90 protein-coding genes and 1 pseudogene (1 of these 91 only partly in view) are annotated in these 115,343 nt (G+C 42.6%); 10 read left to right on the forward strand and 81 right to left on the reverse strand.

The window, feature by feature from the left end:
* The 3 genes from glgD to AB4Z50_RS13415 all read right to left on the reverse strand — a co-directional run.
* Nucleotides 1-154, reverse strand: partial view of a glucose-1-phosphate adenylyltransferase subunit GlgD gene (glgD, locus tag AB4Z50_RS13405; protein ID WP_441879508.1) — the 5' portion only. The gene continues 959 nt to the left of window position 1, outside the view; the window shows 154 of its 1,113 coding nt (coding positions 1-154); its start codon is at nucleotides 152-154; its stop codon lies beyond the left edge, outside the window.
* Between the two features lie 11 nt (nucleotides 155-165).
* Entirely contained in the window at nucleotides 166-1,314 is a 1,149-nt protein-coding gene (locus AB4Z50_RS13410) for a glucose-1-phosphate adenylyltransferase (RefSeq protein ID WP_441879510.1), read from the reverse strand.
* A 410-nt stretch (nucleotides 1,315-1,724) separates the two neighbouring features.
* Nucleotides 1,725-2,540, reverse strand: coding sequence for an alkaline phosphatase family protein (locus AB4Z50_RS13415; RefSeq protein WP_441879512.1), 816 nt, complete (start codon nucleotides 2,538-2,540; stop codon nucleotides 1,725-1,727).
* A 270-nt stretch (nucleotides 2,541-2,810) separates the two neighbouring features.
* Here AB4Z50_RS13415 and AB4Z50_RS13420 point away from each other — a divergent pair, with 270 nt between their 5' ends.
* On the forward strand, nucleotides 2,811-3,425 hold the full coding sequence (locus tag AB4Z50_RS13420) for a methyltransferase domain-containing protein (RefSeq protein ID WP_441879514.1): 615 nt from the start codon (nucleotides 2,811-2,813) through the stop codon (nucleotides 3,423-3,425).
* A gap of 100 nt (nucleotides 3,426-3,525) precedes the next feature.
* Here the strand turns inward: AB4Z50_RS13420 and AB4Z50_RS13425 are convergent, their stop codons facing one another.
* Entirely contained in the window at nucleotides 3,526-4,920 is a 1,395-nt protein-coding gene (locus AB4Z50_RS13425) for an alanine/glycine:cation symporter family protein (protein WP_441879516.1), read from the reverse strand.
* Between the two features lie 299 nt (nucleotides 4,921-5,219).
* Here AB4Z50_RS13425 and AB4Z50_RS13430 point away from each other — a divergent pair, with 299 nt between their 5' ends.
* Entirely contained in the window at nucleotides 5,220-5,546 is a 327-nt protein-coding gene (locus AB4Z50_RS13430) for an antibiotic biosynthesis monooxygenase family protein (RefSeq protein WP_441879518.1), read from the forward strand.
* A gap of 95 nt (nucleotides 5,547-5,641) precedes the next feature.
* Here AB4Z50_RS13430 and AB4Z50_RS13435 read toward each other — a convergent pair whose 3' ends face one another.
* Together AB4Z50_RS13435 and AB4Z50_RS13440 are read right to left on the reverse strand one after the other, a co-directional pair.
* Entirely contained in the window at nucleotides 5,642-6,352 is a 711-nt protein-coding gene (locus AB4Z50_RS13435) for a response regulator transcription factor (RefSeq protein WP_441879520.1), read from the reverse strand.
* Nucleotides 6,345-7,517, reverse strand: coding sequence for a sensor histidine kinase (locus AB4Z50_RS13440; RefSeq protein WP_441879522.1), 1,173 nt, complete (start codon nucleotides 7,515-7,517; stop codon nucleotides 6,345-6,347). Before AB4Z50_RS13440 ends, AB4Z50_RS13435 begins: the two co-directional genes overlap by 8 nt.
* A 449-nt stretch (nucleotides 7,518-7,966) precedes the next feature.
* Here AB4Z50_RS13440 and AB4Z50_RS13445 point away from each other — a divergent pair, with 449 nt between their 5' ends.
* Nucleotides 7,967-8,185: a response regulator transcription factor gene (locus AB4Z50_RS13445; RefSeq protein ID WP_441879524.1), complete on the forward strand. Its 219-nt coding sequence runs from the start codon at nucleotides 7,967-7,969 to the stop codon at nucleotides 8,183-8,185.
* Nucleotides 8,186-8,295: 110 nt separating this feature from the next.
* Here AB4Z50_RS13445 and AB4Z50_RS13450 read toward each other — a convergent pair whose 3' ends face one another.
* From AB4Z50_RS13450 to AB4Z50_RS13480, 7 genes are all read right to left on the reverse strand, one after another.
* Nucleotides 8,296-10,167, reverse strand: a complete 1,872-nt coding sequence (locus AB4Z50_RS13450; protein ID WP_441879526.1) for a flagellin N-terminal helical domain-containing protein — start codon at nucleotides 10,165-10,167, stop codon at nucleotides 8,296-8,298.
* Nucleotides 10,168-10,432: 265 nt separating this feature from the next.
* Complete coding sequence (locus AB4Z50_RS13455) at nucleotides 10,433-11,401, reverse strand: proline dehydrogenase family protein (protein ID WP_441879528.1); 969 nt, start codon at nucleotides 11,399-11,401, stop codon at nucleotides 10,433-10,435.
* An 82-nt stretch (nucleotides 11,402-11,483) separates the two neighbouring features.
* Nucleotides 11,484-12,290 (reverse strand): AraC family transcriptional regulator, encoded by an 807-nt coding sequence (locus AB4Z50_RS13460; RefSeq protein WP_441879530.1) that lies wholly within the window; start codon nucleotides 12,288-12,290, stop codon nucleotides 11,484-11,486.
* Between the two features lie 157 nt (nucleotides 12,291-12,447).
* On the reverse strand, nucleotides 12,448-13,254 hold the full coding sequence (locus tag AB4Z50_RS13465) for an acyltransferase domain-containing protein (protein WP_441879532.1): 807 nt from the start codon (nucleotides 13,252-13,254) through the stop codon (nucleotides 12,448-12,450).
* A gap of 564 nt (nucleotides 13,255-13,818) precedes the next feature.
* On the reverse strand, nucleotides 13,819-13,962 hold the full coding sequence (locus AB4Z50_RS13470) for a hypothetical protein (RefSeq protein WP_441879534.1): 144 nt from the start codon (nucleotides 13,960-13,962) through the stop codon (nucleotides 13,819-13,821).
* 122 nt (nucleotides 13,963-14,084) lie between these two features.
* Nucleotides 14,085-14,414, reverse strand: coding sequence for a carboxymuconolactone decarboxylase family protein (locus AB4Z50_RS13475; protein ID WP_441879536.1), 330 nt, complete (start codon nucleotides 14,412-14,414; stop codon nucleotides 14,085-14,087).
* A 2-nt stretch (nucleotides 14,415-14,416) separates the two neighbouring features.
* Nucleotides 14,417-14,827: a tautomerase family protein gene (locus AB4Z50_RS13480; protein WP_441879538.1), complete on the reverse strand. Its 411-nt coding sequence runs from the start codon at nucleotides 14,825-14,827 to the stop codon at nucleotides 14,417-14,419.
* Nucleotides 14,828-14,936: 109 nt separating this feature from the next.
* Between AB4Z50_RS13480 and AB4Z50_RS13485 the strand changes: the two genes are divergently transcribed.
* Nucleotides 14,937-15,815: a LysR family transcriptional regulator gene (locus AB4Z50_RS13485; protein WP_441879540.1), complete on the forward strand. Its 879-nt coding sequence runs from the start codon at nucleotides 14,937-14,939 to the stop codon at nucleotides 15,813-15,815.
* Between the two features lie 608 nt (nucleotides 15,816-16,423).
* Here the strand turns inward: AB4Z50_RS13485 and AB4Z50_RS13490 are convergent.
* The 12 genes from AB4Z50_RS13490 to AB4Z50_RS13545 form a co-directional block, all read right to left on the reverse strand.
* A complete protein-coding gene (locus AB4Z50_RS13490) occupies nucleotides 16,424-18,241 on the reverse strand; it encodes a glycoside hydrolase family 35 protein (protein WP_441879542.1) in 1,818 nt (605 codons plus the stop codon).
* A 45-nt stretch (nucleotides 18,242-18,286) separates the two neighbouring features.
* Nucleotides 18,287-19,528 (reverse strand): alpha-L-fucosidase, encoded by a 1,242-nt coding sequence (locus tag AB4Z50_RS13495; protein ID WP_441879544.1) that lies wholly within the window; start codon nucleotides 19,526-19,528, stop codon nucleotides 18,287-18,289.
* A gap of 123 nt (nucleotides 19,529-19,651) precedes the next feature.
* Complete coding sequence (locus AB4Z50_RS13500) at nucleotides 19,652-21,037, reverse strand: ABC transporter substrate-binding protein (RefSeq protein ID WP_441879546.1); 1,386 nt, start codon at nucleotides 21,035-21,037, stop codon at nucleotides 19,652-19,654.
* A gap of 123 nt (nucleotides 21,038-21,160) precedes the next feature.
* Entirely contained in the window at nucleotides 21,161-21,949 is a 789-nt protein-coding gene (locus tag AB4Z50_RS13505; RefSeq protein WP_076269617.1) for a carbohydrate ABC transporter permease, read from the reverse strand.
* Nucleotides 21,950-22,012: 63 nt separating this feature from the next.
* On the reverse strand, nucleotides 22,013-22,951 hold the full coding sequence (locus AB4Z50_RS13510) for a carbohydrate ABC transporter permease (protein ID WP_441879548.1): 939 nt from the start codon (nucleotides 22,949-22,951) through the stop codon (nucleotides 22,013-22,015).
* A gap of 217 nt (nucleotides 22,952-23,168) precedes the next feature.
* Complete coding sequence (locus AB4Z50_RS13515; protein ID WP_441879765.1) at nucleotides 23,169-24,764, reverse strand: response regulator transcription factor; 1,596 nt, start codon at nucleotides 24,762-24,764, stop codon at nucleotides 23,169-23,171.
* A gap of 7 nt (nucleotides 24,765-24,771) precedes the next feature.
* Nucleotides 24,772-26,487: a sensor histidine kinase gene (locus tag AB4Z50_RS13520; RefSeq protein ID WP_441879550.1), complete on the reverse strand. Its 1,716-nt coding sequence runs from the start codon at nucleotides 26,485-26,487 to the stop codon at nucleotides 24,772-24,774.
* Between the two features lie 78 nt (nucleotides 26,488-26,565).
* A complete protein-coding gene (locus AB4Z50_RS13525) occupies nucleotides 26,566-28,728 on the reverse strand; it encodes an alginate lyase family protein (RefSeq protein ID WP_441879552.1) in 2,163 nt (720 codons plus the stop codon).
* Entirely contained in the window at nucleotides 28,715-29,842 is a 1,128-nt protein-coding gene (locus AB4Z50_RS13530; protein WP_441879554.1) for a glycoside hydrolase family 88 protein, read from the reverse strand. Before AB4Z50_RS13530 ends, AB4Z50_RS13525 begins: the two co-directional genes overlap by 14 nt.
* Before the next feature lie 865 nt (nucleotides 29,843-30,707).
* Complete coding sequence (locus AB4Z50_RS13535; RefSeq protein ID WP_441879556.1) at nucleotides 30,708-31,940, reverse strand: M48 family metalloprotease; 1,233 nt, start codon at nucleotides 31,938-31,940, stop codon at nucleotides 30,708-30,710.
* The gene (locus AB4Z50_RS13540) at nucleotides 31,901-32,776 is read right to left on the reverse strand and encodes a hypothetical protein (RefSeq protein ID WP_441879558.1); all 876 of its coding nucleotides are present in this window, start codon (nucleotides 32,774-32,776) and stop codon (nucleotides 31,901-31,903) included. The genes AB4Z50_RS13535 and AB4Z50_RS13540 overlap by 40 nt, the downstream gene beginning before the upstream one ends.
* 30 nt (nucleotides 32,777-32,806) lie before the next feature.
* On the reverse strand, nucleotides 32,807-33,541 hold the full coding sequence (locus AB4Z50_RS13545; RefSeq protein ID WP_441879560.1) for a hypothetical protein: 735 nt from the start codon (nucleotides 33,539-33,541) through the stop codon (nucleotides 32,807-32,809).
* Nucleotides 33,542-33,616: 75 nt separating this feature from the next.
* On the opposite strand from AB4Z50_RS13545, the gene AB4Z50_RS13550 reads away from it, so the two are divergent.
* The 3 genes from AB4Z50_RS13550 to AB4Z50_RS13560 all read left to right on the forward strand — a co-directional run bounded on the left by AB4Z50_RS13550 (nucleotide 33,617) and on the right by AB4Z50_RS13560 (nucleotide 34,709).
* Complete coding sequence (locus tag AB4Z50_RS13550) at nucleotides 33,617-33,925, forward strand: DUF4372 domain-containing protein (protein ID WP_441879768.1); 309 nt, start codon at nucleotides 33,617-33,619, stop codon at nucleotides 33,923-33,925.
* Between the two features lie 173 nt (nucleotides 33,926-34,098).
* Nucleotides 34,099-34,236 carry a hypothetical protein gene (locus AB4Z50_RS13555; RefSeq protein ID WP_441879562.1) on the forward strand — a complete coding sequence of 46 codons (138 nt, stop codon included), beginning with the start codon at nucleotides 34,099-34,101 and terminating at the stop codon, nucleotides 34,234-34,236.
* Nucleotides 34,224-34,709: a transposase gene (locus tag AB4Z50_RS13560; protein WP_441879771.1), complete on the forward strand. Its 486-nt coding sequence runs from the start codon at nucleotides 34,224-34,226 to the stop codon at nucleotides 34,707-34,709. The genes AB4Z50_RS13555 and AB4Z50_RS13560 overlap by 13 nt, the downstream gene beginning before the upstream one ends.
* A 568-nt stretch (nucleotides 34,710-35,277) precedes the next feature.
* Here the strand turns inward: AB4Z50_RS13560 and AB4Z50_RS13565 are convergent.
* The 5 genes from AB4Z50_RS13565 to AB4Z50_RS13585 form a co-directional block, all read right to left on the reverse strand.
* Entirely contained in the window at nucleotides 35,278-35,652 is a 375-nt protein-coding gene (locus AB4Z50_RS13565) for a hypothetical protein (protein ID WP_441879564.1), read from the reverse strand.
* 139 nt (nucleotides 35,653-35,791) lie between these two features.
* The gene (locus AB4Z50_RS13570) at nucleotides 35,792-37,417 is read right to left on the reverse strand and encodes a hypothetical protein (protein WP_441879566.1); all 1,626 of its coding nucleotides are present in this window, start codon (nucleotides 37,415-37,417) and stop codon (nucleotides 35,792-35,794) included.
* A gap of 146 nt (nucleotides 37,418-37,563) precedes the next feature.
* Nucleotides 37,564-39,210 (reverse strand): hypothetical protein, encoded by a 1,647-nt coding sequence (locus tag AB4Z50_RS13575; RefSeq protein WP_441879568.1) that lies wholly within the window; start codon nucleotides 39,208-39,210, stop codon nucleotides 37,564-37,566.
* Nucleotides 39,211-39,271: 61 nt separating this feature from the next.
* Nucleotides 39,272-40,453 (reverse strand): hypothetical protein, encoded by a 1,182-nt coding sequence (locus tag AB4Z50_RS13580; RefSeq protein WP_441879570.1) that lies wholly within the window; start codon nucleotides 40,451-40,453, stop codon nucleotides 39,272-39,274.
* Between the two features lie 53 nt (nucleotides 40,454-40,506).
* The gene (locus AB4Z50_RS13585) at nucleotides 40,507-40,932 is read right to left on the reverse strand and encodes a hypothetical protein (RefSeq protein WP_441879572.1); all 426 of its coding nucleotides are present in this window, start codon (nucleotides 40,930-40,932) and stop codon (nucleotides 40,507-40,509) included.
* 579 nt (nucleotides 40,933-41,511) lie between these two features.
* Between AB4Z50_RS13585 and AB4Z50_RS13590 the strand changes: the two genes are divergently transcribed.
* Nucleotides 41,512-41,916, forward strand: a complete 405-nt coding sequence (locus AB4Z50_RS13590; RefSeq protein ID WP_441879574.1) for a JAB domain-containing protein — start codon at nucleotides 41,512-41,514, stop codon at nucleotides 41,914-41,916.
* A gap of 229 nt (nucleotides 41,917-42,145) precedes the next feature.
* On the opposite strand, the gene AB4Z50_RS13595 is transcribed toward AB4Z50_RS13590, so the two are convergent.
* The 27 genes from AB4Z50_RS13595 to AB4Z50_RS13725 form a co-directional block, all read right to left on the reverse strand.
* Nucleotides 42,146-43,564, reverse strand: coding sequence for a sulfatase-like hydrolase/transferase (locus tag AB4Z50_RS13595; protein WP_441879576.1), 1,419 nt, complete (start codon nucleotides 43,562-43,564; stop codon nucleotides 42,146-42,148).
* On the reverse strand, nucleotides 43,545-44,459 hold the full coding sequence (locus tag AB4Z50_RS13600; RefSeq protein WP_441879578.1) for a helix-turn-helix domain-containing protein: 915 nt from the start codon (nucleotides 44,457-44,459) through the stop codon (nucleotides 43,545-43,547). The genes AB4Z50_RS13595 and AB4Z50_RS13600 overlap by 20 nt, the downstream gene beginning before the upstream one ends.
* Nucleotides 44,460-44,516: 57 nt before the next feature.
* Nucleotides 44,517-45,953 carry a sulfatase family protein gene (locus AB4Z50_RS13605; protein WP_441879580.1) on the reverse strand — a complete coding sequence of 479 codons (1,437 nt, stop codon included), beginning with the start codon at nucleotides 45,951-45,953 and terminating at the stop codon, nucleotides 44,517-44,519.
* Nucleotides 45,954-46,005: 52 nt separating this feature from the next.
* Nucleotides 46,006-46,557: an adenylyl-sulfate kinase gene (gene cysC / locus AB4Z50_RS13610; RefSeq protein ID WP_441879582.1), complete on the reverse strand. Its 552-nt coding sequence runs from the start codon at nucleotides 46,555-46,557 to the stop codon at nucleotides 46,006-46,008.
* Nucleotides 46,558-46,588: 31 nt separating this feature from the next.
* Nucleotides 46,589-47,593, reverse strand: a complete 1,005-nt coding sequence (locus AB4Z50_RS13615; protein WP_441879584.1) for a Gfo/Idh/MocA family protein — start codon at nucleotides 47,591-47,593, stop codon at nucleotides 46,589-46,591.
* On the reverse strand, nucleotides 47,590-48,984 hold the full coding sequence (locus AB4Z50_RS13620) for a sulfatase family protein (protein WP_441879586.1): 1,395 nt from the start codon (nucleotides 48,982-48,984) through the stop codon (nucleotides 47,590-47,592). The genes AB4Z50_RS13615 and AB4Z50_RS13620 overlap by 4 nt, the downstream gene beginning before the upstream one ends.
* Before the next feature lie 34 nt (nucleotides 48,985-49,018).
* On the reverse strand, nucleotides 49,019-49,822 hold the full coding sequence (locus AB4Z50_RS13625) for a sugar phosphate isomerase/epimerase family protein (protein WP_441879588.1): 804 nt from the start codon (nucleotides 49,820-49,822) through the stop codon (nucleotides 49,019-49,021).
* A 112-nt stretch (nucleotides 49,823-49,934) separates the two neighbouring features.
* Nucleotides 49,935-51,041: a Gfo/Idh/MocA family protein gene (locus tag AB4Z50_RS13630; RefSeq protein WP_441879590.1), complete on the reverse strand. Its 1,107-nt coding sequence runs from the start codon at nucleotides 51,039-51,041 to the stop codon at nucleotides 49,935-49,937.
* A gap of 383 nt (nucleotides 51,042-51,424) precedes the next feature.
* Nucleotides 51,425-52,330 carry a carbohydrate ABC transporter permease gene (locus tag AB4Z50_RS13635; protein WP_441879592.1) on the reverse strand — a complete coding sequence of 302 codons (906 nt, stop codon included), beginning with the start codon at nucleotides 52,328-52,330 and terminating at the stop codon, nucleotides 51,425-51,427.
* Nucleotides 52,327-53,193, reverse strand: a complete 867-nt coding sequence (locus tag AB4Z50_RS13640; protein ID WP_430062355.1) for a carbohydrate ABC transporter permease — start codon at nucleotides 53,191-53,193, stop codon at nucleotides 52,327-52,329. The genes AB4Z50_RS13635 and AB4Z50_RS13640 overlap by 4 nt, the downstream gene beginning before the upstream one ends.
* Nucleotides 53,194-53,284: 91 nt before the next feature.
* Nucleotides 53,285-54,646: an ABC transporter substrate-binding protein gene (locus AB4Z50_RS13645; RefSeq protein ID WP_441879595.1), complete on the reverse strand. Its 1,362-nt coding sequence runs from the start codon at nucleotides 54,644-54,646 to the stop codon at nucleotides 53,285-53,287.
* A gap of 320 nt (nucleotides 54,647-54,966) precedes the next feature.
* Nucleotides 54,967-56,469, reverse strand: coding sequence for a response regulator transcription factor (locus AB4Z50_RS13650; protein WP_441879597.1), 1,503 nt, complete (start codon nucleotides 56,467-56,469; stop codon nucleotides 54,967-54,969).
* The gene (locus AB4Z50_RS13655) at nucleotides 56,469-58,289 is read right to left on the reverse strand and encodes a sensor histidine kinase (RefSeq protein ID WP_441879599.1); all 1,821 of its coding nucleotides are present in this window, start codon (nucleotides 58,287-58,289) and stop codon (nucleotides 56,469-56,471) included. The genes AB4Z50_RS13650 and AB4Z50_RS13655 overlap by 1 nt, the downstream gene beginning before the upstream one ends.
* 299 nt (nucleotides 58,290-58,588) lie before the next feature.
* Nucleotides 58,589-60,646, reverse strand: a complete 2,058-nt coding sequence (locus AB4Z50_RS13660; RefSeq protein WP_441879601.1) for a glycosyl hydrolase family 18 protein — start codon at nucleotides 60,644-60,646, stop codon at nucleotides 58,589-58,591.
* Between the two features lie 488 nt (nucleotides 60,647-61,134).
* A complete protein-coding gene (locus AB4Z50_RS13665; protein WP_441879603.1) occupies nucleotides 61,135-63,459 on the reverse strand; it encodes an ABC transporter permease in 2,325 nt (774 codons plus the stop codon).
* A gap of 2 nt (nucleotides 63,460-63,461) precedes the next feature.
* Nucleotides 63,462-64,166, reverse strand: coding sequence for an ABC transporter ATP-binding protein (locus AB4Z50_RS13670; protein WP_441879605.1), 705 nt, complete (start codon nucleotides 64,164-64,166; stop codon nucleotides 63,462-63,464).
* Nucleotides 64,167-64,216: 50 nt separating this feature from the next.
* Complete coding sequence (locus AB4Z50_RS13675; protein WP_441879607.1) at nucleotides 64,217-64,372, reverse strand: hypothetical protein; 156 nt, start codon at nucleotides 64,370-64,372, stop codon at nucleotides 64,217-64,219.
* A 224-nt stretch (nucleotides 64,373-64,596) separates the two neighbouring features.
* A complete protein-coding gene (locus AB4Z50_RS13680; RefSeq protein ID WP_441879609.1) occupies nucleotides 64,597-65,115 on the reverse strand; it encodes a VOC family protein in 519 nt (172 codons plus the stop codon).
* A 172-nt stretch (nucleotides 65,116-65,287) separates the two neighbouring features.
* On the reverse strand, nucleotides 65,288-66,250 hold the full coding sequence (locus AB4Z50_RS13685; protein ID WP_441879611.1) for a helix-turn-helix transcriptional regulator: 963 nt from the start codon (nucleotides 66,248-66,250) through the stop codon (nucleotides 65,288-65,290).
* Between the two features lie 89 nt (nucleotides 66,251-66,339).
* The gene (locus AB4Z50_RS13690) at nucleotides 66,340-66,963 is read right to left on the reverse strand and encodes a hypothetical protein (protein WP_441879613.1); all 624 of its coding nucleotides are present in this window, start codon (nucleotides 66,961-66,963) and stop codon (nucleotides 66,340-66,342) included.
* 178 nt (nucleotides 66,964-67,141) lie between these two features.
* Nucleotides 67,142-68,833, reverse strand: a complete 1,692-nt coding sequence (locus AB4Z50_RS13695) for a S41 family peptidase (RefSeq protein WP_441879615.1) — start codon at nucleotides 68,831-68,833, stop codon at nucleotides 67,142-67,144.
* A gap of 73 nt (nucleotides 68,834-68,906) precedes the next feature.
* Complete coding sequence (locus AB4Z50_RS13700; protein ID WP_441879617.1) at nucleotides 68,907-70,334, reverse strand: sensor histidine kinase; 1,428 nt, start codon at nucleotides 70,332-70,334, stop codon at nucleotides 68,907-68,909.
* A complete protein-coding gene (locus AB4Z50_RS13705) occupies nucleotides 70,295-70,975 on the reverse strand; it encodes a response regulator transcription factor (protein WP_441879619.1) in 681 nt (226 codons plus the stop codon). The genes AB4Z50_RS13700 and AB4Z50_RS13705 overlap by 40 nt, the downstream gene beginning before the upstream one ends.
* Before the next feature lie 273 nt (nucleotides 70,976-71,248).
* Complete coding sequence (locus tag AB4Z50_RS13710; protein WP_441879621.1) at nucleotides 71,249-72,295, reverse strand: LLM class flavin-dependent oxidoreductase; 1,047 nt, start codon at nucleotides 72,293-72,295, stop codon at nucleotides 71,249-71,251.
* Nucleotides 72,296-72,521: 226 nt separating this feature from the next.
* Complete coding sequence (locus tag AB4Z50_RS13715) at nucleotides 72,522-73,370, reverse strand: formylglycine-generating enzyme family protein (protein WP_441879623.1); 849 nt, start codon at nucleotides 73,368-73,370, stop codon at nucleotides 72,522-72,524.
* 306 nt (nucleotides 73,371-73,676) lie between these two features.
* Nucleotides 73,677-74,315, reverse strand: coding sequence for a glycoside hydrolase family 11 protein (locus tag AB4Z50_RS13720; RefSeq protein WP_076269489.1), 639 nt, complete (start codon nucleotides 74,313-74,315; stop codon nucleotides 73,677-73,679).
* A 500-nt stretch (nucleotides 74,316-74,815) separates the two neighbouring features.
* The gene (locus AB4Z50_RS13725; RefSeq protein ID WP_441879625.1) at nucleotides 74,816-75,745 is read right to left on the reverse strand and encodes a nucleoside hydrolase; all 930 of its coding nucleotides are present in this window, start codon (nucleotides 75,743-75,745) and stop codon (nucleotides 74,816-74,818) included.
* A gap of 141 nt (nucleotides 75,746-75,886) precedes the next feature.
* Here AB4Z50_RS13725 and AB4Z50_RS13730 point away from each other — a divergent pair, with 141 nt between their 5' ends.
* Nucleotides 75,887-76,636: an AraC family transcriptional regulator gene (locus AB4Z50_RS13730; protein ID WP_441879627.1), complete on the forward strand. Its 750-nt coding sequence runs from the start codon at nucleotides 75,887-75,889 to the stop codon at nucleotides 76,634-76,636.
* 21 nt (nucleotides 76,637-76,657) lie between these two features.
* On the opposite strand, the gene AB4Z50_RS13735 is transcribed toward AB4Z50_RS13730, so the two are convergent.
* The 11 genes from AB4Z50_RS13735 to AB4Z50_RS13785 all read right to left on the reverse strand — a co-directional run bounded on the left by AB4Z50_RS13735 (nucleotide 76,658) and on the right by AB4Z50_RS13785 (nucleotide 97,473).
* A complete protein-coding gene (locus AB4Z50_RS13735; protein ID WP_441879629.1) occupies nucleotides 76,658-77,227 on the reverse strand; it encodes an SF0329 family protein in 570 nt (189 codons plus the stop codon).
* Nucleotides 77,228-77,375: 148 nt separating this feature from the next.
* On the reverse strand, nucleotides 77,376-78,290 hold the full coding sequence (locus AB4Z50_RS13740) for a metallophosphoesterase family protein (protein WP_441879631.1): 915 nt from the start codon (nucleotides 78,288-78,290) through the stop codon (nucleotides 77,376-77,378).
* Complete coding sequence (locus AB4Z50_RS13745; protein ID WP_441879633.1) at nucleotides 78,283-79,548, reverse strand: alpha-L-fucosidase; 1,266 nt, start codon at nucleotides 79,546-79,548, stop codon at nucleotides 78,283-78,285. The genes AB4Z50_RS13740 and AB4Z50_RS13745 overlap by 8 nt, the downstream gene beginning before the upstream one ends.
* A 176-nt stretch (nucleotides 79,549-79,724) precedes the next feature.
* Entirely contained in the window at nucleotides 79,725-79,943 is a 219-nt protein-coding gene (locus tag AB4Z50_RS13750) for a hypothetical protein (protein ID WP_441879635.1), read from the reverse strand.
* 254 nt (nucleotides 79,944-80,197) lie between these two features.
* Complete coding sequence (locus tag AB4Z50_RS13755) at nucleotides 80,198-82,615, reverse strand: DUF2357 domain-containing protein (protein WP_441879637.1); 2,418 nt, start codon at nucleotides 82,613-82,615, stop codon at nucleotides 80,198-80,200.
* Nucleotides 82,587-85,349, reverse strand: coding sequence for an MrcB family domain-containing protein (locus AB4Z50_RS13760; RefSeq protein ID WP_441879639.1), 2,763 nt, complete (start codon nucleotides 85,347-85,349; stop codon nucleotides 82,587-82,589). Before AB4Z50_RS13760 ends, AB4Z50_RS13755 begins: the two co-directional genes overlap by 29 nt.
* 116 nt (nucleotides 85,350-85,465) lie before the next feature.
* A complete protein-coding gene (locus AB4Z50_RS13765; RefSeq protein WP_441879641.1) occupies nucleotides 85,466-86,449 on the reverse strand; it encodes a restriction endonuclease in 984 nt (327 codons plus the stop codon).
* Nucleotides 86,450-86,509: 60 nt separating this feature from the next.
* On the reverse strand, nucleotides 86,510-87,391 hold the full coding sequence (locus tag AB4Z50_RS13770) for a glycerol kinase (protein ID WP_441879643.1): 882 nt from the start codon (nucleotides 87,389-87,391) through the stop codon (nucleotides 86,510-86,512).
* Between the two features lie 1,369 nt (nucleotides 87,392-88,760).
* Nucleotides 88,761-91,388, reverse strand: a complete 2,628-nt coding sequence (locus AB4Z50_RS13775) for a DEAD/DEAH box helicase family protein (protein ID WP_441879645.1) — start codon at nucleotides 91,386-91,388, stop codon at nucleotides 88,761-88,763.
* Nucleotides 91,381-93,273, reverse strand: a complete 1,893-nt coding sequence (locus AB4Z50_RS13780) for a DNA methyltransferase (protein ID WP_441879647.1) — start codon at nucleotides 93,271-93,273, stop codon at nucleotides 91,381-91,383. Before AB4Z50_RS13780 ends, AB4Z50_RS13775 begins: the two co-directional genes overlap by 8 nt.
* Nucleotides 93,274-93,666: 393 nt before the next feature.
* On the reverse strand, nucleotides 93,667-97,473 hold the full coding sequence (locus tag AB4Z50_RS13785; protein WP_441879649.1) for a hypothetical protein: 3,807 nt from the start codon (nucleotides 97,471-97,473) through the stop codon (nucleotides 93,667-93,669).
* Between the two features lie 993 nt (nucleotides 97,474-98,466).
* On the opposite strand from AB4Z50_RS13785, the gene AB4Z50_RS13790 reads away from it, so the two are divergent.
* Nucleotides 98,467-98,604, forward strand: coding sequence for a hypothetical protein (locus AB4Z50_RS13790; RefSeq protein WP_441879651.1), 138 nt, complete (start codon nucleotides 98,467-98,469; stop codon nucleotides 98,602-98,604).
* 197 nt (nucleotides 98,605-98,801) lie between these two features.
* On the opposite strand, the gene AB4Z50_RS13795 is transcribed toward AB4Z50_RS13790, so the two are convergent.
* The 13 genes and pseudogenes from AB4Z50_RS13795 to AB4Z50_RS13855 form a co-directional block, all read right to left on the reverse strand.
* Nucleotides 98,802-99,512 (reverse strand): glycoside hydrolase family 2 TIM barrel-domain containing protein, encoded by a 711-nt coding sequence (locus AB4Z50_RS13795; protein WP_441879774.1) that lies wholly within the window; start codon nucleotides 99,510-99,512, stop codon nucleotides 98,802-98,804.
* 7 nt (nucleotides 99,513-99,519) lie between these two features.
* Nucleotides 99,520-99,684: pseudogene (locus tag AB4Z50_RS13800) on the reverse strand (glycoside hydrolase family 2 TIM barrel-domain containing protein); the annotation flags it as partial.
* A 64-nt stretch (nucleotides 99,685-99,748) separates the two neighbouring features.
* On the reverse strand, nucleotides 99,749-100,288 hold the full coding sequence (locus AB4Z50_RS13805) for a sugar-binding domain-containing protein (protein WP_441879653.1): 540 nt from the start codon (nucleotides 100,286-100,288) through the stop codon (nucleotides 99,749-99,751).
* Nucleotides 100,289-100,556: 268 nt separating this feature from the next.
* Complete coding sequence (locus AB4Z50_RS13810) at nucleotides 100,557-101,510, reverse strand: glycoside hydrolase family 43 protein (protein ID WP_441879655.1); 954 nt, start codon at nucleotides 101,508-101,510, stop codon at nucleotides 100,557-100,559.
* Nucleotides 101,511-101,630: 120 nt separating this feature from the next.
* Nucleotides 101,631-103,226, reverse strand: coding sequence for an extracellular solute-binding protein (locus AB4Z50_RS13815; RefSeq protein WP_339208117.1), 1,596 nt, complete (start codon nucleotides 103,224-103,226; stop codon nucleotides 101,631-101,633).
* Between the two features lie 58 nt (nucleotides 103,227-103,284).
* Nucleotides 103,285-104,163 carry a carbohydrate ABC transporter permease gene (locus tag AB4Z50_RS13820; RefSeq protein WP_430062424.1) on the reverse strand — a complete coding sequence of 293 codons (879 nt, stop codon included), beginning with the start codon at nucleotides 104,161-104,163 and terminating at the stop codon, nucleotides 103,285-103,287.
* Between the two features lie 12 nt (nucleotides 104,164-104,175).
* Nucleotides 104,176-105,108 (reverse strand): ABC transporter permease, encoded by a 933-nt coding sequence (locus tag AB4Z50_RS13825; protein WP_339208115.1) that lies wholly within the window; start codon nucleotides 105,106-105,108, stop codon nucleotides 104,176-104,178.
* A gap of 1 nt (nucleotide 105,109) precedes the next feature.
* Nucleotides 105,110-106,954 (reverse strand): right-handed parallel beta-helix repeat-containing protein, encoded by a 1,845-nt coding sequence (locus AB4Z50_RS13830; RefSeq protein ID WP_441879659.1) that lies wholly within the window; start codon nucleotides 106,952-106,954, stop codon nucleotides 105,110-105,112.
* Between the two features lie 177 nt (nucleotides 106,955-107,131).
* Nucleotides 107,132-107,386, reverse strand: a complete 255-nt coding sequence (locus AB4Z50_RS13835) for a hypothetical protein (protein WP_441879661.1) — start codon at nucleotides 107,384-107,386, stop codon at nucleotides 107,132-107,134.
* Between the two features lie 104 nt (nucleotides 107,387-107,490).
* Nucleotides 107,491-109,920 (reverse strand): right-handed parallel beta-helix repeat-containing protein, encoded by a 2,430-nt coding sequence (locus AB4Z50_RS13840; protein ID WP_441879663.1) that lies wholly within the window; start codon nucleotides 109,918-109,920, stop codon nucleotides 107,491-107,493.
* Between the two features lie 3 nt (nucleotides 109,921-109,923).
* The gene (locus AB4Z50_RS13845) at nucleotides 109,924-112,065 is read right to left on the reverse strand and encodes a glycoside hydrolase family 36 protein (protein WP_441879665.1); all 2,142 of its coding nucleotides are present in this window, start codon (nucleotides 112,063-112,065) and stop codon (nucleotides 109,924-109,926) included.
* A gap of 69 nt (nucleotides 112,066-112,134) precedes the next feature.
* Nucleotides 112,135-113,661: a response regulator transcription factor gene (locus AB4Z50_RS13850; RefSeq protein ID WP_441879667.1), complete on the reverse strand. Its 1,527-nt coding sequence runs from the start codon at nucleotides 113,659-113,661 to the stop codon at nucleotides 112,135-112,137.
* A 7-nt stretch (nucleotides 113,662-113,668) separates the two neighbouring features.
* Nucleotides 113,669-115,282 (reverse strand): sensor histidine kinase, encoded by a 1,614-nt coding sequence (locus AB4Z50_RS13855; RefSeq protein ID WP_441879669.1) that lies wholly within the window; start codon nucleotides 115,280-115,282, stop codon nucleotides 113,669-113,671.
* Nucleotides 115,283-115,343 lie beyond the last annotated feature (61 nt).

Genomic DNA, 115,343 nt, shown 5'->3' on the forward strand with positions numbered 1-115,343 from the left:
TGTTAATTCCGGAATTCACCATATTCGATAATACAAAATCAATCAATCGATATCTGCCGCCGAAAGGTACCGTCGCAGTCGCTCTTGAGTAGGTCAGTTCATGCAAGAGCGGCTGGTTAATGCTAAGATTGATGACACCTAGAACATTATTCATCGCATTCACTCCTATATCAATTGAGAAGAAATGACCATGTTTTCACCGATTAGAGTGATTTCAGCCGCATCACCCGCACTGCCTACAATCGCGCCATCTTGAATGACAGTGCCCGAGCCGATGATCGCTTTATGAATCGTGACATTGTTCCCAATCTTTGCGTCCGGCATAATAACCGAGTCTTTGATGAGGCTGCCTTCCCCAACATGAACACCGTAAAAGAGTACGGAATGATCTACTTCCCCAAAAACCATACATCCTTCATTCACTAAGGAGCCTGTCACTTTGCCGGTAGATGCGATATGATGCGGAGGCTTGTTAGGGTTTTTAGCATAAATTCGCCACTTCGCGTCATGAAGCGTAAACGGTGGATTTTCAAGAAGAAGGTCCATATGTGCTTCCCATAGACTTTCAACGGTGCCAACATCCTTCCAATATCCGCTAAAACGATAGGCAAAAATAGAATGGCTGCTGTAGAGCATCGATGGAATAATGTCTTTGCCAAAGTCATTGCTTGATGCCGGGTCCTGCGCATCTGCAATTAGTTTCTTTTTTAATACATCCCAAGTAAAAATATATATGCCCATGGAGGCGAGATTATTTTTGGGCAGCTTCGGCTTTTCCTCAAATTCAATAATTCGATCTTCATGGTCCACATCCATAATGCCGAATCGGCTTGCTTCATGTAATGGGACTTCAATTACGGCGATCGTAGCATCCGCTTTCCGTGCCTTGTGCTGCTCGAGCATGAGGGAGTAATCCATTTTATATACGTGATCACCGGAAATAACTAAAACATATTCAGGATCATATTGTTCGAGATAATGAATATTTTGATAGATCGCATGCGCCGTCCCTTTATACCAGCTGCCGCCTCGTTGCTCCATAAATGGAGGAAGCACGGTAACCCCGCCATTTTTTCGATCCAAATCCCATGAGCTGCCTATTCCTATGTAAGAGTTCAGTACCATCGGTTGATATTGAGTCAGTACCCCAACCGTATGAATACCTGAGTTGCTGCAATTGCTTAACGTGAAATCGATGATCCGATACTTGCCGCCGAAAGGCACAGCTGGCTTTGCTAGCTTAGACGTGAGATGGCTTAATCTTTTTCCTTCACCGCCTGCAAGCAGCATCGCTACACATTCTTTTTTTTGCATTCGGCTCACTCCCCATCGTAAAAAAATTAGATACTTCAAAATGTTGTTTGAATTTTCTGATAATTATAAACACACCTCCTCCTTACTATATGTATTCACAAATTTATTTAAAATGTAAGCGTATACAATGTTGTAAAAATTATATTACCTCCTCGTTAGAAGGAAGTCAACAGCAGTTAATTATTATTTTAAATGACTTATTTTTGCAATTTTCGCAGTTCTAAAGTGGAGATTGTATGCCCTTGTTTATGTTGTCAGATTCACTCACAAAGCCACCTATTTTAGCGAAAACAGCTCTTCTTTTATTACGAATTTAGTAATGATTTGTCTATATCCCCAAAAAAAACAGCGCGTTCCGTAGTTAAGGGCGCGCTGTTTATTGGGTAAGCTCAGCTTTTGAATAAATAAGATCAAGGATTAAAAAGGCCTTCAGGCAGCTTGGCTTCCCAGCTTCTTGCATTCAGCCCTAGTGCGTGGAGAACAACTGCCGCCGTATCTGTAATCATAAGCTCACCTTGAAGCGTGGCATTATGTTTAATTCCAGGGCCAGTGCAGCCCCAGAAGATCGTTTTGTCCTGTGGGTGATCGCTGCCATGCTGATAAGCCTGCTCTCCGCCGCCCCCATGATCGGAAACGACAATAATCAAGCTGTCTTTCAGAAGCCCCGTCTCTTCAATGGCTTGTAATATGATTCCTGTACTTTCGTCCGTCTCTTCTATGGCAAGCAGCTGCTCAGGTGTATTGAATCCATGCTGGTGCCCCGCTCCATCGGGCAAGTCTAAGCCGATAAACATCAGCAACACATCGGGATTCCCCTTAATATATTCAGCAGCCGCAAGCGAAAGCTCACGGTCATTCATCGATACTTTATGCACATCGATCGTCGATTCGATAATGCCATCGTTAATTGGATTCCAGACGCTGAACGCCGCCATTTTGGCATCTGGCATGTTATCCCGAACGATTCGAAAAATGGAAGGATATTGCGATTGCTCGGGAAACGTATGTTCACTGGCGATATCATTCGTAAGACCATGTTTTTCAGGACCTACTCCGTGAAGAAGCGATCCCCAGCATTGCGCACTAATCGTTGGTGAGACCGTTTGAGCGTCAAATGTGAACGTACCTGTACGAATTAATCGATCCAAATTAGGTGTATGCGCATCTTTCACAAAATTTCCTGCTCCATCCCAACCTATAATGAACACCCGTGCTATTTTCTCCATTCATCATTTCTCCTCTTCTATATGAATTAAGTGCTGCCCCAATCCGGCTCATGATTTCCATGTTTATCATACTCACCAACTTTTACAAAGTCAACATAAAAACAACTAATAACAACTAAAAACACATTATTAGTTTTCTACTTTATTATTTTTAGAGTATTTTGTTGTTTTCTATTATAAGGACTTTGCTTCGGTTCACTTAAAAGCTGTTATACATATAATGGTGGATGCCAAGGAAATGGATGAAATAAAAGGAGGCTAATGATCAACATGACCGAAGAACAAAAGACGCCATTTGACTATAAGACGTATTGGGACAACAATTACTCCCAAGGCGGCACATCAGGCAGCGGCTCTTACGGTGTGCTGGCGGACTTTAAAGCGGAGGTAATTAATTCTTTTATAAGCGAACATGGGATTCAAAAGGTAATCGAATTCGGATGCGGGGATGGAAACCAAATATCATTAATGAGCTATGAACAGTATTTAGGTTTGGACGTAGCCAATTCCTCCATCGATATTTGCGCGCAAAGATTTGCCGGTGATCGCTCCAAAAGCTTTCTCGCCTACAACCCTCGACACTTCGTTAACCATGGTTATCTAACATGCGAGCTCGTCGTTTGTTTAGACGTTCTTTACCATATTACGGATGACCATGATTTCAACAAAACGTTAAACGACATTTTCTCATGTGAGGCGGAGTATGTCATTTTATATACACGAATTACAAGCGCCGACGAGCCAAACGTCGTGCCGACGATTCGAGATCGGGATATTTTAAATCATTTGAAAGCCTATAGCAACTACAAAGTTGAGCGTATTATCGAACAAAAACATAAGCATTTATCATCTGCGAGCTTCATCATATTGCAAAGAGAAAAGTGATTGATGATGACTATAAATACAAAAAGGAGTGCCCTACAAGTCATTACTTCTGACCTGTAGGACACTCCTTTTATTTATCGTTGTGCAACATTTGCGGGTCTCAGTCATCCCAGCATTCCACGTCTTCCAAACCTTTGACGCTGCTCTTCACAAATTGCGGATCACGCCCTGCCTTCTTCTGCTGCATATAGTTCCGCAGCACATCAAAGGCGATTCGTGATAAAAGAGTAATGGCGATGAGATTGACCACCACCATCAGTCCCATGAACAAATCTGCTAAATCCCAGACAAGCTGCACTTTGGCAACCGACCCGAAAATGACCATCGCCAGCACACAAATGCGGTATAGCCATAACCAGACTTTACTGGTGTTGAGAAACTCAATATTTGTTTCCCCATAATAATAATTGCCCATCAATGTGCTAAACGCGAACAGAAAAACCATGATCGCTAGGAAGCCTGATGCCCATGAACCCATATGCACGCTAAGAGCTGCTTGCGTGAGTTCAATTCCGCCTAATCCCTGCTGTTCATACACGCCTGACAGCAAAATAATAAAGGCTGTACTCGTACAAATGACTAAGGTGTCAAACAGAACACCAAGCGCTTGGATCAAGCCTTGCTTCGCCGGATGACTGGTCGTTGCGGTAGCTGCAGCATTGGGAGCACTGCCCATCCCTGCTTCGTTAGAAAATAAACCGCGTTTTACGCCATGCATAAGCGCTGCGCCAAGTGAGCCGCCGGCTACTTGTTCTATTCCGAACGCATTTTTTACAATTAAAGCAAGCACTGCCGGCATATCTGCAATATTTATCACAACAATCGTAAGAGCTACCCCAATATACAAAACCGCCAGCACAACCACAATATATTCGGATAGCTTGGCGATCCGCTTAACACCGCCAATAATGATAACAGCAAATATCGCTGTCATAATCAATCCCACTGCCAGTCGATTGGTGCCAAAAGAGTTCTCAAAAGCAATCGTAATCGTGTTCGACTGCACAGCATTAAATACGAGCCCGAAGGACAACGTAATTAAGATCGCAAATAAGGCGCCCATCCACCGCTTCTTTAAACCCGCTTGCATATAATAAGCTGGGCCTCCGCGGAAGCTCTCTCCGTCCTTAATCTTGTAAACCTGAGCAAGCGTACTTTCTACGAAGCTTGAGGCTGAACCAATAATGGCGATGATCCACATCCAGAACACAGCCCCTGGTCCACCTAACGCGATCGCGATAGCGATTCCAGTAATATTCCCTGTTCCTACACGAGCTGCCATACTAATGCAAAACGCCTGAAATGGTGAAATGCTGCCGCGCGGACCGCTTGTGGACTCAAACAGCAGACGGAACATTTCCTTTAACATACGCAATTGCAGTACATTTGACCGCAGGGTGAAGTAAAGGCCAATTGCAATAAGCATAACAATCAACAGCTTCGACCATAAAAAATCATTCACAATAACAATTAAATCTTGAATCATTTGCTCCATTTGTTACCCTCTCGATGTCGTTCTAAGAATCCATTCATAGTTATACTTCCCAAGGCAAGGAATTAATAACAATATAATTTCATCTATTGATGTGATTGCTCGAATACTCATTTGTGTAGGAATATGTAATCATTTGCTACCATCAATCTAATATTCGGAAGAAACTATGATAGCACAAACGTTATGTTTTTCAAAATACACATATTGATTTCTGCTCATTCTGTTGTTTATTTTCGATAAGAACAACTGTATAATTATTTTCTTTAAACTTTATATAAATAAATTCAAGGAGGCAAATCATGAGTGAAATTGCTAAAACGCCACAACCGCCTTATTATGCAGTCATATTTACATCAGAACGAACAGCAATTGAGAACCAATACAAGGAAATGGCAGATGAAATGGTGAAGCTTGCATCCGTTCAACCGGGTTATCTTGGTGTAGAAAGTGCGAGAGAAGGGCTAGGCATTACCGTGTCTTATTGGGAATCCCTTGAAGCGATTCAAAAATGGAAACAAAATGAACGGCATTTGGTCGCACAGCAACAAGGAATAGCGGATTGGTATAGCAGCTACAAAACAAGAGTTTGCAAGGTCGAACGGGATTATGGTTTCGAAAAAAACTAAACAAATAAGCATGCGCCGCATCATAAAATACATCGTACGACTACACAAAAAAGCTGACTTCGGGCTATCCCAAAATCAGCTTTTTCGGCAATCGACTATGTAGAACTCGGGGGTGATGATGTTCCCGAAGAATGATGAAGATATGCGATTGCTTCCGTTCGGCTGGAAACCTTCAGTTTTTTGTAAATCGCACTCAAATAATTTTTTACTGTACCCGTCGTTAAAAACAATTCAGAAGCGATAGCTTGATTCGACTTCCCTTGTTTCAATTGCATTACAATATTTCGTTCCTGTGTGGACAAACCAATCAGCATATCATCAGGCTGCTCGATTGAATAAGGCTCGGAAATTTCTTGGGGTGATCCTTGTTCAAACTGTTCTGGAAAGTTAAGAGCCTGTACAAGACGTTGCTGAATGCGACTGGGATAATTGATTCTCCCCTCTAAACAATCCTGAATCGTAGAGAGAAGCTTCTTAGTCTCAACCCCTTTAACTAAAAAGCCGCTAGCTCCATGCCGTATCGCTTCCCATATGTATTCTTCATCCTCGAACGTTGTCAGAACGAGCACTTTCGTATCCGGAAACTCCGTTTTGATTCTTTTTGTTGCTTCCAAACCATCCAACTTCGGCATATGGATGTCCATTAAAACCAGCTCAGGACGGTGCAATCTTACTTGCGCTATCGTTGCCAACCCATCACCCGTTGTAGCTGCAACTAAGTATTCATCCTCCATACTTAAAATAGCTGCCAAACCATCGCGAATTAAGGGCTGATCGTCTGCTATCACAATCGTTCTTTTAGACAATTTGCTCCCTCCGCTCTATCGTTTTCGTCTGAATAGGTATGCTTATGTCTAGCGCTACACCATCGGCAGCACGCTCGTTCAAAATCGTCAATTCTCCGCCAATTTCCTTTACTCGCTCATTCATCGCTTTCAAACCAAAACCATGAACAAATTGCGAAGGAACTTTTCCATTATTGGATAAAATAAACCGGACCTGCCCATCACGATGAGTTAGCGAAAACTCAAAATGGGTACTGCAACCATGCCGAATTCCATTAGTAAGGCCTTCTTGCAATGCCCGATAAATCGTTATCTCGACTATTGGCAGCAGTTCAGGCAATGCTGCATCAATCTCGCATGTAATTTCCACCTGAGTTTGTCTCTTCGTTTCATCGATCAGCTTAATAAGCTCAGGTATAAAAGGCTGATCTAGAACATGTTCATGCAGCAGCTGTACCGAGCTTCGCACATCATCCAAGCCATTGTGAATATATTCTTTTGTTCTATTGATCATATCTTTTGCAATCGCATAATTATTTTTCTCAATCGCATGTGCTGCTGTTTGCAGGCCGGCTAACGCTGATGTCAACGTATGTCCAACGGAATCATGAATTTCACGGGATATTCTAGTCCGCTCTTGTAATTGTGTTTTCTTTGCTAACTCAATGGATGCGATTCGCAGCTGTTCATTGTCTTTGGCCAACTGATTTTTTTGCTGAAAAGCAACTTTTGCAAGGAGGCTTATCCCAAAAATTGCAAAGTAGTCGATGATACGAGGCAACATATAAGCTATTTCTTTAAAGGGCGGGAATTGGCGATAAACCAAAAGTCCTAGTACAAAACTAGTATAGCTCAACGTAGTAAAGATAATGGACAGTTTTCTGCTGTGATAAAAGCTGAATTCTCCAACGAGAATTAAAATATAAATTTGTGCAAAAAAGCTGTCCGACCCTATTGATATAACAGATGCCAAGATTAATTGAATAGATAAGCTCAATATGCCTATCCATCCTTCTAGGTTAATCTTTAGGATGTAATTTCGAATGAAGACGATCGTTATATACGTACATACCAGCAATAAAAGTAAAGCAGATAGCTTGCTCGTATGTAACAATAAGCAAATCGTCGCTCCTATTACAATGATGAACAAGATGTGAGTCATTTTGTTATTTAATTGTACATCCATAGTATTGCCCCCGAGTGGGATGATAGATTTACCATTTATTTTATCATAAACATGACTTAAGTCATATGTTCGAGGCAAAAGCAGTCGAAAAATGACGAAAAAGCGATTTTCTAATGATCTTCTTCATCTAGAATAAGCCTTTCGTATTATTTATAATGAGAAAAGTTGGATAAACAATTAGGAGTGGCAATGTTTTTTTCTGCAGGTGGGAGTAAAAAAGTTCAAGGGAGACTTGTAGAAATGCTTTTGATCGTATGGAACGCAATCGGTTGTTTGCTTCTCATTTTAAGTGTGTTTTTCTCAATCCGCTTAATACTAGAAGGTAAGCATAAATAGTGAAACTCTCCTATGAAGTTAAGAAACCGTCACATGAAGCGATATTTAATAATAATTACGATATAGAAAATGAAGATGTTAACGATTTTCTAATTCGAAGATTAGATTCTGTAATGCAAAGTTTTGCAACTCGTTATCGGCTGACACAGCGTGAATCAGAAATTCTCATCCTTTCCGTTGTTTATGGTTTTACTAATCGCGAGATCTCCGAAAAATGCGTGATCAGTGAAAAGACGGTCAAAAATCATCTATCAAATCTAATGAACAAAATTGGCGCTCGATCCATGAGAAAACTATTTTCACTGCTGCTCTTTCATGCCTTATCCTCTTAAAAGCAATCCTCCTGCCATGCGGCAGCCATTTAACCAATCCACAACAACCAATAGCGAAAATGCAGATGCCCTAACAACATGAAAAACCTACCATAAAGGTAGGTTTCGTGTTACTGGAACAAATGTAAAATTGCCTGTGGATTCTGATTAGCCTGAGCGAGCATAGCTTGTGCTGTTTGATTCAGAATACGCGATTTGGTTAAATCCATCATCTCTTTTGCCATATCAGCATCACGTATTCGTGATTCTGCTGCGGTTAAATTTTCGGCATAATTTCCTAAGTTGTTCGCTGTGTGTTCTAATCGATTTTGCAATGCTCCATAAATCGTTCTATAGTTTGTAACTCTTGTTATGGCATGATCTGCTTGAGCTAGCGATTCACTAGGTATGGCCGGCGGTAAAATAGACATATTGGCAATACCCAATCCTTCCAGCTTCACACTGAAAAGGGGAATAATTATCGATTGATTTTCGTTTGCCCCGATTTGAATATCAAGTCGAGGCGGAATATAGTCAACATCGGTTATGTCCGTAGTAACCGTTTCAATAATTGAATCAATTTGACTTGTCGTTTTATTCGTTACGAGGTAAACATCTTTCTTAAAATTAAAATGATTTAGCACAATGCCAAATTCCAAAACAGCGCCATCATCAAGATCCGCCGTTTCCCATGTCGGAGTGATGACATTAGGACCTAAGTTATCCGATTGCAAAATATCGCTTCCCGTTGTTAATGTATTAGGCTTAACGTAGCTTCCGCCATTCAGGAATGAAAAATCATAATTCACAAGATCGTTTGATAGTTCAAACACAGTTCCTGAACTCGGTATTTCCGTTTGATTAGCAGTAACGCCTGTGGGAACTCCGCTGGAGGACGAAATATTATATGATCCGTCGTATTCCGGCTTAAAACCAGCACTAAATTTGATTTGTTTATCATCTACACCGGAATGATTTTTAATTTTAAACTCTGCTTTAAAAGCCGACCCATCCGTCGACATAATCTTTTCGATTTCAATACCATCTTTTTCATAAACAGCTGTAATCGCGCTCGAAGTTATAGTCGAACTCGTTAAAGTAAAGTTATCAAGGGTATGAGACATACCGTTTATTTCCACTGTTATGAAACGATCTTCAAATCCACCAAAATCAGGGTACTGTCCAGCTGTCGTTCCACTTGGAATAAGCTCAGTCTGAAAAAACACATTGTTAATGGAAAGATGCTTAATATCAAGCTCTTTATATCTAGGATCGCTGACTAGTTCTCTTCCATAATAATAGGTACCTGTAGTTGTTGTCTCTGTATGGATATGTTCATTTTTTTCATAATTGTTATACCCCTCACGTCCATCAGGTGAAGTAATAGGTGTGACTGAAGCGCTAAAATTGTTAACGTTACCGATCGTTGTACTTGTATTCGAAGATTGAGCGGTTACGGGAACCTCAGTCATACCAATAGGAAAAAAGGATGTTGTCCGTTCATTAATTATAGTCGTTGGAAGAAACGGTCCCGATGTATTTACTTTAATCGTATGACTTGAACGGTCGGCTAATATTTGAAAGTCATCTCGTCCCAAAAGATTAATGGTATTGAATTCCGTTTGGGTAGCAATTTTATTTATTTCTTCTTTAAGCTGTTGAATTTCTTGGTCAATTTTCTGCTTGTCCTCAAACGTATTCGTATCATTCATGCCTTGAATAATCAATTCTCTTTGTCGTTGAATGATATCCGTTATTTCCTGGTATCCGCTTTCAGCAGTCTGAATAAGTGAAATCCCATTTTGAACGTTTTTATAGGCTTGATCTAACCCTCTGATTTGAGCTCTCATCTTCTCTGAAATGGCTAGTCCTGCTGCATCATCAGCTGCACGATTAATGCGTAGACCCGAAGACAGCTTTTCCGATGCTTTAGACGTTTGGATATTATTTTTCTTTAAACTATTATGAGCGTTAATAGCAGATGGGTTATTATTAATTATCATTATGGCTTCTCCAGTTCGTTTATCAAGCGAAAGTTATATTAGTGTACAATTAAAACATAGACTTGAGAACTACTTATATCTACAATTCTAGACCAATGTACCCAAAACCTCCCAAACATTAAAATAAATTTCCTTAGGTGCTCATTTTTCTATAAACAAGCAAAAAAACAAAAAAACGCTCGGAAATTCAAGCGTTTTACGATCATTAAATAGTGTACTTCAGCATATATGCTCTCACGCGAAAACATCACTCCAATCAGTTCCTTCACTCATACGACTGCACAGGCTGGACTCCCTCATGACTTACCGTATCTATGACAGCTTGAAAAAGATTCGGCGGGTACTCCGCAATGCGATGGCACAAGTACAAATACCATTCATGTCCATAAGTAAGATAAATCCTGATCGGATGTCCTGCTGCTTTCAGCTTGCTGCTCAAATCTGGACGAATACCATACAGCATTTCAAACTCAGCATTAGAGCTTGATCCCACTCCTTGATTAAGAAGTTGTTCAATAATAGACTCATCATGGGTAGCGATCGATACACGGTGTCCTTGGCGGAGCGCGCTCTCTACAAGTTCAACATAACGATCATTTAGCGCAGGAGAACGAGGTAACGAGTATTCACTGGATTCTTGATACGCACCTTTGACGATGCGGATACGGCTAGGTGAGGCAATAGCTGCCAAATCCTGCGGTGTTCTTTTCAAATGCGCCTGTAACGTAATGCCGACATTAGGATAAATAGAAGCTGCTCGCTCAAATATAGTCAGTATTCTGTCCGTCTTTGAGGACTCTTCCATACTAATGAATAGTTCAACGCCAGCTTTCTGCGCCTGCCCAGCTAAATTCATAAGATTCGAATAAGCAAGCTCCGTATCCAGCGAGAGCCCGATATGTGATAGATCAAATGATAATCGTGCGGAGAGCTCATTTTTCCGAGCTTCATGGATGAGAGTCATCATTTCTGTAACTGCTGCCTCACACTCAGCGACATCAGCTGTATTCTCGCCGATATACTCAAGTGATACCGCGTATCCTTTGGCGGAAAGCTCGCTTGCTGCATCAACTCCATCTTGCCTTGCTTCACTGGTTACATACCGCGCAGCTGCACGTCGCAGCATTTGGTTAAGCTGTGGCGTTTGCTCCACATATGACTTTAGGTCAGAACGACGAGCGATAGATTTGAGCGAAGCTGTAAATTGTTTTTCTAAGTCTGATCTGTTATGCATAATGGTTCTACCACTCCTTCATTCAAGTAAATCTAAGTTTACAGGCTAGACAGGCAGCGGTATTGTATAAAATTGCTCCATTTCAAATAGACAAAGCATATTTTTGCGGCGTTGCCCCAACGATTTTGACAAATGCTTTAGAAAAGTGACTCTGGTCATAAAAGCCCACTTCTGCTGCAATTTCGGATATTGGTCGCTGCTTGGTCAATTCCAGCTTTGCATGATTGATTCTCAGCAAAATCTGATAAGCGTGCGGAGGCAGATGACTCCATTTCTTAAATAGACGAACAAGATGAAATCTGCTAATACCCGCTTCATTCTCCAGCTGCTCCAACGTAACATTTTCATCAAAATGAGCATGCAAATACTCTTTTATCAGTTTGACGTACTTTTGATCCTGTTTACGCTGTGATTCATGTTCAAGATCTTCCGTATTCTGACTAACGAGTGCTTGTACCAGCTCAATTAAAGCCGTTTCGATTTCAAGCGGAGTACCTTTGCTAATAAGTGCCTCCATCGTCCGGTTTATTTGCAATCGACAAACATTATTTTTACCCTCTTCCAGCAAGTACKGGATATCAAGCTGGCCAAGCTCTGTATGATTAAGGCCTTGAAACCATTCGGGCTTGATGAAAAGCATCTTGTACTGCCACTCCATATCATCAAGAGGATGACAAGCATGCATCATTTTCGGCGGAAAACTAATGACCCTTCTCGCTTCAACCTGAAGCAGCGTTCCATCGCACCATGCGCTTGTTTCACCTTCATCTATAAGTCCAATCGAATATTCCTCATGAAAATGCTTTTGATAAGCAAGATCGCTCCTCATACATCGCTTTGCTTCCAAAAAAGGCAGCGAATCCTCGCGGTAAAAGGTCACAGTTGACATGCTTGTGCCCTCCTCTTAGGTTTCAACTTAAATTTCATAAGCTTTAGTATATCATGATTCTAGTGAACCCATGGACATCCATATACACAAAAAAACACGCCCGAATTGGCGTGTTCTTCTTAGTAGCGTATGATGGAGTTTCACAATTGAATTTTTCTTAGTCCAGCTTAATTCCAAAACCGCTTCCTAGGTTGTTCCCAGCAACTAGAAATGCTTTCGCACTGCGCTGTAAGCTTGTTTCCTCTTCATAACTGAATGGGTCTGCACTTAATCGGTTGAATATTCTTTGCTCTGCTTCCCTTGAAGCCTCATCGATATCATAGATGTAAAAATGCTTTTGAAACTGCAATATATTGGAGCCATGACTTAAAATCTTATTTAAATCCGGATAAAGCAGCCACGAATGACAAATGTACACTGGAGATATTCCTCTAAAAAAAACTCTGGCTAATTCAAAGGACTCTTCTACGCCCTGTTGAGAAAGAGGTTCGCCTTGTGGAATATGTACATTAAGCACAATTTGATTTTTAAATATTTTTTGTCCTTCTACCTCTAAATCACGATCTATAGCAAAAGGCTGAAATTGCAATCTGCCCAATCGGAATAAACGAAGCTGAACATGCTCCTGCAGCCAATTATATTCCTCGATTCCGTATTCATTAAAATCTCGCTTGCAGTTTAAACACCAGATCTGAATATCTGAGAAGGTATCATAATAATATTGATCACTAATCCCTCGTATCTGGTATTCCTGATACGCATCGACAGCAAATCTAACAAATAAATACAATAACAATTTCCGATAATCTGTTGTTTGCTTTACGTTTTCAAAAAATGAATATCGATCTGAAAGAAAATGTTGTTTATATTGACTATACTCCTCTTCCTTCATAGGATACGCATATACTTGCCGCCGAGCAGCCTCGTTAAGCCTAATACCCTCACAAAACTTTGTTATGTCCAAGACAATTCCACCTCTTTTTTCATCAAATCAGGTAAAAGATTTATTTATAGTCAATCTCCCCTGATTATATTGAAAAAATTGTACTCCTTGAATATTTTTTCATCAAGAGTAAAGTTTTGATCTATTCAATTAATTTTCCTTTTATCTTGTCAACCCATTTGTCCCCTCTCAAAGTCTACCGCTGCCAATAGTTATCGTCAAAGAGAGAGGGTCTATCCCGAAAGTAGCTGTAGCTACCTTTAGAACAGACCCTTTTCGCTAATGTGTATATACAGCAAGTAGAACCAAATATACTTCACACTCAAGCTCACCAATCGATTCTATCCTGCATATATGCAGGGTAGAGGCTTGTATGCGATGCGGATAGGCGTCTATGTTGCACACCATACAACATAGAGACCGATTAGTTAGCTAACCATTGAAGTTTTCAACATTTTATTGCAAATATACAGGATAGGTGAGGTATACACGCTTATAAGGAATAAGTTACTGCATATGTGCAGGATAACAAGGTAGTTAACCACATGCTGGCCTTAAACTGCCTCAAGATAAAACCTCTTACCGTTAGGTTGTCTGCTCATCTTGCACAAAATTTAACACCCGGTCATCCATATGGAAATGCTTTTGATAAGCAAGATCGCTCCTCATACATCGCTTTGCTTCCAAAAAAGGCAGCGAATCCTCGCGGTAAAAGGTCACAGCCGACATGCTAGTGTCCTCCTCTTAGGCTTCAACTTATCTATTAATAAGCTTTAGTATATCATGATTCTAGTGAACCCATGGACATCCATATACACAAAAAAACACGCCCGAATTGGCGTGTTCCGTCTTTATGTGTTCACCTCGAATACTTCCTTCGCAACTTGAATCGCCGACGCGGCTCGCGGCCATCCAGCGTAAAACGCGAGATGGGTCAACGCTTCGATCAGTTCTTCTTCGGTCAGACCGTTCTCTTTTGCAAGGCGGAGATGATAAGAAAGCTGTTCTGTAAGTCCACCGGCGACTAGTGCTGATATCGTAAGGAGACTGCGTTCCCGAAGCGATAATTGTTCTCTTCTCCACACGTCCCCGAAGAGTACTTCTTCCGAATATCGCACAAAAGCAGGTGCAATATCCCCAAACGATTCTCGGGCAGTTGATTTGATTTTTCGATGCTTCATTCTTATGCCTCCCCCTTGTTGTCTGGACATTCGATCATTTGTGCAATGCCGTTACCGAATGACCAGTCCTCAAATTCCGTATCGACCAGTACGACGAAAACGTCTTCTTTCCTCATGTTAAGCGTATTTGATAATAGCTCGGCTAACTTTGCGTAAAAGCTTTTTTTCTGCTCGATGCTTCTTCCCGATTTGAGCGTAATTTGAATATAGAGCAGCCCGTCACTTCGCTCTATATTTAAGTAATTCCGGCTAAAATAAAACTCGCTTTCTTTGTGTGAATGGAAAACTTGAAAGCAATCATCTTCCGGTACGTTAAAATGCTGAATTAGTGCATTCATAATGGCCTGGCTTATGATGGGTATCTGCTCTTTCCCATATTGGTTTTCCATGTAACTTACTCTGATGAATGGCATGTTATATCACTCCTTCTATGGGATAACTTAATTTTACTCCCCRCTAATTTATTTGTATAATTGAATAAAATGATATTTTAATTCAATTATACCGATGGAGATATGTGCTATGGACTTAAAGGAACTAATTACGTTTCGAACGATTATTCAAGAAGGAAACTTCACTAAGGCGGCCGCTAAATTGAATTACGCGCAGTCTACGATTACGAATCAAGTCCAGCGGCTGGAGAAGGAAATGGGCATCCAGCTATTTAAACGGGGATGGGATGCAGAGTTAACAGCTTCTGGACAAATTTTTGCCGTGGAAATTGACAAGCTCATTCAACACTGGAACCATGTAACTGAGCAAGCGAAAGCTTTGCAAAGAGAGGAGATCGGCTCCCTGCGCGTCGGAGGGCTAGCATCGATATTCGAGCATGTGCTGCCAAGCTCTCTGCGACAATTCCAGGAACTTAAACCAAAAGTATCATGTCACTTTGTCAGTGGGAACACCGACTCCTTGTCACGAGCGGTACTCCAGAAACAACTGGACTTTGCCATATGCGGAGAGCCTACCGATTTTTCTTCATTTAGCTTTGAACCTCTATATAACGAGAATATTTCCTTCATTGTAGCGAACAACCATCCCTTGGCTGAAAGAAAGGGAATAGTACCCTTTGAAGAACTGCTTAACTATCAGATGATCGTTGGAGGAAATACCTGCTTGTATTATCTGCGGTTAGCTAAGCAATATTCCCATTACACCGAAACCCCTTTTCTATATACGGTGAGTCAAATCTCGGCAATTCCCGGATTCGTTCAGCGAATTCCTTCCGTTGGAGCCGTTCTAGATTCCACAGTGTTACCCACGAATGTCGTGAAAATACACGTCGAACTTAAGGATTCATCCATTCCGGTCGGTCTGCTGCAATTACGTAACACGGAGTATAATTCATCATCCAAAAATCTTTTCATGCAATATGTAAAAGAGGAACTGCGGCGAAAATGATTGTATCGATCATTCGTTTAGCACCAAAAATAAGGTCAAACAGAAGCTATGATGGCATCTTTCTCTTTTGGGTCTGTTGATGCTCACTTAAGCAAATGGCGGGCAAGTGAATTTTGACGTATAATCGAGGCGGGTTATGGAGCTAAACACACATAGGTTCTTACAGTGTGCGAAACTGCTAGGTTTGTGGTCTGTAAGCACATATATGCGCTTATTGAGTTGCTGAAGCATATGGTCATGGCGGGAAATGGAGCAATAAGCACACATAGGTTCTTACAATGTGCGAAACGGCTAGGTTTGTGGTCTGTAAGAACATATATGCGCTTACAGGGTTGCTGAGGCGTATGGTCAAGGCTGGAAATGGAGCAATAAGCACGCATAGGTTCTTACAGCTTGTGAAACGGCTAGGTTTGTGGTCTGTAAGAACATATATGCGCTTATAGAGTAGCTGAGGCGTATGGTCGAGGCGGGAAATGGAGCAATAAACACACATAGGTTCTTACAGTGTGCGAAACGGCTAGGTTTGTTGGAGGGTGCCCCTGAAGCTTATTGCTTTTGGAACACCCTCTGATTTACTTCATTGGCGAAGCCTAGGGAAAAAGCTCGATTTAGGTTGTTTGCTCATCTTGCACAAAATTCAACACCCGGTCATCCACCGCTGCGGATTCCCCTAAATCAGGCTGGTCGCTAAGCGTGATTACAGGCTCAGTCAAGAAGCCATGCAGCTCAAAAAGAACAATCTCGTTGCGTCCCTTCCGTAGCAAAGGCCCTGGGATATAAAGCGCACGCTGAGGCCCAATCTCCCAGTACCGTCCCAGATTAAAGCCATTAATCCATGCTACGCCTTTATTCCAACCATCAAATCTTAAAAAAGTGTCCCCGATCTCTTCTACCTCAAAGGAACCTTTGTAAAATGCCGGAGTTTCTACACGTAAATCATGTTCTTTCGTTGTCTCGTAGCGGACAGACGATAGAGAATCAGGACAAAGGGGAAGCGTCCGAATCGTCCAATTGTATAGAAATTGATTATCAAGGAGCACTCCTTCGGTAATCCCCTTCGGATCACGAAGTCGAGGACCGTAATTGATTCGCCCCATGTTCTCGACAAGGATATCGAGTCTTGCCCCATTTTCCGGAATGCTAATATCTAAGGGCTTAGGGTCCCAGCGCTCCATCACACCTAATAACTTGCCATCTAAAAATACTTGCGCTCGGTCACGAACCTCTTGAATATGCAGCTTCTGCCCAGATCGAGGTCCTTTTACCCATGTCGAATACAAAATAAAACCGTACGCCTGATCGAATTTCTCCATAGGCTGTATGAATGTCGATTTTACTGGCTCTGATACTTGGTCCAAATTATCAAGCAGTGTCGCGCTCTCTGACAGTGTCACTTTGCCGTATGAATATTTAGGAATCGGCTGCGGCATCTCACAACCTGGCTCGATGCCGTGCTTAGCAAACACGCTGCGAACCGCCTCATACTTGCTCGTCACATCCCCCCACTCACTCAGCGGTGCATCATAATCATAGCTAGTTACCGTAGGCTCATACGTTTTAATATGATTGGCGCCATTGTAAAATCCGAAATTCGTTCCGCCATGGAACATATAAAGATTAACCGATGAACCACTCTCCAATATTTTATCCAATTCGTCAGCCACTTCAGCTGCATCACGAACATGGTGAGGCTCCATCCAATGATCGAACCATCCATTCCAAAACTCCATAACCATAAGCGGTTCTGTTTCTCTATACTCCCGATACTTTCCGAACGATTCCGCAACTCGCGATCCAAAATTCACTGTTGCATGAACATCATCTATCGTGCCGCCGAGCAGCATCTCGTCAGTAGGTCCGTCAGAAGTGAAGAGCAGCACGTCTATCCCTCTTTGTACAAGCCCATCTCGAATATAGGTTAAATAGGAGGTATCATTGCCGTAGCTGCCATATTCATTTTCTACCTGCACCGCAAGAATCGGCCCACCCTGCGTAGAGAGCAGTGGAATAAGCTTAGGAATTAATACATCGTAATATCGATCTACCTTCGCCAAATAGGCACTATCCGAACAGCGAAGCTGCATATCGCTCTCTTTCAATAGCCATGCCGGCAATCCTCCAAATTCCCACTCCGCACAAATAAATGGGCTGGGACGAACAATCACGTGCAAGCCCAGTTGTCCCGCAAGCTCAATAAACTGGACGATGTCTGCCATTCCTTCAAATTGAAATTGACCTTCCTGCGGCTCATGCACATTCCAAGCAACGTAAGTTTCTACTGTATTAAATCCACATGCCTGCAATTTCTGCAAACGATCCATCCAATACTCTGGCACGACACGGAAATAGTGTACGGCACCCGACACGATACGGTAAGGCTCCCCATGCAAGTAATACTGCTCATCTCTAATCTCCAATTGACTCATGGTTTCCTCTCCCATCCTTTATAGTTTCCAATGCTAACATCGAATCTAATTGCTATTAAACACGGCAAAACGTTTTATTATTGGCCGCTCTACCGACTCAAGTACAGTTAAACGTATTCTGTCTGTGGAAATTGGTTGGAAGAAATCTATTTTTTTATGCCCAATTGCGCTCCCACGGATCATTTCTATCCATTCATTGCCAGCTTGAACCTCAATCTTATAGTCCCGTACCCGTTCTCCATAAGCGATATCTTCCATCGTGATGATATGGTCGATGACAAGTTTCCGAGGCAGCACAAGCTCGATAACCTCTCCCTCGCCAAACAGCTCGGCAAGTGGATGATCAAACCTGCGACGAACCTCGTTTCCAAACGAAATAACCCGGTTCACATCTGCCTCCGGCATAAGCCCCCGGTTATCTGGCGTTACATTCAAAAGCAGTGTTGCACCATGGCCAACCGACCGATAGTAGATGTCCATTAATTGCTCCAAGGAAAGCAGCAGATGCTCCTCCTCAGGATGCCAGAACCATCGGTCCTTTCGAATAGGGACATCGCATTCTGCCGGTACCCAGCGAGGTGTTTCAGGCAGCCATTTCAGATCTCCTTCACTAAACATGCTTACCCGAGCAGATTCAGCTGTATTCCAGCAAGGATAAGGGGCAAGACCATCCTCATTCCCTACCCATCGGATCGTCGGTGCTCCCATATTAAACACCATGGCATCGGGCTGATGCTGCTTAATTAAGCTCATGATTCGTTTCCAGTCATACTCTCTTCCTTCGGAGCCCGCTCCATCGAACCAGATCTCAACGAGTGGACCATAACCCATTAGCAATTCCTCCAGCTGACTAGCGTAGAAGAGATCATACGCTTCTGGATCGGAATAACATGGTTCATGTCTATCCCAAGGTGATAAATAAAGGCCAAAGCCAATTCCTTCTTCCCGGCAGGCATCTGCACAATCCCTTACGATATCGCCTTTGCCCTCTCTCCAAGGACTAGAGGCAACCGAATAATCAGTCGTAGCGGTCGGCCAAAGACAGAAGCCGTCATGATGTTTTGCCGTAAGGACGAAGTATCGGAAGCCTGCAGCCTTTGCCGTACGCACCCACTGGCGGGCATCAAGCTGGGCCGGATTAAATAAAGAAGGCGAGTCATTTCCATCGCCCCATTCCTGATCACAAAACGTATTCATTCCAAAGTGGCAAAACATTCCGAGTTCAAGATCCTGCCAACGACGCTGCTGCTCAGTTGGTACTGATAATGATGATGATAAGTTAGCCATGCTGCATCTCCCTTTCCTTGCACTCCTAAGTTGCCACTGATTCGACACAAGAAAAAGGAGCTTTGCAGCAGCCATGTCTAGACTGCTCAAAGCTCCTCAATTTCGGTTTCAATTCACTTAACTTTATTTTGTTTCTTTCTCATCAATGATTCTCGTCGCTTCTTTTACCATCCATGCTTGTACATCGTCAATGGAATCGTTGCTAAGCATGAACTTACTAAAGCCATCTCCGATAACTTTGGTCAAATCAGCAGTACTTGTCGTTACCACTTGTGAAGCATCCAAATATTTAATTTCAGGGCCAAACAATGTGTTTTTAAGCGATTCAACATCATATTTATCAGCGTTTGCACCAATCAAGCGATCAAGTACGACGTTTTGGTCTGATTTTTTCCAGCCAGAGAATTCGTTTCTTGATTCCGAATCAGTTGTTGTCATAAAGCGCATTAATTTGAACGAAGCTTCTTTATGCTTGGAAGTCGCACCCATTACTAGATGCCCTCCACCTACAAAGTACTTACCGCCTTCATAATCTTTTGGCTGCGCATTCGCAGGAGGAAGCGGAACTGGAGCAAATGCCGTTTTGAAATCATGCGGATATTGCTCCGTATTTCCTGGGTCAGGAATCATAAAGCTTCCGGAAAGAATCATCGCAGCACTTTCACTGAAAAATTCAGTACGATAGTTAAGCTTCGATGCAAGAACATCCGCATAAGGCTTAGCCGATTTATCTACCGTTTCCATGTCTTTGCGCAGCTGGAAGAAGTATTTATACGTTGGATCAGCCAAGATCGTCGTTCCATCATCATAACGGAAAGGATCTTTCATCACCGTTTGGGCTGGAGCATTCATATACAATTCCCATGTATGGAAGTACGAACCGTACTGTTTATCCACGCCTTCGCCTTTGGTCAGCTTCTTGGAGTAATCACGGAAGTCATCCCATGTCCAACCGTATGTCGGCACTGGCAAGCCTGCTGCATCCAGGGCATCCTTATTCAATAGAATGAACTGGTAACCTGTAGACATCTGCATGCCGTAAGTTTTGTCGCCCACTTTTGGATTAACAAAATATTCATCCGCAGCAACGAGATTATTGGCAGCATAATATTCATCCAGCGGAGCTAGCGCGCCTCTAGTTGCTCTTTCGATAACCGCTGACGCGCTCGGAACGTTTACGACGTCGACCGCTTCACCCGAAGAGATTAGAAAATCAAGCTTTTTCAACATTTCCAAGGAATTACCCGGAACAAGAATGACATGCTCAACTTTAATATCCGGATTTTCTTTCTCAAATTCTTGCAGCATAGCTTTTGTACCAACCTCTTGAGCTGCACTGTCAAAATTGTAATACTTAATGGTCACTTGCTTGTCCGCCGTACCCTCAGACCCGGCAGCGTTTGAGCTTTTAGGCGAATTAGAATTACCTCCACATGCGCTTAGCACTGCAAAAGCCGCTAACAAAAGACAGATCGAAACTAAAAACTTGCGTTTACCCTTATGATTCATTTTTTTGCCCCCCTATTTAATAGCTGACTCATCTTCTTTCATCATCAGTATAAAGATTGGACGATTCATAGAAGAGTATAATTTTGAGGTAAAATGATTACTTTTTTGACTTTTTTTCAAATATCACCCTTTGACTCCGCCAAGGGCAATTCCGTTAATTACTTGCTTCTGCAATATAATAAATATAATTAATAACGGGATAATAGCTGACAGCGCGGCCATCATCATAATGGCATCATTCGTTGTATAATCATCCCTGAACAGGCTCATACCAAGCGGGATCGTATACAAATCCTTTGATTGCAGGAAAATAAGCGGATTCTGATAATCATTCCATGACCATATGAACTTTATAATAGCGACGGTAGCAAGAACCGGTTGGCAAAGCGGAATAATAATCGAGCGGAAAATCCTTAAATGGCCAGCTCCATCAATTCTCGCAGCTTCCATATACTCATCGCTGATCCCCGCCATGAACTGACGAAGCAGGAATGTGAAATAAATAGAAAACATCCCCATAAAAATAAGCGCAAAGTGACTGTCGTAAATACCCAGCCAGCGAACCAGCATAAACCGTGGAATTAGAGTGGCCTGATCCGGTATAATCATGAACGAAATCAGGGCCATAAATACAAGACCTCTCCCTCTAAACCGGAGTTTGGTAAATGCAAAAGCTGCCATAGTGGAAAAGAGCAATGTGAGACATGTGACAATTAAAGCTATTTTAATAGAGTTGAAATAAATATGAAGAAAGTTTACATTTCCCATCCAAACTGCTTTAAAATTGTACAACACATTAATATTTTTAGGAATCCACTCAATGGGAAAACGCATAACATCCTTTTCAAATTTAAACGCTGATGAAATCATCCATATGAATGGAACTAAGAAGAAAATAGATATGGCACCCATGATAATGGTAACAATTATTTTTGATATATTTTTTTTTATGATAAGCAAGCTGACCCCTCCCCCTTATAATGATTCTTCATTTCTGAATTTCCAGGTAACCGCAGTAATGACAGCAATAATCGCAAATAGCAGCCATGAGATTGAAGCCGCGTACCCCATGTTATAATTCACGAATCCTTCTTCATAAATCCGGAATACGATGACTGTAGAAGAATTGTCTGGTCCCCCAGCTGTCAAATAAGAGATAATATCAAATACTTTAAAAGAACCAATCAACATCGTAATAAACAAGAAGAACGTTGTCGGACGAAGCAATGGAACCGTAATTTTGAGAAACTTGGTCATTGAAGCCGCACCGTCGATATCCGCCGCTTCATATAGTTCATTCGAAATACTTGTAAGACCGGCCAAATAAATAATAATCGTATAACCAAGTCCTGCCCAAGAAGTGATGATCGCAATGGCGATAAGTGAAGTTTTTGGGTCCACCAGCCACTTAGGCGGGTTGGAAATGCCTAGATCCATCAAAAACTGATTAATCGGTCCTAGTGAAGGATGGAACAATGCGCTCCACACTGCCGCAACAGCAATAATGGATGAAATATAGGGAATGAAAAACACAACCTTAAAATAATCTTTCCAAAACACCTTATTGTGAATGAGAACAGCGAGTACCAGCGATATAGCAATTGGAACCGGCACCGTCAGCACGGTATAAAGCAGATTGTTTTTCAACGCTTTAATGATGGTTGGATCATGAAACATTTTAATATAATTGTCGATACCGTTAAACTTAATGCCCCCTAGACCTGATAACAAGTCCCACGAAGTAAAGCTCAAATAAAGAGAAAACCCAAGTGCAAATACATTCAGCAATAACATACCTATGATTTCTGGGGCAAGAAACAGCCAGCCGATTAATGCTTCTTTCCGCCTCGGAGTCCAAAATTTTCTTGGCTTCTGTAGAATTTCAGGGTTTGTGATTGGTTTAGCAGCTTCCATTTCGTATCACCTCAACATTTATTAAGTTGATACTAATGATAATAGAAATCCGCAGGACAAAAACGATGGATTATGACTTCGTAGGAGCAATATTTTGACTTTCCAAATGGGTTACATTCGGCGAAAACACCATAAAAGTTATGAACAATGGGAACGACAAAAAAACCTGTACCCCGGCACTATCGGAGGACAGGTTATTATTGTAGCTGTAGTCTATTCATCTCACATAAGTGTTAATTGTATAATTTGCTTTATATTCACTTGGAGTCATGCCTATATACTTCTTGAACACTTTTGAAAAATAAGTTCTATCCGAATATCCAAGTCCCATAGCTAAAGATTCGATGCTTTGGTTGGACGTTTTCAGCATTTTAGCAGCAATTTTCATTTTATACTGGTGAACAAAATCCGTGAAATTAACTCCCGTCAGTCGTTTGAAATAGCGGGAAAAGTAGCTTGAATTCAAATACAAATGACGCGCCATGTCAATTGAGGTAATGTTTTCGGATAAATTTTTATCTAAATATTGTTGAATCACCTGCAGCTTCGGCTCCTGGATCACGGGTTCTAATCCCTTCTGCCGGTTTTTTGCAATGTGAATAAGCTTTCTCTCAATCAGTCCTGTTACATCGAGCAAAGTCCTTGCAGAAGACAGGTATATATAAATCCCCTCATCCGACTTCCATCTTGAGAACATTATATCAATGCTGCGAATGAGTGTTGATAGATCTTGAACCAGCTCACTTGGCTCGACTCTATTCTCTTCTGCATTTTTTCCAATATTTGCGACGATATTATGGATACTGTCAAAGTCGCCTTTCATAATCGCACGCTCAATATCTGATTTATAACAATCTAGAAAACCTAGCGGATAGGATAAAAACATGCTCTGTAAGAAGACATTCATATTCGTAACCGTAAACTCACTGCTTTTGTAAAACTCATTTTTATATTGAATCACCTGCTGATAGACGGCTCCAATGGATTGCAGCTCCATCTTATCTGTCACGGTGACTATATTAAGCTGTAATTTCAGAAACTGTAGACAAAGAGCCTGCAGCTCCTGCATATATTTTTGAAAATAAGGATACGCATTGTTCGCCAAGTTATTTCGGTAATTATACAAAATAACTAAATTGTCTTTTTCCAAAAATGGCGTTATTCCATCATACGAACCAGACAGCTCCACCGCGATATTGTGGATCGCATAAAAAATTAACGAAATATTGTTCTGAACGTAAAGCGATTCGTAAGTTGAGAAATTGATATGGACTACGCCCATCATAAAGAAGGGGTATCCCCATGAGATGCCTAACTGAGCTGCATACCCCACAGTTGATGCGGGGTTAACACCATCAATAACTCTTTGGAACAAGCCCTGCTTGAACAGCTCGCTGTTATAGTTCGATACTTCATTGTCGATCTTTGGGACTTTCATTTTGAGCAATTGTATGGATTTTCCTAAGCTTTGCTCAAGCTGCTCCGCCGTTAATTGATCTTTAAGAAGATAATCATCCGCATTCAGCTTTACTGCCTGCTGGGCGTAATGAAAATCCTCGTGGCAAGTCAAAAATATGACTCTAATATCCGGTTTCATCCGGCGGAAAATAGCTGCTAGCTCGATACCGCTTTTTTGCGGCAGTCCAATGTCAGTGATGACGATATCAGGCGACGTTTCTTCAAACATATGCAATGCCTTTGCACTTGAATAGGTAGCCCCCACTACGTGCAGCTGGAGTGACTCCCAATCGATCATTTGCTGCAAAACCCGAATCATAGGGACATCATCATCAATTAACATTACTTTATACATCACCGTTTCACCCCTCCGAAGAATAAACATGCCGTTCAATAACAGGAAGATGAAGGAAGGCTGTTACCCCGCCCTGTACATTTTCATATAGAGCTAACGCCGCCGTTGGACCAAATGTTAATCTTGACCTTTGAATCACATTAATCAAGCCGACCCTTTGATAAGAAGAGGACTGCTCTGAGCCGACGGAATGCAGATGATGGTTCAGTGCAGCTAAATGTTCTTCCTCTATTCCACTTCCGTTATCCTCTATTTCAATGATTATTCCGTTCTCTACTCTTCTTGCTTGGATCGAAATTTTGGCAGCAGGATTGTCTACCAAACCATGTACAATCGCATTTTCAATTAAAGGCTGCAGCATCAGCTTCGGAATTAATAATTGTTCCAGCCCTGGTTCAAGCTCAACCGTAAGCTCAAGAACCATTTCATTTCTGATCTTCATAATATCGATGTAATGCCCGAGCAGCACGCACTCATCCTTCAATGAGGTCGGTTCATTTACCTTCAGATAGGCTCTGAGCAAGCTCATTAATGAATCGATGCTTTTGCTATGCAGAAGATCCTTGTGCAGGATGAGACTGCATTTGATTGAGTTCAATGTATTAATTAGAAAATGCGGCCGAATTTGCATGAACAAAGCCTCGAGCTCCATGACTCTCTTCAGCTCCTGTTCATGCTCAATATCATGGATAAGCCCCTTGAGCTGCTCCATCATCGTGTTCAACGAATGACCAAGCTCAGCGATATCGTCTTTGCCTTTCACTTCAAGCTTTACATCAAGGTTTCCCATTCCAAATTGCCTGACCGCACGCTGCAATTTTTGAATTGGCCTGTGCAATCTCCTTGCAATAAACATAGAAGATATGGAAAAAATAATAAAGAGGAAAATAACGCCTCCAATACCCAAATAGAAGGTTCTTGAAATTTCCCCCGTAAAGGTTTCCTTATTCGCTTCATAAACAAGCGTCCAGTCCGTTTTGTCTAACGTAACTTCAGAACGGAGAATATCTCTGCTTGCTGCTGCATCGTGCGACAGAAGCTCCGTGCTTCCAGCAATAAGCGTTCCCTCTGCATCAAAAAGCGCTACTTTACCAAACTCAATGGGCTTTAGCACTTTCTCAAAGTATGACTCTGAAATACCAATAATCAGAACCGATAGATAGCGTTTGTCATCATTATCATGAATCACTCTTGCCATATAATAGGTCCCTTCCTTATCGGACTCTTCTTTTACCATACCGAGCCGTTGCAGGGTTTCCGGCCTTTTGAGATCAATTTTTTCATATAAATCGTCTAGGTTTCTATTAACTAAATTCAAATCATCCTCATTCGAAGAAATAATAAAGCCTTTTCTATTGACCAAATACATTCGAATGTTATTATTTAAGGGTTTCGATGTAATGAGAGAAAATACTCCCCTTATGTTCGTAAAATTTGTGTAATCCGCATACGTATTCAACCGTTCTGTATCCGCGAATTTTTTCAAATCTGACCGGACATTCGTATCATTAACTATGAAATGCGATGCGAATATAACATCATCAATCGTTGTTCCAATCTCTTCGATCATGACATTCAAGAAGTTGTCATTGCTCAGTTGAAGCTTCTCAACCATCGTCTCTTTAATAAGCACAAATGAGATAACAGATACAGTAATGATAGGAACAATAATAAATAGGAGAAATGACAGCTGAATTTTTTGATAATAGCTTAACCTAGACATATTTACCGCGCCTCTTTCAAGTTGCTTTCATGACTATTGCAGCAGGGTAGCTTATCGCCTTTTTTCGCGTTTTAGGCTTTATTTTATAACGGTAATCTCCTTGACCTTATCTTTCAAGGATATTAACACCACTTCGCCAAAAATCTGTGTGCCGTCAACCATGTATGAATCAATATGAGAGGATGGAGCCCTATGGCATACAACAATGATATATTGCTCTGTTGAATGCGGAATCACAATCCGGCATGCTTCTACGCTGTTGTCCTCTGCCAACTCACCAGTATATAGGTAGACTGGAACTTTTTCAACGATAGGAATGCTTGTTTCTCCCACGCGTAAAGGGTAAAGCACCTGCATCATCGATGTTGTACCTGAACCAGTTCTCTCGTAGGTCACATATTGGTTAGGCTCCACTAGATTATATTCATAAGAAATAACACCCTCACTCTGCTCAGCCTTAAGTCCAGCAGCCTGGATCGGAATAATACAAAGATTTGCATCATTCTCATTTGTCGTACGACAAATACCCGTCTCCTGCGATAAGCTCAGTTGTCCAGGAGCAAAATGAAAAAACTGCTTAAACGTATGTTCATTCTGGCTTTTAAAGCAATCCACCACAAGCCAAAAATACGGTTTTACAAAGATGATGCTCCTGCTTGGGTAGACTGGATCATCCAAATGAATGTATCCATCGTGGCTCCCGCTAACGTAATCAAAATTCAGCTCCGAAATCCACTCCGTGCCTGTTCTTGAAGCTATTCGCCCAAATTTCCATGTATCTATAACTTCCGTAAATTCAGTATCATCAACTACCGTTGTATTATGGGAGCTGCAATGTTTAAGCTGCTTCCGCAGCGGCGTATGATCAGAGTAGTTATATCTTCCCAGATCCGTAAGCAGATCCTTGCCGTACGCATGAATATCGATATGAAGCATATCGGCGTGCCCATGTCCTCCTCCAAGAGGACCACAGCGGAAATAGAGATACAACGCTTGTTCTTCCCAGCCAGAGCGCATTACATAATGCCCTGAGTGTTCAAATGCATAAGATTGCTGCGGCGGTATTTGAACGGGGCAATCTTCATAATAGCCAATACCTTCAGGCCCGAAGTTCCAAGCTTGATCAAAATCGACCTTCTCCCATCCAGCAAACCGAAACATGGGGTCTTTGAAAATAATCGCAGCAGCCGTCATAACTGACCGAATATCATTATTATCGCTATCACCAAGCATCACCTGTCTATGATCCGGTCTTGCCCAGTAGAGAGAGGCAGCAGCCATGCTCTTTACCGAACGAGTAAAACTAGCTTCCATGGTCAATTTATTTTTTTGAGCCAGAGTCATCATGTCTAGGAAGCAGTTCAGCACCTCATGATGATATGTGGGGGACTGCTCCCAGTGAATACCGTCCTTCATCACTTGCAGTCGTGACGTTTCTCTCAGCCTCTCACCCGTTAGCTGCTGCCAGTGAAGTGTTCGCTTAAATTCTGGAACGAATACGGACATTTGAAATAATCCACTCGTTTCAATRACTCCCCAGTTGCTAATATTACTCCAGCCTGTGAATGATGAAGCTAAATAATCTGCATGCTCATGGAGGGAGACTAACATCTTTGCAAATAGACGCGGCGTCATAACTTGGCTTTCGATTAAATAAGGCAGTGCCTTGATCCAGTTGCTGCAGCGTAGTCCCGCCTCAATAGAGCGCCAAGTTAACGTATTCCTAGTCTGCGCAGAAGGAACGGGATTTCGATCAATCCAATCCTCTAATTGTAGACAGAAGGTGCTCGCGTATTTCTCATCTCCAGTAAGCTGATAGGCTTGTCCAAGTGCAACCCAGTATCGGTGTCGATTAAGCATGTAGGCCCATTCCACATCACTATCTTGAATGTGATTCCAATCGATTAGCCGCTCAAAGCCTACAGGAACACGGGTACGTTCCATATCCCACTGAAAGCGGAATAGGAAGGTTTGCGATACGACCTCATCAGCTGTTTGCAGCACTTCCTGCACTTCTTCTGAACAATGTACATGCACATAGTCGCAAACCTGTTGTATTTCTTTCTTTTGCAAATACATCCTAGGAGAAGTTCGCTCTATAAAATATTGCTTTAGCACTGCAAATGCATCATTAAGCTGATTTTGAAGGCTGGCCTTCTTTACCACTTCTAACCCTTCATACTCTAGGTTTAATAGGTCAAATAGGCGCTCTTCATACTGAGCTTGGTTATTTGCCTTCATACCAATAACCCCCGATACCCTTCTCAAGCCTCATTAGCGCTTCCAGATAGTAATAATCTCCCCAGATCATATAGTCATCTGGCGACAATCCTCCGTGCACATAATATGATCCATGCTTAAGCAGTCCCTCTGCGTCTTTTTCCCCAATCGTCGCGTATTTCTGAACGAGTGAGGTCATTGATTTCTCAAGATGCTCTTGGAAATAAAGACGTTCAGGGTCTTGCTGCTCCATGAGGGATAGGAGCTCTAATAATCCCGCAGCTACAATCGCAGAGGCCGAGCTGTCTCTGTAAGTATCTCTCTCAATGGGAGCATTGAAGTCCCAGTAGGCTACATGGTCGTCTGGCAAATGCTCAAGGAAATAACGGGCAAGTCGCTTTGAAGCTTCGAGGAACTTTTTATCCTTCGTGTAGCGATATGAGAGTGCGAATCCATATACCCCCCACGCTTGTCCCCTTGTCCAAGTTGAACCATTCGTATACCCTTGATGCGTCGCCCCTCCGATCGGTTCACCCGTTTCTGGCTGAAAGAAGAACGTATGATAGGAGCTGTCATCCCCTCTTACTAGGTAACGCCTTGATTTTTCTGCTTGTATACGAGCTGCTTCCATATAGGATGGATTTCCTGTCTGTTCGCTCGCCCAATACAAGAGTGGAAGGTTTAACAGACAATCGATGATGATTCGGCCGCCCTCTTTAGCATCTCCCTTTTGTCCCCAAGCTTGAATATAGCCGCCAGGTTCACACCACCGGTTCATTAGCAAATCAGCTGCTTGCAGCGTTAATTGTCGGGCTGCTTCATCCTTCTCCACGATCCATTGTGCTTTGGAAGACAGTGAGTATAAAAAACCGATATCATGATGATCGAGCACAACGTGATCCTTCAAACGTTGATGAAAACTTGTAACCGTCTGATCCGCCGCATTCCGAAACCGTTCGTCTTGTGTATATTCGTAGCATAACCACAGCATCCCGCTCCAAAAGCCATTGGTCCAATCATTATTTTCATTCAATTCATAGGTTCCATTGCTGCTGACATGAGGGAATTTCCCCTCAAATCTTTCTATATTTTTTAGCGTCTTTGCAATAGCATCATCAATAGCCGTTTTCCACACGATGCAAGGCCCCCTTCATTCAACCATTTATTAGTTACGCTCAATCATAACGAAAGAATGATTGTCTAATGAGAATGAATTTTTGCAGGAATGTGCATTATTTTGACTTTTTTTAAGAACTTCGTACGATCCATGATTAAAATACAAAAAGAAGTTTCCCACGCCTCGTTTATGACGTTGGAAACCTCTTTTTCGACCTTCAATACTCGTCTTGCAAGTGTATTGTTTATGCTTTCAGGCTCATCAAAAACTAATAGTCACGAAAACTTGTCACAGAACTAAAAAAACACTGGATTTTTAATAATCAAAAAAGCCCCCGCCGACTTCCGTTCATTCAACGGTCAGCCATGCCGGAGCTATGTTATAAGAATAATTTTTCAATTTTTTCTAAAAATGACGCTTGCTCTTTCAATTGTCTTTACAAGAAGCGATTTTAAATAAAATTCCATCACAAGACCCACTGCTGTCACAGATGTTCCACGTCTTCACCGCAGGATTTTAAGTCTTGAAACAGTCTTTTGAACCTTTTCTCAAAACCACGGAATTCTCGAACAGGAATCTTTTAACCATGCGGGTTAAAGGGTACTCTTTATGTTCCTCTCCTTCTAAGTCCGAGAAGAGTCGAATGGATTTATGTTAGCAAAAATGTTAGCAAAATCAAGGGCAGAAATTCTACGTTTCTGCCCTTTGGTATTAAAGTAGACCTCATCGCTGCCAGTGGGACGATGGGGTCAATTGAATTAAAAGAATAGTCGGGGAAAGGGACAGGGCTTTCAAAGATTTTAAGTTTTTATGTCCGAGCGCTCTACGGCACTCAGAATTAATGTGACCAGCAGTTGAAGCATAGAGATGCGAAGTTAATTAATCAGGAATCAATTATTATTACTATACAGGACATGCAAATTAAAGATATCATTAATAATCTTAACAACTGCCTTTGCTTTGAATTAGAATTAAGAATTCGGTAGTTTCTGAAAAACTTATAACAGTTCCACATTAAGTACACGCTAGCCATCAGAAGAACTCCCCAAATTGCTGCCCTGTGCTCATTGTGTGAAAATAATCTGAGCCAACTCTCGCCCAAAGATTCAAATACTTTTTGAAACAGTACTGGAGAGTAAGTAAAGATTAAATTCACAAATACAAGCGCAACCGTTAAAAACACAATCCCTTTTAAAAATAAAACATACCGATATACTTTCCAATCTTTTTTAATAAACTTATGAAAATGATATTTCTCCAGTATACTCCTTCTAGTTTGTGGGTCTAAATGACGCACATATATTAAATTGGAATATTTCTCCTTTGTAGAACTGGACTGATTCAAATGACGGTCAATAAGATGTATTATATTTTTTCTACCTGTCATATCAATCGAAAACTTGTCCGCCATATTTTCGTCAATTAAAACGCAAAAAAAATGATAGAATTGTTTGAGAACTCCTTGAATGGCCATCAAGCAAAGTATAAATAAATTCGTAAATTCTCCAGCTAAGAATATTCTGGATAATATAAACCGTTGACTAACCCTAATCCTGAACTTATCTAATTTCATTATTAGTTCATTGATTAGAAACCTTGCTTCATTGTCTATTATATGAATCGGCCAATGTATTACATGATATGTCTCATGATAAAGAGCAGCGAGCAAATCATTTTCCGGGATTTCCAAGAGCCCTTGATGAATAACAATGTAGCCTTGATGAGCATTTCCACTCGAAATTGCATTAATAGATTGTTTTGGACGTACAAAAACATAAACTGCTTGTTTAATTTTTAATCTATTAAATAGCATAGAGAGTTTTTCCCAAAGCGCTAGATTAACTTCTTCTAATGGAATATCATTATTTTCTACAAGTAGCTCCGTCTTACTCCGTCTTAACATTCTCCTCCCTAGTACTCCGATAACAACAGCAACACTAATCAATTGAATGTATATATACGGGATATGATTATATACAAATACAATTGGAAGAATCAGTACAACTTGAAGTAACATGCTTACAATAAAACAAATACAGATAAAATATGTAGCTACAAACCCTACATAAATCTTACTTATGACCATCCACCAACTTTGCTGTCTCTCATCAACCATTCAGACACAGTAGATTCATTTTCAAGTTGATTGTATAAATCATCATATTTTGCAAAAATGATATCTAAATGAATGTCACTTGAGACATTGGCACTACTACTTGTAACAATAATGCCTCTCACTTTTGCTTTTGATCCAATGCTTTTCAGATATCGTTCGTAGAGTTTTATTTTAGAAAACATGTTCCCAAGATAGTCGTTTTCCTTGTCTTCTACAAATGAAGGCTGGATGTCTATGAGGACATATTCGTTAAGTGAAAAATGAACAATAGCTCCAAAACTCTGAGTTTTGCCCTTTTTCTTGTCCAGAAGAATCTGATTTCTACTAAACGTATCAGAATTTGCAAATAGACGCACTTCTAATAGATCGAAAATGGTATTCTCTATCTCGATTAGGAAATGAGCATTAGACTCTTCAATTAAATTACTTGAATTGTCCGCATGTCCAATTTCCGTTTCGTGTAACATTATCTTTCTTTCAGCCTCCTCTTGAATCTCTGTGGGTGTCATTGCTTGTACAACAAATTGACTGTTTGTTGCTTTTCCTGACATAAGACGCTCAACCATCTGGATAATATGAAGCAAATATTGCTTATCTGATACCAGAGGAGCGATGATTAGCATTACCAGTACATTTGTGACCCAATAATTACAAAGGAATGCAAGTCCACAAAGCATAAGAACTCCAAATACCCTTAGTGGAATTACACCAAATTTATCTTTATTCAATTGTTTGATTAAAAACCACAAAGCAATCAGACCACCAGCTAGTAGATAAACCATTCCAATAAGCTCAGAAAGTGTAGCATTATAAAGTATGTGCATTGTGCTGAACATCTCTTTTCTAGGAATTTTTCCATCTCTCGCTTAACATAAATGTTGTTTTTTAATTGGGAATGCACTTGATTGTACATTCATCTCTTTAAGCAAGTCTCCTGAGAAACCATTGTGTATTTCACCAAGCTTAATATTGTTATCCTCGCCATAGATTATTAATCTCTTATCTTTATTTATCAATAAATTTAATGTTGCGTCCGACTCCGAATCATAAATATCTTCGAACTTAAAATCAAAACTACGTAAAAAATAAAATAGAACCATAGCATATGTCTTATAATTATATTCATCAATTGAATCAAAAAACGGAGGCAAAAGAATGATTTCATCATCAGTGTAAATACTACTTGTTCTGTTTTTCAAAAGTGTGCGTAAATAGAAAATTTCCGCAATACTTAGTCTAAATTGAACTGGATGCAATTTAATTCCATAGTAAGGCTCAAAATATTTGTTTAATCTGTGCTCGACCGCCTTGTTATCACCTATACAACATATAATTCCGATATCGCCCGTTTGTACCGCTATTTGCGAATGAAAAATATCATCCGAATAAAAAAAATCCAGTCGTGTATCATTACTAATATCATAATGAATATTAAAAACAAACAGTGAGGAATATTTCTCATCTAGTTTAACAGGCATTTTTATACTCTGCATCACTAGCGTTGCATAAATGTTAACTGAATTTTCAATGTTTTCTGGAATTAATCTATATAGAAATAAAAAAGATCCTTTATAATGATATGGCAGGTAGTTCCCGTCCATAATCCATTAAAAAGGACCAATCGCATGGATAAGGATACCCTATTTTCTTCATTAGGTAAATAGATTTCGCCCATTATTACGAAATCCTTCAAAAATTCCGTCGCCGAAAGCGGCCAAGACAAGTACGTCAAAAAACTAACGACCATTTCACACTGCAAGCTTTTCCTGCATGCTCAGTTGCAGAACCGTGAAAGTCTACGAGACATGGCCGATGATGTTTGTAACCATGAATTCCAGCGAGAACTTGGATTTTCGTCAATCTCCGCAGCTGAGCTTTGTCGCAAACATAACCAAGTCGATTCTGATCTACTTCAGCACGTATTTGAGCGGTTGGCTGGGAAGGTCTTGACTCTCAGCACTTCTCCAGCTAAACGTACCCGATGAAAGTGATCGACTCGACCACCGTTTCACTGTGTTTACAGCAATTCAAATGGGCAACCTTCCGCAAGACTAAAGCCGGCATCAAGATTCATTTGTGACTGGCTTTTGTAGATGCAGACGACGTTGTACCGGAGCGAGCGACGATTACAGAAGCCAAGAAAAATGACCGAACCCAAATGGACTCGCTCATTCAAGAGGAAGGGATTACCTACGTCTTTGACCGCGTTTATGTGGATTATGGCGCTTTTGACTCTTACTCTGAACGTTTCACTTCGTCACTCGACTTAAGAACAACGCGGTTATTGAACCTTTAGAGAGCTTTGAGGTCCGAGCAGGCAGCAAAGTAACCATGGACGAAAAGGTACGTATCGGCTCTCCTCAGAAGCGTACCAAACACGCGTTTCGCATGGTAGAAACTGCAGACTCTGAAGGAAACCTTCTCATTCTCGTGACGAATCGGTTTGATCTGACTTGTGACGAAATCTCAGATATGTACCGTAGTCGCTGGGCGATCGAGACGTTTTTCAAATGGATGAAACAGCATCTACGACTCAAACGCTTCTATGGAACAAGTGAGCAAGCCGTTCGTAACAAAGTGTGGATCGCGCTCATTGCCTTTTGTTTGCTTGTGCTAACTAAGCGTGAAAGTGAGGTCACACACTCGCTCCTGCAACTCAGTCGCTGGCTCAAAGCACTGTTATGGAAACCGTACGAGCAATGGTTGAAGCGCATGAGACGACCACCCAGCAGGAAGTCGGCAGGACGAAGACGTAAAGATAGCTCGTAGAAATGTAAGCGAAGAGTAGACAGACGACACTTAGCCTAACATACATAAATTACCAAATTGACGAAACTACCTTTAACGGCTAATCGATCTTTTGGATTTAAAACGGAAAAATTGATTTCTGAATATTCTAACTACATGTTTTTGAAGGTTTATGCAACACTAGTGATTTGAACTACTTCTTAGATCAAACTATATAACTAAAAATGGTTATCATGAATCATCTCAAATCGATTTAAGGATTATACATGTATATAACACCATATACTGGAAGATCAATTGTGATATTAAGTCTATTTTTCATTGGTGCTCTAGCTCATTTTTAACTCTGGATATAAAAGAGAACGCGAGTTTCATTCGACGTTCTCTTCATATTCAAATACATAAAACCAGTCAATACGAAATGAGTTCGACATGTTTACAAATTCGATGTTTCAAATCCATATACAATACCACAAAATATACTCAAATTCATTCTTAATAACATTTTATAAACACCATGGTTTGTTGTTTCCCAGCCACCATTTGAGAAACACCTTCGTCTCCTCCGGATGCTTTGTACCCTTGTAGATCATACTAAGGTTGCTTTGTCACCATGCGGTCCAGCTAACGGCTCAAGTACACCGATTTTGTCAGCAAGATCTGGAAATTGACCAAGAAGTTCTGCAGAATGAAAATATACCGCTGCTCGCCCAGTTCCGAAATCCTTAAGTGCACTGTCATTATTAAAACCAATCATAGCTGGATTTATGGAACCGTCATTAGCGACATCATATAAGAACTTCATTGTCTCGACATTCCGTTCATTCATGACGTCTATTTCCTTGTCACTTGTAAACAATCCCCCGCCATTATTCAGCATCATGGTAAACATCGCATGATATCCCAGAGGATCATTTCCCGGAAGAGCCAAGCCGTAATTTCCATTTGAGGTAAGCTTCTTCAATTTTGCAAATGCCGTAAACTCTGAAAAGTGTTGAAGACACCGAATTTTTACGTATCGATGAATAGTAATCCTATACCCTCTTCACATATCCCGATTAAGGGAAGCATAAAAACTAAACTGCTGACAACAACATTCATTGTTACAATTCAACTCTTGCAGGTAATCCATGAATAAATTTTGCCCACTCCTCCTCAAACATTCCAATCACACTAACGCCAGAATCATATACTGGAATCGGCGTAAATCCTAATTGCTTTCCTCCTATAGCATCTATACAACTTCTTAATATCATCTGTCTTTCTAAGGTCGCTACGTTTGCACCGTAGAATTCTATTAAAGGTATCCAATCGTAGAACGCCCTGCATCGATCGAATGTAAATATATCTGTAAACATTTTTCTCTTTTTTGCAGTATAACTATACCGTCTGTGATTAAACATTTGAGGATGATAAGGTAAACCCAACTGATTTAAAGCTATTTCTGTTAAAATATCCGGAAAAATAATGTCACAGAACAACCTTTTCTTTTCGATTTCATCCATAATTTTATATGTTTCTTTTACAGACTTTAATAATGTTGGTGAATATATCTCAGTATCCCCTCTACTAAACCCCGAACGCAAAAGAGCTGATACTCTTACAGCTTCGGACCTATTACACCTTCCCCCAGCTTCTTTAGCTCTATATACATTGTCCCAGTACTTAGATAACTTCAAATCCGAGCTGTTTATTCTTTCAACAAATCCAACTTGCGGATAATCTTCATATATCATATATTCATCTCTATATTCTTGACTGATAAACTTATTGTAGGCTGCTTCGTCATTATTAAATAACTTTTCAAACAGAACCCTTTCATTTGATACTCTATAATCTGGAGACACCACATTTGCATAAAAAATAGGGTACACTGAACAGAACGAAGAATACGCTCCTTCAAAATTATCTGCTATTTTGGAAGCTAATGCTGCCTTATTCCCAGTACCATAATACTGCCCTACTCCGTCACCAAACCACGTAATTAAATCACCATTATTATCAATAGCACCATGTACATTGCCTTCAAGATATCTTTGATCCACAAAGAAGTCAGCTAAAAAATCGATTCCTTCGTCTGTTTTATCTGGAACTGATGAATTTGTAATCAAAACACCTAACTCAGAAAGAATTTGATTATCAAAGATAGTGTGTATTGTTGAAAATGGTTTTTTCTCCTTAGAAAACAAGGGAGCAGTAAAATCTAAATATATTATATCGAAAGACATAGGATATATTTTAAAAAAGGTTTCTATGCTGCCATGAAAAACCTTTAATATTGGATAGTTGTTACGTATGTTTTCAATTGCTGTATTAAAATATCCTTTATCTGCTTCTATGGCCCAGATATTTTCTATTCGTACACCAAGTCGTAATAATATATGCAAATCATTCTCTGGCTCTGGCCCACATAAATAGACGACTTTTAAATCACTAGCCTTTTTAAATCCATAGGTATTATTTGCGAAATCGCACCATGAATTTAATATTGAAACATCTGGTTGATAAGTTAAAAAATAGTTCTTTGTGTACTTACATTTATAAAAAATATAATTCCATAAGTTTCTGATGTACTCTTCTTTAAGAACTCTATTATTGCTTCTATTACTAGTCAATGAATATACAGCATGCTCCCATATCATTTCCCGAGATCGCTCTTTTATATCTTGCTTATAAGTTTCCACAAATACCACCTTATCAGTATTAATGTTAGGCTGATTGCCTTTCATATTGTATGACGTTTACCATGTTCTTTGATGAAATACAGTATTCATTTATTAGCGTTATACAGTTCAGTTCATTGAGCTCAACTGCCGTTTATCAAGAGTTACGGAGTTCATTCTCACTGAGACCTGAAGTCATAATCGACTGGATACTATGGTTCTAAGTAGAAGTAATTTAAACACTCAGCCTGTACTTCATATCCTTCCAAATTAAATTTGGCGCATGCACCCATTAACTCGTAATCTACTTCTGTTTCAAATGATTGGATCTTGTTGATTAATTCGTCAAGATGTAACTTTCCGTCGTAGGAATAGAGAGTAATTAGCTGAAGCATCATATAAACCGTAATTAAATGTTTATTTCCCAAATGTAGCTGAACTCTCTTATCCAGCATTAGATAATGAATTTGTACACGATCTGATAACTCAGTAATCCGTTTGTCATTGTCAAAGACGTAGTCGATATTATTCTTGTTGATTAGAAATTGTTCGTGAACTGGCAACTGATTTTTGTACACTTTATTGAATATGCGTTGTGTGTTTAAGTAATCTTCAGTTGGGTTAAAGACATTCTCTTGCCACTTACACTCGATTATCAAAAGAATGTTTTTATCTATATCATAGATTGCTAAATCAATCTCACTCCCTTTAATACCTTGCTGATATGCAATTTTTTGATAATCTTTTTCCATCTGCACTACAATATTAGAACATTTACCAGCTTTATCTGCTACCCAACTAACAATTGTATGTGCAACTGTATTCGTTCTATTGGTAATATCTATTGCCTTGTAGTAATGTCCATTAGGGATATTTAAGTGCCAATCATTTAATATAAAGGAACTGGGTATGAAGTAAATATAATCCTGATGAAATATTAAAGGAAACTCTTGAAAAGTACCTTCCCTATCTATTGGAAAAGTAAAATACAGAAAGTACTTTTTAAGCTGCTCTATTGGAATTCTTATCGCTCTATACGCCATATCAATTAACTGATCTTTGTTATATGAAAAAACTAATGAATCCGCTGATTCATTGTATCCTGGTACAACAGCTAATTTACAAAAAATTTTGAATTGGCTTAAAGAATACAAAAGCCCTACAAGCTTACGAAAATTAGACATCTGTTCAATCGAATCACTAATAATATTTCCACCGAGTTTTTCAAAGTCTCTATCGACTCTTGAAATGCAAAGATCAATATACTCCCTATCTTCACACCTCTCTATTTTTTTCAGCTGCTTATGATTCCGAGAAGCTAGATAATTAATAACACGAACAGATGCCTCAGACTCTTTTTTCATTGCCACTTCATCATGAATTCCTCTATAGTAAATGGAAGCATCAAGCATCGAATTCATTATAGATGGTTTAATCACTTTAACCTTATTACCAATCATCTCCACCTTATACTGTCCATAAGAATTCATGTCATTAATTTTTAATTTACACTCATAGTCGTCCCATACAGATTTAATTTGGGGATACAACTTTTTAAATTTATCATACTCATCTTTATCAAACAGATAAGTCGTGCCGCAACTTCCTTGCTTAAACATCTCTCTTACAAACCAGCTAATCGCATATCTCTCTTTTTCAATCCAACTAATTTTCCCCTCACGTTCTAGCTCTATGCAACGTTCTTCTAGCTTTAGGAGAGGATAAATAAGTAAATAGCCTAAGTTATTCTTATATTTTTTGAAATATGAATTAATGAACGAATTGATTCGTTCATTAATCTCAACTATTAATTTTTGGCGAAATACGTATTCTTCTTGACGCAGGTTTATTGTTGTCATTAATTGCAACCTCTTACTAAGATAGGATAGGAACTCATTTGAAAATTATCAATGAGATCGATTAATTCAAAGTCATTGAAGTTGAACTTTGAAAATGTTTTATAATAATTGTAAAAAGGCCACTTCCGAATAAAATACTCACTACGATTAAATAGCTATTCAAGAAAATCAAAGACTGTGAAAATGATGTTCGTTTATTAATCCAACTAAGGAATTTTGATACAGAATTCTTTGCATCCTTACCTTTATTCAGAAAAAAATGTGTAGTATGAAATACTTCAAAAGTAAGGAGGAGCAAAGATAAAAAAGCAAGAAACCACAACGATAGCGCTTGTCCTAAAAGAAAGGCTACATCCATCGAATTCTTAACAATCAACTCAATTATACGCGGTACAATGCCTTGCATTCCATTCTGTATTATTTGCTCTTTAACCGATTCAATTTGCCCAGAACTGTAAATGGGGAACTTTGTTATGATCATAGCCCCCATAGCTCCTACCCAACTAAATATAGGAGTCCAAAGTGCTCTTTTATATTTTGAATCTAAATTGTCGAATACATTTTTCTTTTTCAGGGTGTACACTCGATATATGGCTTTAAGTGCCATTACTACAAAAATTGAAATTCCTGACCAGAAGATAAGAGATTGATGACTTAAATAGATCACCATTGTAATGACGCTCAGAACCACTGCTATTCCAATAAAAACTCGGGGATCTGAGGATTGCTCTCTCTTCTGTACTTGAGAAACTACAATCACTTTCTCACTTTTTTTGAAATCCGATGGTATATTTAAAAAATATTCACGTAAATCATGATTAAATACTTGGTTCAACGCTTTTGCAATTTTACTATTATGGAAAATTTCAAATCGGCAGCCATTCCGTTGGCATAACGCTTGACATCGCAATACTTCACGTGACTGAGGTTCTATACTTACAAATGCTATACAAAGTGCGCCTTCAGCTCTGTGCTCTTCAAGTAGATGCTCAACACTTTTTTTTACATCCTCAAACATTTTCCCGGATTTGGAATCAGTAGTCACTTGAACATAAATAAGATTACCTTCATCAGACTCCTTCCAAATATCAGGTGTACCCTTCCTAGTTTTGTAAGTACCCTCAACAGCTCCACTATAAATGAGCCCTTCCCATTCATGATTCATTCTTGGAAGAAGTTCAAATGCAAGTCGCTGTAGCTCTCCCCCACTTAAGCTCTTTAACATGTATTCTGTATCTTTCAAATTCTCTACCACCTCTTTTAAAGTTAAATGAAGTCAAATGCTCAAAGCGGTAATCAGAAATCAAGTATTTTTGTATATGCTAACTTTCCCTTTATATAATACTCCATGTATACTTTTCTCTTCGCGGCAGAAATTTCATAATATACGCCTAATTCGTATCTACAAACATGTTCAGGAAGGCTCGTACCGTCAAATGACCAAACATCATCAAAATTATCTTTAGTTAAAGCAATTAACCTATTCTTATCCTTACTTTTTGCTGATTCTCTATTCACCGATTTTTTCATTTCTAAAGCAATCAAGTTATCTTGGTTAATGTTCTCGCCTCTACTATGAATTATTAGGTCGCAATTAATAGGTATTGTTTCAATGTTCTCATTTATGATAGTCTTCACTTTTCCATTGTTTCTGTTATATTCGACATCTACATAGTATTTTGAAAAAGCAGTTCCCTTTAGCTCATCTTGAAGATAACTCATTAATGATCCACATAAGGTTCGTTCTGCTACACCACTAGTTATTAATTTATCTTGCTCAGGGAGAAACCTTGTATTGGCTTTCTCGAAAAGAGTGATTAATTTCTTAATAATCTCACCTCAATGAAAATGTAATAAATAACAGGTTTTTTAGGTGTAATCATTCAAAAGTTCTTTCTATCTCATGCCCCTTCCTTTCTGAATCCCACTCAAATATTCATACCATTCTTGATAAAATCAAGTGTGGAATAGTTCTATAGGATAGGTTGGGGCAGCACCTCTGATATGTTGCCATTACCTAATTTTCTCTCAAAACTATTCACAAAATAACCGCATACTTTCCTTATGAGCCCAATATACCATTTCTTGTCGAATTTGTTTGTCGAAATATGTTGTGTTTCTCAAATTATCTAATATCATTCAGCAATGCGCGTCAAAAAATGGGCTTTTCCGTAACAAAAATATTAATATTTTTATATTTGATAGGTAGTCCTCGCGAGAGGCGCTACATGCATCGAAAAGCCGTACACCTTCAACGTGTACGGCCTTTTTGTATCCATCAGAATTAACGGAGGAAAACACATGAACACTTATCCACCGACAGAAATCAAACGCCTTAACTCAGAGTCCTTGAGAGAAAATCAGAACAGCTACGTGATTCAAGAATTGTTTCAAACAACAACAGAGCTTTTGGAAGCAAGCGAGCAACAGTTAACCATGATCAAAGGAATTGGATTAGGAAAAGCTCGACAGATTACAGCTTTGCTTCAACTAGCTAAAGCGCTGATTATCCCCTCGCACGACCAAGTTGCAATTCAACGTCCCAAAGATGTATACGACCTGCTCGCTCCCGACTTGAGACATGCTCCCAAAGAACATTTTACATGTCTATTTCTGAATACAAAGAATCGTGTGATCCATAACCAGCTAACGCTCTTCAAGAAGCTAGTTGAACATGATGCTGAGCGTGTCGGAAAACTCGAATAGAAGTAATAAAAGAAGTGGCGTTAGCAAAATGTTAGCAAAACCTCTCCAAGAACGAAAAAAGGTTTCAGCTCATATGAGCTGAAACCCTTGATTTCATTATGCCGAGGACGGGAATCGAACCCGTACGATGGTCACCCACCGCACAATTTTAACTCCTATACGCCTTAAATAACATCGTATCAATCATATCGTTACCAAATCGTGATGCACAAGAATTCAGCAATCCTTTTCATATCCCACCCAGCTTCCCACCTTGCAACAGCTGACGTTTCGTCCATTCATTGGCGACGATCGCATCACCGTCCACGGAAAGCTGCTCAAATAGCCGTCTCCTAAGCACGGCAAGCAACTCTGCGTGCTCTAACTTCCCACTCACATTAACCAGTTCGCCAGGATCATTAACCATGTCATACAGCTCGTCGACGTCTGTTAAATTCCAAACGTACTTCCATTCTGCCGTGCGGATCATCCGCTGCGTGTAAAGCCCGAACTGTTGGCCGTTATAAGTGGATACAACGGCATCCCGCCAATCGGCAGGCTCCTCCCCAGCCAGTAGAGGACTAAGTGAGCGCCCCTGCAAATCCCCAGGATCACAAGTTTGCAGATTGAGAAGCTCCAAAAGCGTCGGCGGCAAATCTAGAAAATTGTAAACAAATCGGTCACATCGTCCGCCCACTTCTACGTCCCCGACGACGCCCGGCATCCGAATGATTAGCGGCACCCGAACAACATCGTCATACATGATGTAGTGCTTATCCATCATACCGTGGGAACCGCACATATCACCGTGATCTGCAGTAAGGATCACAATGGTGTTATCCGCCATACCTAACCGATCCAGCGTCCCCAACACTTGTCCAATTGCATCGTCAAGCTGACTAATGATGGCGTAATAACGGGCAACAATCGGCGCCCAGTCCTGCCAATCATAATCGGCAACGCCCCAGCTCTCCAGCTGCTGGCGCTGAATGTATGGCTTTCCGGCAAAGGTATCGCGGAAGCCTGCCCACTCCGGGATGTCCGCAGCAGCATACATCGCTGCAAAAGGAAGCGAAGGTCGGCAGGGCAAGTGGGGATCGCTGAAGTGCAGCGCCATATGCCAAGGTCGATCTTCGCCTTGCAGCCGCTCCAGCGTCTCACTTGCACGCGCGGCAAGCCAATGCGTCTCTGCGTCCTCTAGCGGGAGCGGACTCTCTTCGCCGAAGAAGCCATTCTCGTATCGGACGTCCGGATGCTTTTGCGAGATAAAGTCATGATATTCAGCTTCGCTGACGTATGAATCGAAACCATAAGCCGCAGGCCCGTGCACCGGATTGACTCCCCATTTGCCCAAATATGCGGTTGCATAACCGCTCTCCGCAAGTGCTCTCGTCCATGTATAGGCTTCCGGCGGCAGTGCAGCCACAGGCAGCGCCCCGCTGTAATTCCATAAGGCACCGAATGTTTCCGGCCTCCTGCCACGGAGGAGTGACTGCCTCGCCGGTGCACATACCGGCAGTACGGAATAAGCGTGGGAGAAGGAGACTCCCTGTTCAGACAGACGGTCAATGTGCGGTGTACGAACGGGATATTTACCGCTGAAGCCCACGCAATCCTCTCGCAATTGGTCTGCTGTAATCAGCAGTACGTTAGGCCTCCGCTCTTTCATCGAGTGTGGTATGCCCGCTCAGCTCCTTTCCTTCCCGTAGCCCCTGTGTACCGGTCCGATATTCGCGCGGCGAGCAGCCGGCATAACGAACGAACAGTCGGCTAAAGAACGATGGATCGTCGTAGCCGACCATGGTCGCGATGTAGATGACCTTCTGGTCGGATTCCAGCAGCATCCGCTTCGCCCGTTCAATACGAATTTCGTGCAACAGGTCGAAAACACTTTTCCCGAACTCCTCGCGCACCAACCGGTTCAGCTGCCTTGTGCTGACATTGAACAGGCCGGACAACGCTTGAAGTGTAATTTTTTTGTCAAAATGGCGTTCGAGATAGCCGGAAATCCGTCTAGCCATCATTACTCGTTCCGATTGGCGCGGTGATTTATGAATACGATGGCTTTGCATATAGGCGTAATAGCGAGACAGCAGAACGAGCAGCTCCACCATCTGCAGGCGAATCAACGTCGTGTGCCCGGGGCCTCGGCTGTTGAGCTCACGGATCATATTCTCCAGCAGCGCCAGCACGGACGACGCCTCCTGCCCGTTCAAATTCAGATAATGGTTGAAACGGACATCCTGCTTCAGGAAGGGATGCACGTAAAAGTAGTCCATCGATGCCGTTATTTCCAGCTCTTGAAGCAGCGCATCGGGAATAAAGGACGGCATAAACAAACAGTTGATGATTTCCATACTCCCGCCACTCTCTACTGAATAAGCATGCGTCTCGCCGGGATTGATAATAAACACATCGCCCGCATGAATATTGTAATGGTTGCCTTGGAAGATATGGACGCCCTGTCCATGCACCACAAAGACGAGCTCAATGAACTCGTGACCGTGTTCAGAGACAGAAGCTTGCACCATACGATTGATCCAGAACGGGAATTCATCTTTCATGTAACTATTGCTTCCCAGTATATGCCCCATCCTTCATCCCCTCGGTTCGTAATCGGATCAACATCCGATGGTCTGTTCATGCCGCCCGTCTGTCGCCTGATCGAATCGTTCACGGCGCGGATCCTGAAACCATTCGTCCCACGTCATCTCTGACTCCGCCAAAATCTGCTCAATGCGTCTGCGGAACGGAAGTCCCGCCTCGCGAAGCTGCCGATCCTTCGGATCTTCGCGTCCCCCCAGCTTCGCCTCCACCCAACTATCCAGCTGCCGTTCCAGCTGATCGGCGAGCTCTGGCTCCCGCTCCGCGAGATTTACCGTCTCTTCTGGATCGGCATCCAGATCATACAGCTCTCTAGGCGGTCTAGTAAAAGGCCCCGCGTCGTACGTGCGAATAAACTTGTAGCGCTCCGTCCGTATGCCGCGTGCCGCTTGCCATGCGCATTCACTAAGGTAGACAACATCGTGCGTTCCGTCAGCCAAGTTGAGAATAGAAGGCCATAAGCTTCGGCCGTCCATGCCTGGTGGGTCTGCAACCTTCATAAGCTCGATACCTTCTGGCTTCTCGCTGCGTATCGCTTCCAGTATTGTCGGCATGAGGTCAACCTGCTGCACGAGACCTTGCACCCTGCGCCCCTCTGGGATACGACCCGGCCATCGCATAATAATCGGTACATGGACAGTCGGCTCGTATAAGCCGCAGTGATCCCAGTAGATGTCATGCTCCGTCAGACTTTCACCATGATCTCCGAATAGAATGAGCAGCGTATCCTCTTTGATACCTAACTTCTCCAGATGAGCGTCGAGTTCCTTCAAACGATCATCAAGATAGCGGATTTCTGCATCATATAGCGCGTCGTAGTAAGCGCTGTCGGTCACTGGGCCAACGAGATCGTAATGGTGGTGCTTAAAGAAAGGATAGGCGGGATGATTGTAAGCCGGTTCCATGCTTCGGTTGTTCGGATCATACGGATCTCGCCCCGCTTCATAAAAGTCTGGAATATAGGATTCCGGCGGCAAATAAGGCGTATGAGCATCCCAGTAATGAAGGAACAAAAAGAACGATTCATCCTTATGCTCCGCCAGCCATGGCATAGCCAAATCGTTGACCGTTCGGCCGTCGATCCAGCGATTGCCGCCAACGCTGTTCGTATAGTAGCGATAGCCGCGGGCAAACCATTCCTTAAGCTGGTACAAATTGTCCACCGCCGATGTCGTGAAGCCCGCGCCGCGCAGCAGGTTTGGCAGCCACGGTGTCGATTTGGGCAGATGCGTCAGCTCTGAGCCATGGGAGACAATCCCTGTCGTGAGCCCTACTTTGCCTGTAAAAATGCCGGTATGCGCCACTTCGGTTGGAATGTCTGCGGCATAAGCTCGCTCGAACAGCACACCTTGCTCGGCAATCTGGTCCAAATATGGGCTTGTCGGCTTCGAATAGCCGTACCCGCTCAGCCTTGATGCACGAAGCGTATCCAGCGATATCAGTATGATCTTCATTGTATGTCTCCTTCGAGTAGTCCGGTATTCCGGTCCTTATTCACCTCTTGGGTTATGCTCGCTGCGCCGCATGCTTGAACCTCATATTGGCATGCAGCCAGCCCATTACGGCTTCGCCGTTATTCTGCAATGAAGCAGAAGCCGTGTCGATTATGATGTCGGGCGAGTGCGGTACCTCGAATGGATCGGAAACGCCTGTAAAATGGTGCAGTTCCCCGTTTCTCACTTTAGCATACAAGCCCTTCACATCACGGCGCTCGCATTCCCCGAGCGGGCACTGCACATAAACTTCCACAAATCCGGGCAGCTGCGAACGGGCATAGTCCCGCATCTCCTCATAAGGGGTGATGGCAGAGACGAGCACATCTACGCTATTGCGAGAGAGAAGCTTAGCGACGTAGACGATCCGTTTTATATTTTCCAATCGATCCTCCCGTGAGAATCCAAGTCCTTTGCAAATCGTTTCTCTAAGCTCATCGCCATCGAGCAGCTCTACGTGCCGTCCTTCCCGCAGCAGCTCTGCCGCTATATGCCTGGCCGTCGTTGTCTTGCCTGCTCCCGACAAGCCCATGAACCATATAACCGAGCCATGTTGTTTATCCATGTTGTCCTCTCCTCTCGCCAAGTTCGGTCGCTTATCCGATTGCAGGTATGTCAATGGGCATCCCGCCGGACTGATGCGAACGAATTGCGGCTTCAATAACTTCCTGTGCGGCAAGCGCATCCGCTCCTGACGCCTCGATCTTCTCCGGCGCATCGCCTGCTTTGACCTGCTCGATGAATCGATTGATCCGATGGGTAAACGTATCATTGAAGCCCTGCATCCCGCCAAACAGCGAGTTGCGTACAACGAGCAGCTCGTCGGAGTGATGCGGATAATATGTCATGCTTTCATACACGTTATCGATAACAAACCGGCCTTCATTACCTGCGACTTCGCAATATTCAATGGGATGCCGCATCGACATGTCGTAGCTGCCGGTCAAGTGGCCAACCGCGCCGGATGCAAACGTCACATTGACGGATGCGGTCGACCAGCTCTGCCGTCCCGGCGCCTTGGTCATGAACGCTTGAACCCGCTTAATATCACCGGCAAAATACCGCATGACATCGATGGAGTGGGGATGCAGAGCACGCATGTGCAGCCATTCCGTATCCTCCTGCGGGTTCTGAATCGTTAGCCGCATATTGACAAAGAGAAGAGAGCCTAGCTTGCCAGCTTCAATCAGCTCTTTCGCTTTGTAAGCAGCCGGCGTAAATCGATGATTCAAATTACAAGCGAGCCGGACGCCCCTTTCCCGGGCGGCAGCAACCAGCGTCCTCGCTTCCTCGATCCGATTAGAAATCGGCTTTTCTACATGGACGTCCTTGCCAGCATCGATCGCAATCATCGCGGGTTCAAAATGATGACTGCCCTTCTCAACCCCCGCCGTCGCTACGACGACTAGATCGATCTGTTCTTTAGCCAGCAGCTCTCTCAGATCGGTATACGCAGGAACGCCATGTTCAAGACCAGCTGCCTCCGCGCGTTCTGGCATCAGATCACAGACAGCCGCAAGCTCCGTATCTGGATGCTGCCGATAAGCACGGCAATGGATTTTCCCAATATGATTGACACCAACGACAGCAACCCGAATCATTTGGATGCCGCCTCCTCCTTGGATTGAAGGGAGCGCGCGCCAATAATATTGCCGATATGCAGTGACTCGTATGCCTGCTCGGACGAGGTGAACGTCTGGCCTTTGCCATGCCAGTTCAAATTCGTATAGATCGGATTCGTACGACCCGTCTGCTCTTCACGTTTTGCAATATGATCCTCCATCCGCTTCGTAAGCAGTGCAACGACTTCCGGCTGCAGCTCCGCCACATTGTTGTTTTCTTCTGGATCTTGGATCAGATTGTACAGCTCTACCTCCGGCTTAAAATGGAAGTCCGGCTCAAGCGAGCGGATCAGCTTCCATTCCGGTGTGCGCCAGCCGTGCTTGCGCATCCACGTGCATTCCGTCAGATACAGCTCGCTTATCCGCTCTGAATCTTCGCTCGCAACCGGCTCAAGCAGGCTGCGGCCGTCGAAGGAAATGCCGCTGTCGATGCCAATCAATTGCAGCAGCGTTGGCATAATATCCGAGATGACCGACACATCCTGAGCCCGTTTTCCCGCAGGCAAACGTCCCGGAAACTTAATAATAAGCGGCACAACAAGCGTACAGTCATAGAGGCCGTGATGATCAAAATAACAGTCGTGTTCATACAGCGTCTCGCCGTGATCCGACGTGATAACGACAAGTGTCTCTTCCTCTAAGCCCAGTGCGTTCAGCTTCTCGAAGATGCCTTGGATACAAGCATCCATATAAGCGATTGCGCCATCATATTGCGCGCCAACATAAGCTTCATCAGTGACGCCTTCCGGAATCCATGACTTCAAGAAGTCGGCGAACGGCTTGAAATTATAAACCGGCTCCATGGAGTCGTTAGCTGGGTCCTTCTCGTCCTTGCCGTAGAACATCCGCTCGAACGGCGCAGGCGGCAAATAAGGTGAATGCGGATCCATATGCCGCATGAACAGCAGGAACGGCTTATCCTCTGCCGCCAGCCGCTCCAGCTCTGGAATAGCGACATCGTTTAGATTTTGCGCCTTAGGCGTACGCCCCGACTCGTCAGGCACCCAAGATTCATAATCAAGATATGTTTGGAAACCGCGCGATGATGGATTGCCCGTGAAGCCGACACATGACGTGTTATAGCCGTTCTCCGCAAGCAGCTCAGGCAGCGTCTTAACGTGACTGCCAAGCGGTCCTTCGTGGCGCAGCGCCACAACGTCGGTTCCGAACACATCCATTCCAGTCAGCATCGATGCATAAGCCGGCGTTGTCGGAATGCCCGGGCTGAAATGGTTCTCATATAGAACGCCCTCGGCAGCAATTTTGTCCAGATGCGGAGTAGTCAGCCTCGAATAACCATACGCACTCATATGATCCCGACGAAGGCTATCTATGCCGAACAGTAGAATATTTGGTTTCTTATTAGTCATTTTGAAATCCTCCTTTTGGATGAAAATAATGCTTTTATCGTGCGTTCAGCTGTTTAAGAACCGCATTTAGATAGCCGTACGACTCAGCGGCTACGATGGATACCTGCGCAAGCGTATGCTCAGGTGAAGCACCAATGACCTCAACGACGACCGGTCCGTCGTAACCTCCATCCACCATCGCTTTGCAGTAGCCATATAGATCGATGTCACCCCGTCCGCACGCCTGAAGCATGATCGGTCCAGGTCCCTGCTCCCGTCCTTTGCAGTCACGGATATGAACATGCTTTACGCGACTAAGCACAGCGGGCAGCGCCTTCTCCGCATTTTCGCCGGCACGGTGGATATGGCTTGGGTCCATGTCGATGCCGAACGCCGGGGAGATGATTGACTCCATCGCCCGCAGCGTAGTCGGCGTATTGTGAATGGCATTGCCGACGTGAGCTTTGACGCAGAGCGTGATGCCAAACGAAGCCGCTCTCTCTGCCATCCGCGCAAGCATCTCGATAGATGCCTGCAGGTCTTCTTCCACTCCCAGCTTTCCGCCAGGACCAACGTTTACGATTGGAATACCAATTTCAGCGGCAGCTTCGAACGCTGGGAGCAGCCGCTCCTCATTGAGCGTTGCCACCTCAGTCGACAGAAACGTTAGGCCGTTTTCCTGCACAATCGCCTGCAGCTCGCTCTTCTGYTGCTTCCAGCGGCTGAGATCCAGATGCTCGCACATGCCTTGAATAGCGGCAATCTCTACACCATCGTAGCCGCAGGCCGCAATATGCTTCGCCGCTTCAGCGAAGTCGAACTCTTTGAACAGTACGGAATTGACACCTAGTTTAATCATGTATGAGCCCTCCTGAATAATGGATTAGTAAAACATGTATTAGTTCATTTTCCTGCAATACCTACATAGAAATCACAGGCAACAAAATAGCAATTCGCTATCTTAACTGAGATTATTTCAGATAAAACGGATCACCGTGCAGCGGCGGCAGCGGCTGAGGACGAACGACCTCTCCCCCTCGTTCATACGATTCCTGTACAGCATGCACATACTCCAGCACAGCAAGCGCATCGCGTCCGCTGGCGCGCAGCGCATCCGGAGACACCTTGTTGTCAACATCCTCCAGAAATGCATGCAGACGATGGTTGAAAGTCCGGTTAAAATCATTTGTTCCGAAATCCGTCACTTCAGGCTCAATCGGAACACTGATCGCTGGAATACCTTTCTCCGCTTTCCAGAACGATACTTTCTCGACGCAGTTCTCAATAGTAAATGTCCCCTTCGAGCCCCCAACCTCAAGACTCCACCATCCGCCTAATCCGTAGACCGCATCGCCGCGCTGACTTAATAGGTAGCCAACTGCACCGTTTGCGAACTTCATATGGATACTGTTGATGGACACCATAACATCGCCTGCGCTCCGGCGGAAGCCTGGACGGTCGGAGAACGTCTGGATGTGCGTAATATCACCGCAGAAATGGCGCATAACACTGAATGGGTGGGTCAGGAACGCCCGCATATGGAAGTAAGGGTGACCTTTCACTTTATCCGAGCTGGCAAGCGCATAGTTGAGCTCGCCGCCGTTGAAGCCCATTTTAGCCAGACAATAAATTAATTCGCCTACCTCTCCGCTCTCCATATATTGCTTCGCCTTCTCCGCCGGCGGCGTAAAGTAATGGTTCAGATTGCAGCCTAGATACACCTTCTGCTTCTCAGCAAATGCCACCATCTCGCGGCCTTCACGCACATCGTTGCACAGCGGCTTCTCCACGAGCACGTGCTTTCCGTAAGACATCGCTTCCATCGCCGGTTCAAAATGCCAGCTGCCGTTGTCAATGCCGCCTGTCGTCACATCGATCACCTGAAYATCAGGCTCATTCTCGATCATGTCCTTAAGCGTATAGTACGCCTTTACACCGTGCTTCTCCGCAGTTGCGTCGGCGCGCTCCTTAATGACATCGCATACCGCTACGACATCAGCCAGTTCATCCTCCTTGTAACAATTCGCATGGTTGTTGCCGATCCCGTTCATGCCTACAATTCCGATTTTGACCGCCATATTCAACTTCCTTTCGTCCTCTGAATTGGATAATGAATTTTCTAGATCATATCGATAGCCTAATCGCCAAGCCGTCATAGTTGTAAACGCTTTATAAGTTCATCATACTGTCTCCTTCTGTCCAAATCATGGCGGTTCGGGACAAAAACCTTTCCGATCGAGACTGCTTTTAAAAAAGGAGAGGCTCGGTTTAGGATGTACAGCAGACAGCTGGTATGCTTAGGTCGATCAACGTTCTCACGATGTGCAATTTACAGCAACCGATTCACCGCAAGCATCCTTAAAAAGCCGCAATCCTAATGACTGCGGCTCTCTGAATGAGGACAAAATCAATTACCTTACAATGATTTCGTTCGTGCACAAGCAGTGCAGTCCATGCTTGATTATCCCTTAATAGCCCCTGCTGTCATGCCGGCTACAATTTTTTTGTTGAAGAAAATAAACAGAATGAGCATTGGAATAGAGATCAGAACAATATCGGCAAATAACAAATTCCACGATGTCGTGAACCGGCTCATGAAGTTGTACAGCGTCAATTGCACCGTCGCGTTGGAGGAACCTGGGAAGAAGTAAAGCGGATTGACAAAGTCATTAAATACGTTTATCGATTCAAGCACAATGATGGTTGAAGTAACGGGCTTTAGCAGAGGAAAAATAATACTAAAAAACAGCCGCCCGCCGCCCGCGCCGTCAATCAAGGCGCTCTCATCAATTTCGCGCGGCAGCGTTGCCACAAACGCTTTGTACAAAATAGCTGCAAACGGAAAGTGCAGCGCAACCTCCACGAAAGTGATGCCTGCCAGCGTCTTGAACAGGCCGATCGAGTCGAGTACCCAGATTGTAGGCACGATCGCCGGCGGAATCATCAAACCTGCCAAAACTAGAAAGTTTAAGAAGGAAGAAAAGCGCCCCCCTTCTCTGCGATGCAGTACAAATCCGGCCATCGCGCTGACGATGATCAGTACAGTGATCGATAATACCGTAAGCAGCATGCTGTTATAAAAAGCGCGGACAAGCATATGATCGGCAGCAGTCAACACATCCCTGTAATTTTCCAAAATATGAAATGATTTCGGCCACGACATATTCATAAGTGCAGATTCGGCTTGATTTTTAAAAGAGTTGATAATGACAAAATAAAACGGAATCCAAAAAATGGCGGTGCTGAGCACCAGCGAGAACACGGCAACGATAATCCTCTTAGCTGCGCTGCTTATCCCTCTGTTTTCGCCGCGGTTCAGCGGTTTACCCACGCCTTTATTCATCACTCGGCTCATTTCGCTGCTCATAAGTGCACCTCACTTTTCGTCAGGTACTTATACAGAGGAAACGCCAGCAGTGACACACCGACAAACAAGATAACGTTGCCCGCAGTTGCTAGGCCGTAAAAACCCGCCTGATACTGCTTGTATATGATCGAGGCGATCAGGTCGGTCGTGAAACCCGGCCCCCCCTTCGTCATGGCCCAGATCAGGTCGAAGGAACGGAGCCCTCCGATGAATGAGAGTATGATGACCGAATTCATCGCCGGTCTGCTTAAGGGAACGGTAATATAACGGAATGCGTTCATGCTGCTCCCGCCATCGATTTTGAGCGCTTCGTAATATTCGCCTGGAATGGCTGAAATGCCTGCGATATAAATAACGGTAGCAACGCCTATACCTTTCCATACGTCTACTAAGGCAACAGACAACAGCGCAATCTTTGTATTGCCAAGCCAATCGGGTCCGTCAATACCAAATACAGCCAGACTTGTATTAATCAGCCCTTGCGAAGGATGCATCATAATGGAGAAGGCGATCCCAACCGCGATCGTGCTAAGCAGTGTTGGGAAGAAAATAACAGAACGCAAATAGTTTTTAAATAAAACGCTAGAAGTGAGAAACGCACCAAGCAATAGGCCAAGGATGACCTTGAGGCCGCAGGTTACAACCGCATAAATTAACGTGTTTCTGAAGCCGATGCTGAGCGCCGTCTCTGAGAAAAAAGTGACATAGTTGTCGAAGCCGATGTAATTCCAATCGGTGAGCGTCCAACGCGTCATACTGAAGAAGAGCGATAATACCGTTGGCAGCAAGTAAAAGACGAAGTAGATCAGAAATGCGGGAATAAGAAATAAATAAGAGTAAGTCCGAATCGTCAGCTTGGTCATGGCTCTCCCCTTCTTTCCGGAGAAAACGGACTCCGCAGCGTTTTGTGCGAAGCCCCGTCTTCAACTAGAATTCCCGCATGCGGCGGGCGTTCTACCAGCCCGGTAGATTTAACTGCTGCGCTTGTTTCAGTACGTCTTTGTCATAATCCTCGGCGCCCTTCTGCGCGGAGATGATGCCGCTGCCAACAGCGACAGTGAGGTTCTCAAGGTTCGGGCCTTTGACCGGCGATACGAACTCCAGCGCAGGTGCCGTCTTGCCTTCATCGAAGTATTTCTGCATTTCTTTGACACCCTCGTAAGCATCGTCAGGGAGCTCAATTCCTTTAATCACATTGGGACCTGCTGCTTTTACTTTGGAGGCAAATATGTCTTGGCCTTCCTTAGATACGAAATATTCCGCGAACTTCTTGGCGGCTTCTACTTTCTTGCTGTTCTTGTTGATATACAGACCGCTCGGCATCCATACCGTCAGTCCGTTGACATCTGCGCTGTCGCTCGGTATTGGGAAAACGCCGATGTCATTGATCTTGTCTGGGCTATTTTGCAAGATGGAATCAAGTGCGCTAGTCAGCATCGGATAGTGTACACCTGTACCATCGGCAAGCATTTTCAAAGCAACGTCATACGTTGTAGCTAGGAAGTCCTTATTCATGTAGCCAGCTTTAAACGGTTCCTCCGTCTTTTCGAAGCTGCGCAGTGCCGCTGGTGTCGTTGCGTACTTCGCCTTGTTGTTCGTGTAATCGTCTGCGAAATTCGGAACCTGCGCCTGCAGGTTGTAGTAATCACCGAGAACAAACAGCTGGGACGTCCAAGTATCCTTGTAGGACGCGATAACAGCGGTCTTGCCCGCAGCTTTGATCTTTTCATTGTTCGCCATGAATTCGGTCCATGTTTGCGGGACGGTTAATCCGAGCTCGCCGTACACCTTCTTATTGTAAAGTATCGCACCTGCGGAGCTTGATCCGACGGGTGCGCCGTACACCTTGCCATCGACCGTAACTACCGTTTTAAAGGAATCAAGCACGTCCGCCATAAACGATTCATTCGTCAGGTCGAGAAAGTTATCCACCGGATTAACTGCCTTCAGCAGCGAGCCCGTATTATAAACGAGAAGGTCGGACATATCTCCTGTTGCTAGGCGCGTCTTGACGAGGTTGTCGCCTTCCGTGCCATCCGGTTTGATATCATACTCAATGGTGATATTCAGCTTTTTCTCTGCTTCAGTGGCAACCGCCTTGAGCGCTTCGAGCGTTGTACCTGAATTGCCTACCATCAGCGTTAAGGTCGTTTTCGCTGCAGGTTCGCTTGTTGTGTCCGTTTTTCCGTTCGCAGCGCCGGTGTTGTTCTTCGTCGCAGAGGGGGTGTTGTTGCTGCTGCCGCATCCAGCGAGCAGCAACAAGATCATCATCACGCTTGTCATAAATGCGAGTGTTTGGCTAGTCGTTCGTTTCATCGTTCTGCAGCCTCCCTTTGTAGGCATGGACCCTTGCTCCTTTCGGCAGCCGTCCATCGTTGCCTCTTTTTTGCATCACTGATGCTGTAAGTTACAATGTGATGAATACGCTTCCATAAAGAGCGAGCTTCCGTTCCAAGGGCCCGGGTTCCCTCGTATTTTCAGTCTAAGGGTTAATGTTTTTGATGAATACCTGCTCATTTGCTATTTTAAGGGGGGAATTTTTCCTTTTAACAACAGGAAGTGGTTCGGGCGAGGAGACAGCCAGCTTGCGAGAGTGCATCGCCCGCAAGTCGTCTAACTGCTTGCTTGCACTTGGATCATTCGCTCATTTTGCGTTTTGCGAAGGCGGTCGGTGTTTCGCCTGTTATTCTCTTAAACAAATGAGAGAAATGTTTGGCATCGTCGTAACCTACCAGCTCGCCGACTTCAGACGGACGCGACGTGCCGTCGGCTAGCAGCTCCTTTGCTTTGCTGATCCGGTAGCCGCTCACATAATCAGAGAAGGTGTAGCCAGTTTGGCTTTTGAACAATCTGGATAAATGTCCAAGACTGACATGATGATCAGAAGCAAACTGCTGAAGGGAAAGGTCGCCTTGATAGTTGGCATGAATCCAGTTCATCAACACCGGAATGAGCCCTTTTGGCTTCTGTTCCTTTGATGTGTGTTTCCCTGCAATCCCGAATACTGCTGCCGTAAGCCATTCCTTGATTGGCTCATAGTCGGTCACTTCGTGCAGCAGGCTCATATCCTCCTGCAGTAAAATCGATGATTCTGCTTGCAAATTGAACTTCAACGAATAAAACAGATCGCTAGCAAACTGCACCAGCTGCTTTTGGGTAACCTCTTTGTACTGCAGTCCCTTGACGATACGCGATATCGTATCTCGTCCTCTTGCCATATCGCCCGCTTTAACCTGTGCTTGCAGTGCACGCGCCTTTACCCATATTTCAGAAATATCAGGCGCAGACAGCTTCATATCCGGTGATGCCAAGGTCGGCTCGCCGATTCGCAAATGCTCTTCAAGCTGCTTGCCAAGGCGGATGAAGCTGCGATTCAGACTCTCGTTCTCTTTCTTTATTGTGAAGCTCACATGGAGAAGAATGCCATAGGTATTCACATATTGGAAGAACGATTGAATCTTTGTCTTTAGCGACTGCGTAAATGCTTCATTCCCAGCGGGCAGCAGCAGAACTCTGCGGCGGCCGTCAATCGTAATGCAATGATTATCCCGCTCCTTGTTCAAGACGCTCCCGAAATGCGAGAGAATATCCGATGCCTCAAGCCCAGCATCCTTCCAAGTAAGCGGCGATGCCCAGTTCTCCAGAAGCAGCAGCACCATGAACATACGCTGCTGCTCTGCTTCGGCTGGCTTAACATGCTCCATCGCATCCGCCGCCAGCAGCCGCTGAAGAAGTGACCACGCAACACGGTCGCTCCGGCTGCGCGACTCGTCTTCAACACGCGCAAGCAAGCGGTCAACCGCCTTGTAAAGCGTCTCTTTCTTAACTGGCTTCAGCAAGTAGTCCGTCACGCCCGTTTGCATTCCCCGCTGTGCATAAGCAAAATCGTCATGGACACTGAGAATAATACCTTTGACGTCAGGATGGCTGCGGCCAAGCTCGGTCAGCAGCTCCACACCGTCAATGCCCGGCATTGTAATGTCGGTCAACACGAGATGTGGGACTACGGATTTCGCTGCTTCCAGCGCATCTTCCCCGTTCTCAAACGCAAGCACACGATGCTGCGGCTCGTATCGCTTAAAGAGGGCCTCGAGCTCCGCAAGCGCCCACCGCTCGTCTTCTACCAAAAATATATTCATCAGTCGGCCTCTCCCTTCACCTTGACGAATTGTTCATACGGGAACGTCAACCTAACCGTCGTTCCACGGTCAGGGGAACTTATCAGCTCTACTCCATATTTGACACCATGGAATAGCTTGATTCGCTGTGCGATATTGGACAGGCCTATCCCCTGCCCCTCCTCGTCGTAATCGTCCACCGCCTGTACTCTCTCCAACCTTCGGCGCAACATGTGGATGCGTTGCTCTTCAATACCACAGCCGTTGTCGGACACTTCGATAATCAGTTCACTGCCAAGCCTCTTAACAGCAATGTCGATTCGACCGCCTGACTTGACCTTGCTCAGTCCGTGAACGATTGCGTTCTCAATTAGCGGCTGAACGGTAAGCTTCAGCACCGATGCTTGCAGCAGCGCTTCCGGCACTTCCATATTGAACTCAAATCGATTGCCGAATCGATGCTGCTGAATATTCATGTAATTGCTTATATGCTCCATCTCGTCATGCAGCGGGATAGGATGATGAAGATTTGTCATACTGTATTTGAACAGCTCAGCCAGCGATTCTGCCATTTCCGCAACCTCTTCGATGCCTCGAACCCTGCTGATAGACTTCATAATGTTAAGCGTGTTATACAAAAAATGAGGGTTGATCTGCGCCTGCAGTGCCGATAGCTGCGCATTCTTCTCCGCCAATTTGGATGTGTACACTTCGCTAATTAAGCGTGTAATACTATCGAGCATGTTGTTGTAGATACGGCTCAGACGGCCGATCTCATTGTTGCCAGTCACCTCCATTCTCTGGCTTAAATCCCCCTGCTCGACACGCGCCATCTTTTTCATTAAATTACGGAGCGGAAGCGTCATCTGATAAGACAGCACATAGGACACGAAGGCAATTAGACCCATCGCGAGCAGACCAACGAGAAAAAGAATATAAGTAGAGTGTTTCTGCTTGGACAACAGGAATTCGTTCGGAATCAGAATCAACGTATTCCATTTTGTATAGGAGGATTTCGAAGTTGTATAAATATAGCTCACACCGTTCCACACCACCTCATTCGATTCATGATTGCTTTGGAAGATGGATAGATCAATTCCAGTGTCATTGGTGCCCGTCAGCTCATTCCTGTCGTCATAGACGACGCTGCCTTCATCGGTAATGATGAACGCTCTCATATTCCGTTCAACGTCGTTGCTGTCGGAATTGACGAGCATGTCCTTGATGACATTAACGTTAATATTAATTTTCATATAGCCCAAAACATCAAGGTAGGGAATGCGGCTGATGTTCCGTACGAAGGATATCACCTGAGCTTCACGATCACCGCCCGTATTCTCTATTGTGACAGGAAGAAGCAGAAATTTGACTCCGGGCATATCCAGCCGATTCTGATACCAGCTCTCGCTTTGAAGATCGAAGCTTATCTTAGGTCCCCCCGCCTTCGATACAAAATATGCGATGTCGTCCGTGGTGAAAATATAAATGCTCTGGAGCTGAGGGCGTGGCTGAAGATGAGTGAACAACCTTTTGTTAATCGTCAGTTCAATTTGGTTCTGCGTGACGGCTTCCGGGATTCCGTAATGATCAATTAAACTTTCTTGAATAATTGGATCGCCAATAATGGACACAGAGAGTTTCTCCATATCCTGTATATAAAGCTCAAAGGTTCGGCTGAACTGCCGAGAAATCGTGTCGGAAAGCGATAACGTTTGATTTTTGATATCGTTTACATTTTTATAGTAGAAAATAATACAGGTCAGCATGACGATGAATAGCGATACCGCGGAGAAGACGATGAACATTTTACTCTTCAGCAAGTAGTCGTTCCAATTTTTCATCATGGCTTCTCCTTATATGAAGATGTTTCCTCTTATTTTTGCATGAGGATGATCCCACCTATGAAAGCAAAGAACATAAACCTTACACTTAATTTGTTTAATGTATAGTATTGCAAATGCGAGACTGCAAATAATAAGGAGGAAATGAGGATTGGGAGTGTGAACTTCTATTTTCGACACGCATGCTAGTTTACCTTCCATGATTCTATTTGAGTTGAATAAATAATCATCTTTTTATTCCTTTATTTAGCCTTTAAAAAATAAAAAAAGCCGCCCTTAGGCAGGGCGGCTGCTCTTGCTTATTTCAAACCCCATAGTGCTGGCACATTCGATGGTTCCCAGCCAGCTAATGACGTATGAGGCTGAATACAGTAATAGGTTTTGCCTCCGTAAGTAACGAGGTCGTTTGCTTTGTAGCTTACATTAGGTGCCCAAGCACTTACCGTTCCACCGTTAGCATCAGTCGTAGCGGCTACTGATGTGCTGTTCGAAACATTGCCCGCGGCATCTTTCGCCACTACAGTAAATGTATAAGCCGTACTTGCAGCAAGACCACTAATTGTTGTGCTCGTTCCCGTGACATTCACGTTGGTAGAACCATAAGTCACGGTATAACCCGTCACGCCAACGTTGTCAGTAGATGCCGTCCATGAAAGACTTACGCTGGAGGATGTTTTGGCTGTGACTTGAAGATTCGCTGGCGCTGTTGGCGAGGTTGTATCACCCGCAGCTGGATTCGTCGTTACTGGAAGTGCATTGCTCGCTCCCGAAATATTTCCAGCTGCATCCTTCGCTGTTACAGTAAACGTATAGGCTGTATTAGCAGCAAGACCGCTAATTGTTGTGCTCGTTCCCGTGACGTTTACGCTTGTAGAACCATAAGTCACGGTATAACCCGTCACGCCAACGTTGTCAGTGGACGCACCCCAAGCCAATGTTACACTATTTGATGTTTTTGCAGTGGATTGAAGGTTGCCCGGTACCGATGGCGCAATGATGTCTGCACTACCGGATCCAGCCAAATCGCTCGCCAGCTTGTTTAATAGAACTTTGTTTCGGTCACCGCTAAACTCCCAGAACATGGCACCGCCCAGCCCTTTGCTTTGAATGAAGGCTGTCTTGTGGCCGAGTGATTCTGTATCATCGTAGGAGATAAAAGTACGTTTAACAGCGTTATATAAGTAAGGTACCTTCGCTGTATCATTCCAATACCTTGTGTAGCCGTTTTTATTAATGTAGTTGTTTTCGAGATCTGTATAATCAAATAACCCCGCTTCCCATGTACCCGCAGGCACGCCAGAGCAGCTTTGATACTGCCCATTACCRGCCGCYGCGCAATTGGCCCAGCCCCGACCATAGAAAGGAACTCCCAACACAATTTTACTAGCTGGGACACCGGCATCCAAATGCCCTTGCACGCCAGACGCACTGTTATATGTCGCTGCGTTTGGAACGCCCGCCGCTGCTGCTGCAGGGTCATAATTCAGCGGAGCATTGTGGGCGCTTACGGTTTGCCAGCCACCGTTGAAATCATATGTCATAATGTTGATCCAATCGACAATCGCAGCAATATTGCCTAGCTCGGTATTTTGTGCATACGTCGGACTTGCACCTGATGCTATCGTCAGCAAATAGGTTTTACCATCCGCCGCACCCGCAGCATTAAGCTTCTCGCGAATCTTCTGAAGCAGCAGCGTATAGTTTTGCTTATCAGCAGCCCTCACGCTATTGCCAGCTAACCCTCCGCTCACCGGATATTCCCAGTCGAGATCAACGCCATCGAATTGATATTTTCGCAGGAAGTCTACTGCTGAATTAGCGAATGTCTCCCTTGTGGCCGTACTGGCCGCAACATCAGAGAATCGGTTCGACCAACTCCATCCGCCGACGGAAATAATTGTTTTTAAATGAGGGTTAGCTTGCTTCTGCTTAATAAGCTGCCCAATATTTCCCTTTATCGGCTTATCCCACGTATCCCCAGGGAACGCTTTTCCTGTGTCGATCCAAGGATCGCCTAATACGATTGTCCCATTTGGCACATTAATCGTACCAACTTCGTCCTGACAAGCCCATGTCACGGGATTAGGCCCTGTCGGATCTGAATTTCCGTGAATGCCATTCCAACAAATATCTGCAAACGCATAGTTAATATGAGTTATTTTGCTAACATCCATATCCATGACATTGTAATTTCTGCCATAGGCACCCCAAGAGGGATAATACCCGATTATCTTTGAATTTGAAGCTGCTTCTACCTTCTGTCCACCAAATGCTAGGGAGTAAAACAATGAGAGGATGAGAAAAGCAACCAACAGAATAACACTACTTTTTCGTACCGATGCTCCGCCTAGTACCATTTCTTAAATACACCTCTTCCTTCAATTTTGAAATCGCTTTCAATAAGTGAATATCAAATAGACTCTGTCCAGTCACCTCCTAAAGTAAGGATAAAAACAAAGGAAAACCGTCACATCATAGTTCTGCTAAGTCGTTTGAACATGAGAAAAGAAGATTGCACAAAGAAAATCGGGGGGGAAAAGCGGTGTAAAGCGAGTATCTGATATGTTTCTCCCTTTATTGTACGAGGTGTATCTATAACCAAAAAGAAGGTTGATTATGTTATTAAGGGATAAATATCTCTTATTCTTTGAAAATGGGTTTTAATTTCAACTTCGTAGAAAACGGAATCGTTTAATATTATCCTTCTATAGCTATTTGTCCCCTCTGAGTTCGTTATTAGCAAAAGGTATCACAGCACAAAAAAACACGCTAAACTATAGCGTGTTTAACATAAATGCCCTGTGAAGCTTTCGAAAACCTTACCTAGTGAAACGCTTTATACGTTTTATTCAATACTTTTCAATGATTCAATCATATTAATTTGAGAAACTTTTCGCCGAAGCAGTAAATTAGAAAGCGTAGTAAGTAAGAACGCAAGTAGAATAGAAACTAACAAGATCGTTATGTTTAATTTATCGGGGATTTGCTGATGGGGACTCGACAATGCCTGAACAATAATGGTGTAGATATAGCCGCTGATCGGTAACGCTACAATGACCGCAAAGGCGGTTAAAATGATATTTTCAGAGAAGATAAGCCGGTTTATTTTATTTTTTTGATAGCCTAATACCTTCAGTGTTGCAAGCTCACGAATCCTTTCATAAATGTTAATGGAAGATATCGTATAAATAGCCCCAAAGGAGAGTATGACCGCACAAATGATAAACATAATAAATACAAAACTATTTTGCCTCAAAATATATTGTGCGGATTTCTTTAGATCATTCTTATCTGCAATGGTGTCTACACGTTGATCCTGCTCAAAGAAATTACGAATGCTTGTCAGATCCGCCGAGCTGTTAGCTTTAACTAAAACCGAGGTTGGGCGATAGTCTATACCTAAACTATTCATATATTCGGGTGTGCTATAAAACGAAGGATTCGAATACTGATTAGATATTTTTAAAACCTTCATGTTCACCGATTTTTGGTTAAGCTCTGGTGCTGTAAATTCCATTTGGATCGTATCGCCTTCTGCAATTTGATACTTGTCAGCGTAAGATTTGGGTATTAGTACACCATTGTTTTCTAAACGAATTTTTTTATCATTTTCATCAAAGTAATGAATAAGGTCGTTCTCTTTTTCCGTAACCACTAATGTGGCATTTTCTTTGACATCCTCTTTTATAAAGGCAACAGGAAAGGTGGATAATCCATGGCTTTTAGTAATATTGGAAGGGAGTTTAATCGCATCAGAAGATGTTCCTATCGCATAATCGACTCTCAAATCATAGGTATACACATCTTCAATTTGATCAGCCACTTTCACCAAAGACATTTGTGTGCCAAATGCAGTGATCAATAAAACAGTGCTTACAACAACACCAACGGAGCTCGCTAAAGCTTTTTGTTTATTTAAAAATATATTTCTCAAAATGAGCTTATGGCTATAGGAAATTCGGCTCCAAATACCCGGAATTTTTTCAATGAGCAGCTTCTTCATCTTCTTTGGCGGTTTAGGACGCATCGCCTGGGCTGCACGTTCATTTAATATCGTTCTGCCACTAAAGTAACATGACAGGATTCCAAAAGCGCTGGAGAAAATAATAGGAGGAATAATAGAAAATAATGACAGTGTAAATGAAATGTCAGGCATAGAGTAAGCTCTAGCATTCGACGCCGTAATTAATGGAATAAATACAATAGCGGATATGATATAGCCAAGGATAGAACCTATGATGCTTGCCAGCACAGGATACCCCATATAATGAAGCATAATATTTCTGTTTTTTACACCCAATGCTTTCATAATGCCTACTTGATTTCTTTGTGAATCTATAATTCTCGACATCGTAAGGAATAGAATAACCGCTTCAATCAAAAAGAGAACGAGAGGTATAACCTTACTCATCAATTTATTATTATGTATCGTTTGATTTAATTGAGAGTAATTGAAAGACCGTTCTTTACTTTCTTGAGTTAAATAAGAGAGCTGTTTGGATTGAATCTCAATGGTTTGACCTATTTTTTCAATATCGTAACCCTCTTGAGCCTCAATCATGACTTCATTATAGTAAAAGCCGTCTGCGATTGCAGGAATTGTCTCTTCGCCAATATAAGCGATTCCGCTGGTTTTATGGTCCTGCGTTTCGTTCTTTTTAGTATGTTCAACATTCTCAATCAAGCCGCTAATTGTAAAATTAAAGCTTCTGCCATTGCTGCTAATACTGATTGAATCACCTAGTTGAAAATGATGTTCTTTGGCATAAGCGGAATCTAATACAATTTCATCCTGTTTTGACGGGATATTGCCCGTAATGATCGTAGGCGTATTTATTTCATTTTTTTCAGGAATTGAATGGATTTTCAAAATCGCTTTATAATCTTCAAAAGCTTGCGTGGCATCAAAGCTATACCGTCCTTCTATTTTATGAATACCTGCAATCTCACTTAAACGAGCCACATCATCGCTTGAAATTTGGCTGTAGTATACATTTAAATCGCTTAAATGATGTTCTTTAAAATAAACCTTCGTATACGCGCCAAGATTGTCGCTCAAAGTTACAAGCCCCGTATAGAAGAAAGCTCCTACTGCGATAACCAAAACAAAAGCTATAAATTGTCCTATAGATTGTTTGACATCCCTTAATGATTTCAGTAATAATTTCATAATTACCACTCAATCCCTTCAACACTTTGTTTTTCCTCATTTATAGTGATGCTCTCTATCCTTCCGCTTTTAACCTTTATGACTTTATCAGCCATAGGAGCAATTGCAGAGTTATGTGTGACCACAACAACGCATTTTTTCGTATCTTTGTTCAAATCTTGAAGAAGCTTCAAGACAGACTTGCCCGTTACATAATCCAAAGCTCCGGTGGGCTCATCACAAAGCAGCAGTAAAGGATTTTTGGCAACCGCTCTCGCGATAGCAACTCTTTGCTGTTCCCCTCCAGACAACTGGGAAGGGAAGTTTTTGATTCGGTCTTTTAATCCTACTTTATGTAAAATATCTTTAGCGTCCAAATGGTTTTTACATACTTCCGTGGCAAATTCAACATTCTCCAGCGTGTTTAAATTCGGAATCAAATTATAAAATTGAAATACAAAACCTACCTTCTCACCACGATATTCTGTTAATTTTTTTTCGCCTAATCTTGTGATTTCATGGTCACCAACAAACACTTGACCAGAAGTAGCTGTATCCATTCCGCCAAGTATGTTCAAAATCGTACTTTTGCCGGCACCGCTTGCACCTAAAATGACAACGAATTCCCCCTCTGATATGGAAAAATCAACACCCGCTAGCGCCTTAATTGTCACTTCACCTATGTTGTATTCTTTGGTTACATTTTTGAAATCGATTAACTTTTTCACTACCTTCATCTCCTTGTATCCTATTTTTTAGAAGTTTGTTGTTTCACCGGTTAACTTATGGAGGCAACGCCCCATTGCTGCACTGTTTTTCCATCATATACCATCCAAAAGAAATGACCTTCCCTCGTTCGATGTATTTTGCGCTCAGTCTCTAGAAGGAAAGCCTCGAATTTAGCTGCTAATTCTGTTGCTCTGTTTGAAAGCATGACATTTGAATCCTGACATCATGTATGTCTGGATTCAAAACGAAAAATAATAAATCCACCGATTAAATCCTGAAGATATTCAATATGTTTGAACCTGAGCGATGAAAGTTTAGTTGAATACGTTCTGAGCAAGAGTCAATCTTAAAAAAATAAAGTACAAGAACTCATTTTATTTACATTCAAAATGAGTTCTTGTACTTTATTTAGTTGCAGCGTGTAAACTTCTACTTAAAGCTTTGGGCCCATTCAGCAACCCTCCGACTACTTTCTTCTTCTGACAAATCCTCAATCCTAGTCATAATAGACCATCTTACTCCAAAAGGATCCAATATACTTCCGAATCGATCACCTGAAACAAAGTTTATAACCGGTTCCCTTATTTTTGCTCCTCTTGCTACCGCATTTTCAATTGCCTGATCAACATTAATTACGTAAATTCCTAAAGAATAACACGCATTGTCTTCATCTGGCGGCAAGACCAATTTATACGCCGGATTCGCTGCTCCCAGCTGCAAAAAACCATTTCCAAAATCTAATTCCGCATGAGCAATTATTTTATTGCCATTTCCATCAGGATATTCAGTAATATCCTTAACTCTTGCATTGAAAACAGTTTTATAAAACTCTATTGCTTCAGAAGGATTCTTCACTGTTATAAATGGGGTAATCGATGTGCAGCCGTTGGGTGTTCCATTCTTTGTATATTTACCTGACACTCCCCTATACTCTCTGCTTTCAGTCATTTTTACTCCTCCTTTAAATGATCATAATCGATCAATTTTATATATTCCGTATTATTCATTTGCAAGTTCTCCTTATTTAACAATTCATCAAGTAATACCAACACTCCATCGGTAATTAATGATTATCATCATTATAAAATAGCTTCACTGACATCTGCTGTCAGTGAAGCTATTAAAGTTGATAATATTCCATTAATTCCGACGTAACAGCAACAAGTTTTTCCTTCAAACTCTGTGGTTCGATTACTTGAATGGATTTCCCGTAGGATAGGAGAAAATAAGGGACATATAGATGAATTGATTTTTCCTCAAGTAAAAAGATTGCTTGATTTGATGACCGCTCTTTCAGATGGTGCCCCAAAAACCAATGTAAGCATAAGTCATCCAATGCCTCTGACCTGCCTCCGATAATTAAAGAAATTAATCCGTCCTTGCCCACTAAATCAGGTAACAGATTTTGCATAAAAAATTCTCGAGCCGAAAAAGCTTCGGAACGCTTAAATAGGATTTGAGTACGCTTGATTTGTAGAATCCGATCTGCCCGAAAGCTGCGGATCTCATTCCTTAAGTGGCAAAATGCAACAGTATACCATTTATTGTTCCAGTAAACCATTCCATAGGGATCTATCACCCTATTCTTGGGTTGTTCTTCATGGCTTGTGCGATAATCAATTTCTACAGAGAATTCGTTTGCTACTGCCTGCTCCAATTCCGCCAATACCGGCTGAATAGAAGGATCTCCCATGCGGTTAATAACTTCAAATCCGGCTAAATGACGGCTAAGTATTCTTTCCTGCTCCTGATTCGAATACATTTTCAATTTTGAAGTCGCATTGCTTAATGCCTCAGTCAAAGGGTATCCGGCTTCTTTTGCAAAAACAGCAGCTTGAAGGAGTGCCTTTTTTTCTTCAATATCAAATAGCAGAGGTGCTCTGATAAAATTATTCAGCAAGCTATACCCGCCATTATGACCTGTGTCGGATATTATAGGCACTCCACTGGCACATAGTGCATCAATATACCGATAAACTGTTCGTATATTTATTTCTAGCTTTTCTGATATTTGTTTTGCAGTCATTTTCACGCCCGAATTCAGCATCCATAGAATGGCCAGCATATTATCGTTTTTTGGCATAACTTGAATCCTCGCCCTTTATTAAACCTCATTATTTTATAAATATATCGGAACTCTATCAACTGTCACATCTTACATAAAGGGTAGAATCAACTCAATTTCTTAATCAGTTTCTCCACTCGCTTTCGTTTTGTGTCCTTTTCAATATCACCCAGTCGTGAGGAAAGCGTCTTTATGAAAAGGGTTTTGTTATTATCGTTAACGATGGATATTGCATTCTCCGCATACATTGGAAGCTGATTGGTCGGACATTTCTTAAGCTGCTCGATGAGTAATGTGAATGCATGATCCGCATATGGTTTGATCGAACAAAGTTTAATTAGAATATTTACCCCTTGATCTTTGGTGATTACCGAACCTTTGCCCGTAATATCAACAATTTTTTCAAGTGATAAATAAATGACTTCCGGATTTTCAAGAGTTATCGCATTTAGTGCTGTCATAGCCCCCCAAACAAGTCGATTGTTTCCATGATTAAGCAATGTTACGAACTCTTTGCTGTATTCAGCAATTAAAGATGGCCTCAGATCTCCTATCTCATAGAGAACTTTAATGCAATCGCTTTGAATGTTCTTGTCATTGTTATGCAAGTTATCAACTAGTTCTATTACAGCTCCTTTATCATCTCGATCGGCAATATATTTGGCCAGCTCCTGGTTAGGACCTTCGTCTTTGCGGTTAAGTGACGATGCTAATTTGTCGATTATGGTCATCTGTTTTTCTCCTTCTTCATTCAGGCATCTCATTTTTATTATTGGTAGAATCACTTGACTCTCTATTGAACTTGTATCTTATCATTATCTCACTTTGCGGCTCTGAAATACTACTTCCTTATGAGTGAGATACGGCTCTCCACATGTGTCGTTGATGAACTCGCTCTCAGGTAGCCGACTAGCCATTGAAAGAAGCCAATGCATAATTCAATTCCACGTCCTGCCCATCGATATATTTCATCTTAAATGTTTGCTCGTTCATCGGAACCGTGATATCGGGAGTTGCTCCGCCAAATCCGCGTTCATCGCTATCGCCTTGAATCGTTTTGTCTTGATTAAGTGATCGGCCATCCGGGAACCGCACGATATATCCTCCCGGCATTTTCATCTCTATAGGAGCGGACACGACTCCGAACGAACCGTTCGTGGACGCAAAGCCGATAATCTTGACATTTTGCATTCCTTTTAAGAACAAAGGCAATCCTTCCCCTGAGCTAGCGGTGTTCGAATTAATGAGGACGGCGATTTTCCCTGGAAAGTAAATCCGCGAAGGATGAACGGTTCTGGTTTCGGCACGGTTGATTTCAAAACGTCCCGTATTTCGATTGTAGTAACTGACGTATTCATAGATCTTCTTCTTGTTCACAAAATGTCCTGCCATTTTGGCAACAAGGTCGTCGTCTCCGCCCGGATTATCCCGCAAATCGATGATGATTCCCTTTACGCGTTTCTCTAGAAACTCTTTTAATTGGTCTTCCAGCGCTTGCGCGGGATTGGATTGTGTTGTTCCGGGAAGAAAATATCTGATCTTCACGTACCCGTATTCCTCCCGAAGGATCTCGCCTTCTACGGGAGGATCTTCTTTTTTTAGCTTAATTTTCGTTTTCCTCAAGGTCTCGTATTGATCGTCGTAGGCTGTAAGCGTCGCAGTCTTGCTCGCTTCATCATCCCGATTCCGAAATTCGACTTGAATTTCTTTGCCGATTGGAGCTCTTGCCAAGAAACGCCCTTGATTTTGAATCTGATCGCCTTCGGTTGCCGACGGGTTCTCGCTCCAGGACGTTTGGTCCAATGCTTCCCGAACGTTTTTCCCGTCCCACGAAATGATTTCGGCTCCGAGCTTGATTCCGCTTTTGTCAGCCGGGCTGTCAGCTAACAGTAAGCTAACCAATACTTTGCCGTTATCCAATTGAACCGCGCTAATTCCAACTCCGCCGCCGACTTCATTTTTAAACGTGTTATTATCGTCGTACAGATGTTCATTCGCAATTTCGATATGGCCATCGCGGAAAGAAAAAAGGTAATCCCTTAAAGTTTTATAGTAGAGATTCGAATCATGGTTGATTTCCGCTTCGAGGAAAAGAGGCTCGTATTTCTTTTTCTTTGCTTCCCAATCGATTTTTTTCCAATCTCCGAAAGGGTATTCGGCGGACAACCTTTCGTTCATCGCGATAAAAGCTTTGGAATAGCTCTTATGGCTTAAATCGCTCACCGGATTGTATCGAACTTCTCCCGCAACGGTTAATGCCAATAGCGTAGGAAGGGTACAAAGGACGCAAACGATAACCATGACAAAGCGAAATTTCGAAGACATCGGCTTAATGGCCGGTTTAAAGACTCTTCTCGCAGTACTTAAGAATAGGATGGCCGTAGAGGAGTAAATCAACAGAGCCAGTAAAGAGGCGTCGCCATTCATAAGGCTAATAATCGCAATGATTACACCCGTGCTCGGTATAAAATCCAACCAGCGGTTATTTTTGAGAAAAGGCCAAGCATACCTCAGCAAGACAAATAAGTTTAGCGCGCATAAAATCATTTCCCAGACAGTCAACCATTTCAATGAATCGATAACATCTTGAATAAAGCTCATCGTTTCTATTCCTCCGATCAGTTGTATGTGAATCGAACTGAGTGTATTGGAGAAATATGAACGGAGCGTGAACTTATTTGCAAATGGCGGAATCGTTATGCAAGGCAGCGGGAAGCGTCACGGTAAACGTCGTACCCAGTCCGACGGTGCTCTTCACCTCTATGCTTCCGCGATGGAGAGCAACGATTTTGTGGGAGATGGCAAGACCGAGACCATTCCCGCTTCGGTCTTGGGCCCGCGACTTGTCCGCTTTGTAGAAGCGCTCGAAAATATAGCTTAAATCGTCCGGTGCAATGCCTATCCCGGAATCGCTTATCGCAACGGCAATCTCATGAGGATGAGGCCGGCTGATCGCGATGAGAACTTGACCGGCGCGGGGCGTGAACTTGATGGCATTCCCGAGCAAATTCATCCAAACTTGATTGAGTTGATCCCGGTCGGCCGTTATTTCTACGCCAGCTCCCGAAGGGGACTCTATGACGACGCGAATGCTTTTGGCCGACCACTGGGGCTCGCACGCAACGATTACTCGTCGAATTTGCTCATCTAGTTTATACGATTCCATCTCGAACGGATGATGATCCGATTCAAGGGAAGCGAGCTTCAGCAAATTATCGCTGAGTCTGGATAATCTGTCGCTCTCGGTAACGATTATATCCAAGTATTGGACACGATCGTCCTCTGCAATAACCAGATTGCCATCTTTCAGCGCCTTTGCGAATCCGGAAATGGAAGTTAACGGAGATTGGATTTCATGGGACACGTTTGATACGAAATCCTGTCGCATCCGCTCCAATTGCTTGATTTCCCGAGCCATGTCGTTAATGCTCCGAGAGAGAGTTCCGAGCTCGTCTCCGCGATTGATTTTCAACTCAACCTCAAAGTCCCCTTTGGCCAACCGCTTAGTCGCATCCGTCATCGCTTGAAGAGGCTTCACCAGGTATCTGCCAGCAATGAGAATGCACAAGCTTCCGATCGCAAGCATGAGGAACAGAATAGTGAATAATAATCGGAAGATCGTAATTTCGTTCTTGGAAGAGCTCTGCAAAATTAAAGCATAATGTTTTCCTTCGGAAGAAAACGGAAGGCCGACGAACGTACCGTTATCTTTTCCATGCGAACGGTACGGTTCTCCGCGCAGTACCATGCGAACCGATTCAGAGTTAATCGCTTCGACCTTCTTGCCCTTGTTCGGCACATAGGAGTTCATCCCGCCATTGCCGTCGTAAAGCTGCAAGGTATAGGAAACCAATTCAGCCATATCATTCATGAACACATCCAAATCCGGAGGATTCGTTTGCTCGTACACGCGTATAATACGATCGCCAGCCGCGATCATATCGTTTTTACCCGTAGCGTTCAGATCATTCTGGAATAGAGCAAGGGCGAGAAGAAGGGATGAGACCAAGCTGATGACAATGGCGGCCAGAAAAGTCAGCACAACGCGAACGTATAACGATTTCATCCCGGATTCACCGCCAGACGATAGCCGACGCTGCATGCCGTTTCAATGCGAAAATGGCGGACGTCCCCGGCAAAGCGTTCCCGAAGCCGCTTGATATGTACATCAACGGTTCGGTCGTCGCCTTCGTAATCCATGCCCCAAATCTGGGTAATCAGCTGCTCTCTCGTGAAAATCTGCCCCGGGTGGCCGGCAAGCATGAACAGCAGCTCGAATTCTTTTAGCGGCAACGCTAATTCCTCTTCTCCCCGCATGACCTTATACGTTTTCCGATTCAGCACGATTTCGCCCAACGGTATGACCTGGGACGAGGCAATACGGGATCGCTTCAGTAACGCTTTAACCCGCATCACAAGCTCAACCGGATCAAACGGCTTCGTCATATAATCGTCGGTCCCGAGCTGGAAGCCTTTTATCTTTTGCCCCGATTCGCCCTTGGCCGTTACCATCAGAAGAGGAATGTCGGGATCGCTTTTCCGAATTTCTCTGCACAAATCCCATCCGTCCATATGCGGCATCATAATGTCGAGGATGACCAGATCGATTCCCGAACCTTTGACGATAGCATGCGCATCGATGCCGTTGTCCGCCTCTGTCAGATAGAATCCTTCATTCTTTAAATAAAGGCGCATCAAGGCGCGAATGTTAGGATCATCGTCCACGATAAGAATATTGACCATATAAACAATCCTCCACTTGGAAAACGATAGCCTTACGTTTGAATGTTGAACGCTGCAATCCCCAACTTATATTTACTGGACAGACCACGCGGTCACATTCGTACAACATCAGAAGCACAATATAAAAAGCAGCCAAAACGAAAACAATACGGCTGCTTTAAGAGTATAACATTTTCAGATTGTCTGGAGCTTTAAAACTCATTTTTCTGGTAAAAAAATGAACCAAGCATTGTGACATCACAACGATTGGTTCATCACCATCAAACACGATTTCTATGATTGCGGACTATTCCATACTGTACTAGGTACCTCTCGACGCAGCACAGGTACAACCTCGGTAGCAAATCGTTCAATTTGCTCACGTTGCTCCATTTCTGACAAGCCATCTACACTGATGCTGATCACTTGGTGCCCGTAAGCTTCATGATAGTTTAAAATCTTCTCGATCACTTTATCAGCGCTGCCGATCAAGGCAGGCCCATTTTGTACATTGTCCTCGAGGTCTTTGAAAGGCGAGTTGTTGTGCTGCGATGCAGCCGTTGCATGGAAAGCATCGTAATAGGGCCTATATCGTTTGACGGCTTCCTCTGTGGTGTTCGCCAGATATAAGCTTCCAAATCCCGAGCCAACCATTGCTTTTTGAGGATCATGGCCGTAATAAGCCAATCTCTCGCGATAATGATCGATTAATGCTTTATATTTAGCCTGTGGGTGAAACGTATTGGAGGAAAAAATCGGTTCACCATATTTCGCAGCCAATTCGGTCGACAGCGTGCTAGATGCGCTTCCATGCCAGACCGGAATTGAATGTTGAAAGGGTCTTGGTTGTGTAGTCACATTATCAAGCGGTGAACGGTAGCGCCCCTGCCAGGTTACGTTCTCTTCATTCCACAAGCGCTTCAGGAGTGCATACCGCTCTGCAAGGGATTCCCATTGTTCGTCTTCGGTAATTCCAAAAAGCGGATAGTGGCGAGGGTCGTTTCCTTTGCCAATAATCATCTCGAGTCGACCTCCCGAGAGATGGTCAAGTGTGGCATAGTCCTCTGCAACACGCACTGGGTCGAGAACGCTTAGAACGGTAACCGTTGTTAGCAAACGAATCTTTACGGTTCTGGCAGCAATCGCGGTCAGAACGACTGGTGGCGAAGATGAGATAAACGGTGCTCCATGCCGCTCTCCAATTCCATAAGCATCAAAGCCGAGTTCTTCAGCAAGGACAGCCTGTTTAAGTACGTTCTCAAATTTCTGATGGGTGATCAATGTTTCCCCGCTTACAGCATTCGGTATGTTCATCATTAGGCTAAACAAAGCAAATTTCAAGATTTGCACTCTCCTCTCTAAGCCAGACTCAATCGCTAATAGGTTCATTTCAAACCTACCCTTTGTGAACATAAAAAAAAGCATGGATTTAATAATCCATGCTTCCGGTTGTCCAGCCAGTTTATAATTCCGATGAGTTTAATAAGTTTTATATTTTTCAAGTTATCATCGTTGCACAACATTGTCAATCAACGCTTTTTGACCCTTCTTCTTGGGGTTTTATCCTTTATTCGTCGCGGCTCACACGAAAACCTTGATCAGGACCCATGCCATTTGCCTCAAAATTGCTCAGATAAGATAACTCGCCAACATCACCAAGCCAGCCCCCGCCCTTCACAACTCGGGTAGAGTTACTATTGCTTTCCGAGTCTCCAAACCCATTCCAGCACCATTCCCTTACATTACCTGACATGTCGTAAAGCCCTAACTCATTGGGTTTCTTGACACCGATGGATTTTGTTTTGTTATGGTTGCTCTCTACTATAGGCCAGTTCCATTCTCCTGATAAAATCTTATCTCCAGCGTTTTTCCAATACCATGCTACTTCATCTGCATTATTGCTTCCGCTGTATGTGTAACTTTTGCTCTTCTGACCACCACCTGCAGCATATTGCCACTCTGCTTCTGTCGGCAATCGGTAACCATTCGCTCCTGCATTGATCGTTACTGTCCATTTTAGATTATCGTTTTCACTTGTATTTTTCGGATCTTTTTTATTCTTGTCTATTGAGTAATACGGTGTTAATCCCTCTTTGATACTCCTCTTATTACAATACTCCACAACGTCATACCAACTCACCATTTCTACCGGCAAATTGTCGCCTTTGAATTCCGAGGGATTACTCCCCATAATCTCAATCCATTCTTTTTGAGTTACCTCATATTTGCCGATATAAAAATTCGATAATGCTACTTTTTCACCATAGTAGTTGGACTTCTTGTTCATAAACGGTCCGCCCTTGACTAGGACAAAGTCATCAGGTATTTTATTCGAAGTTTTATCAGGCTTTTCTTGCGAACAAGCGCTGACAATAACCATTATTGCTATGATAAGAAAAACGATTAGTTTTCTCATTGTTATATCTCCTTTAAACGTTCAGGAAAAATTATAGTCCGTGACAGACTACAATTCTCCTCTGGCAGCATCGAGGACCGTTCATCTTTCGGGAAACGGTCCTCAATGCGTCCAAACTGAAGGATCCAACTGGATGGATTCTAAAAGATAATAGTCAAGTAGCATGTAGGTTCTATCATTTTTTGAAATAGATAAGGCCGCAGGCTGTGAGACCGGACGACCTTAACATTATCAAAAGATTAAACACATTCTCAACACACTAGATTCATCGGGCGCCAATCCGTTGCCCTACTTGAAGATGACCTGTTACCAAACGGTTACGTTAGAGCTGCCACTGCTTTGATATCCTTCTGTCGCTAACACCTGGTAGGACCAGCTGCTTCCGAGGTTCATTCCTTTACTCTGCCATGCACTTACGTGGTTGCCAAAAGTGATAGCGACGTTGCTGCCTGTCGCTCTCTTAGACTGGCGGACACTCCAGAACTGGGTGAACGTTTTTGTGCCGTCAATGGAAGGTGCATTGACTCGTTGCGTCGTATAAATATCGTATGTTCCTCCATCACTGGACACTGTTCCTTTAAATGTTCCTGTAGGTCTATAAGTGCCCCAGCTATCAACGACGTAATATTCAATGAGTGAGTTTCTTGTCCATCCATAAAGAGTCAAATACCCATTGCCGGATGGCGCCCAGACGCCTGCATTATAGTTTATTGTTCTAGATGGCGATCCAGTATTCCAGCCTTTACCAACCACAAAATTTCCGGTGTTTGACCAGCTGACACTGTAATTCCCACCAGATCCATTAGTAGCATTTACTGTTCCGCCACCATCGGTCCAATTTTGCCAGTAGTCTGTCGCTGCACTTGCGGATACTGCAAATAAGCTGGAAATACTCATTGAAGCTGCAATAACTAGCGTAAACACTTTCTTTTTAAACTTAAACATATATTATTACCTCCTAAAATTTAGTGTTTGTCACTGCTTGCCTACACACTACTTGAATATTACCTTTTATAAATCTCTCTCCTTTCATTGTTTGTCGGTTGTTTTTCCTTGCAGTACAGTGCGTAACTTGTCCTGTTTCAAATAACGTGAAATCTGTCCCTCCTATCTAAAGGAATTTTTCTTTCAACACAAGACAATTCATGTCTTGAATAACTAAATTATAGAAAGTAAGCGCATACATTACAACTTAACAAATTATAGATTTGCCCCCACATATTAACTAATATTTCAAAACGCTCAAGGAGCCAAGGTCTGCACCCGACCCTCAAATATCGTCGACATTCCCTTTTTAAAGTAAGATCTATCAAAAGAGCCCCTATCATTCCGCTCGGAATAACAGGGGCCCTTCGCTATAACCTAGTAAGCAAATGTGAGATACGGACACTACAAGACCCATATTGAGCTAGCCTTCGACGGTTATTCTCGGCTTGGTCATCTTGTTACTCCACTTTGCTTAGAGCAAGCTTGGAAAACAGATCTTGAAATACCGCATCACGGTCAATATAGCTTGCACAGCGTATCAAATGTCTTGTGCTGTCCGTGCTCCAGCGGAAGTCCTCGGAAATGATTGGGCTTGGAACAAGCCGCGAAGGAACCCACTTGGGCTGATTCAGCCACGCGATAACCGAGATATCCCATATCACTCTGGAATAGGCGAAATGATCATCCTTGCAGTTTTTGTACGTCTCATAGAGGTACTCTCCAATTGCGCCGGAAGGCTTCACATAATCTCTAACCTCCGATAGTGTCGTACGAAGGTTTGAAGCGACTCCCATGCATGGGATAAGAACCAAAGGCACTCCACAGTTCATTACGGTTCTCGATGCATGGAGATCCTGTTCGAGATTAAACTCACGAGTGTCAGGCCAATCCAGTGCATGGCCTCCCAGCCAGACTACAACGATGCGCTCAATGATTCGCGGCTCTATTAGAATGGCACTCGCAATATTCGTAATGGCACCGATACCGACTACATATAATGGATCATTTTTATCGCTTGCCATTGCACGTTCTACCAAATTCAGCGCTGCCTCGCTGCGAATCGGGGAGCTAACAGCAGGCAAATAAGCTTCGGAGCCGCGATAGACTGGGACATCCTCTCGATTCATTAGCTTAAGAATGCGAATGATTTCCTTATAGCTTTTTTCCATCCCGTCATCGGGCCCCGTAGAGAGCTCATTATGGAACGGTGCTGCATATAGAGCCTGAAGCTCTATTTTTTCTGGTGACAACAGCGCATAAATAACCGCAAATTGGTCGTCGATCTCGTTAAAAGTATCCGTATCGAGCACCATTTTAACTCTACTACCCGGAGCCTCCAACTTGCGAACCAACTCATCTACGGGCAATGCCCCGAAATCTAGACCCATATCATCTACCTCCATTTATATAATGAATTGGCTTTTCAGCCATGCTATAATGAATTCATTTTATAAATAATTTAAATAATGTAGTAGCATCATACGGTCGTTCTATATCACGAATTGGCTACGTTGACAGGAGAGCTATGATTGGCAGCCTCATTGGATTTCTTTTATCAAGAAACGAGAGCGAAGCATGAGCATATTGTAATGCATCACCATCAGTGTTATGAGCTGGTTTATTACGACTGCGGTCAGGGGACAACTCGAATCGGGGATGCCGAACATGTTTTCAAGGCAGGTGATTATGCGATAATAGCACCCTGCACGCCTCACGATGAACGGCATGGCAAACCGTCGAAGGTTATGTTTACGGGATTCACGAGCACCATCTATCCTCCCTTGAAAGAAGGAATCTACCAGGATTCCCCGTCAAGGCCTATTCTTGGCCTCATGCAAATGATGGCAAAGGAGCTTCGTGATAAGCCCCCCTTCTATAAGCAATTGCTCGATAATTTGATTTCGCGCTTATATTTGGAAGTACTGCGGGCTCATCCTTCCCAAGAACCAGATAGCCGCCATGACATTATCCGATTCGCCCAGGCTTTCATCGATGAGTACTATACGCAGAAAATTGACTTCCAAGCTCTTGCCGACCAATCTGGTTATAGCTATGATCGGTTTCGTCATTTGTTCAAAGAGAAGATCAAGTTATCTCCCAGCCAATATATTTTGCAGCGTAGGATCGAGCATGCCAAAACAATGCTTAGGCATACCCCATTGCAAATATCGGTTATCGCGATGGAATGCGGCTTCTCGACAGATGCGCAGTTTTGCAGTCTGTTTAAGCGGGAAACGGAGATTACCCCGAAGCAGTATAGAGAGCTCGCCGGTGATTAGAGGTGAATGAGTTACTTATTTTCATAATGTATTAAGCCGTAGTTCATAAAAATACTGCACAATGGGATGCTTTAGCTTCATCTTCTCGGCCATGTTTAAAAGCCGCTTTTTTCCAACTCGTCTGTCCACCAAAGCTAGAATATTCAATAAAATATCATTGCTCTCTAGGCTTTCCTCTATAGAAGTGGATAAAAACTTATTAGCGACAACGACAAAATTTGATTTACTTAATGATGATTGTGCTGAAAAAATTTCCTTAGCATATTCGGATAGTTTTCTGCTTTTTGCCATTACTTTTAGACGATCCTCTGGAACTTTCCCATTGGTATCTTTTCTCACCGTTTCAATTTCTTCATGGTTGATAGGAATTTCGATAGCTGAATCATTCTTAATTTCCAGCTCCGTCTGATACCATTTGATTAAGGTAGTGCTATCACTCATACTGAGTACGTTCTTTTTATCTACCGCGATATAACATTGACCTGCTTTGTCAGGTAAATAACGATAGCTGGTTGCACGATATTCGAACCTGCCATGTAAAGCAGGAGATAGAAAACTCTCTAGTTGTTGCTTCAATTTGCTCCAGGACATATTTCCTCCTAATTTCTATGTTCTATATTATAGATACCTATTGAGGGATTCTTAGCATGAAAAAACCTCCACCGCTGTGAGTGGAGGCCAACATAACGCTTGCTATCCATTATAACAAATTCTAACGTTTATTGACGTTTTCTAAATATTACCCTATCGAGCGCTGCTGAGCCGATCCATCACTTAATCTCAGCCAAGTATCAAACGTTCTGGATCCCTGTTGCAATTCAATCACTCTTGCACCAATTGGAATATCCGTATCCCATATAATATAGCTTGAAGAGCGTCCATAACAAAGGCGAATGCCATGATGCTCGCCCGAATAATCATTTCCGTGATCATGCCCTGCAAAGGTTCCCATCACATCGCCCATCTCTACCATTGCGGAAAATAAACCGCTGTTGATACGAGGGCAAGAAACCTCTTCTCTCTTTTCGCCATGGCACTCGGACTTATCCCATACCTCTTGATACTCCGGCAGTGGAATATGGAAGAATGCCAGTGAAGGGATAGGTTGGCCTCCGTTCTGATCCGTGAATGCCTGCGATTGTGCCGCATACCAGTCAATTTGATCTCTGCGAATCCAATCGTATCCATGAATGTGAGGCAAGGCAGAATAACTCCCGCTATCCAAAAAATATAAAGCTGCCGCGAAACGTTCATCACTACCCTGTATGCTCAACACATAATTGCCTACACCGCTGATATGCTCAGCCGTCCGCTCAGCGGCGCAATAGCTATAGCTCAGTTGAATATCCATTAGCTGTTCCCTTGTAATTCCTGCTTCCGAGTCGTGATTGCCAAAAATAGCAACCCACGGGACTTTCATCGCTTCTATAGTTGATACTACATCTCGGAATGACTGCTCTGGATTGCTGCAGCGCAAACTGCCTATGACATCACCTGCAAATACAACAAGATCAGGCTGCTCCGTCTCCATGACGGTTCGCATCATGTCAGCGGTTCGCTCATTTAGGTCAGCGGCATCATCCATATACTCGGTATCAGAAAACTGGACTATTTTGAATGTACCGTCTGTACGAAACTTTAATGCTTTATCCATTCCCGATCTCCCCAACATAATAAAATGATAGCTCCTTAATAGTAGGCTCGCCTTGCGACTTTGTAACGGTTAGAGAGACGCCTCGAACTTTAACTGGCGGAATTCGTACAATAGCCTTATGACCAATGTTTTGTCCCTCATATACCGTTATGGTTCGATGCGATTTTTCTGTCATAATATTGATTTGAAAATTGAGAATATGCTCCCCAGAAGATAAATCCTCTTGAATAACAATATGATCAATCAGATGTGGATGAGCAGGCTCATAAATCCATTCATTCTGGTTGTGAGTACATTGCTCCAAGGTCGCGATGGGGCTGTCAAATCTTCTTCGTATTTCTGCACCCATTGCAGCCAGTCGGCTTGTGTCTTTCGAAGGCAGCAAGCCTTGTCTATCCGGGCCGATATTCAGCAGCAGATTCGCACCGCGCCCTACCGAATAATAGTATAAGCCCAAGAGCTGATCCAGACTTTTGATCGTATGCTCGTCGCTATCGCTATAAAACCAATTCGCTCTCATCTGCACATCACATTCCGCAGGCAGCCATAGCTTATCCGTCAAAGCTTCCTTTTCCTCGGTCATGATCGAAAACTCAAGCGAATCCACGACATTCCAGCATGGAATCGGCGCAATGCCATCCTCGTTCCCGACCCACCGGAAATCAGGATCTCCCATATTAAAAATTAAAATATTCGGTTGAAGTCGGCGAATTTCTCCGATGATCCGTTTCCAATCATATTCATGATCCTCCGAGCCACAACCGTCAAACCACAAAATATCAATCTCTCCATATTGACCTAGCAGCTCTGTAATTTGATTTACAAAATAATCATCGTAAGCGCTTGCATCCTGGTTATAGAAATCCGCAGATCCGTCAAAAGGAGAATAATATAAACCAGGCTTTACATCATATTTTCGACAAGCCTCTATAAACTCCCGAACAACATCACCCTGACCATCCTTCCATGGCGATTGTTTCGTAGAGAACGAGCTATACTTCGACGGCCAATTAGAAAACCCATCATGATGCTTAGCCGTAAGTACAGCATAATTCATTCCGGCTTCCTTTGCCGTACGGATCCATTGCTCACAATCCAATTGCTCCGGGTTAAACAACTCGGGGGACATGCCTCTTGGATCAAAATCTACGTACCCTTCATAAAACGTTCTGAGACCAAAATGCACAAATAATCCGAACTCCCAGGATTGGTACTCGAGTTGTTTCGGGCTTGGCTTAATATTAAAATTAGCTGTCATTTTAAGCACCTCTTCTTCATTAATGGAGTATTTTTAGCTTTATTGTGATATTCATTCGAGCTGACACCAGTATATTCCTTGATTTTTTATAAAACTAAACCAATTTCCGATACTCTACCTCTAGAAATAAAGACCACTGGAACTCAAATTGTTTTGGGCGCAGATTGTTGGAAGTTTCATAATTTTTTGAAAAACTCCAGCTTGTATATTGAATCTACTTTTTCCAGTACATTTAGACTTTCCTGCATGAATTTTACAAGCTTAATTTTTCCCTTGTTGATGAAGACACCCGTTTTCCCCCTATTCACTCCGAATGCAGCTTCATAAAGTCGCGCAACCCCCTTGCTTGGAGCGGAAAAGAAAAGATTGCGAATCGGAATCATGTATATTGGCATCCCCGAACTTCCGTTGGGTCCTAGGCAAACACTCCTTATTTCGATACCTTCTGCAGAAGTTGACTGTGATGACATAATTTCCACATAACGTCACATGTCATAAATGCTAAAAAACCGATTATCGTGAATAGATTGCATCCTTGACGGTCTTTCTCTTATCAAGCTCGTTTCGTTTAGACCATGTGCTTTTACGGAGGTTTTTTTCTGCTTCCGCTGCTGCTGGAGCTCGTCCAGGAGGGTGCTTCATTCATATATTACGTTGAAGATAAATTCCCAACCCCTAGCACCCTACTAGCCAAATCTACTTGCTCGTGATCCAACTCGACTGTGACAGGTCCTATACGCCGTTGCTCACGCCACACTCGTAGATCTTCTTCGGTCTCCAGCTTCAGCTCTGCAATCTCTAAAGCTCGGTCGAACACATACTTTGAAGTGAACAAGAGCGTATAGATCCCTCGTCCCCCCGGAATGATCGGCTTATCCCGCTTTACCCACTCTCCTACCGTAAACTTCACATACAGTTTTTCTTCCGTGCCCGATCTTGCTGGTCGCTCGGTAATCTCCTTGCGCCGCACGACCTTCCAGTCCGAGATTTTACCGTACCAGTGAATACCCGTTTCCCCGCGTGGCTCAAACTTCTTTATCGACTGATAGAGTGCCACGTATTCTAGCTGAGTAAGCAGCTTGTGATCGGAGATATTCTCAAGCGGTACATGATAAAACTTAAGTTGTAACGCATCATCGAGCTGCTGTACCTCCCGGAGTGATCCTACCAGTACATTTTTGCCGATAAGCTTGTTCTCGTAATAATTTTTCGTTCCACGCGGCCTTGCGGAGCGTTCGTATGCCTTCTCTGGACTATCCATAATGATTTCATCCAGGAAGGCTTCCATCAGCTTGGTGGATCCCGGCAAGAACGGTAGAGCTCCAACATTGATCAGCTCAATGCTTTTATAAAATTTATGCTCTTCATACTGCTCCTCATTGTGATAGGGAAATAGTACATAAGCCCCGAACATGCTGCGTTCCAATTCTTTCCCGCCTCCCTCTGCGTACACAATAGCGTCACGGTATCGATGCATCGTATTAATATCGGACTCCTCCGGTCCCGGAAGCTTGTAATCCCTTCGGTAGGGAGTCCCCTCATACGCTGGATTGAGCCGATACTTCGCATCAAAAATATACTTATATTCCGCATCGGAATCGTTCTTCTTCAATGTCAACACATTGTCGGGCCTTTGAGAAATCGTCGGCGTTTGCTCACCACTCGGCAAAGTGTTGTAGTACAGCGTAAAAATCTCGCTATTCTTCGGATTACGGTAAACCATCTTTGCCTTTTGCGATTTGTCTAGAGTAACAAACACGCCTGTCCGGTTCACCTTAATAATATCTTGCTTCAACAGCTCATACTTACGACTCAGCAAGTCATGAATCTTGAGAAAACACCAGTATTCATATAGCTGCGCCAGATCCTTCATCGATAATCGGAACAGATCACTCTGGATAGAGAGTCCCTTCATCAACATCAAATAGTTACGATACACCTCGCGGTATCCCGGCGCCATCTGAAGCACAAGCGATACGGAGAGCTGCCTCATCTCCTTCACGTTCAAAAAATCTAGCTTGAGCAGCCTTTGTAGCTGCGATTGCATATCATTCAGCTTCCGCGACAACATCGGATCCTTAAGGCGTCCCTTCTCAGTTAGGCGAGTCTTCAGATCTTTAAGCTTACTCGCAATACGGAGCAGAACCCAACGAATAAAACGATTCTCGTTTGTATCATAATCCACATGCCGCTTCGTCTCAATCGCATGGCTTGGGTAATAGCGTTGTCCATTCATTGGAATAAAACCAAGCTTATCGTCCTGTACGAGTAGCTGCGGACGCCTGGTCAGATAGGAAATGCTTTCCTTCCCCGTCTTCTTCAAACGTCCTGCTTCTACTACTCGGTTCTCCACTTGATGCTTGGAGTGAGGCGAGCTATTAATCCGTTCCACCGCCTGCACAAGCTGAGCGAATACATGCTGTAGGATCGTGAAGAACTCGGTTAAGCTTTGATGACGTGTTTCCTTGAGACCCGTTAGATTATACGTTTTACGCAAAAAATCAAATGATAAGTTATAGATCTGTTGATTGACGTCATTTAAAATCATTTGATAATCATTTTTATAATCCATTTTGACTGGAAAAACTTCAAGCTGAACCTTTAAAATAGCCTGTCCATTCAAACGCAGCTCCAGATCAGTCAGACCAACCTCATTCTGAAAGTTTAAAACGCCAGATAAGATCATATTGCCCAGCGGCTTAACCACTTGCCTCAAATAAACATTTTCATGGAAAAAGGTAAGCGGAATGTCTTGCTTTTTTTCGATGACGATCTCGTAAGCCTGCGTTTCATAAAAGAGCGGATAGCTCGGTATGCCCGTCTTCCAATCCGATAGTTCCTTTGTCTCAGGATGAAACATTGAAACTTTTTCTATTAAAAGTGCAGTCGAGGGCGCAGAAATTTGCAGTTGTGCTTCAATGAGCTGATTATCATCATTTCTATGCAATTGCAGCGTATCTACCGTTGGATGGAACGGCTTACCCTGTATGTACAAATTAAACAGGCTCGTTTCAATCCGGAGCAGCTCAACACTCTGATTAAGAGAGCCAATAGGAGGTGAATCCATCTTCCTCTAACCTCCGCAACATAAAGGCTATTTTCCGAGTACTCATCGGGTATTTAGCTCTCTCTTCCGGTTCATGCGCACTCCACTTCTCATAAAGATCGGAGGCGTCATCCATCAAGCTATTCACAGGCAACGCTTTGCCTAGTGCTTCCTGCATTAGTAGAAGAAGTACGCGCTTGACCGATGAGCTACTGCCTTGAACGCGTGGCAATATTTTCTGCAATAACTGTAAATCGAACGCTTCATCCTCACTCATAAGACTGAACCGGTCGTTATAGATCATATAGAAGCAAACAGCATCTCGTATACGGAATCCAACATGCGAATGGACTTGCTCCAATATGTTATTCACTTTGACCAGCTTCGCTGTGACTTGCTTAACCTGCTCTTGATAATCCCCATAAGCATCAATGAGCTGTAAATACTCACTACGTAGAAAAGCATTCGAGGCCTTAACAGTTGTTGCCTCATTCGATTGAACAGCTTGATCTGGAAATTGCTCAAGATTAATATAGTTAAATTCAATCGTGTTGGCGCGGTCCAGTACCTTTTTGCTAAAAGGATGCGTCGTCTCATCCATATTGACAGTCCCGATTAAATAAACATTATCCGGGAGCGATAGGTTTCCATAAATCGGTTGATCTACTGTTGTAAGAGTGTCCTTATTAATAAGTGGCATCGTCACGATTGCCTCACCCTGCCACTCCTGCGTTTCAATAATACTAAGTAGATCGCTAAAATAGTGCTCTACTCTAGCTAGGTTCATCTCATCTAAACAAATGAAATACGGCTTGTGTCGATTGCTTGGTTTCGAAGCCTCCACAAGTACCTCCGCCAACCGTCCCGGACGAAACGCACCCGATAAATCCATATATCCTATTAGGTCCGACGGATCACTCCAGTCTGGACGCACAGGAATAAGAGTAAATTGCTGGTTATGGCTAAGCGCGCCAAGCGCTTCTGCGAATAATTTCACTAGTTTTGTCTTTCCCGTTCCGGATACGCCCGCTAGAATGACAAATGGTTTTGTTTTGAGAGAGAGGTATAGATTCTCTATTAATTCATTCGGAAACTGAAAGCCTTTGTTACGGATGAAGGATTTGATGTAACTAAGCCGTTCCGAAACCGTCATTGTATCCAAAGGCTCGACCTCCTCATCTACTCGGAACATATATTGGTCTCCTGTTTTCTTTACAAATTGAAGCTCCTCTAGCCAATTCAACATAAAGCGAGACCTGTTCTCTTGCGTAACCGTTCCCCATTCTTCTTCAAGCCCCATTGCCGAAATAAAAGCGGTATTGAATTCGTCCAGCGAAAATCTACCAAGCTCCTCCACTAATGAAATAGCTAGATTCATTACTTTTGCGAGATTAGTAGCATGTTCTCCATTTGATTCTCCCAGATAGCGTCTTATTATTTGAACCTGCTCTGGGCTCAATCTCCATTTATTTTCATCAAAAACCAAATAATACTTTGTCCCTTGAGGAGTTAAAGAATAGTACCCATTTTCTACTGAAATTTGACCAAGCTCCTGTAAGGCTCTCCCCACATGTTGAATCCGTTCTTTGGGGTTCTTAACATCGTCCCCTGAAATAAGAACGGTTGCTTGATTGGAAACCAGTTCATCGATGTTTATAGGAGTATAATTGTTGTTACCTAAGTAAGAGATAATTCCTTGACCCAAATAGAGATGTGCCATTGTGTATTTAAAAGTTGGAGGAGCTGCTGGTTGTTGTTGTTCGGTTACTTGATCAGCGTAAAGCTTATAATTATTCATCACGTTTTCTAGATCAGCAATAAGAATGTCATCTTCGGGGATGTTATCTCGATCATAGCGAGCATATGCAACGGTCGATACTTGATAATCTCTTCCCAATCCACTAGCAGTTAGATGAATATCAGCGTCCTTGTGTAAGTTTTGAAGCGGCAAGAGCTCTCTCATTTCCTGCACCTTTTGCTCTAAATATTGATAGCCATCTCTTTTTCCATGTTCTTTTAGAGGTACTGTTACTCCTTGAGCAAGGGTCAAATAGACAGCACTCATATCCTCTGCGAACAAATAAACGACATACTCCCCTTGCTGAGTAGTTGTCGTTAGACGCTTATCAAGAATAGCCAGCCAAGGGATGTTGGCCCAATTGCCTTGGCCTATCGAGCCTTGTACCTTATAGTCTCCATTCATAAAAGGTAATGCTCTCAGATACTCAGGTAACGATTGCCTAAAGAGCTTGCCTAGCTGATGATTAGCAAACTGTTGAGTTTTAGCTTCAATGTATGTATTTAAAATCTGCGAAAGAGACTCCTGTAATGATATTGTCGGAGCCGAGCTCAATTGGTTGTTGTAGTTCGACAATTCAATGCGAGCATAATCTCTTAATTCGGCTAAAACATCGTCATTCAATTTATCCCATATATCCGGTTTGAAGGTAATGGTCTCGGATGTTGCTTCCAGAATGGAGGATAAAGCATCAATAGGTGTTTTAAGTAACGACTTGGTTTGGCCCAGTGTAAAGTCACTCCATTTAAACGCTGATCCCTGAGGCGGATAATCTACTTGTGCTCCATTCATACTGCGATCCCTGTAATACGATAAAAACCGCTCAGCCACTTGGTTGAGCGGTACCCTTCGATTGAAAGACTGTTTATATTCATCAAGAATAGATAGAATTAAGACCATTTTGTAAGATTTTTGTCGGCTCCGAAATATCGAAGCAAGCTCTTGTGGCAATGTCATATGATTTCGCTCCAAACTATCAGTTAGACTTTTTGGTTTTTTTGTGTTGGGCTTTAATCAAGATATGGCGTCTTTTCCTGACTTTAAGTGTATCTCCGGTAAAAAATAGAATCAATCTATATTGATCTTGTATGCCTACATTTAGGAAATGAAGTACAACCCCAGAATTCCCTACCTTCTCTGCTCTTTCTTTTTATCATTGGAGCTCCACACGTGCAGTTAGATTCTGATGACACAGTTAGTTGGTTTTGAGTTGTCTGTAATTCAGAAATTGTGGATTTCAAGGTTTTAGGTATTTTCTTAGACTCCTTATTCCCCGGTTTCCATTTGCCCCATGTTTTTAATTTTTGTTCAATTATTCCTCCGTGCCAATAATCAACTTTAAACTTCTCCGCCTCTGTTCTAGCTGGGCCTGTTAGATCTGATGTTGTGATAAGAAGGCTAAGAATACAATCATGATTTCGCTTAGCTCCGACCAATTCACGAACAACCTGTACGCCAATTAGATTGTGACTTGCATAACATTTTGCCTGTACAGCTGTTTTCTCACCTCTCTGATCGATGATGACTAGATCTACACCACCGTCCTTCCCTCCGATACCGACTTCACGAACCGTAAATCCTTGATCGCTGAAATAAAGGGCAAGTAATCGTTCAAATTCAGCACCAGACATACTTTCTAATGAACTGCTTAAAATCTCTTGGTCCGGTCTACTTTGCTTTGAATGCAGTCTTTGAGATTTATTGCTATTATTTGATTTCCGATTTGTTTTCCTATCTCTCTTTTTCTTTTTACTTGGAATTAGACGTATAACAACGCCAATTGTGACTATCAAGAAAAACATGACTATAATCATAGCTGTCACATTCCAAGAAGCAACTAAGCTTTTTACTTTTTCATATTGATTTACACAGGTCATTAAAATATAAGCAGATCCAGCAAACCCAACTAAGCTCGCAAGCTTTTCTGGTATCCAAGGGCTGAGAAATCGGTAATACAACACTGCCCCTAAAAATAAGAAGAAGAGGATGCACATGAATATAAAGATTAATGGAGCTAATAAACTTTGATTCATTAATTGAGCGAGTTCATTATTCAACCAGAATACCCCTTCTTAAGTAAAGTTATATAAGATCAATAAACATTCAATATTTTATTCTTAGTACGCTTGAATCCCAAACTTCAAAAGCTTCTTAGGTAATAGATCATCAAGGTTTTGGATATCGCTATCAACAAGTTCTATTAAATTAAATCCATATTTTGAATAGATCTTTATCTTTTCTTTTTTTCGTTCTACATATCTTTCATCGTTTTCTAGACCCCAAAACTCAATATATACTTTTCCAACAGGAAGATAGAAATCACAATAAACCTCTTCTTCCACTGGTAATCTCCGTTCATAGGCATGGACGATTTCCGACATATACAGCCAATTATCAATTAACATTTCTGCTCTAGAACGAACATAGTGTCCATCGGCTGCACGATGCTTTGCCTCAAACTTATCACGAAAATTAGAACTAGAAGGTAGCTTATCTTCTTTAATATCTTCCGCCGGTGTTCCTTGAACGGACTGGAAGGTTTCGATAAGCCTTTTGTTTGTCAGTATACTTGAATCCCAACAAACATAAGGGACTCCCGTTTGCTCATATTCAAATTGTTTTCCACCTAAGCTTTCTCCAAGCTTTGTTACGGTCCAACCCTTTACATTTTTTTGAAGCATTCCAAGCTCTGATAAAATTGGGTTAATTCTAAATTTTGATATATTAAAATGCTTACTCAGTGTAATTGCGCTCAATAATTTATCAGAGCCACCAATTTCTGAAAGATATTCTTTTATCCTTCCATCCCACGCTATATAGGTACCATGCTGTGGATGGCTCTTCATTGTTCCCCCCATCTCGACACCTTTATTGGTTAATACCCAAGCGTCATTTTCTCTTAGAATGCATCCTGCATCCGTTAAAGATTGAAACAGATGCTTTGCTTGTAACCCCAATTCTTTTGCTAATGCTGTCGTTGATATTTGTTTCTCGCTCATCTGATCCTCCTAGTTGATTGACTCTTCCAAATCAAATTATATGTTGTGGTTATGTTTACTGCTTATAGTCTAATTTCATTACTTTCTGTTAGGACTCCTTATAACTAACTAGAGTAAATTGTTGAAATTTCTTAAGTGTCATGTGTTACCACTAATCGGAAATCATTACCTTTGGTAGATTTCGACAAAATAGTACAATAGTCCTTCTTTGTGGACTCTTGAATCTCAATACTCAATAGTAAAGCTTGAAAAAAAAGACAATGCTGTAATCTAGCATACGTCTTAACCTTATTCTCCATTTAGCCCTCTTAATGTCCTTTGTCATTACTTTGCACACGATATAAAGACTGAGCGTGCATCAGATGCATTCAAAGAATCGATTTGTAAATCCTTGGATTGATCGAAAGTCGAAACACGCGCATTCCCAATTTTAGTTGTTTTATTACTCTCCTATTGTCTATTTAACCATCGATCGCTTTAATTAATATACTTTGAATTTTAGACGAGTAAATAGACTGTAACAATGATCTATTTTTGGTGTTTTATGCTGATTTTCATAAAGTCTAAAAAACGATCGTTTATTAGACAGTCGGCGAAGTGCACATAATTACAGAATACGAAAAAAACCATCATTATGTTGATTTGATGTTGAGTTTTTCATAAAGGTTCAGAATGACATAATTAATTATGATTATGGCACTAGCTTATGACACAGTTTCCTATAATACCTAATATAGTTCTGTTTGGTTGCAATCTATCCAGAAGTGAAAGCTCTTAGTAACTGCTCATTTACATCATGCCGCCATAAGGTTAGTGGCTGTAACATTGTAACCGGCAATTCACGAGAGCGCGTAAAACCAAGGTTTTTGTGAATTGTCGTTGTAACACCCTTAACGAAAGAGAACCGTTTTCCACTGGCTTGCGTTACCCTTTTGTTACCCTTAGCGGGTGGTCAAATTACCAATAAAAGAGCTTATAATCGTGTGTACTTTTGATACTGCTTCCCAGAGCCTCTTAGGCCGTGAGTTCCTTCTACGATGAAAAGCCGCCCTTATAGGCGGCTAGTTAAACTATAGGATCGATCGATGATTTTTGAAAATATACAACAGACATTAAGCTGTTGTTTCAATCGATAAAAGTAAGGCCACTCCGCCAATTTTTAAATATTGTTTGTTATTTCTACTGGGTCTGACGTTGATGAGGAGATAGTTTTTTTGATGGATTTATTAATGTTTACTGTTTGCTTATTACCATCCCACGAATCTCCAATCCATAAAGAAGATACCGGTGGAGACTGAGTCTCTTGTGAGTATCGTAAAAGCCTCGCAGGCTTTTTTTCACCTCTATGTCGAGTTTATTAAGTCCCTAATCACTCACCTTGACCAGATAAGGGTAGTTTCATCTGCTTTATTTCCTCTTCATTGAAGAGTTTGCCTTTGAAATCTTCACGGAATGCTTGTTTGAAATCCCGATCATTGGAGTAGAATTTGATACCAATTAATCGAACTTTGTCATTCTCATTCAATACTTCAATATCTGAACGAGTAGACAAAGACAGTAAAAAATCCTCTTTCCATTGATCTTGTTCACGCAAGTTTTCTCCTTTAGGTTCCAAGAATACCTGGTATGTGAAATCAGCATCTTTCAGATACAACAAGAAATCCGGCATAAATCCTCTAACGCCATTAATCTCGACAATTTTGATCTTACGTTCATTCCGAATGAGATAGACTTCCTGATATTTCGATCGAAGCCGCTCCATATAATCATTAATAAAATCGATCATGTCGCTTTCCAATCCATTTACAATCGCTTGATCGTAAATATACCAGTCATGATCCCTCATATTCCGTGTTCTTACCACTTGCGTAACATTCGTTATCCGCTGATTTACATGATTCATTTCGATTACATAATCATTAATCAATTCAGATAAGGCAAACCCTTCGAATACCGGCGTCCCCCTCTCCTTCATATAATTTGCTCTAATGTTTTTTTCAGCGTAGGCTAAAAATTTTTCAATGACTAATAATATTTCTTTCGATGAAAGATCCTTACTTGAAATACCTTGAGGTAAAGAGATATTGATTTTAAGATTACCTAAGAATTTTTCACTTTCAATAAACTCTTGAATACTCGAGATACTCGGCATATATTCTCTCAAGTTGTTAAATCGATAAAACTTGTTGCGTTGAATTGCTTTTTGCAACAAACTCTTTTGAAAACTTAATTGTTCTTCGTGTTGTTTAGTTCCTGATGCAGTCGAATGCTGAGAACCATAACGCTGCTCAATAGAAGTTTCAAATTGAATATCATAATTCGGAGAGACATTGTAGTCTCGAAAAGATTGATAATCATTGGACGACGTCGGAACAAGTTTATTAATGTAGATTTTTCCATTTTTAAAAAATTCAAGTTTTCGAATCTTCGGCTTCACTTTTGCTTCTAATCGGTCAAATTTATCTTCTTTCACCTGAATATTAGCTGCTGCAAGGGATTCTTCAAGATTTTTGATGTAAGCATTGTCATTTATCGTATGATAATGCAGTGTCTCTATCACCTTCAAAACATTATTCGTAGCATCAAAACGTCGAACATATGATTTTTTATTATCTTTGACAAACGGGTAATATCGAGCGCCCCGACCGATCAATTGTGCCTCACTATCCGTCGATTTCTTGGTACTTACTGACTCCTCACTTATCCTAACAATGTCAAAGAGATTTAAAACATCCCATCCTTCATTCAACTTTGCGACAGCAAATATCGCACGAATTGGGTTGTTTGTATCTTCTAACGTATTCATTAAAAGTGCATTACTCTCTGATAAAAAAGATGACTCATTAGCATTAAGAATTGTTTCACTAGTAAAATCCCATTTTAGATCACGAACGACTTGAGCAATGTCTTTTTCATGATAATAAGAAAACATCTTTCGCCAGATACTTTGCTCATTTTGATAAAGGATAAGTCCTTTTTCAATGATGTTTTGTAACTGATCTATCGATAGTCCTTCTACTAGGTTAAGAAAAGTATTGTTAGCTCCTAATGAAGTAGCAATCTTATTTGACTTGAAAAGAATGATTGGCTTCAAAAATATATCATGTTCTCTGGCAACATACTTTCTATACTGGCTAAGCAACATTGCATGAATCATCTTTTGTTCATCATTTTCATTAGCCCGCAGTAGCACAACGTTTTTTGAATACCCATCTTCCATAAATCTCTTTAAATCATATTGATAAACAATTTTATCTTGATATTTCTTGAAGAGAACGTCTGTTGTTAAATCAATAGTTGCAGTGTATTCTATTAGCCGATTAGAGTGATTCAACTTCAGTATTTTACTAACAGTATTCTCCCAGTTTTTTTCCTCTGCTTCTTCTGTGGTGAGCTTTTTCTTATCGCTTCTAGTAGATACATTAATATGATGCGCTTCATCAGCAAGTAATATAAGTTCAAATTCTTTTAACGAGTCATAAGTAAGACCGTTTTCCCTAGGGTCACTTAAGTCCATATGAAGCTTCTGGATAGTTGTAAGTTTCAAGTAAATCGTATTATCCGCAGGGACAACAGGAAACACATCTACGACTTGGATCGCTACTGGGCTTCCGTCAATTATGATTCCATTAGGATCAAATAGATACTTTGGTGAAGACGTATTAGTTAGGTTATCAAAGGTTTTTTTTATAATTGCGTCACTGTTAACAAAGAAGATGAAGTTTTGATGCCCCTTTTCTTTAAACAAATAAAGAATGGTCGCAGCTAGCACTAGAGTTTTCCCTGATCCAGTTGCCATATGAAAAAGCAAATGATTAAATACAAGATCCGCTGAATTCGACCTTTGGGTATAAATAAACTGTTGCAACGCTAGTATTTGGTATCGACGTAATTTATGACTTAAATTTGAATACAAGTAATTTGGTATCTCAGGTGGAGTTTCAAAAATGTCGTTAAACCGTTTCTCAATCCGAGCATGTAAAATCTCATTATTCATCAACGCTCACCTTCGCTTTGCTAACTTGATAAAACGAATTATTGAACGTCTTTGCCATATCTGAGACCTTATACTGCGCATCATCGATCTCCGTGTAACTTAAATACATCTGGTTCGCATCAAGACTTTCAATAAGCAATTTCTTTTTTTCTTCCAATGATAATGCTGCAAATTCACTGTCCTCGTTAGTTAATCGATTGATGTTGATCCTAAAGTCTAAGAAAGCTACTTTCAGAATTTCTGCAACAAGCTCTTCAATTTCTTTATTGGTCTCGGCACTCTGAATCTGCGTAATGTATTGGTAATTCAGTTCAAATAATTCAGCATAAACAAAGCTGCCACCACCAGTCCATCCAACTTCCTTTGTAATTCCTCCTTGCTCACCGTCTACAACCTTTTTTAGTCTTTCTGGTGTGTAATCTACTCCATACGTTATTTGTTCAATAGCAATATATTGCCTGTTCATTTTATGGCAAACTGCAGCTGTAGTACCGCTACCAGCAAAAAAGTCTAAGACTATATCACTTTCATTAGTACATAACGTCACGATTCTATGAATTAATCTCTCTGGTTTAGGTGTCGAAAATGGATTGTTCTCTCCAAACAATGCTATCGATTCTTTTTTCGCTTCCTGATTATGACCTACTTCTTTATTAGTCCACCATGTCCAAACAGCTGATCCCTCTGATTCACTAAGATATTTTTTCAACCTTGGTCTTGCGTCTCCTTTTACACCAAACCATATTTTATTTTCATTTCTTAATTTTTCAAAATTACTCTCACTAATTGCCCAACATCTTCCCTCCGGGGGAGTTATCACTTCGCCCGAAGGTAATGTGATGCTGTAGAACTGACTACTTGTCGCATGTCCCATCTGTCCTGTCATGTCAACAGATGCCCATGGTTCCTTATCATTGTCTGGATTTTTATACTCCTTTTCTCTTGCGCCAGATATAGGAAGTTTGTTTATTATCTTTTTGAATCTATCCTTATTCTTGGCATAGACAAGTATATGATCATGAGCACCGCCCAACGTCGCTCGTGAATCGGGTGAAGTTCTTTTTTGCCATAGAACATTTGCAACAAAACCACTTGGAAAAATGCTGTCCATTAATACCTTTAGATAATGTACTTCATTATCGTCAAGATTCACCCAGATAGAACCATCATCACTCAACAACTCGTATGCAATTTCTAAACGATTCCGCATGAATGTCAACCAAGTGGAACGATTAAAACGATCATTATATTTAAAACTATCCTCACCAGTGTTATATGGTGGGTCTATATAAATCAATTTTACTTTCCCTGCAAAACGGTTTCTTAGTGAGTGTAACGCAATTAAATTGTTTCCTTTAAGAACTAAATTATCTTTCTCTGTTATTTCTGTGATATCACTTTCAAGATTTCGTTCATATTTTTTTATATTTGAGAGCACTTTAGGTGACAACAGAATATCAATTTCCTCTTTTGCCAACACCTTGTGATAATAAACCTCTTTTTTTATAAATTCTTCTTTGCTCATACCACCTTCGAGAACACAATCTTTATGTGGGAAATCAAGTACTACATCCGTATTGTATCTTAGATATTTATTATTACTTGTCAAACCAATCTCATTACTAAACTTTGTGTAACTATTATCCCAGTAGGTCTTATAACGCAACATGCTAATAAACTCATCTATTTTGAATATGACACCATTAGCAATATTTAAAGAATATGCTTCCTTAATAACATTGTTAGAAAGCAGACTCTCGATCAGTTCTTTCTTGTATTCACGTAAATCAGCAATCACTTTTGTCTTTAGTAAAACTTTTTCTTCCCAGTATTCGGGTTTAATCATAAGTACCTTATGGATTTCTTCTAATAACTTTGTTTCCATTACTTCAAGACCCCCAGAATTGTCGAATTCGCTTACACTTTATCCATTAATAATATCGTATTTAACATATTAATGAACACTGTCATTTCTTTCATCCCTGATTCCTAACTGGGGTGGTGTCAGCTTCGCTGGTACTACCCCCACCACTGTATTTTATTTTTTATATTTATTATAGTTCAACGAATAACGTAAGTTAATCCTACTCAATCCGATTCTTGAAAAATTTGATGACTTGTCAGCAAATGAACAATTGATATCTAAGATTGATCCAAAATTAATAAAAATTGCATATTTCATATTTTAAAAAAGTCGTTATTTTGTTACCGGTGGCAAAAAATAACGACTTTTTCATTCTTGAGCATCTTGCCCTTTTATAATTTGTAAGAATTCGTACTATTCATCATAGATACCATGTTCCTTTTCTTTGTCCAATACTCGTTCCCTTTTAATTTTTTCCTCAAGATAAGTTAAAATGTGATTTGACCACGCACGCACTTCTAGAAATTTATGGTTTCGCACTTGCTGAATTACTTCGATTTGTTTTTGGAGATACGGAACCATAGAACCGCTCCAACCGAAACTACYCATATTGGAGTAAATTGCTGAAAGTACAGCTTTTTGTTGACCAAAGTTGTCTAATAACCATTTCGTCAGAGAATTAAATGTCCACGATGCATCATTTTTTTCATAAATGGAAACCAAAGTAGCTAATATTTGTGGTGCTTTTTCAGGGTTTCTTAGACACCATTCTTCTAAAAGATCTTGTGGCAATTCAAGAAGTATGCAAGTATTTTCTTCATCACCCCAGGAAAAGGTTTCATTCTTTAAAAGATACTTCATTCTTAAAGAAACACGGTTGTCGTCTGATAAGAGATGATCGCTAAGTTTTGGCCAAATAATATCTTTATATCGATTTAATAATTCCTTTATTACCTCTCTCATTTGATTCAATAAAGCATATTTTGAAACAACGTCAAATGAGAGCGTAATTATCTCTTCTACAAGATGCGCAGCAAGCCTACTGCCAGCACCTTCTATTTTAAGGAAATCAATAACTGTCTCTTTCCATCGCCATATATCTCCTGTAGAGAACTTATCACCCGCAGCTAATAGTCCAGAAGTGATAAGTATTCTAAATAATGCATCCTTACATATCTCCTGCCTCTTCGGATCATGCAAAGTATAAAGAGTTATTATATCTAACGCGATCCATGCACCAACAGCAGAATGCTCTCTGAGTGTGTCACAGAACTCAATGATAACATGTTCATCTAAATGGTCGAGTACACTTCCATATGCAAATGCTCTTATGTCCTCCAGGGGGATGACCTCGTCTGCCAATAACTGTAGGACACGCTCCAAATCGGACGGCTCAGGCTTCGATAATCGAGTTATTCCAATTAAGTGAACGCGTAAATTCTCATTGCTTGCAATTGTTTGCAAGGTCTCAGTAACTATATCAACATTTTTTTGGCGAAGTGCAAAAAGAAATCCCCCAACTACGATTGAATTACCTTCATTTCTTAGGTCGTTTAATATGGCAAGACTGGCCTCTATAAATTCAAATGGATCTTTTATGTTTTCTCCAAGACTTATTCCAAACACGTATCCTTGTTTTTGTTCACCCTGCAAAACAATTGGTAGGAATTTAACCCAATCTTTTTGACTATTATCGATTATTTCCTTGGCGAGATCCTTCGCTCTCATCGCCGCATGATCAATATAATGCCCATCTTCCCCTTTTTGATGGTCAAAAGGTGGGTTACTTACAATTAAATGTAATCTCTCACTTAGTTGTCTTGGCTGTAACATATCAATCCAATGAATAAGACGTGAATTAATCTCCTTAGGCATTTGATCGTCATCATACTTAATTAAATCTTGTATAGCTTCCAAAGCGCTGGTCCAAAGAATACTTCCTTGGTCAACCACAGTTTGAATTAGACGTTCCAACTCTTCGATACGCCCATTCCTTACCAATCCAGGCATATGCTCAGCAGTAATATCACGTGCGAGTTCACCTAATTCATCTGTTCTGGCAATAAAATGAGCCAGTCTAGTTAAGGCCTCAGACCAATAATTAAAAACCTCTGACCATTCCCTTGGCCGCCATTCCTTTTGTGGTGCTCTACTTCCCTGAGTCTCTACGCCCATCGTCCGTGAAAAACCTCGAGTCTCTAATATTGAGCCCAAAGCCTTTAAACCCAATTCCTTGTATTCAAATTCAGGACTTTCCAATGCTTCATCTATGATGACAATTCGTGACATAGGAGAAGCTTGGGTTCCGGATAAAAACACAGAAAACAACTGCAAGAATAGACCTGTTGCATTATTAGACCATGTTTCGTTCTCAGCAACTGCGAAGGCCAATAAAAGCTTTGAGGCTCTGTTAAATGTGTCTCCCCAGAAGCACAACTTTTCAAGAGTCCATACTAGATTCCGTCTACCCTGTACTACATGTTTTAATTGTTCAGTAGTACAGGAACCAAATACTCTCTCAATTGCCTCTACAGCCGCTTGAGGGTTCACTTCAGAAAGCGAGCGGAAGAGGCGTGAACCTTCTTCAGAATTTAATACTTCCGCTTGTCCAAAAGGGCCCTGAATACCACAGAGTTGTTTAGTCAGTTCTCGGGCTTCTGTTACAAAATGCAATTTCGAGATCTGATCGCAAAGCGCCGTAGACATGCCAGATGGCATTGGCTCTGTTATTAATCTTAGTGCCCTTTCGGGGGCACAACGTTTCCACCAAGAAGCGCTAAGTCGAATAGCTAGGGGAATTGGAGTTACACTAACATATCTCCCTCGTTTATCTAGAATCCCACGTTCGATAAAACTAGTTGCCAATTCGAAAAAACGGTCAGGATCCATTCCACAGAATTTCTCAGATACAAAACGTCTCTGTTCAACTAAATCATCAGAAAACCCCATTTGCTCAAACAAAGCACATGCTGAAATGACAACATGTGCTTCCTGGTCTGGTTGAGATCTTCCCCATAACAATTTTTCTAGAAGTACAGGATTCTCTAAATTACCTATATCAGGTTTATCATTAAGGCGTGCTTCAGCTAATAGAACCGCCATTTGAGGAAACCCTTCTGCGAAGATTGCAATACGGTTAATGTCCTCATCCTTTAATTCTGGATATGCGATTTTGAGCATCGGTTTAATAACTGTCTCAGTTGATGCTTTCTTTATCTCAATAAATGGGTAGTCTGCATCCATTTTTTCAGGATTGTAATCCATAGTTAAAAGGTTTAATTGGCTGTCCGAATGCTGAATTTTCTTAATTAATTGCTGATGTAGCTCCATTGGGCAGTTGTCGACTACAATTAATCCCTTAAGTCCTTCGGATCGCCAACCACCAATAATTGATAGAAGATTATTACTGTTTGTGGCTGCATCAAGATAAACTGTATGGTCACTTAATGCTTGTTGAACATAATCAGTAGGATCAGAAGGTGGGCGAAGTGTTTCGAAAGCTAATCTAGTTTTTCCAAGTCCAGAAAGACCGACTATCCGCGCAACCTTTTGGATGCCAGATAAGTGTTGTCGTAATGCTTTGATTTGATCGATAATAATTGGATCACATACATAAGTGTATTGATTATCTTTGTATCTACTCCATGAGCTCCATGTTTCCATATCCTCAGGTAGAGGGCGACGATTATATTTGAATACCGCTGCAATTACCGATAAGTATTTGTTTACCCATTCCGCGATCTTATTTGCATCATAGATAATTATATCTGCAGTATCTGAGTAGTCTTTTCCAGCTTCTTTTAATGCTTCTCTAAACTTACTAACACGAGCAATCTGCTGAGTAGAATTACAGCTTCGATTATAAAAAAGAATATATGAACCACCCGCATCTAAAACTTCTTCAACCCGAGGTTTTAGGTTCGTTGTAGATTTTATCAACAACTCACTTTTACATCCTGCTGGAGGCATATCAGTTGCCTTACATTGAAATAATGTGAAGCGATTTGGAATCCAAGCAGTATTTGCAGGTCCTGCCTCCCACTTAATCCTTCCATCTTCCCCACCATCAGCAACATTAATATTCAATGATACATCGACGTTTGAAACAGGTATGCCAGCCCCTACCGCTTCTAAGTGTAATAACCGACGAAGTATATCTGTTAACTGTAAATCGTTGAGTGCTTCAATATGTTCATAGGATATTTCAAGTAAATTAGTCATTTATGTATTCCCTCCTTATGAAATAAATTGTTTCTGGATTATCTCTAAAATAAGTAAGATAAATAGACTTTGTGTATTATAAGTACTATTCGTCTTCTTCATGGTATTGGATTAATAGGTGTGTGAGAACGGCCTGCAGTCTGCTTATCGTACTTTCTAAATTTCGTTTCAATATTACGAGCGTATCTCCAGAATTATAGACAATTTTCAATATAAAATTCAGATATTGGGGCCGGTCCCACGACAATCAAAAAGCAGACCGTAAAGGGCCTGCTAATGTGGGAGCGAGATGTGCGCAGAGATCAGCGCGAGATTTACCAAATAAGGAATCGATGATTGAAAAAGCACTCAGCGGTAGACCGCACGAGGGCCTTTTTGTTGTAAAGATCGTCGCTTCACATCACTTAAAAACTGCCGGCCGTGTAATTCTTTATAAAACAGTCTAAGGCCTGAATTAATCTCCATAAAAAACAGCAGTTCTTTTATCTGAAGGATTTTCTCCCGGTCACGGATTGGCTAAACGGTATTTGCTCCTTGAGATGGTCTCAGCGGTAACACTCCTCTCACCTAAAATGTTTAGCTAAATTATACAATAGATTCAAAATGTTAAGTACAAGTTTTAATTGGATTCGAACATAAATAAAAATGCTTACTGGAAGCCATCTTTACGGCTAATCGTAAGCTTTCACCAATTTAACACTTTGTGCATTTTGTTAAGTTCATTCTTTAATGGATATTTTCGAACTGCGATAGCTATCCTTCACCTGAAAGTCCATTTACAAGGAATTTAAAACTTGTCAAACAAAGCTTGCGGACCTATTGTTTTCTGGCTGTCGCAATTCATAATACACTTCGTCATAAAAAAAGGAGCAACTCCCACCACCCCTCCCCACTTAAATATTCCGAAAACGCTGCAACAACAAATACCCGCTCATATTTGATGTTTTTTTCTTATAAACGATTTTGAATTCGTCTAGCAGGCAGTTCAATGCTGTGATAAGCAATCCATTTGGTACCAAAGTAGCTTTGCAGGGCACAGCGCTGCCGATCACACGGACTGAGGCAATTCGGCGTGCAGAGCCGGGAACAAGAGGGTTTCTTGCACAAGTGATCAACACTAAGTCGGGTTGACGAGCAGCTTTTAATCCAGCAATTCCGATCACCTTGTTTCTATTAAACTTCTATATATCAGATGCGTGATCTGTTCATATGGCGCCAAGCAAAAGGCGGAGAGTTAAGCCACGAAATACAAAAAAAGAGACCCATCCACTAGGATGAGTCCCTACTCTTTTACTCTCTTACACCTTTACTCTATTGCTCCCTCAATCTTACCACTCCGACCGATAAATCTCCTTCACTAACCGATAAGCCATTTTCGGCTTGCGATATTCGCTTAGCAATCCTTTGTTATTAAAGCTTCGCGCGCGATCGCGGAAGTAAGGCCTGTCGCTTCGGACATCGACGCGAATGTCGGCGAAGTGCCAGATGAGCGTGCCAGCGATGCGAGGGTCGTCGCGGAATATCTGCAACGCACGCGTCACGACATCCGCCTGATAGTCTTCGCTAAACAAGCGCGGCTCCCAGCCCGCATCTCCGAATATACCCGCTGCGCCGAACTCGCTCATGATGACAGGCTTGCCGCCTGCGCCTTGCTTCTCCGCATGAATGTAGTAGTTCTCCAGCATGCTGCTGAATCCATCCACGCTGCCTTCATACCAGCCGTAGTATTTATTAATACCGATAACGTCGAAATAGGACAGCACAAAATCCTGCTCTGGATGCATAGTCGCGTAGGTAACGAGTCTGCTGCTATCCATACTGCGAATTTTGCCTACGAAAGTTTTCGTTAGCTCGAGCGCTTCTTCTGTCCGCGTATCAACTTCGTTGTGGGCTCCCCAGAAAATAATGGACGGATGATGATAATCTCGGGAGATCATTTCATCCAGCATCTTGACGCCACGCTCTATGAAGATAGGACTTGCCAGTGTTTCTCTACTCATAAAACAGCCCCACATCGGCATCTCGCTCCAGAGCAGCATCCCGTGCTCATCCAGCAAATCGATCCAGAACTGGCTCTGCGGATAATGCGAATCCGCGCACGATATTGCAGCACATGTCGGCCAAAATATCGAGATCCTTCAGCATCAGCTTCGGCGGGAAGGCAAATCCCCACTCGGGATGCTCCTCATGCCGGTTCACACCTTGTAGGTATAGCTTTTGCCATTCAACAGAATGTCGCTGCCCAGCACCTCAACCGTGCGGAACCCTGTACGGTCTATGAGGTCATCTTCCCCCGCTTGAACGTAAATGTATAAAGCGCAGGCCCACCTACATCCCATCTACGAATCTTCTTAAGGCTCCCTTGAAGCGTCAAACTCACAGTCTGACCGGCAGCAACCTGCACATGAGAAGCAGAAAGTGAAAGCTCCTCCGTGAAGGCACTCACCTCAACCTGACAATCTCCCTTGCTAAGTGAATGGAGCTCAATTTGCAGTTGAATATCCGCTGAGACATCCTTCATTTGATAATCAATTTTCATCGAGTCTATATACACATCAGGCAGCTCCTGCAGCTCAACAGAGCGGATAATCCCCCCGTAAGAATGCCAATCCGCAATGTCCGTTGGCAGCGTTTGCCAGTCCATCGTATTATCCACTCGAATAACGAGATCATGCTTTCCTTGAGCAAGCTGCGGCAGAAGGAGTGAGAATTGTGTAAATCCGCCAAAATGGTACCCTATATGCTGACGATCCACGTACACATCCGCATGATGGAGAATACCTTCGAAGACCAGACGAATATTCGCTTCCTGCACATTATCAAAATAAGTACGGTACCATGCCGCGCAAAATACTCATAAGTGCCTAATTCATTATTCCAACAGGAGGGAACGACATGCTTCCGAGAGCCTTCAGGAAATTGACAGGCCCATCCCTCTTAAATAAAGCCTATTTAAGTATGCTTATCATGGATCATTAGAATAAAAAGCAGAGGCGCTTGAATGGTGGAGAGATTGTGAACGATTAATTCAGCTCAATAACATAAGGCCGCTCCTACCTGAGGAACGGCCTTCATTCATATATTTATTTTCGAAACGTATTCAAATCCCAGCGATCCGCCCACTTGATTTCTATCCCATCTTCCATAAAAGTGATAGGAAGCCATACATATCTTGAATCCGCTAGCTCTTCCGGCCGCCATCGGTCAGCCATAAAAATAAAGCTGTTCTCCAATCCCTGAACAGGAAACACATACGTGCTCTGCGCATAAAACGTCTTCCGGGCATTTGGTCCACTTAACGGATTATCCCTTAGCTCCCACCGTCCCATCATTCGATCCGACTCGGCAACGAGAGCCGCATTGGGATACCACCCCGTACAACCCGAGGATAACAAGTAATACTTCCCCGCATGTTTAAACACCGCCGGCGCTTCCCGGGACTGGTCGATGAACGCTTTCGTAAACTCGCCATTCAAATCTGTATAATCATCCGTTAACCTCGAAATGATCAGGGTTTTGTTCCAGTCAGACGAATGAATTAAATACGCCGTTCCATCGTCGTCTTTAAATAATGTCATATCACGGCTATCCACGTCGTTAGGACGCTTGCTTCCCTCATATTCAAATGGTCCCGCTGGATTTTCACTTACGGCCACGCCGGTTTTAGCCAGCGTATAGTCCTCACTATCAATATGAAGCCACATGACGTATTGACCAGTCCGATCGTTCTTCAGAACCTTCGGACGCTCCGCTACTTTAGACGGATGAAGGTCGTGGTTCGGATCATCGGAAACCGCAGGCAACACGATGCCTTCGAATGACCAGTTGTATAAATCACTTGAAGAGTAGCAGGATATGCCAATGATGTCTACGCGCTGAATGCCGATCCGACCTAAACTGTTCGGGCCGTCTTTATTCTCTCCATACCAGTAATACTTACCGTTATCGAATAATATACTGCCGCCATGTGCCTGAATAGGCTTTCCATTCGTATCCAGCCACAATTCGCCCGGCTGAAAATCCTCATACTTTATCATTCCAACAACCTCCACTCTTAGCGTTGCAAATATGTAATTTACGCCCAATTAAAGAGACCTTGCTGATAAATTCGGCTCCAGCAAGGTCTCTTCCTACACTAAACGAGCTTTCTCGCGGATTTAGCGACCTTCCGCTTGCGCTTGTTTATTCGTTGCTTCAATCACTTTCGTACCGCCTTTAGACAACCACTCTTCCTTGAAGGAAGCGAAATCCGCAGGAACGTCCTTGGATTCCACAATTATTTTTACGAATTTTTCATTTACCAAATCATTCAGCTGGCTTGGAATACTCGGATCGAGTTCCTCTGGATTAATGTTTAAATAAGCTAACGGATTCGGAACGGCAAAGTCGCCTGTCGATTTTGCCATTGCTACAATGTCCTCTTTATTAGGCGTACTGTCGGCTAGGAAGTCCGAATTCCAAGAAACCAATGCTTTTAATGAAAAGGCTTTATCTTTGCCCTTTTCTTCATCCGTCATGAGGGGTGTGATTTTATCTCCGTCTTTGCTGTAGTGGACCCCTTCAATGCCGTTCATCATAAGCTGCTGCCCTTCACTTGAGAGGAGGTAGTCTAGCAGCTCCAATGCTTTTTTCTTTTTCTCATCCGAGATGTTCGCATTAATAGACGTTTCCGCCCAGAAGTTATTGAAGCCATCCATTCGCTGAGCGCCTGTTTTCCCTACCAAGGTGCCTACCCATGTGAAAATCGACTTCGGATCGGCATTGGGATATGCCTGCTTGAACTTATCATAAAAATCATTATAGAAGGTCGCATTTGCGTTATGAATCATGATTCCGACTTTGCCCGTTATGAATTTCTCGATTTTCTGATCATCTGTATTCAACATAAACTCAGGATCAAGAATTTTTTCCTTGTAAAGCTGGTTTAGAAAAGAAAGCCCGTCTCTCGTTTCATCGGAAAGCACCTCCGGCGCCCATTGCCCATCTTTCTTCTCCCACCTATCAGTGCTCGTGTCGAAAGCGTTGAACAGTGGATATTGCCACCAAATCCCTCCAGCACTGGAGGAATAACCGTACGTATCCTTCTTGTTATTGCCGTCTGGATCACCCTCGGCAAATGCCTTAGCAACCGCATAGAACTCATCGATCGTCTTTGGTACTTCTAGATTTAGCTTATCCAGCCAATCCTTACGAATTAGAATATTGTGACCGCTCACCGCCATCTTGCCGCTTCCGGATTCATTGAATATAGGGAGCGCATAATGTTTGTTGTCGGTCGTTTTAGCTAAATGTTCAAAGTTGGCCAGCGACGCTTTAATATTCGGATACTGCTCTGAGTAATCTGAAAGCGGAAGAAGCATGCTCTCTTTAATCCACTGACGATATTGAACCGGACGGTCAACGCCGTAGGAAACAAATACATCGGGCATCTCCCCAGAGGCAATCATCACGTTCAGCTTCTCTTCCCAGTCATTCCACGAAGCTGTAATCGGCTTCAAGCGGATGTTGAGCTTTTCCTGCAAGTACTTATAGATTTGAGAATCCTGCGAGTCAGCTCCCTCGAACATCCAACTAAATACGGATAATTCAACAGGCTTTGTATTTTCAACGACTGGTTTAGAACTTGGGCTTGCAGTTGAAGAAGACTCACCCGCTTCGTTTTTCTCATTATTGCTTCCACATCCTGCAATAATCCCAACAAATAACAACACAACTGCAAGCAATAAAATGAGACCTTTCTTTCTATTCAACATGTTGTTCACTACTCCCCTTTAATGAATAATTAATTCATTCTAGTAATCTGACTGACTTTCAACTCTTGATTGATCCAATCATCACCCCTTTAACAAAGTGCTTCTGAATGAAAGGATATACAATGATGATGGGAATGACAGAAACCATTACAATCGCATTCTTAATGGTGTCACCCAGCATGAAATCCTTGCTTACGAAGCTGCCGCTGCGGGTCAATTCCATATTGTTATTAATCAGAACATCCCTTAACACCATCGCTAACGGCCATAGTTCCTTATCGTTAAGAAACAACATCGGAACGTACCAGTTGTTCCATTGACCAACCGCGATAAATAATGCGATAGTTGCCAGAGCAGGAAACGATAAGGGGATGATGATCTGGAAGAACACTCTCATATAACCAGCCCCATCGATTTTTGCTGATTCCTCCAGATCAATTGGGATATTTTGAAAAAATGTTTTGAGCACAATCAAGTTATAAGTGCTTAACGCTGCCGGAATGATCATAACGGCCAAACTATTTACCATCCCAAGGCTCTTGATTAGCAAGTAGTAAGGAATGAGCCCCCCGCCAAAAAACATCGTGAATATGATAAAGAGAAAGATAGCGGTTCTACCCGGAAGATCTTGTTTCGTCAACGGATATGCCGCAATAGATGTAATCAAAAGCTGGTATAGCGTACCAATAACCGTAACGAATACGGAAACCACAACCGACATAAGAATCGTATTTTTCGAGAAAACGTATTCATAGGCTTCAAAAGAAATACTTCGCGGAATGATATTAAATCTCGTTTTGACTGCTTCTTCATACGGCAGTACGGATCCAACAAGTACATGCCAGAACGGGTAAAGCATAATACAAGCCATGAAAACTAAAAAAATGATGTTCAGTATGTCAAATATTTTCCCAGAAACACTCGTAGATCGCACCATTATTCAATCACCTCAGTAAATGCCATGTCCGTTCATTTTTTTAGCCGCGCTGTTTACCGCGATAAGAAGAACAAAATTGATTACGTTTAAGAATAACCCGATTGCGGTTGCCATGCTATACTGTCCTTGCGTCAGCCCGATCCGGTAAACGTAGGTATCGATAACATCGCCGCTTTCATAGACCATCGGGTTGTACATATTAAACACTTGGTCGAAACCACCGCTCATCATGCTGCCAAAATTCAATATTAACAAAATCGATATGATCGGCAGCAAGCTTGGCAATGTAATGTGAACAATCTGTTTCCAGCGGTTAGCACCATCGATCACGGATGCCTCATACAGATCCGGATTGACACCGGACAATGCCGCCAGAAAAATAATCGTTCCCCATCCGACTTCCTTCCAAATTCCTGAAATGACCAATAGTGGCCGGAACATGCTGTTGCTTGTCAAGAAATTAACAGGATCTCCGCCGAACAGAACAATAATGCTATTGACCAAACCCTCGTTAGACAGCAGTGCGAACAATATACCCGAGATCGTTACCCACGAGATGAAGTGGGGCAAATAAATAATCGTTTGAATCGATCGCTTGAAGATTCTGTGCCTTACTTCATTTAAAAGAATAGCCAGAATAATCGGAGCAGGAAATCCAAATAGGAGACGCATTAAATTGATTTCAATCGTGTTGGTAAAAACCTGCCAAAACTTATCGGTCGCGAAAATTTGTTCGAAGTGCTTAAATCCTACCCATGGACTGCCTAAAATTCCTTTCGTAATCCAAAATTCTTTAAATGCGATCGATGCACCATACATGGGGATGTAACTAAATATAATTAAAAACGCAACGGCAGGAAGCAGCATGAGATACAGCATTTTATATTTGACTATTCTTCTGCGTACATCCTTACCCGCTACGGCTTTCGCCCCAATTGTCGCCATATTATAGCTCACCCGTCTTCTTCTGCAGCCTGAACCGGCTGTCGTCTCTATTGAATCCGATGTTATTAAGCAAATTCACATTCGTACTAGTCGCATCATCAATATAAATATGATCCTCTGTTGTTTCAACCGTGGACAATCTTCTGTTGTTCTCGATCCAAACCTCTTTACAATGGCTTGCCATTAAACTTCCCTGATAATATTCCGGGTGGAGCAAGCCATTCTCATCTCCATCGGCATGCGATTTGAGCCTTATAGCATTGGAATTCAGAATGGCATTATTGCGGATATATACCCTTCTGCAGGATGAAGCATAAACCGCTTGCTGCGGACAATTGATAATTGTATTATTCTCGATCCACACTCGGTCAAAGACCGCATATTGCGTTCTACCCATGGCAAGATATACACCCATGTAGATAACGGCCATGTTCCAGTGATTCACATCGCAGCTGTCAATCAAATTATTGCGGATACGCAGATTGCTTACTCCAAATCCTTCCGACCAGCGAGACTCGGAACCGCACTCAATTTGAATCGCTGACCCTTGATTCATAAAGAAATGATTGTTCTCCACCAAGCCGTTGCTGGAATGTAGCAATATCCCTCTTGCGCGGTTATGGTGAAAGAAATTATTGCGAACGATATAGTTGCTGGAATCATATCTTCGATTAAAAAGTATCGCGCGTTCTGAAACCTCGGCTGGGATCGGTTTTTCAAAGGTAAGCGTGCAGGTGTTATACTCCTTGTTCCATTCCACGTCTGCGATACGCTCCGTGATCTCGGCAGGCGACAGATCTTCATTTCGAAACTCAACTTCGTCCCCTACTGCAAAGGGATTACGCCATGCTAGCACACGAATTAAACGTAAGGTCCGATCATCGATTCGCTTAAAACCCTGAACTGAATTATCGTGAATGTTCAGGCAATCGTCGCCGTTGTAGCTGAAATCGCAATTTTCAATCATAAAGTAACCTAGCGAATTACTGATATGGCAGCCATCTGCCGTGACGGAAATGCAACGCGTCGTTCCTGGCCGTTTCACAATTCTGCAATGTCGCAGCGCCCAATGGTGTTGATCTCCTGACGCCACGAAAGCATGTCCTGGCGCGGAATAGATCGTTACATGCTCGATTTGCAAATGCTGATTGCTTTTAAGTTCGAAAGCGTTCGCGTCATAAATGTAATGACGTACGATGTAAGCTTGCCCTGGATTCAGGAAGCCAAAATCTTCGGGGTTGGACAGTACAATTCGGAACGTATTGAGATCCTGGCGACTAATATTCCGGAAATGGGTTTTGTGGAATTCACGACCTAACTCGCAGCCTGCAGATAACGTCAGCGGGTTCATCGCGTTTAATGTCCGTATGTTCAGATCGCTCGGCGCTTGCGAATACTCCGGAAAGTGAAGATCGAAATAAGTGCTGTCTGAGGCCACTTCCCTTACTAGTCCGATGCTTGCCAATTGCCCGCTTTCCCAGTCCCAATCGACAGTAAAATTTTTGAATATCGTCCGTACGCAATTCCTTATGGTAAAGAAGACTTCCACCGTAGAAAAAATGAATTCAGAGCCGCCACCATCGAACTGAAAATCGTGCATCCCTTCGAATATAGGATGATTGCCATTATAAAATCGATATATTCCCGAAGGGACGACAAGCTCGGACGAATGTTCCCGTTTGCAATAATCAATGGCATTCTGAAAGGCACTACCGTTACAATACCCTTCCTCGGATCTAGCACCGAAATCAGCGACGCTAACTCTCTTATATTCACTCCATTCCGGAACACTGATTGAGATTTCAGACATGCTCACGGCTGTATCATCATACTTTACGCGCTCCACTCACCTGCCTCCTCTCTCTATCCACCCTGTTAACTCTCTTGCTATATTGATTGTGCCATAGACGGCCTTCCCTTAATATGTGTTGAGAATAGAACATTGGATGTAGTTTGTTACGATGTTGTATGGATGCTTATTCAAAAAAAATGCCCCGATCGGTGATCGAGGCGTCCTACGTTCCTATAGCTCAATGAGTATAACGTTATCGTATAGCACAGTCACATTATACGTTTCTAACCCAATCCTCCCCTTGCTGAACGTAAAAGCAGGATCTGTTGCACTTAGTTGAAGAATGCCATCCACATACAAATTCATTTGATTTCCAATAACTTCAACTGACACGCGATAAGTCGTCCCGACATTGATCGTATAAGCTTTCGATGCCAGCTCCGTCTGGGTTCCCGCTATCGTTTTCTTGATCGCGATCCCATGCATATTACCGATATAGACAAAATATTTATTGTTTGCATCCGTTACACGAAAGACCAGATTCGCGAAACCGCCGCTTCCCGCGGTATTGCTTATTTGAATATCGCTAGCTAACGTGTAGTTGCTCCACGAGTCGATCCCTGCCGTTGCAAGGCTCCCTTATAGTCCGTCTGCCTGTATTTCTTACTGGCGCTATCTGTCACGACCGACCAACTGCCCGATTGCACGGTCCATCTTCCTGTGGAGCTCTCGAAATTTTCAGATAATAAATAAATGGAATTATAGGTTACGATAGGATTCCAATAAACCGTATCGTACAAATTGTTCGAATTCTGATTCACAACAAAACGTACCGCATCGCCCTTGATCACATCGAGCGTTATTGCGGGAGACGATACTGTCGTTCCGTAGCTGACCTGCTGCCAGTCGCTCGCCGGCCAAATTTGTGCGTTGTTTTTCAAAATCTTCACGTTTACGCCATCCGCTCCCGCCCCCGTGTTCAACATGTGAATGGTTTCGTTTGACGAGAGCGTAATTTCGCCGTCCTCCGGCGCTATCCATGTTCTTACAGAATCGCTGCCATCTGGAGATTGCAGATTTTCCCCTACGCTTAAGAAAGTTGAGCCATCCCGCCACATTCTCCATGGGGCGTAGTAATTTGCCAATGACGTATAAGTCGTGCCATTCCATTTGTGATAGTACCAAACCGGTCCCTGTGAGATCGCACCGAAGTCCTTAACCGCTTCATACTTTCTTGTAGATGCCGGAATGGTTCCGCTGGTCGAGCCTGCCGACGTTGTGCCTGAACTAATATTTCCATTGTTATCTTCGGCTTCAATCAAATAATAATAGGCCGTGCCGCTTTGAAGCTCTTGCCGGTCGGTAAAGTTTGCTGTCGTTGATTCTCCAACCATATTACTGTAGGCAGGCGTAAAGTTTGGGGTCGTTGAACGGTAAATATTGTAGTGATTAAGTCCTGAACCCGTATCGGAAGCTGCCGTCCAAGATAACGATATGCCTAAGCTTCCGCTATTCCAAGCTGCCAATCCCCCGGACGGATTACCTGGCGCCACACTATCCAATGCGGAGATGGTACTGCCTAGATCGAATCCGGATGCGCTTCTCCATGCCGCCATCGTGTTGTAGCTGACCCCAAACCTTTCAGCTTGTAATGCCGTCCCGCTTACCTGATAGAATCGATTGTCATTGATAAGATCAACCGGTGCACTTAACCCAATTTTATAAGCTGAAGTTCCCGAAGTTCCGTTCGCCATAATGATCCGATTATTCTGGAACGAATCTCCCGACCAAGGGTCCCCGGGTGACGCATCTTTGCTGCTTAACGCACTCGTATTCGCTTGATCCACTACGATTAAATTATTTGCGACAACGAGATTTTTCAAGCCTGAATATCTCCCCGTATCCGCTGTAAAGTCGCTTAATGCGATTTGGCCCGATCCGATAGAGGTTTCTCCGCGGTTGCCCTTCACTTTATTGTCAGTGATTCTCGAATTAATGTTCGCCATCGTCGTCACGCCGTTGCCTTTATTATCATGTGCGTAATTATATTGTACGTTGACATATTCATTAGACCAATCAATGTTTAATCCGGATGCATCATGCCCCGTGTTGCTGTCGGACATATTGTAGACCTCGTTAAACATGACATCAACATATGAGCTTGCGACTGGCCAAATTCCTCCCGGTCCCCAGGTGACCCCTGTTCCGGCATATTGACCAGCATCATGTACGAGGTTCCATTTTATCGTGCTATGATTCGAATTCCCGATGACTATCCCTTGGTTTCCAAGCTGAGATGCCACATTATTGTGAACCTTAACATTGCGGAATAACGCGGAGCTTTTATGATTATCTGATAAGGTGCTATCCCAACCGGCAACTCCGATTGCTCTCCAACCGAGCATATAGATTTCATTATGGCTAATAACGATATTTCGTGCGACTTCGCTATGCTTGTTTGTCGGATAAACCGCCGAAATCAGAATGCCTTCCGAATTGCTGTTTATTCCAGGACCGCGAACAAAGTTTCCATCTATCGTGATATTGGACCAGGATCCTTCAGCATTATAAGTAATAACGATCGCTCTGTTCGTAGTAGTCGAGCTAGTTAGCGCATTCGACGTTGTACACTCTATGTCCAATCCCGAAATGATCCAACCGCTCTCATTCGTCATGCTCACCACAGCCGGGGCCGAAGATCGAATAATGGGTTTGCTCCCGCTGCCATAGGCGGTAATTTGGATCGGAAGCAGACTCGTTCCCGAACCGTTTAAGGTAACGCTTTCATTCCAAGTGTCACCTGATTTTAATAATAGTTTATCGCCAGGATTAAACGTAAGATTAGAAATTTTAGCCAAAGTTTGCCAAGGAGTGCCTGCGCTCGTCCCGTTATTATTATCATTGCCCGTCGAACTGCTTACATAATAGGTCGTACCCGCTGCGTAAGCCCTGTCATTTTGAACGTAGACAATCATTGCTATAACGAATATCCATGCAACAAAGACACACTTTTTGGCCATTGGCTACTCCTCCTCAATGTGCAACTCATACAGGCGTGCCGTAAATTCCGTTGGAAGTGTAACAACTAAAGCATTCTCAAGCTGACTCCAGCTCCAACTACGCTTCTCATACTGAGGAAACCCACATCGAACCGTTACTTTCTTGCCGTCACAATCCGGAATAGGAAATCTCGCCTCTTTCGCTCCGCCTTCCAATCTCCATACCGCCACATAAGCCTTCTCACCGCTTCTAAGTCCAAGGCTAAGCCAATGATCGCCATGCTTAGGCAAGCCAATCGGCCAAAATGGAAGAGCCTTCGGAATGGATGCTCGGATACTCTTGTAATAGGAAATTCCTTCGCTAATCAGTTCAAAGCGATCCGATGCAATGTCTGACAAGTGCCCGCTCTGATGAACTCGCATTAACATGCCGTTCACCATGTTAAAGATGACCTCTTCCCGATCTCCATCCTTCAGCGGATATGACCAAGCAGCGGATTGCTCTGGTGTGAGCGCCGTAGGAGCAGCAGCAGATATCGCCGCAAACTTGCGGTAATCCATCTGATCGCTAATGGACTGCACGCTGTGCCTGGCGAGCAAAGCATAATCCATACGCAAACCGCCGCTTCCACAATTCTCGATGACCAAATCCGGATAACGAGCAAATACGCTATCAAGCCAGCGCAGGTAGGCACGATTATGCTGAAGCAAGCCATCGCCGAAGCTATCGGCGTTAACCTCAGTTCCAATGCCTGCATTAATGTTATAGTCCATTTTGATGTAACCGACCTTGTACTCCGTCACTAGGCGATCGATTACTTCATCTGCATATTGAATGACTTCGGGATGTCGATAATCCAATTGATACCTGCCGTGATCAATGACCCGTTTGCCATGTCGCATGAAAAACCATTCATCCGACACTTGCTGCGCTAAGGGGCAATGAATGCCCATGACTTCAAGTTCCAGCCAAAGTCCCGGGATTAAACCTTTCGCTCGGATGTAGTCGAGCACCTCCTGCAATCCGCCTGGGAAACGCCTTTGTGACGGTTGCCAAAGCCCTACATCGCTCCACCATTCGCCATCCGCATACCAGCCAGCATCGATGCAATAATATTCGCAACCCGCCGAAGCAGCCGCATCGACTAAGGGTAAAATCTTCTCGGTCGTTGGATCAGCGAATAAACAATTCATGTAATCATTGAAAATAACGGGAAGCCGCTCATTGTCTTCATTCCAACGACGGATTTCTCGCCGATAACGCGTCAATTCCACAATTCCCTGTTCGAACCCTCCTTTGACAATCGCAATTGCCGCAGGAACGGACATAAATGCTTCACCTGGCGCGACATTTTTCCACCAATGGCTTTCATTTTCTGTAGGGCCGCTTAATTGCAAATAGAGCTGATCATTCGCCTTATCGCTAATCTCCCAATGCCAAGAACCGTTATGCTCGATTTGCCAGCACATGGCCATTCCCGCCTCAATATTTTCATATCCACCCATCGGATGAAGATCGGCGGAAGACCAGGTTCCCGAATTGCTGTACGAAAGTCTTTTGATCGAAAAATCGTTTACTTTCGTTAAACCTAGCTCGGATAGCCTATAACTTCTCCACTGCAGCTCTCCGTGCCAAGCATTATGTGCAATATGAAGTCGACTTTTGGTTTCCCATGACCCGCGGCTTCCGCCCGAGATACCTGTCACTGTAAACGAGGAGACGTATTCCATCGGAATGGAATTCAAACTCTGATTGACGACCTCCGTCCAAGCTCGGATGACAGGGATATCGTTATAAAATTGATAGTGAACCGTCACCCACATACCCCTATCTTCCATAACCACTTCAAGTTTTCTTCCACTTTCGTTATAGAAATCTCTGTGGCAATCGTACTTCAGCCTACCTCCCGGCATTGTCCCTGTGTATTTAGACGCATGATGATCGTTCCGATCTTCACCCGTCACTTGCAGTTCGACGATTCGGCGCGTTCCTCGTACCTCCTCTGTTCCTCGTACATCTTCATTCGCTGGGAAGGGAGACAAATGAACCAGACGGACATCTCCGCATTCGGCAATCTGTATCTCTAAATAAATTCCATTTTCATAAATTCTAATCCAACTCAGCACTTCCATCGTATCCATCTCCATACCATAGGCCCTTGTCACTTTTCATTCACCCTCTATTCTTGATTGATGGTTCTCATTGTGACACGGGCTCGAAGGCATTTCTATGTATTAATCAAAGAGATTTGGTTGTGGTTTCTTGTGTACGATGTTTTTATTGTCAATGCGCTGTTTGTACTCTAGCGGCGATTGACCAAGATGTTTCTTGAATAGCTTGCTGAAATGGGCATAATCTTCATATCCAACTAACTTTCCGACATCATATAGTGATATATCCTCTTTCAATAGCGTAATAGCCGCATCAAGCCTTTTCTGAATGAGGAAATGGATAAAGCTTTGACCCTTCTCCTGTTTAAACAGATGACTCAAATAGTTTGGACTAATAAAGTACTGCTGGGCAAACTCTTTGAGAGATAGTTTGTGCGCATATCGTCGTTCGATGTCCTTAATAATCTCCTCAACGATTGGAAATGTTGTTAACTCCGACGGTTTCTTCTTATGCTCGTCAATTAACATTCTCATTTGTACAAGCAAATCATGGGGATTGCCGTAGTGGAGGACCAGATCTTGAACGGTAATGGAGTCCTCAGCTAATGATTGGGTCGACGAAGAGAAGTTCTTGATCACCACGACAAAAAAATTATAGATTTCAACTAGCCCACTTAAATGAATTTGATCTTTGGCGATTCCTCTATGTAAATCGAATAAAGCCGCTTCAAGATGCTCAAGCTTTGTTGCTTTGCCTATCCGCTCCATGATAGACGGCAATGCCGCGTTTACTCTCGGCCTATAGCGGTAAACGCCTATCCTGCGGTTCAAGCTCGAGGTTTCAGCCATCATATTCGCTTGGTTGTAATATTTTGCGATTTGACTGTCGGAGTCGTTCGACAGACTTATTCCTACATCCCATTGAAACTCTGCGGCCATGGTTAGTATGTGTTTATATAATGACTTAAACGTATTCGAATCCATGTCAGAACGACTTAATAAATACGTCCATTTGAGTGGACTCGCCATGGCACGGAATAAAGCAACACCATGCTCTTGCAGCAATCGATCCGATCTCAGCAAGGATTGCTCCGATATGGCTGTTTTGCTTTTAACGATAGCAAAGGCATATCCTGATCCTGCTCCGGTTCCCATTTCAACTCCCAATCCTTTTAACAACTTGGATACTTGTTGTACGGTTAATCCCTTCTCGATCATTTCCAAAAACAGCATGGAGTTGTGGTAGGTTTGAAGTACGCGCTGATCCCGATCACGTTTAGCTAACCGATTGCTGCAATTATTTAACGTATCCCGCAATTCCTGTTCGTTGACAGGTTTAAGCAGATAGGCAAAGCAGCCCAGCTCCAGCGCTTGTTTCGCGTAGCTGAATTCACTGTATGCGCTCATGAACACCACCAGCGTATGGGGAGAAACACGGTTCACGAAAGACAATAAATCCAAGCCACTTTTCCCTGGCATACGAATATCACTGATCACGATATCGATCGATTGCCGCTTCAATAGGCTTTCAGCCATATGTACGTCGTTTAATTTCGCTACAATTTGAAAGCCCAGTGCTTCCCAATCCACAATTTGTTCCATATCCTTCAATATCCACGGCTCATCATCAACGAGGATCAACTTGTACATCGTTTACTCACCCTTTCGCTTTAAGCGGTACGCTGACCGTCACAACCGTACCCCTATTTTTCCAACTCTTGATGGATAGTCCATAGGGCTTGCCATAATAGATTTGAATTCTTTTATGAATATTGACGAGCCCGATTCCTTGTCCCAGCCCTGCGGTTTCGGATGAGTTCTTATTCATGCTTTCAAACTCTTGACGCATGCGCATCAAGCGTTCCTCGCTCATTCCGACTCCGTTATCCATCACCTTGATCAGCAATTGATTCTCCTCTTTGATAGTCGCATGGATGTGAATGATCCATCGCCCTGTCTTTCCTTCGAGACCATGAAATAAGGCGTTTTCCACAAGCGGCTGAAGAATGAGCTTCACGATCGAACGGGCTCCGAGACCCTGATCTATGATTACTTTAAACTGCAGCCGTTCTCCAAACCTTATTTTTTGAATATCTATGTATCGCTCCAGGTGCTCCAGCTCTTTGTGCAGAAGAACAAATTCATCCGTACGTGTAATGTAGCGGAAATAAGAGACGAGATTGTCAATTGCGACAGCTACCTCCCTCTTTGCGTTGGACAAGGCCATGCCTCTTATAGAGTGAAGCACGTTATACAAAAAATGAGAATTAATTTGGCTTTGGAGCCCATTTAACTGAAACATTCGTTTCTCCATTTCTGTTTCATAGAGCTGCTGCTGTGATTGCAGCAGATTGTCCGTAAGCTTCTTGATTTCATTCATCATATTGTTATAGTGGTCCTGAATAATAGTAATTTCATTCTTATAGCCGAATCTCAACCTGGCATCCAGGTCACCGCTCGCTGCGCTATCGAAAATATCAGCCATCTTAGTAATGGGATGGGTTAAACGAATATTAAAGGAGATCGCGACCCAAATGACGATTAGAACCATGATCGCTATAGCCGAAATCACGATATACTGAATGATTGATGCCTTTCCCACCAGCTTATCCTCATTAATTAATGCAACGAACTTCCAACCCAAGCTTTTGATCGGGAGAGACTGGTACAAGTAATTGATGCCGTTCATTTGAAAATCGATGACTTTGTGATCCTGATTCGTTCTAGTCTGGGCATATATTTGTTCAAAATCGGGATTATTAGTCGAAGAGCCAATGAGATCGCCGCTCTCGTTCATAATATAGAGCTCTGCTTTATCCGCCAAATCCGCTGAACGTAATATTTGCTGTATCCACTCCGTATCCAATAACAAAACGCCTATGTAAATTTCCTGCAGGTATCGGTTTGGAAGAACGGATTTAACCTTCCTGAAAGCCAGTATGCCCTGGTCTTTTGAAAATGGAGGAGAAATCTGCAGCTTATTGCTTATTCTGTTCTTATTTTCCATCTCTTTCAAATACGTCACCATAGGATGYATAAGCAGTTCTCCTGTGGATACTAAGCGGAAATCTTCTGAACTAATCATACCGATGGATTTTAAGGCAGGTTCCAATGACAAGTACGAGTTTAAATTTCTCAGCAAAATATCGGATTCCTGCCATGATTTATTCTCGAGCATGATGGACTGAACATTCCGGTTAAAGAAAATCGACTTTGAAAGCTGATCCATTCGGTAAAAATATTCGTCAAACCGATTGTTAGTTTGCGTCACGAAAATATTAATATTATCGAGTGCGTTCTTTTTTAGAATATTAATATAAGAAAAATAGCCC

The sequence above is a fragment of the Paenibacillus sp. 2TAB26 genome, from assembly GCF_052115145.1.
Taxonomy (GTDB): Bacteria; Bacillota; Bacilli; order Paenibacillales; family Paenibacillaceae; genus Pristimantibacillus.

Coding starts and splice junctions, on each gene's coding strand:
- AB4Z50_RS13410 (WP_441879510.1), bottom strand. CDS start 1,314: ATGCAAAAAAAAGAATGTGTAGCGATGCTGCTTGCAGGCGGTGAAGGA.
- AB4Z50_RS13415 (WP_441879512.1), bottom strand. CDS start 2,540: ATGGAGAAAATAGCACGGGTGTTCATTATAGGTTGGGATGGAGCAGGA.
- AB4Z50_RS13420 (WP_441879514.1), top strand. CDS start 2,811: ATGACCGAAGAACAAAAGACGCCATTTGACTATAAGACGTATTGGGAC.
- AB4Z50_RS13425 (WP_441879516.1), bottom strand. CDS start 4,920: ATGGAGCAAATGATTCAAGATTTAATTGTTATTGTGAATGATTTTTTA.
- AB4Z50_RS13430 (WP_441879518.1), top strand. CDS start 5,220: ATGAGTGAAATTGCTAAAACGCCACAACCGCCTTATTATGCAGTCATA.
- AB4Z50_RS13440 (WP_441879522.1), bottom strand. CDS start 7,517: ATGGATGTACAATTAAATAACAAAATGACTCACATCTTGTTCATCATT.
- AB4Z50_RS13445 (WP_441879524.1), top strand. CDS start 7,967: ATGCAAAGTTTTGCAACTCGTTATCGGCTGACACAGCGTGAATCAGAA.
- AB4Z50_RS13450 (WP_441879526.1), bottom strand. CDS start 10,167: ATGATAATTAATAATAACCCATCTGCTATTAACGCTCATAATAGTTTA.
- AB4Z50_RS13455 (WP_441879528.1), bottom strand. CDS start 11,401: ATGCATAACAGATCAGACTTAGAAAAACAATTTACAGCTTCGCTCAAA.
- AB4Z50_RS13470 (WP_441879534.1), bottom strand. CDS start 13,962: ATGTCGGCTGTGACCTTTTACCGCGAGGATTCGCTGCCTTTTTTGGAA.
- AB4Z50_RS13475 (WP_441879536.1), bottom strand. CDS start 14,414: ATGAAGCATCGAAAAATCAAATCAACTGCCCGAGAATCGTTTGGGGAT.
- AB4Z50_RS13480 (WP_441879538.1), bottom strand. CDS start 14,827: ATGCCATTCATCAGAGTAAGTTACATGGAAAACCAATATGGGAAAGAG.
- AB4Z50_RS13485 (WP_441879540.1), top strand. CDS start 14,937: ATGGACTTAAAGGAACTAATTACGTTTCGAACGATTATTCAAGAAGGA.
- AB4Z50_RS13490 (WP_441879542.1), bottom strand. CDS start 18,241: ATGAGTCAATTGGAGATTAGAGATGAGCAGTATTACTTGCATGGGGAG.
- AB4Z50_RS13495 (WP_441879544.1), bottom strand. CDS start 19,528: ATGGCTAACTTATCATCATCATTATCAGTACCAACTGAGCAGCAGCGT.
- AB4Z50_RS13500 (WP_441879546.1), bottom strand. CDS start 21,037: ATGAATCATAAGGGTAAACGCAAGTTTTTAGTTTCGATCTGTCTTTTG.
- AB4Z50_RS13505 (WP_076269617.1), bottom strand. CDS start 21,949: ATGGGTGCCATATCTATTTTCTTCTTAGTTCCATTCATATGGATGATT.
- AB4Z50_RS13510 (WP_441879548.1), bottom strand. CDS start 22,951: ATGGAAGCTGCTAAACCAATCACAAACCCTGAAATTCTACAGAAGCCA.
- AB4Z50_RS13515 (WP_441879765.1), bottom strand. CDS start 24,764: ATGTATAAAGTAATGTTAATTGATGATGATGTCCCTATGATTCGGGTT.
- AB4Z50_RS13520 (WP_441879550.1), bottom strand. CDS start 26,487: ATGTCTAGGTTAAGCTATTATCAAAAAATTCAGCTGTCATTTCTCCTA.
- AB4Z50_RS13535 (WP_441879556.1), bottom strand. CDS start 31,940: ATGGTTGATGAGAGACAGCAAAGTTGGTGGATGGTCATAAGTAAGATT.
- AB4Z50_RS13540 (WP_441879558.1), bottom strand. CDS start 32,776: ATGTTCAGCACAATGCACATACTTTATAATGCTACACTTTCTGAGCTT.
- AB4Z50_RS13545 (WP_441879560.1), bottom strand. CDS start 33,541: ATGGACGGGAACTACCTGCCATATCATTATAAAGGATCTTTTTTATTT.
- AB4Z50_RS13555 (WP_441879562.1), top strand. CDS start 34,099: ATGGACTCGCTCATTCAAGAGGAAGGGATTACCTACGTCTTTGACCGC.
- AB4Z50_RS13570 (WP_441879566.1), bottom strand. CDS start 37,417: ATGAAAGGCAATCAGCCTAACATTAATACTGATAAGGTGGTATTTGTG.
- AB4Z50_RS13575 (WP_441879568.1), bottom strand. CDS start 39,210: ATGACAACAATAAACCTGCGTCAAGAAGAATACGTATTTCGCCAAAAA.
- AB4Z50_RS13585 (WP_441879572.1), bottom strand. CDS start 40,932: ATGAGTTATCTTCAAGATGAGCTAAAGGGAACTGCTTTTTCAAAATAC.
- AB4Z50_RS13590 (WP_441879574.1), top strand. CDS start 41,512: ATGAACACTTATCCACCGACAGAAATCAAACGCCTTAACTCAGAGTCC.
- AB4Z50_RS13595 (WP_441879576.1), bottom strand. CDS start 43,564: ATGAAAGAGCGGAGGCCTAACGTACTGCTGATTACAGCAGACCAATTG.
- AB4Z50_RS13600 (WP_441879578.1), bottom strand. CDS start 44,459: ATGAAAGATGAATTCCCGTTCTGGATCAATCGTATGGTGCAAGCTTCT.
- AB4Z50_RS13605 (WP_441879580.1), bottom strand. CDS start 45,953: ATGAAGATCATACTGATATCGCTGGATACGCTTCGTGCATCAAGGCTG.
- cysC (WP_441879582.1), bottom strand. CDS start 46,557: ATGGATAAACAACATGGCTCGGTTATATGGTTCATGGGCTTGTCGGGA.
- AB4Z50_RS13615 (WP_441879584.1), bottom strand. CDS start 47,593: ATGATTCGGGTTGCTGTCGTTGGTGTCAATCATATTGGGAAAATCCAT.
- AB4Z50_RS13620 (WP_441879586.1), bottom strand. CDS start 48,984: ATGACTAATAAGAAACCAAATATTCTACTGTTCGGCATAGATAGCCTT.
- AB4Z50_RS13635 (WP_441879592.1), bottom strand. CDS start 52,330: ATGAGCAGCGAAATGAGCCGAGTGATGAATAAAGGCGTGGGTAAACCG.
- AB4Z50_RS13640 (WP_430062355.1), bottom strand. CDS start 53,193: ATGACCAAGCTGACGATTCGGACTTACTCTTATTTATTTCTTATTCCC.
- AB4Z50_RS13645 (WP_441879595.1), bottom strand. CDS start 54,646: ATGAAACGAACGACTAGCCAAACACTCGCATTTATGACAAGCGTGATG.
- AB4Z50_RS13650 (WP_441879597.1), bottom strand. CDS start 56,469: ATGAATATATTTTTGGTAGAAGACGAGCGGTGGGCGCTTGCGGAGCTC.
- AB4Z50_RS13655 (WP_441879599.1), bottom strand. CDS start 58,289: ATGAAAAATTGGAACGACTACTTGCTGAAGAGTAAAATGTTCATCGTC.
- AB4Z50_RS13665 (WP_441879603.1), bottom strand. CDS start 63,459: ATGAAATTATTACTGAAATCATTAAGGGATGTCAAACAATCTATAGGA.
- AB4Z50_RS13675 (WP_441879607.1), bottom strand. CDS start 64,372: ATGCTTTCAAACAGAGCAACAGAATTAGCAGCTAAATTCGAGGCTTTC.
- AB4Z50_RS13680 (WP_441879609.1), bottom strand. CDS start 65,115: ATGACTGAAAGCAGAGAGTATAGGGGAGTGTCAGGTAAATATACAAAG.
- AB4Z50_RS13685 (WP_441879611.1), bottom strand. CDS start 66,250: ATGCCAAAAAACGATAATATGCTGGCCATTCTATGGATGCTGAATTCG.
- AB4Z50_RS13690 (WP_441879613.1), bottom strand. CDS start 66,963: ATGACCATAATCGACAAATTAGCATCGTCACTTAACCGCAAAGACGAA.
- AB4Z50_RS13695 (WP_441879615.1), bottom strand. CDS start 68,833: ATGAGCTTTATTCAAGATGTTATCGATTCATTGAAATGGTTGACTGTC.
- AB4Z50_RS13700 (WP_441879617.1), bottom strand. CDS start 70,334: ATGCAGCGTCGGCTATCGTCTGGCGGTGAATCCGGGATGAAATCGTTA.
- AB4Z50_RS13705 (WP_441879619.1), bottom strand. CDS start 70,975: ATGGTCAATATTCTTATCGTGGACGATGATCCTAACATTCGCGCCTTG.
- AB4Z50_RS13715 (WP_441879623.1), bottom strand. CDS start 73,370: ATGAGAAAACTAATCGTTTTTCTTATCATAGCAATAATGGTTATTGTC.
- AB4Z50_RS13720 (WP_076269489.1), bottom strand. CDS start 74,315: ATGTTTAAGTTTAAAAAGAAAGTGTTTACGCTAGTTATTGCAGCTTCA.
- AB4Z50_RS13725 (WP_441879625.1), bottom strand. CDS start 75,745: ATGGGTCTAGATTTCGGGGCATTGCCCGTAGATGAGTTGGTTCGCAAG.
- AB4Z50_RS13735 (WP_441879629.1), bottom strand. CDS start 77,227: ATGTCCTGGAGCAAATTGAAGCAACAACTAGAGAGTTTTCTATCTCCT.
- AB4Z50_RS13740 (WP_441879631.1), bottom strand. CDS start 78,290: ATGGATAAAGCATTAAAGTTTCGTACAGACGGTACATTCAAAATAGTC.
- AB4Z50_RS13745 (WP_441879633.1), bottom strand. CDS start 79,548: ATGACAGCTAATTTTAATATTAAGCCAAGCCCGAAACAACTCGAGTAC.
- AB4Z50_RS13750 (WP_441879635.1), bottom strand. CDS start 79,943: ATGCCAATATACATGATTCCGATTCGCAATCTTTTCTTTTCCGCTCCA.
- AB4Z50_RS13755 (WP_441879637.1), bottom strand. CDS start 82,615: ATGGATTCACCTCCTATTGGCTCTCTTAATCAGAGTGTTGAGCTGCTC.
- AB4Z50_RS13760 (WP_441879639.1), bottom strand. CDS start 85,349: ATGACATTGCCACAAGAGCTTGCTTCGATATTTCGGAGCCGACAAAAA.
- AB4Z50_RS13770 (WP_441879643.1), bottom strand. CDS start 87,391: ATGAGCGAGAAACAAATATCAACGACAGCATTAGCAAAAGAATTGGGG.
- AB4Z50_RS13775 (WP_441879645.1), bottom strand. CDS start 91,388: ATGAATAATGAGATTTTACATGCTCGGATTGAGAAACGGTTTAACGAC.
- AB4Z50_RS13780 (WP_441879647.1), bottom strand. CDS start 93,273: ATGGAAACAAAGTTATTAGAAGAAATCCATAAGGTACTTATGATTAAA.
- AB4Z50_RS13795 (WP_441879774.1), bottom strand. CDS start 99,512: ATGCTGCTCTGGAGCGAGATGCCGATGTGGGGCTGTTTTATGAGTAGA.
- AB4Z50_RS13810 (WP_441879655.1), bottom strand. CDS start 101,510: ATGATAAAGTATGAGGATTTTCAGCCGGGCGAATTGTGGCTGGATACG.
- AB4Z50_RS13815 (WP_339208117.1), bottom strand. CDS start 103,226: ATGTTGAATAGAAAGAAAGGTCTCATTTTATTGCTTGCAGTTGTGTTG.
- AB4Z50_RS13820 (WP_430062424.1), bottom strand. CDS start 104,163: ATGGTGCGATCTACGAGTGTTTCTGGGAAAATATTTGACATACTGAAC.
- AB4Z50_RS13825 (WP_339208115.1), bottom strand. CDS start 105,108: ATGGCGACAATTGGGGCGAAAGCCGTAGCGGGTAAGGATGTACGCAGA.
- AB4Z50_RS13835 (WP_441879661.1), bottom strand. CDS start 107,386: ATGCATGGGATCGCGATCAAGAAAACGATAGCGGGAACCCAGACGGAG.
- AB4Z50_RS13840 (WP_441879663.1), bottom strand. CDS start 109,920: ATGGCCAAAAAGTGTGTCTTTGTTGCATGGATATTCGTTATAGCAATG.
- AB4Z50_RS13850 (WP_441879667.1), bottom strand. CDS start 113,661: ATGTACAAGTTGATCCTCGTTGATGATGAGCCGTGGATATTGAAGGAT.